The organism is Leucobacter sp. NPDC015123 (assembly GCF_043080205.1).
GTDB lineage: Bacteria > Actinomycetota > Actinomycetes > Actinomycetales > Microbacteriaceae > Leucobacter > Leucobacter aridicollis_A.
On sequence record NZ_JBIBVH010000009.1, the window covers coordinates 1 to 114,769 of the forward strand.

The 114,769-nt window shown below is 65.6% G+C and carries 101 protein-coding genes and 3 tRNA genes (1 of these 104 cut by a window edge); 23 read left to right on the forward strand and 81 right to left on the reverse strand.

What is annotated here, in order from left to right:
- Positions 1–264: 264 nt before the first annotated feature.
- The 3 genes from ACF07D_RS14275 to ACF07D_RS14285 form a co-directional block, all read right to left on the reverse strand.
- A tRNA-Leu gene (locus ACF07D_RS14275) sits at positions 265–350 on the reverse strand.
- Positions 351–508: 158 nt separating this feature from the next.
- Positions 509–997, reverse strand: coding sequence for a Cys-tRNA(Pro) deacylase (gene ybaK / locus ACF07D_RS14280; protein ID WP_255809647.1), 489 nt, complete (start codon positions 995–997; stop codon positions 509–511).
- 35 nt (positions 998–1,032) lie between these two features.
- Positions 1,033–2,844 (reverse strand): DEAD/DEAH box helicase, encoded by a 1,812-nt coding sequence (locus ACF07D_RS14285; protein ID WP_391505347.1) that lies wholly within the window; start codon positions 2,842–2,844, stop codon positions 1,033–1,035.
- A gap of 193 nt (positions 2,845–3,037) precedes the next feature.
- Between ACF07D_RS14285 and ACF07D_RS14290 the strand changes: the two genes are divergently transcribed.
- Positions 3,038–3,862 (forward strand): SGNH/GDSL hydrolase family protein, encoded by an 825-nt coding sequence (locus ACF07D_RS14290; protein ID WP_391505436.1) that lies wholly within the window; start codon positions 3,038–3,040, stop codon positions 3,860–3,862.
- Positions 3,863–3,915: 53 nt separating this feature from the next.
- Entirely contained in the window at positions 3,916–4,272 is a 357-nt protein-coding gene (locus ACF07D_RS14295; RefSeq protein WP_119279497.1) for a hypothetical protein, read from the forward strand.
- Here the strand turns inward: ACF07D_RS14295 and gluQRS are convergent.
- Entirely contained in the window at positions 4,262–5,227 is a 966-nt protein-coding gene (gluQRS, locus tag ACF07D_RS14300; RefSeq protein ID WP_391505348.1) for a tRNA glutamyl-Q(34) synthetase GluQRS, read from the reverse strand. The two genes, ACF07D_RS14295 and gluQRS, sit on opposite strands and share 11 nt — an antisense overlap.
- Positions 5,228–5,310: 83 nt before the next feature.
- Between gluQRS and ACF07D_RS14305 the strand changes: the two genes are divergently transcribed.
- Both ACF07D_RS14305 and pdxY read left to right on the forward strand, forming a co-directional pair.
- Complete coding sequence (locus tag ACF07D_RS14305) at positions 5,311–6,693, forward strand: FAD-binding oxidoreductase (protein ID WP_391505349.1); 1,383 nt, start codon at positions 5,311–5,313, stop codon at positions 6,691–6,693.
- 77 nt (positions 6,694–6,770) lie between these two features.
- Complete coding sequence (pdxY, locus tag ACF07D_RS14310) at positions 6,771–7,625, forward strand: pyridoxal kinase PdxY (RefSeq protein ID WP_391505350.1); 855 nt, start codon at positions 6,771–6,773, stop codon at positions 7,623–7,625.
- Positions 7,626–7,663: 38 nt separating this feature from the next.
- On the opposite strand, the gene ACF07D_RS14315 is transcribed toward pdxY, so the two are convergent.
- From ACF07D_RS14315 to ACF07D_RS14345, 7 genes are all read right to left on the reverse strand, one after another.
- Positions 7,664–11,020 (reverse strand): ATP-binding protein, encoded by a 3,357-nt coding sequence (locus tag ACF07D_RS14315; RefSeq protein WP_391505351.1) that lies wholly within the window; start codon positions 11,018–11,020, stop codon positions 7,664–7,666.
- Positions 11,017–11,679, reverse strand: coding sequence for a DUF4194 domain-containing protein (locus ACF07D_RS14320; RefSeq protein WP_391505437.1), 663 nt, complete (start codon positions 11,677–11,679; stop codon positions 11,017–11,019). Before ACF07D_RS14320 ends, ACF07D_RS14315 begins: the two co-directional genes overlap by 4 nt.
- A gap of 56 nt (positions 11,680–11,735) precedes the next feature.
- The gene (locus tag ACF07D_RS14325) at positions 11,736–13,238 is read right to left on the reverse strand and encodes a DUF3375 domain-containing protein (RefSeq protein WP_391505352.1); all 1,503 of its coding nucleotides are present in this window, start codon (positions 13,236–13,238) and stop codon (positions 11,736–11,738) included.
- Between the two features lie 58 nt (positions 13,239–13,296).
- Entirely contained in the window at positions 13,297–14,475 is a 1,179-nt protein-coding gene (locus tag ACF07D_RS14330; protein WP_391505353.1) for a hypothetical protein, read from the reverse strand.
- A gap of 449 nt (positions 14,476–14,924) precedes the next feature.
- Positions 14,925–15,164, reverse strand: a complete 240-nt coding sequence (locus ACF07D_RS14335) for a winged helix-turn-helix transcriptional regulator (RefSeq protein ID WP_391505438.1) — start codon at positions 15,162–15,164, stop codon at positions 14,925–14,927.
- A gap of 120 nt (positions 15,165–15,284) precedes the next feature.
- A complete protein-coding gene (locus ACF07D_RS14340) occupies positions 15,285–15,725 on the reverse strand; it encodes a fluoride efflux transporter FluC (protein ID WP_391505354.1) in 441 nt (146 codons plus the stop codon).
- Complete coding sequence (locus tag ACF07D_RS14345) at positions 15,722–16,150, reverse strand: fluoride efflux transporter FluC (RefSeq protein ID WP_391505355.1); 429 nt, start codon at positions 16,148–16,150, stop codon at positions 15,722–15,724. The genes ACF07D_RS14340 and ACF07D_RS14345 overlap by 4 nt, the downstream gene beginning before the upstream one ends.
- Positions 16,151–16,233: 83 nt before the next feature.
- Between ACF07D_RS14345 and ACF07D_RS14350 the strand changes: the two genes are divergently transcribed.
- Positions 16,234–17,469 (forward strand): aminotransferase class I/II-fold pyridoxal phosphate-dependent enzyme, encoded by a 1,236-nt coding sequence (locus ACF07D_RS14350; protein ID WP_391505356.1) that lies wholly within the window; start codon positions 16,234–16,236, stop codon positions 17,467–17,469.
- On the opposite strand, the gene ACF07D_RS14355 is transcribed toward ACF07D_RS14350, so the two are convergent.
- Both ACF07D_RS14355 and ACF07D_RS14360 read right to left on the reverse strand, forming a co-directional pair.
- A complete protein-coding gene (locus ACF07D_RS14355) occupies positions 17,466–18,170 on the reverse strand; it encodes an SOS response-associated peptidase family protein (RefSeq protein WP_391505357.1) in 705 nt (234 codons plus the stop codon). The two genes, ACF07D_RS14350 and ACF07D_RS14355, sit on opposite strands and share 4 nt — an antisense overlap.
- Positions 18,171–18,179: 9 nt before the next feature.
- Entirely contained in the window at positions 18,180–19,136 is a 957-nt protein-coding gene (locus ACF07D_RS14360) for a LysR family transcriptional regulator (protein WP_391505358.1), read from the reverse strand.
- 77 nt (positions 19,137–19,213) lie between these two features.
- Here ACF07D_RS14360 and ACF07D_RS14365 point away from each other — a divergent pair, with 77 nt between their 5' ends.
- Positions 19,214–20,962 (forward strand): FAD-binding protein, encoded by a 1,749-nt coding sequence (locus ACF07D_RS14365; protein WP_391505359.1) that lies wholly within the window; start codon positions 19,214–19,216, stop codon positions 20,960–20,962.
- Between the two features lie 56 nt (positions 20,963–21,018).
- Here ACF07D_RS14365 and ACF07D_RS14370 read toward each other — a convergent pair whose 3' ends face one another.
- Positions 21,019–21,804: an SDR family oxidoreductase gene (locus tag ACF07D_RS14370; protein WP_119279467.1), complete on the reverse strand. Its 786-nt coding sequence runs from the start codon at positions 21,802–21,804 to the stop codon at positions 21,019–21,021.
- A gap of 86 nt (positions 21,805–21,890) precedes the next feature.
- On the opposite strand from ACF07D_RS14370, the gene ACF07D_RS14375 reads away from it, so the two are divergent.
- On the forward strand, positions 21,891–22,544 hold the full coding sequence (locus ACF07D_RS14375) for a TetR/AcrR family transcriptional regulator (protein WP_391505360.1): 654 nt from the start codon (positions 21,891–21,893) through the stop codon (positions 22,542–22,544).
- A gap of 282 nt (positions 22,545–22,826) precedes the next feature.
- Positions 22,827–24,458, forward strand: a complete 1,632-nt coding sequence (locus ACF07D_RS14380) for an ABC-F family ATP-binding cassette domain-containing protein (RefSeq protein WP_391505361.1) — start codon at positions 22,827–22,829, stop codon at positions 24,456–24,458.
- A gap of 12 nt (positions 24,459–24,470) precedes the next feature.
- On the opposite strand, the gene ACF07D_RS14385 is transcribed toward ACF07D_RS14380, so the two are convergent.
- On the reverse strand, positions 24,471–25,355 hold the full coding sequence (locus tag ACF07D_RS14385; protein ID WP_391505362.1) for a LysR family transcriptional regulator: 885 nt from the start codon (positions 25,353–25,355) through the stop codon (positions 24,471–24,473).
- A 79-nt stretch (positions 25,356–25,434) separates the two neighbouring features.
- Here ACF07D_RS14385 and ACF07D_RS14390 point away from each other — a divergent pair, with 79 nt between their 5' ends.
- Entirely contained in the window at positions 25,435–26,460 is a 1,026-nt protein-coding gene (locus ACF07D_RS14390) for an EamA family transporter (protein WP_391505363.1), read from the forward strand.
- On the opposite strand, the gene ACF07D_RS14395 is transcribed toward ACF07D_RS14390, so the two are convergent.
- The 6 genes from ACF07D_RS14395 to ACF07D_RS14420 all read right to left on the reverse strand — a co-directional run bounded on the left by ACF07D_RS14395 (position 26,372) and on the right by ACF07D_RS14420 (position 33,371).
- Complete coding sequence (locus ACF07D_RS14395) at positions 26,372–27,562, reverse strand: cysteine desulfurase family protein (protein WP_391505364.1); 1,191 nt, start codon at positions 27,560–27,562, stop codon at positions 26,372–26,374. The genes ACF07D_RS14390 and ACF07D_RS14395 overlap by 89 nt on opposite strands.
- Positions 27,559–28,407 carry a carboxylating nicotinate-nucleotide diphosphorylase gene (gene nadC, locus ACF07D_RS14400; protein WP_255809628.1) on the reverse strand — a complete coding sequence of 283 codons (849 nt, stop codon included), beginning with the start codon at positions 28,405–28,407 and terminating at the stop codon, positions 27,559–27,561. The genes ACF07D_RS14395 and nadC overlap by 4 nt, the downstream gene beginning before the upstream one ends.
- 83 nt (positions 28,408–28,490) lie before the next feature.
- Complete coding sequence (locus tag ACF07D_RS14405; RefSeq protein ID WP_391505365.1) at positions 28,491–30,161, reverse strand: L-aspartate oxidase; 1,671 nt, start codon at positions 30,159–30,161, stop codon at positions 28,491–28,493.
- A complete protein-coding gene (gene nadA, locus ACF07D_RS14410) occupies positions 30,158–31,495 on the reverse strand; it encodes a quinolinate synthase NadA (RefSeq protein WP_391505366.1) in 1,338 nt (445 codons plus the stop codon). Before nadA ends, ACF07D_RS14405 begins: the two co-directional genes overlap by 4 nt.
- Positions 31,492–32,481 (reverse strand): NUDIX domain-containing protein, encoded by a 990-nt coding sequence (locus ACF07D_RS14415; RefSeq protein ID WP_255809626.1) that lies wholly within the window; start codon positions 32,479–32,481, stop codon positions 31,492–31,494. The genes nadA and ACF07D_RS14415 overlap by 4 nt, the downstream gene beginning before the upstream one ends.
- A gap of 206 nt (positions 32,482–32,687) precedes the next feature.
- The gene (locus tag ACF07D_RS14420) at positions 32,688–33,371 is read right to left on the reverse strand and encodes a hypothetical protein (RefSeq protein WP_391505367.1); all 684 of its coding nucleotides are present in this window, start codon (positions 33,369–33,371) and stop codon (positions 32,688–32,690) included.
- A 358-nt stretch (positions 33,372–33,729) separates the two neighbouring features.
- On the opposite strand from ACF07D_RS14420, the gene ACF07D_RS14425 reads away from it, so the two are divergent.
- Positions 33,730–34,953, forward strand: coding sequence for a DUF222 domain-containing protein (locus tag ACF07D_RS14425; protein ID WP_391505368.1), 1,224 nt, complete (start codon positions 33,730–33,732; stop codon positions 34,951–34,953).
- A gap of 56 nt (positions 34,954–35,009) precedes the next feature.
- Positions 35,010–35,222 (forward strand): HNH endonuclease signature motif containing protein, encoded by a 213-nt coding sequence (locus ACF07D_RS14430; protein ID WP_391505439.1) that lies wholly within the window; start codon positions 35,010–35,012, stop codon positions 35,220–35,222.
- Between the two features lie 114 nt (positions 35,223–35,336).
- Here ACF07D_RS14430 and ACF07D_RS14435 read toward each other — a convergent pair whose 3' ends face one another.
- Entirely contained in the window at positions 35,337–38,657 is a 3,321-nt protein-coding gene (locus ACF07D_RS14435) for a DEAD/DEAH box helicase (RefSeq protein ID WP_391505369.1), read from the reverse strand.
- Between the two features lie 196 nt (positions 38,658–38,853).
- Between ACF07D_RS14435 and cyoE the strand changes: the two genes are divergently transcribed.
- Positions 38,854–39,954 (forward strand): heme o synthase, encoded by a 1,101-nt coding sequence (gene cyoE, locus ACF07D_RS14440; RefSeq protein WP_391505370.1) that lies wholly within the window; start codon positions 38,854–38,856, stop codon positions 39,952–39,954.
- A 25-nt stretch (positions 39,955–39,979) separates the two neighbouring features.
- Here the strand turns inward: cyoE and ACF07D_RS14445 are convergent, their stop codons facing one another.
- From ACF07D_RS14445 to ACF07D_RS14465, 5 genes are all read right to left on the reverse strand, one after another.
- Positions 39,980–41,611 carry a GNAT family N-acetyltransferase gene (locus ACF07D_RS14445; RefSeq protein WP_391505371.1) on the reverse strand — a complete coding sequence of 544 codons (1,632 nt, stop codon included), beginning with the start codon at positions 41,609–41,611 and terminating at the stop codon, positions 39,980–39,982.
- 113 nt (positions 41,612–41,724) lie between these two features.
- Positions 41,725–42,720 carry a spermidine synthase gene (locus ACF07D_RS14450; RefSeq protein ID WP_391505372.1) on the reverse strand — a complete coding sequence of 332 codons (996 nt, stop codon included), beginning with the start codon at positions 42,718–42,720 and terminating at the stop codon, positions 41,725–41,727.
- A 139-nt stretch (positions 42,721–42,859) separates the two neighbouring features.
- Positions 42,860–44,929 carry a TRAP transporter permease gene (locus tag ACF07D_RS14455; RefSeq protein ID WP_391505373.1) on the reverse strand — a complete coding sequence of 690 codons (2,070 nt, stop codon included), beginning with the start codon at positions 44,927–44,929 and terminating at the stop codon, positions 42,860–42,862.
- Positions 44,929–45,591, reverse strand: a complete 663-nt coding sequence (locus tag ACF07D_RS14460) for a DUF1850 domain-containing protein (protein WP_391505374.1) — start codon at positions 45,589–45,591, stop codon at positions 44,929–44,931. The genes ACF07D_RS14455 and ACF07D_RS14460 overlap by 1 nt, the downstream gene beginning before the upstream one ends.
- A 3-nt stretch (positions 45,592–45,594) precedes the next feature.
- Entirely contained in the window at positions 45,595–46,623 is a 1,029-nt protein-coding gene (locus ACF07D_RS14465) for a TAXI family TRAP transporter solute-binding subunit (RefSeq protein ID WP_391505375.1), read from the reverse strand.
- Positions 46,624–46,802: 179 nt separating this feature from the next.
- On the opposite strand from ACF07D_RS14465, the gene ACF07D_RS14470 reads away from it, so the two are divergent.
- Positions 46,803–47,822, forward strand: coding sequence for a TAXI family TRAP transporter solute-binding subunit (locus ACF07D_RS14470; RefSeq protein ID WP_391505376.1), 1,020 nt, complete (start codon positions 46,803–46,805; stop codon positions 47,820–47,822).
- On the opposite strand, the gene ACF07D_RS14475 is transcribed toward ACF07D_RS14470, so the two are convergent.
- The 13 genes from ACF07D_RS14475 to ACF07D_RS14535 form a co-directional block, all read right to left on the reverse strand.
- Positions 47,795–49,264 carry an ATP-binding protein gene (locus ACF07D_RS14475; RefSeq protein ID WP_391505377.1) on the reverse strand — a complete coding sequence of 490 codons (1,470 nt, stop codon included), beginning with the start codon at positions 49,262–49,264 and terminating at the stop codon, positions 47,795–47,797. The genes ACF07D_RS14470 and ACF07D_RS14475 overlap by 28 nt on opposite strands.
- A gap of 1 nt (position 49,265) precedes the next feature.
- Positions 49,266–49,979 carry a response regulator transcription factor gene (locus tag ACF07D_RS14480; RefSeq protein ID WP_391505378.1) on the reverse strand — a complete coding sequence of 238 codons (714 nt, stop codon included), beginning with the start codon at positions 49,977–49,979 and terminating at the stop codon, positions 49,266–49,268.
- Positions 49,980–50,221: 242 nt separating this feature from the next.
- Positions 50,222–50,294, reverse strand: a tRNA-Ala gene (locus ACF07D_RS14485).
- A gap of 100 nt (positions 50,295–50,394) precedes the next feature.
- The gene (gene rsfS, locus ACF07D_RS14490; protein WP_119279443.1) at positions 50,395–50,754 is read right to left on the reverse strand and encodes a ribosome silencing factor; all 360 of its coding nucleotides are present in this window, start codon (positions 50,752–50,754) and stop codon (positions 50,395–50,397) included.
- 37 nt (positions 50,755–50,791) lie between these two features.
- Positions 50,792–52,276, reverse strand: coding sequence for a hypothetical protein (locus ACF07D_RS14495; RefSeq protein ID WP_391505379.1), 1,485 nt, complete (start codon positions 52,274–52,276; stop codon positions 50,792–50,794).
- Positions 52,273–52,872: a nicotinate-nucleotide adenylyltransferase gene (gene nadD, locus ACF07D_RS14500; protein WP_255809618.1), complete on the reverse strand. Its 600-nt coding sequence runs from the start codon at positions 52,870–52,872 to the stop codon at positions 52,273–52,275. The genes ACF07D_RS14495 and nadD overlap by 4 nt, the downstream gene beginning before the upstream one ends.
- A gap of 2 nt (positions 52,873–52,874) precedes the next feature.
- Complete coding sequence (locus ACF07D_RS14505; protein ID WP_119279437.1) at positions 52,875–53,084, reverse strand: hypothetical protein; 210 nt, start codon at positions 53,082–53,084, stop codon at positions 52,875–52,877.
- Between the two features lie 57 nt (positions 53,085–53,141).
- A complete protein-coding gene (locus tag ACF07D_RS14510; RefSeq protein WP_391505380.1) occupies positions 53,142–54,392 on the reverse strand; it encodes a glutamate-5-semialdehyde dehydrogenase in 1,251 nt (416 codons plus the stop codon).
- 23 nt (positions 54,393–54,415) lie between these two features.
- The gene (gene proB, locus ACF07D_RS14515; protein WP_391505381.1) at positions 54,416–55,204 is read right to left on the reverse strand and encodes a glutamate 5-kinase; all 789 of its coding nucleotides are present in this window, start codon (positions 55,202–55,204) and stop codon (positions 54,416–54,418) included.
- Positions 55,201–56,709, reverse strand: a complete 1,509-nt coding sequence (obgE, locus tag ACF07D_RS14520) for a GTPase ObgE (protein WP_119279431.1) — start codon at positions 56,707–56,709, stop codon at positions 55,201–55,203. Before obgE ends, proB begins: the two co-directional genes overlap by 4 nt.
- Positions 56,710–56,877: 168 nt before the next feature.
- The gene (gene rpmA, locus ACF07D_RS14525) at positions 56,878–57,132 is read right to left on the reverse strand and encodes a 50S ribosomal protein L27 (RefSeq protein ID WP_119279429.1); all 255 of its coding nucleotides are present in this window, start codon (positions 57,130–57,132) and stop codon (positions 56,878–56,880) included.
- Between the two features lie 29 nt (positions 57,133–57,161).
- A complete protein-coding gene (gene rplU / locus ACF07D_RS14530) occupies positions 57,162–57,470 on the reverse strand; it encodes a 50S ribosomal protein L21 (protein WP_119279627.1) in 309 nt (102 codons plus the stop codon).
- A 137-nt stretch (positions 57,471–57,607) separates the two neighbouring features.
- A complete protein-coding gene (locus ACF07D_RS14535; protein ID WP_391505382.1) occupies positions 57,608–60,214 on the reverse strand; it encodes an Rne/Rng family ribonuclease in 2,607 nt (868 codons plus the stop codon).
- A gap of 266 nt (positions 60,215–60,480) precedes the next feature.
- Here ACF07D_RS14535 and ACF07D_RS14540 point away from each other — a divergent pair, with 266 nt between their 5' ends.
- Positions 60,481–61,089, forward strand: coding sequence for a vitamin K epoxide reductase family protein (locus ACF07D_RS14540; protein WP_119279425.1), 609 nt, complete (start codon positions 60,481–60,483; stop codon positions 61,087–61,089).
- Here ACF07D_RS14540 and coaE read toward each other — a convergent pair.
- Positions 61,086–61,712, reverse strand: coding sequence for a dephospho-CoA kinase (gene coaE / locus ACF07D_RS14545; RefSeq protein WP_391505383.1), 627 nt, complete (start codon positions 61,710–61,712; stop codon positions 61,086–61,088). The genes ACF07D_RS14540 and coaE overlap by 4 nt on opposite strands.
- A gap of 45 nt (positions 61,713–61,757) precedes the next feature.
- Here coaE and ACF07D_RS14550 point away from each other — a divergent pair, with 45 nt between their 5' ends.
- Positions 61,758–62,366, forward strand: coding sequence for a DUF4126 domain-containing protein (locus ACF07D_RS14550; protein WP_391505384.1), 609 nt, complete (start codon positions 61,758–61,760; stop codon positions 62,364–62,366).
- 150 nt (positions 62,367–62,516) lie between these two features.
- Here the strand turns inward: ACF07D_RS14550 and rpsA are convergent, their stop codons facing one another.
- Entirely contained in the window at positions 62,517–63,965 is a 1,449-nt protein-coding gene (rpsA, locus tag ACF07D_RS14555; RefSeq protein WP_119279626.1) for a 30S ribosomal protein S1, read from the reverse strand.
- A gap of 195 nt (positions 63,966–64,160) precedes the next feature.
- Entirely contained in the window at positions 64,161–66,782 is a 2,622-nt protein-coding gene (gene polA, locus ACF07D_RS14560; RefSeq protein ID WP_391505440.1) for a DNA polymerase I, read from the reverse strand.
- 72 nt (positions 66,783–66,854) lie between these two features.
- On the opposite strand from polA, the gene ACF07D_RS14565 reads away from it, so the two are divergent.
- On the forward strand, positions 66,855–67,319 hold the full coding sequence (locus ACF07D_RS14565; RefSeq protein WP_119279416.1) for a hotdog fold thioesterase: 465 nt from the start codon (positions 66,855–66,857) through the stop codon (positions 67,317–67,319).
- A gap of 110 nt (positions 67,320–67,429) precedes the next feature.
- On the opposite strand, the gene ACF07D_RS14570 is transcribed toward ACF07D_RS14565, so the two are convergent.
- The 15 genes from ACF07D_RS14570 to ACF07D_RS14640 all read right to left on the reverse strand — a co-directional run bounded on the left by ACF07D_RS14570 (position 67,430) and on the right by ACF07D_RS14640 (position 79,956).
- A complete protein-coding gene (locus ACF07D_RS14570) occupies positions 67,430–68,038 on the reverse strand; it encodes a response regulator (RefSeq protein ID WP_119279414.1) in 609 nt (202 codons plus the stop codon).
- A gap of 151 nt (positions 68,039–68,189) precedes the next feature.
- Positions 68,190–68,273: transfer RNA gene (locus tag ACF07D_RS14575), tRNA-Leu, on the reverse strand.
- Between the two features lie 38 nt (positions 68,274–68,311).
- Entirely contained in the window at positions 68,312–69,775 is a 1,464-nt protein-coding gene (gene pyk, locus ACF07D_RS14580) for a pyruvate kinase (RefSeq protein WP_391505385.1), read from the reverse strand.
- Positions 69,776–69,786: 11 nt separating this feature from the next.
- Positions 69,787–70,725 (reverse strand): prolipoprotein diacylglyceryl transferase, encoded by a 939-nt coding sequence (lgt, locus tag ACF07D_RS14585; protein ID WP_255809612.1) that lies wholly within the window; start codon positions 70,723–70,725, stop codon positions 69,787–69,789.
- A gap of 126 nt (positions 70,726–70,851) precedes the next feature.
- Complete coding sequence (gene trpA, locus ACF07D_RS14590) at positions 70,852–71,640, reverse strand: tryptophan synthase subunit alpha (protein WP_391505386.1); 789 nt, start codon at positions 71,638–71,640, stop codon at positions 70,852–70,854.
- Entirely contained in the window at positions 71,637–72,887 is a 1,251-nt protein-coding gene (gene trpB, locus ACF07D_RS14595) for a tryptophan synthase subunit beta (protein ID WP_391505387.1), read from the reverse strand. Before trpB (ACF07D_RS14595) ends, trpA begins: the two co-directional genes overlap by 4 nt.
- Before the next feature lie 54 nt (positions 72,888–72,941).
- Positions 72,942–73,712 (reverse strand): indole-3-glycerol phosphate synthase TrpC, encoded by a 771-nt coding sequence (gene trpC, locus ACF07D_RS14600; RefSeq protein ID WP_119279404.1) that lies wholly within the window; start codon positions 73,710–73,712, stop codon positions 72,942–72,944.
- A gap of 2 nt (positions 73,713–73,714) precedes the next feature.
- The gene (locus ACF07D_RS14605; RefSeq protein ID WP_119279402.1) at positions 73,715–73,948 is read right to left on the reverse strand and encodes a DUF6704 family protein; all 234 of its coding nucleotides are present in this window, start codon (positions 73,946–73,948) and stop codon (positions 73,715–73,717) included.
- Positions 73,949–74,041: 93 nt separating this feature from the next.
- Positions 74,042–74,734 carry a Trp biosynthesis-associated membrane protein gene (locus tag ACF07D_RS14610; protein ID WP_255809611.1) on the reverse strand — a complete coding sequence of 231 codons (693 nt, stop codon included), beginning with the start codon at positions 74,732–74,734 and terminating at the stop codon, positions 74,042–74,044.
- On the reverse strand, positions 74,727–76,337 hold the full coding sequence (locus tag ACF07D_RS14615; protein WP_391505388.1) for an anthranilate synthase component I: 1,611 nt from the start codon (positions 76,335–76,337) through the stop codon (positions 74,727–74,729). The genes ACF07D_RS14610 and ACF07D_RS14615 overlap by 8 nt, the downstream gene beginning before the upstream one ends.
- Before the next feature lie 69 nt (positions 76,338–76,406).
- A complete protein-coding gene (gene hisI / locus ACF07D_RS14620; protein WP_391505389.1) occupies positions 76,407–76,784 on the reverse strand; it encodes a phosphoribosyl-AMP cyclohydrolase in 378 nt (125 codons plus the stop codon).
- Entirely contained in the window at positions 76,781–77,566 is a 786-nt protein-coding gene (hisF, locus tag ACF07D_RS14625) for an imidazole glycerol phosphate synthase subunit HisF (RefSeq protein WP_119279395.1), read from the reverse strand. The genes hisI and hisF overlap by 4 nt, the downstream gene beginning before the upstream one ends.
- 12 nt (positions 77,567–77,578) lie before the next feature.
- Positions 77,579–78,421, reverse strand: coding sequence for an ATP phosphoribosyltransferase (hisG, locus tag ACF07D_RS14630; RefSeq protein WP_391505390.1), 843 nt, complete (start codon positions 78,419–78,421; stop codon positions 77,579–77,581).
- Between the two features lie 105 nt (positions 78,422–78,526).
- A complete protein-coding gene (locus tag ACF07D_RS14635) occupies positions 78,527–78,790 on the reverse strand; it encodes a phosphoribosyl-ATP diphosphatase (RefSeq protein WP_391505391.1) in 264 nt (87 codons plus the stop codon).
- 287 nt (positions 78,791–79,077) lie between these two features.
- Positions 79,078–79,956 carry a LysR family transcriptional regulator gene (locus ACF07D_RS14640; protein WP_391505392.1) on the reverse strand — a complete coding sequence of 293 codons (879 nt, stop codon included), beginning with the start codon at positions 79,954–79,956 and terminating at the stop codon, positions 79,078–79,080.
- Between the two features lie 70 nt (positions 79,957–80,026).
- Between ACF07D_RS14640 and ACF07D_RS14645 the strand changes: the two genes are divergently transcribed.
- Complete coding sequence (locus ACF07D_RS14645) at positions 80,027–80,977, forward strand: DMT family transporter (protein ID WP_391505393.1); 951 nt, start codon at positions 80,027–80,029, stop codon at positions 80,975–80,977.
- Here the strand turns inward: ACF07D_RS14645 and ACF07D_RS14650 are convergent.
- From ACF07D_RS14650 to ACF07D_RS14665, 4 genes are all read right to left on the reverse strand, one after another.
- A complete protein-coding gene (locus tag ACF07D_RS14650; protein WP_391505394.1) occupies positions 80,974–81,315 on the reverse strand; it encodes an MTH1187 family thiamine-binding protein in 342 nt (113 codons plus the stop codon). The two genes, ACF07D_RS14645 and ACF07D_RS14650, sit on opposite strands and share 4 nt — an antisense overlap.
- Before the next feature lie 94 nt (positions 81,316–81,409).
- On the reverse strand, positions 81,410–81,811 hold the full coding sequence (locus tag ACF07D_RS14655) for a cupin domain-containing protein (RefSeq protein WP_391505395.1): 402 nt from the start codon (positions 81,809–81,811) through the stop codon (positions 81,410–81,412).
- 40 nt (positions 81,812–81,851) lie between these two features.
- Positions 81,852–82,379, reverse strand: coding sequence for an Lrp/AsnC family transcriptional regulator (locus ACF07D_RS14660; protein ID WP_391505396.1), 528 nt, complete (start codon positions 82,377–82,379; stop codon positions 81,852–81,854).
- A 113-nt stretch (positions 82,380–82,492) separates the two neighbouring features.
- Positions 82,493–83,950, reverse strand: coding sequence for an aldehyde dehydrogenase (locus tag ACF07D_RS14665; RefSeq protein ID WP_119279385.1), 1,458 nt, complete (start codon positions 83,948–83,950; stop codon positions 82,493–82,495).
- Positions 83,951–84,297: 347 nt separating this feature from the next.
- Between ACF07D_RS14665 and ACF07D_RS14670 the strand changes: the two genes are divergently transcribed.
- Together ACF07D_RS14670 and ACF07D_RS14675 are read left to right on the forward strand one after the other, a co-directional pair.
- Positions 84,298–85,734 (forward strand): NAD(P)/FAD-dependent oxidoreductase, encoded by a 1,437-nt coding sequence (locus ACF07D_RS14670; RefSeq protein WP_391505397.1) that lies wholly within the window; start codon positions 84,298–84,300, stop codon positions 85,732–85,734.
- Positions 85,735–85,815: 81 nt separating this feature from the next.
- Positions 85,816–86,139 (forward strand): DMT family transporter, encoded by a 324-nt coding sequence (locus tag ACF07D_RS14675; RefSeq protein ID WP_391505398.1) that lies wholly within the window; start codon positions 85,816–85,818, stop codon positions 86,137–86,139.
- On the opposite strand, the gene rpe is transcribed toward ACF07D_RS14675, so the two are convergent.
- The 6 genes from rpe to ACF07D_RS14705 all read right to left on the reverse strand — a co-directional run bounded on the left by rpe (position 86,136) and on the right by ACF07D_RS14705 (position 95,993).
- Complete coding sequence (rpe, locus tag ACF07D_RS14680) at positions 86,136–86,798, reverse strand: ribulose-phosphate 3-epimerase (RefSeq protein WP_119279378.1); 663 nt, start codon at positions 86,796–86,798, stop codon at positions 86,136–86,138. The genes ACF07D_RS14675 and rpe overlap by 4 nt on opposite strands.
- A 4-nt stretch (positions 86,799–86,802) precedes the next feature.
- Complete coding sequence (locus ACF07D_RS14685) at positions 86,803–88,290, reverse strand: MFS transporter (RefSeq protein WP_391505399.1); 1,488 nt, start codon at positions 88,288–88,290, stop codon at positions 86,803–86,805.
- 99 nt (positions 88,291–88,389) lie between these two features.
- Positions 88,390–89,916: an RsmB/NOP family class I SAM-dependent RNA methyltransferase gene (locus ACF07D_RS14690; protein WP_391505400.1), complete on the reverse strand. Its 1,527-nt coding sequence runs from the start codon at positions 89,914–89,916 to the stop codon at positions 88,390–88,392.
- A complete protein-coding gene (locus tag ACF07D_RS14695) occupies positions 89,913–90,863 on the reverse strand; it encodes a methionyl-tRNA formyltransferase (protein ID WP_391505401.1) in 951 nt (316 codons plus the stop codon). The genes ACF07D_RS14690 and ACF07D_RS14695 overlap by 4 nt, the downstream gene beginning before the upstream one ends.
- A gap of 49 nt (positions 90,864–90,912) precedes the next feature.
- Complete coding sequence (locus ACF07D_RS14700) at positions 90,913–94,437, reverse strand: hypothetical protein (protein ID WP_391505402.1); 3,525 nt, start codon at positions 94,435–94,437, stop codon at positions 90,913–90,915.
- Positions 94,434–95,993 (reverse strand): SWIM zinc finger family protein, encoded by a 1,560-nt coding sequence (locus ACF07D_RS14705; RefSeq protein WP_391505403.1) that lies wholly within the window; start codon positions 95,991–95,993, stop codon positions 94,434–94,436. The genes ACF07D_RS14700 and ACF07D_RS14705 overlap by 4 nt, the downstream gene beginning before the upstream one ends.
- Positions 95,994–96,200: 207 nt before the next feature.
- Here ACF07D_RS14705 and trpB (ACF07D_RS14710) point away from each other — a divergent pair, with 207 nt between their 5' ends.
- On the forward strand, positions 96,201–97,409 hold the full coding sequence (gene trpB / locus ACF07D_RS14710; protein ID WP_391505404.1) for a tryptophan synthase subunit beta: 1,209 nt from the start codon (positions 96,201–96,203) through the stop codon (positions 97,407–97,409).
- A gap of 223 nt (positions 97,410–97,632) precedes the next feature.
- On the opposite strand, the gene ACF07D_RS14715 is transcribed toward trpB (ACF07D_RS14710), so the two are convergent.
- The 4 genes from ACF07D_RS14715 to ACF07D_RS14730 all read right to left on the reverse strand — a co-directional run bounded on the left by ACF07D_RS14715 (position 97,633) and on the right by ACF07D_RS14730 (position 102,001).
- Positions 97,633–99,750, reverse strand: a complete 2,118-nt coding sequence (locus tag ACF07D_RS14715; protein ID WP_391505405.1) for a hypothetical protein — start codon at positions 99,748–99,750, stop codon at positions 97,633–97,635.
- A 13-nt stretch (positions 99,751–99,763) separates the two neighbouring features.
- Complete coding sequence (gene metK, locus ACF07D_RS14720) at positions 99,764–100,948, reverse strand: methionine adenosyltransferase (protein ID WP_391505441.1); 1,185 nt, start codon at positions 100,946–100,948, stop codon at positions 99,764–99,766.
- Between the two features lie 107 nt (positions 100,949–101,055).
- On the reverse strand, positions 101,056–101,307 hold the full coding sequence (rpoZ, locus tag ACF07D_RS14725; RefSeq protein ID WP_119279365.1) for a DNA-directed RNA polymerase subunit omega: 252 nt from the start codon (positions 101,305–101,307) through the stop codon (positions 101,056–101,058).
- Positions 101,308–101,338: 31 nt separating this feature from the next.
- Positions 101,339–102,001 (reverse strand): hypothetical protein, encoded by a 663-nt coding sequence (locus tag ACF07D_RS14730; RefSeq protein WP_391505406.1) that lies wholly within the window; start codon positions 101,999–102,001, stop codon positions 101,339–101,341.
- 81 nt (positions 102,002–102,082) lie between these two features.
- Between ACF07D_RS14730 and ACF07D_RS14735 the strand changes: the two genes are divergently transcribed.
- A complete protein-coding gene (locus tag ACF07D_RS14735; RefSeq protein WP_391505407.1) occupies positions 102,083–102,979 on the forward strand; it encodes an acyl-CoA thioesterase in 897 nt (298 codons plus the stop codon).
- A 66-nt stretch (positions 102,980–103,045) separates the two neighbouring features.
- On the opposite strand, the gene ACF07D_RS14740 is transcribed toward ACF07D_RS14735, so the two are convergent.
- Together ACF07D_RS14740 and ettA are read right to left on the reverse strand one after the other, a co-directional pair.
- Positions 103,046–103,513: an acyl-CoA thioesterase gene (locus ACF07D_RS14740; protein WP_391505408.1), complete on the reverse strand. Its 468-nt coding sequence runs from the start codon at positions 103,511–103,513 to the stop codon at positions 103,046–103,048.
- Between the two features lie 80 nt (positions 103,514–103,593).
- Complete coding sequence (gene ettA / locus ACF07D_RS14745) at positions 103,594–105,273, reverse strand: energy-dependent translational throttle protein EttA (protein ID WP_119279361.1); 1,680 nt, start codon at positions 105,271–105,273, stop codon at positions 103,594–103,596.
- Positions 105,274–105,416: 143 nt separating this feature from the next.
- Here ettA and ACF07D_RS14750 point away from each other — a divergent pair, with 143 nt between their 5' ends.
- The gene (locus ACF07D_RS14750; protein ID WP_391505409.1) at positions 105,417–106,244 is read left to right on the forward strand and encodes a phosphotransferase; all 828 of its coding nucleotides are present in this window, start codon (positions 105,417–105,419) and stop codon (positions 106,242–106,244) included.
- Between the two features lie 22 nt (positions 106,245–106,266).
- Here ACF07D_RS14750 and ACF07D_RS14755 read toward each other — a convergent pair whose 3' ends face one another.
- Complete coding sequence (locus tag ACF07D_RS14755; RefSeq protein WP_391505410.1) at positions 106,267–106,749, reverse strand: DUF6993 domain-containing protein; 483 nt, start codon at positions 106,747–106,749, stop codon at positions 106,267–106,269.
- A 233-nt stretch (positions 106,750–106,982) separates the two neighbouring features.
- Here ACF07D_RS14755 and ACF07D_RS14760 point away from each other — a divergent pair, with 233 nt between their 5' ends.
- The gene (locus ACF07D_RS14760) at positions 106,983–107,522 is read left to right on the forward strand and encodes a single-stranded DNA-binding protein (RefSeq protein WP_391505411.1); all 540 of its coding nucleotides are present in this window, start codon (positions 106,983–106,985) and stop codon (positions 107,520–107,522) included.
- Here the strand turns inward: ACF07D_RS14760 and ACF07D_RS14765 are convergent.
- From ACF07D_RS14765 to lspA, 6 genes are all read right to left on the reverse strand, one after another.
- A complete protein-coding gene (locus tag ACF07D_RS14765; RefSeq protein WP_391505412.1) occupies positions 107,484–108,275 on the reverse strand; it encodes a Pr6Pr family membrane protein in 792 nt (263 codons plus the stop codon). The two genes, ACF07D_RS14760 and ACF07D_RS14765, sit on opposite strands and share 39 nt — an antisense overlap.
- Before the next feature lie 6 nt (positions 108,276–108,281).
- The gene (gene msrA, locus ACF07D_RS14770; RefSeq protein WP_391505413.1) at positions 108,282–108,806 is read right to left on the reverse strand and encodes a peptide-methionine (S)-S-oxide reductase MsrA; all 525 of its coding nucleotides are present in this window, start codon (positions 108,804–108,806) and stop codon (positions 108,282–108,284) included.
- Positions 108,803–109,645 carry an ammonia-dependent NAD(+) synthetase gene (gene nadE, locus ACF07D_RS14775; RefSeq protein ID WP_391505414.1) on the reverse strand — a complete coding sequence of 281 codons (843 nt, stop codon included), beginning with the start codon at positions 109,643–109,645 and terminating at the stop codon, positions 108,803–108,805. Before nadE ends, msrA begins: the two co-directional genes overlap by 4 nt.
- Positions 109,645–113,145, reverse strand: coding sequence for a DNA polymerase III subunit alpha (gene dnaE, locus ACF07D_RS14780; RefSeq protein WP_391505442.1), 3,501 nt, complete (start codon positions 113,143–113,145; stop codon positions 109,645–109,647). Before dnaE ends, nadE begins: the two co-directional genes overlap by 1 nt.
- A gap of 180 nt (positions 113,146–113,325) precedes the next feature.
- Complete coding sequence (locus tag ACF07D_RS14785; RefSeq protein ID WP_119279345.1) at positions 113,326–114,243, reverse strand: RluA family pseudouridine synthase; 918 nt, start codon at positions 114,241–114,243, stop codon at positions 113,326–113,328.
- Positions 114,230–114,769: the 3' portion of a signal peptidase II gene (lspA, locus tag ACF07D_RS14790; RefSeq protein ID WP_391505415.1), read on the reverse strand. The gene runs 147 nt beyond the window's last position; the window shows 540 of its 687 coding nt (coding positions 148–687); the start codon falls outside the window, past its right edge; its stop codon occupies positions 114,230–114,232. The genes ACF07D_RS14785 and lspA overlap by 14 nt, the downstream gene beginning before the upstream one ends.

The following is a 114,769-nucleotide window of genomic DNA, read 5'->3' on the forward strand; positions in this document are numbered from 1 at the left end:
GCGTAGACCGCGAGTCGGGTTTCCCAGGGATGGTGTACACCCATGTTGATTCCATTCAAGGTTCAGGGTGTTGCACTAGCAACCTGAACCCGCCCCGTGTACACGTGCAGGGGTCGTGTGCACTCGGCAAGCACCGCCACGCGCTGTCGGCGTGCAGGGGTCGTGTGTACTGATCGGGCACACCCACGCGCTGTCGGCGGGCACTGCCGGCCCACCACAATGCAACAAGGCCCCTGCCGAAGCAGGGGCCTTACTCGATTCACGTGCGCGAAGGGGGACTTGAACCCCCACGCCCTAATACGGGCACTAGCACCTCAAGCTAGCGCGTCTACCAATTCCGCCATCCGCGCGAATCTGTCTGGCTGGTTTCTCACCGGCCGAACAGAGAATAATTTAGCATGGAATGTTGGCGCAATGCGAATCACCCCACGCAGCCGGGCGCGGCGCGGGCCCCCTCAAGCCGCCCGAAAGTCCTGCATGCCAATGCCCGCAACGATCTTCGCCATTCTCACACTCTCGCAATTGCCGCGAAGCTCCCGCCCGTCGCACGTGCGAGATCCTCGGCAGAAAGCTCGATATCAAGCCCTCGCCGACCCCCGGAGACGAGAATCGATGAGAACCCGGGCGCGGATATGTCTATGACTGTAGCCAAACGCGTCTTCTGCCCGAGCGGGCTGATGCCGCCGACGACGTAGCCGGTCTTCCTCTCGGCGATCTTCGGGTCCGCCATCTGCGCTCGCTTGCCACCGAGCGCAGATGCGAGCGCCTTCAGATCGAGCATTCCCGCAACTGGAACAACCGCAACGACGAGCGAGCCATCGAGATCGGCGAGCAGCGTCTTGAAGACCCGCGTCTCCTCAATCCCGAGTTCGCGCGCAGCTTCTCCCCCAAAGTCGGTTTCCGCCGGATCGTGGGTGTAGCTTCGGACGGTGAATTCGATTCCAGCCTTCGTGAGCGCAACCATCGCCGGCGTCGCCCCAGCCGCTTTCTTTGCCATGACCACCACCATACGTGCGCAGCCACTGCTCGGGGTTACGGCCGGAGCCGCCGCCTGAGCAGGTCAATGCGCTTCTGCAGCTGGGTGACGGACGCCTGTGCAACGGCAGGCCCGCCACACGACCGCCTGAGCTCATTGTGAATGTCCTTGTGCGGCTCGCCGCTCACACGCGAGTACATACCGACGAGACTCGAGAGCAGCTTTCGCTGTTCCTTCAGCGTTCGATGCAGAGCGCCAGGCGCCTCAGCCTTTTCGGGTGCGTGTTCGAGAATTCCCTGATTCTGCGCGCTGCGACGCGCCTGCTTCGACTGCCGCTGCTGCAGCAAAGCGCGTACCTCTTGCGGCTCGAGGATGCCGGGGAATCCAAGGAAGTCGAGTTCTTCCTCGGTCTCGACCTCGGCGTAGCCGCCGAACTCTGCCCCGTCGAACACCGCCCTGTCGAAGTGAGCGTCAGACTCGAGCGCCTGGTACTTGAATTCATCTTCGATGAGGTCGTCTGAGGCTTTGTCCTCGCGCTCAGCCTCGGCCATGAGTGCCGCCTCTGCGTCCCACATCTCTTCCGCGGACTTTGGTCCCTCGAGTACGTGGTTGCGCTCCTTCTCGAGCTGCGCGGCGAGTTCCATGAGCGGTGGCACGTTCGGAATGAATACCGAGGCGACCTCGCCCCGGCGACGTGAGCGCACGAAGCGTCCGATCGCCTGCGCGAAGAAGAGCGGCGTCGACGAGCTCGTCGCGTACACGCCGACGGCGAGCCTCGGCACGTCCACGCCCTCAGACACCATGCGCACAGCGACCATCCAGCGCGAGGTTCCCGCGGAATAGCTGTCGATTCGCTCCGAGGCCCCAGCGTCGTCGGACAGGATCAGCGCCACTTCCTCACCCGAGATCTCGTGGAGCATCTGCGCGTAGGCTTTCGCCGAGGCGTGGTCGGTCGCAATGACGAGGCCACCGGCGTCGGGGATGTGGCCGCGCACCTCTGTGAGTCGCCGATCTGCGGCCCGGAGCACCTTGCCCATCCAGTCCCCTGCGGGGTCGAGGGCGGTGCGCCAGGCTTGGCTCGTGACGTCTTTCGTGTTGCCCTCGCCGAGCCGGGCTTCCATTTCTTCGCCAGCTGAGGTCTGCCAGCGCATCTTGCCCGCGTAGACCATGAAAATGACGGGGCGAACGATTCCATCGGCGAGGGCGCGACCGTAGCCGTAGTCGTAGTCGGTGAGGGAGACTCTGGATCCGTCGCCTTGCGGGGCGTACTGCACGAACGGGATCGGCGCTTCGTCGGAGCGGAACGGGGTTCCCGTGAGGGAGAGTCTGCGTTTTGCCGTCCCGTAGGCCTCACGGATGGCGTCGCCCCAACTGAGCGCATCACCACCGTGGTGCACCTCGTCCATGATGACGAGTGTGTCGGTGAACTCGGTAAGCAGCCTGTGTTGCACCGGCTTCATTGCAACCTGGGCATACGTGACGACGACGCCGTCGTAGTGGCGACCGTACCCGAGCCCGTCGTTGTTCGAGTAGCGCGGGTTCAACCTGATCCCTGCCCTGGCGGCCGCGTCGGCCCACTGCACCTTCAGGTGCTCAGTTGGAGCGACGACGATGATCTGGGACACGGTCTGGTTACCACGCAGGGTCGCGGCGAGCCTCAGCGCGAACGTCGTCTTGCCAGCGCCGGGGGTCGCCGACGCGAGGAAGTCACGCGGGTTTCGCTCCAGGTAGAGGTTAATCGCCTCTTGCTGCCAGGCTCGGAGGTTTCCCGCGGTACCGCGCGCAGCCCGCTCTGGGTATGCGGGCGGGAGGTGCTCGGCGGCAAACGTTCCTGGGAGGAGAGTCCCGTCTTCTGCCGATTCAATCACAACGTCTTAGACTACCCATGAACGCTTATTCGTGCCTTGGAGCGCGTCAGCCCGAGCGCGTCGCTTCTGTGGCGCTGAGAGGCTGCCCCTTCGAGGTGCAGAAGCTGCGCCAATGCAGGTTAGCGCAGACCATATGCGACATGGGTAATAGCAGAATGAACAAGGAGCCGAGACTGTGGTTGACGATTCACGCTTGAGCAGCGGACCGCACGATGGAACTGGTGAGAACCAGGAGTTGCCGTGGTCGCGATTCATCGCCATCGGTGATTCTTTCACTGAGGGCCTTGGCGATCCGGATCCAGATAGCCCCGGCGGACTTCGTGGTTGGGCCGACCGCTTCGCCGAGGTGCTCGCCGCACAAAACGATGAGTTTGCGTATGCGAACCTCGCTGTCCGCGGAAAGCTCATCCAGCAGATCATCGACGAGCAGCTCGACGCGGCTATGGAGCTGCGTCCCGATCTCGTGAGCGTGTGCGCCGGCGGAAATGACGTCATTCGCCCCGGCACCGATCCCGACGAGGTCGCTGCGAAGCTCGATTACATCGTCTCGCGGTTGAAGGAGACAGGCGCGACGATCCTGATCTTCACAGGCGTCGATGTTGCGTTTCAGCCTGTCTTCCGTTCGATCCGGGGCAAGGTCGCGATCTTCAACGAGAACGTTCGCAAGGTCGCGCAGCGACACGACTGCTACGTCGTTGATCAGTGGGCAATCGAGGAGCTCCAGGACAGCAGATACTGGGCTGGCGACAGGCTGCACATGAACGCGCTCGGACACCACACGATTGCGCGGGCGGCGCTTGACGCACTCAACGTTCAGCACGATCTTGGGCCGTTGGATCCGCCGACGCTTCTCGAGCGCACGTGGCGGCAGGCGCGCAAGGACGACGTTGTCTGGGCCCGAGAGCACCTTGTTCCGTGGGTGGTCCGCCGAATCAAGCACGTGTCCTCGGGCGACGACATCGAGCCGAAGCGCCCCGAGCCGCAACCGCTTCGGCCGCGCCACGGTCACGCCGACTAGGTCTCACGGAGATTTCACTTCGCACACTCGGCCGCGCAAAGTATGGTGGGAGCATGCCCTACATTACGAAGCAGATCGCAGACACCGTAACTCAGACAGGCGTGACCACTGCCTACGGCGAGGTCGTCGAAGTTGACGGCACGGCAATCATGCCTGTCGCAGTCGGCAGCTACATTTTTGGTGCGGGCGAGGGCGGCGCGGGATCAGGCGCCGGCTCAGACGAGTCGCTCTCGGGCGAGGGCTCGGGCGGCGGTGGCGGCGGCGTATCGCTGCCGATCGGCGCGTACATCACCCGCGACGGTCACACGAAGTTCGAACCGAACCTCATCGCGCTGCTCACGGTTGGCGTGCCGTTCGTGTGGGTTGCTGGCAGGGCACTCGCCCGCGTCATTCGCGCTTTCAAGCGCTAGCAGGGCGCCAGACCCAGGGCTCGCGTGGGAGCGCCGCAGGGTCGAATCGTGAGACGAGCTGCGATGCGGTTACGCGCTCTTCGGCGCCTGCGAGCCCCAGAGACCCGGCGAGCATTGCGAGCACGTCGGCTGATGCCATGCCCGCTGCCCAGAGGTCGCTCAGCGTTACCGCCCCGTCTCGTTTCGCGAGGCGAGCTCCCGTCGGCCCGAGCACGAGGGGCACGTGCGCGTAGCTCACCTCGGGTGGGGTTGGAAGCCCGAGCAGTCGCTGTAGCAGGATCTGGCGCGGAGTTGACGATGCGAGGTCGTCACCGCGCACGATCTGGTCGACGCCCATCGCCGCGTCATCAACGACAACCGCGAGGTTATAGGCAACGGTGCCGTCTCCGCGTTTGAGAACGAGGTCGTCGATGTCACCCTCCGTGCGGCCCAGGAGCGCGTCGTCGAACGCGAGGCGCGACTCCCCCTCGGGCGCCCGCAGTCTGAGCGCCGGAAGTCGCGGGGCGATCCTCGCCCGGGCCGCCGCGCGTTCAGCATCGGTCAGGTCCCTGCACGTTCCCGGGTACGCCCCCGGAGGAGCGTGCGGCGCTGTGGGCGCCGCAAGAATGTCCTTCCTCGTGCACGTGCACTCGTAGACGAGCCCGGCGCTCGCAAGCTGGGCGATCGCTGCCTCGTGCGCCTCGCCGCTATCAGTCTGCAGCACCGGGTCACCGTCCCAATCAATGCCGAGGGCTCGCAGGTCGGCGAGCTGCGCACCCGCGGTCCCGGCGTCACGCGCGCGGTCGAGGTCCTCAACCCTCACGAGAAATCTCCTGCCGGTCGACCGCGCGAACAGCCATGCAACAAGGGCGGTTCGCAGGTTCCCGAGGTGAAGCTCGCCTGAGGGGCTTGGGGCGTATCGACCGGCACCCTGGTGGGTCGCCGCCGACGGAGTTGACGCTCGTAGGGTACTCACCGCTCTATGTTCCCACGGCGCAGGCGCCACGCCGCCAGCGGCTTGCGCGCTACGCTGGGGCGAGAAGCGACGAGGAGGTACGGGTGAACACAAGCGAGACCGGGAAGCGTGGCGTGCGGGAGCAGGATCTCGCAAACCTACGCGAAGCGCTCGGGCCGAGACTGGTGACTGACAGATCCCGCGTCGCGACCTACGAGAATGACTCCTCGCGGGCCACATTTGCGGGTACGGCGCTCGGCCTCGTGCTCGCGGAGTCTGCTGAGGACGTCTCGGCGGCGCTCGCGTGGGCGCACGAGCACGAGGTCCCGGTCAGCATCCGCGGCGCTGGCACTGGCCTCGTTGGCGGGGCGACAGCGTACGACGGTGGACTAATCGTCTCTCTTGAGCGCATGAACAAGATCGTCGATATCGCACCTGAAGACAGGCTTGCGACGGTGCAGCCGGGAGTCATCACGGCCGATCTCGACGACGCGGCGCACGCGCACGGACTATTCTTTCCGCCCGACCCGGCGAGCGTTCGAACCTGCACGGTTGGCGGCAACATCGCGACGAATGCAGGCGGACTTCGCTGCGTCGCACACGGCGTGACCTCCGACTGGGTTGCGGCGCTCACCGTTGTACTGGCCGATGGCAGGATTCTGCGGACTGGCGCCAGGACTCGCAAGAACGTCGTCGGGTACGATCTGACGCGGCTGTTCGTCGGATCCGAGGGCACTCTCGGGGTGATCGTTGAGGCGGTGGTTCGGCTCGAGTCGGTCCCCGTTGGCGCTCCGGTGACGTTTTGGGCCGAGTTTGACGCGCTCGCCGAGTCGGGCGCCGCTGTCACGGAGATCGTCGGGTCCGACTCGCGACCCGAGGTTCTCGAGCTCATGGACTCCCTCACCGTCCGGGCGATCGAGGAAGTGTTCCCATCGGGGATTCGCATCCCGCGCGGCGCACTGCTCGTCGGCCAGACCGTGGGCGCAGGCGCAGCCGCGCAGGCCGAGGCCATCCTCGCCATCTGTCGCGGGCGCGGCGCGATAGCGGGCGCGGTCGCCGTGAACGACGACCTTGTTGAGGCGCGTAGAAAATCGAATCCTGCGCTCAGCGCCCGTGGGCTGAAGATCTCCTGCGACGTGGGTGTGCCTGTCTCGCGGCTCGCGGAAATGTTCACTGGGGTCGCCGACATCTCGAGGCAGCACGGGATCGAGGTCGCGAGCGTCGCACACGCTGGCGACGGAAACCTGCACTGCAAAGTCGCCGCGCCCGACACTCCAACTGGGATCGCCGCGGCCGACGCCATCATCGACGACATCACCCGCCTCGCGCTCTCTTTCGACGGCACTATCACCGGAGAGCACGGCATCGGGCTTGTGAAGCAGCATGAGCTCGCCTGGCAACTGGATGAGGTGTCGCTCGACGTGCAGCGGGCAATCAAGCGCACGCTTGATCCGCGCAGCATCCTCACCCCGGGTCGCGCGATCTAACGGGAGCACACCGGCGAGTGGTCCACCCACACAGGCGCGAAGTGGATCACTGCGTGGTCCAGTGAAAGGATCAGACAATGCGCATTCTGTCGATCCAGTCATCAGTCTCCTACGGCCACGTCGGCAATTCGGCCGCAGTGTTTCCGCTGCAGCGGATCGGGGTCGAGGTCATGCCAGTCTTTACCGTCGCGTTCTCGAACCACACAGGGTACGGCGCGTGGCGGGGACCAATGTTCTCGGGCAACGACGTACGGGAAATCGTCACAGGGATCGAGGAGCGCGGCGGGCTTGCAGGCGTCGACGCTGTGCTCTCCGGCTACCAGGGCGGCGACGACATTGGTGACGCGATCCTCGACGCCGTCGACAGGGTGAAGCAGCACAGCCCGAACGCTGTCTACGCGTGCGACCCAGTGCTTGGCAACGCTGTCTCGGGCTGCCATGTCGCCCCCGAGGTCCAGAACCTTATCCGCGACCGCGTCGTGCCGCGCGCAGACCTCATCACCCCGAACCAGTTCGAGCTCGGCTTCATCACGGGCACGACTCCGACGACGCTCGAGTCCACGCTCGAGTCCGTCGACCTCGCGCGTGAGATTGGGCCAAGCACGGTCCTCGTCACGAGCGTAGAGCGCCCAGAACGCGCGGCCGACGGTGTGATCGAGATGCTCGCCGTCCACGACAACGAGGCTTGGCTCATCGAGACCCCGCGGCTGCCACTCAAGGCGAACGGCTCGGGCGACGTCACCGCTGCCCTCTTCACGGCGCACCTCACGGCGACTGGCGACACCGGCGACGCACTCGCCCGTACTGCATCGAGCGTGTTCACCCTGCTCGAAAACACGCTCGCCTCCGGTCAGCGCGAACTGCAGCTCGTCGAGTCGCAGGAGGCCTACGCACACCCGAGCATGCAGTTCGCCGCGCAGCGGGTCCGCTAGCCATCCTCAGGTCTACCGGAGCTACCAGAGCTACCGGGCTACCGGGCCTCCGGCAGCCCCACCTTCGGCTTCGCCCACGACCTCCCGCTCGTGTCTTTCAGGATGTCGTACTCGACGTCGACGTGCGGTTCAATCGCGCTGTACTTGTCGTTCGGGGCTCCGATGACGAGCTGGAAGCCGAGTCCCCGCCACGCCCCGATCGCGCGCTTCGTGAAGTGTGCGTCGGCCTTAATCAGGGCCTCGTCAAGGAAGACGGGCGCGTAGCGCGGCCGCTCGGCGTCGGCGTCGCCGAGCTGGTACCGTAGCGCAGCACCGACGATGAAGGCGATGAGCTCCTGCGACTCGCCACCAGATTTCTCGCCGATGTGGTCGTACAGCGCCGCGTGCTGTTTCGTCACTGCGTGCACCTTCTCGGCGCTCACGCGTACGTGGTTGCGCACGTCGACGAGTTCCGCGAAGTCGGGGGCCGAACGCCTGATCCTGCCGATGAACTTCTTCATCCGCTCGTACGCCTCCGCGCGATCCTCATCCGACTTCGCTTCGCTAATGAGCGCGCGGACTTCGCGCAGCTCGGCGCGGAACCTGCGCCTCGCCTCCGACTGATTCTCACGCGGCGTGATCTGCAGCCGGTGCTCATCGTCGTAGAACGGCAGATCCTGCATGATGCGGTTGATGGGCTCGATGCGTTCCCTGATTTCACGAAGCGCACGGCTGAGCATCGAGTCGAGGTTTGTCAGGTCGTTGCCCGACAGCTTCAGCAGGCTCTGCTTCCACTCGGCTTCGAGCTCGTGGAGTCCGCTCGTCTCAAGCTCCGAGAGAATCCGCTCGAAGTCGGCGAGCGACGAGTCTGGGTCGGCGCGGAGGTTCGGGTTCGGCCAGCTTTCGAGGAACCCCTCGAGAGCTCGCTTCAGGTGCAGCCGCTGTTCCTCGAGCGTGAGCTGCGCGGCGGCTTGGTCCTCCCGCAGCAGGCGCGACGCACTGTCGAGGGCCGCGTCGAACCTGGCGAGCGCCTCAAGCTTGCTGCGTGCGGGCGCACCCGCCGGGCTGTCGAATCGCTCGTCGAGGTAGGCAAGCTGATCAGGATCGAGCCGGCGCTCCTGGTCTTCCGCGTCGTCGACGGCGCGCTGCGCCTCGTCGACCTCGTCGGTGATGTGCGCCCAATCTGTGGCGATCTTCTCCTGACGCGCTTCGGCGCGGCCGAGCGCCTTTTGCAGGTCGGCGAGCTTCTGCTTGAGTTGGCCGATCTGGGCCTTCAGCGACTCAAGCTTGGGGTTCCCCGACACGAGCTCTGCAACGAGCGCAAGCCATTTGTCGCGCTGCGTTTCGAGCGTCGCCACGTCGACCTGATCCCACGTGAGGTCACTGATCTTCGCGTAGGCCGCGTGTCGCGCATCGAGCGCGTCGAGGGCTGCAGCAGCCTCCTTCTCGGCTTTCGTCGCCGCGGTGAGCCGCGCCGAGAGGTCGCCCGCCTGACCCGCGAGGTCGTCGAGCCTGCGCTGGTTTGAGAACCCGAGCACGTTCGCGCGGCCGTGGCCACCGTGAGCCCCGCGGGAACCCTGCGACATCTGCCCGCTGATGCTCAGCGCCATGCGGTGTTCCGAGAGAGCCGCGGCGGTGTCAACGCAGACGAAGCCGAACTGCTCCTCGAGCCTGTCCATCAGCCACCCAGTGAACGGGGTGTCGCGGAATTCAAGCCTGCCAGGGAGTTTCGCGGAGTCGAGCCGCGCATGCCAGCCGCGATCGGTGTGGGCGCCCTCGTAGCGCAGGCGCATCGGGAGCCGCACCTCGTTGATTGCCTGCCGAAACCTGCCGAGGTTCGCGGTGTCGATGAGCAGCGTCGTGGCGAACCCGCCGAGGGCGAGGTTGAACGCCTGGCGCCACGGCTCAAATTCGGTGCGAACCTCGATGAGCTCACCAACGAACGGTAGCTCCTCAATTGGGATCCCCGCTGCGCTGGCAAGCAGCTCGCGGGCCTCGTGGAGATGACCGGGAATGTTTCCGCGGAGCGACTCGGCGCGGCCGCTTTCCTTCGCGAGGTCGGAGACCTGCTCGCGCAGCGCGTTCGTCTTGCCCCGGGCGTCGGCGTAGGCGTCGCGCACCGCGGCCTTCGCGTGCGGGTCGGCGAGCGCAGCCTGGGCATGGCCGATGAGCTGCCTGAATGCTTTCTCCGTGCTCGCGTCTTCACCAATCGGAGCGATTGCCTCGTCGAACCTGCGGCGCGAGGCGCTCACTACCTCGAGCTGCTTCTCAATGATCGAGAGATCACGCTCGGCACGTTCGATCTGGTCGCCGCCGGAGTTTCGGAGCACCTCGACGAGACCCTCGCGTTCAGCTTCAGCCGCCGCCGCCAGCGCCTGCTGTGTGCGCACCTCAGTGTCGGCCGCGGCCTTGTCCTGCCGCAACTCGGCTTCGACGTCGCGCAGGAGCTCGAGCCTGCGCCCTGTCCGCCAGAGCGCCGAGAGTGAGTCTGGGTCGTCGAATCGGCCAATGTCGTCGATGAGGCGCAGCTGATCCGCTGCGGCGAGGATCCGGCCCCGCATGTCGCGGATCGGCCGCAGGGCGCGCACCTGCCGCTGCGCGGTGACCATGCGCATGCGCGTGCTCTCAAGCTCGTCAAAGTGTTCGACGACAGCGTCCGCAGTCGCGAGCGTCTCGGGTTCTTCGAGCACCATCCGCTTGTACAACTCGTCGACTGTCGTGATCTGCTGTCCCGCCTGGATGCGCGCAAGCAGGCTCATCGCCTTCGCCCCGGCGCCTGAGGCGCCGATGCCGAGCACCGAGTGGATCTTCGCCGAGAACTCTCGGTCGGTCGAGTACGTCTCGAGCCCGGCCGCCCGAACAGCGGCGTCGCTCAGCCGCTGAGCCGCCGCTGCCTCAAGGGCGCCAAGGTCGAAAGTCCCGTCGACAGTTGCGCGAACCCGGACCGTGTCCTCGATGATTCGCGCGGTCGCCGGAATGTACCAGGCTCGCAACGCGGTGAATCGCGAACCGTCGTGATCGAGCCAGGTGGCCGCGATCGCAGTCCACGTGTCCTCGCCGTCCCCGCGCAGCACGCGCACCTGCGTCCCCGCATCGGTGCGCGACTCGTCGAGCTTGCCGCGGCCGTAGGACAGGATATTGCGCTGCTCCTCGCCTCGCGAGCGACCCGAGACGCCGCCGTTTGAGGCGCCATTGAACGGTGTCGTATGCGGCATCATGAGCGCGATGTAGGCGTCCATGAGCGTGGACTTACCGGATCCTGACCCGCCACACAACAGCGTCGCGCGCGGTGAGAATCGCACCCTGTGTGCGCCGTCGTAGCCGCCCCAGTTCACGAGCTGGAGCTCGTCTGCGACCCACTGCTGGCCGCGCGACTCGGCGGGGATGAGACCAAAAAGCGTGTCGAGCATGGTCATGATGCGGATTCCTCGTTCTTGTCGGCGGTGTCAGCGACCTGCTCCTTGAGCCACCGCTGCAGCTCACCGAGGCGGTCAGCGCTCAGCACAACCTCGACGAGCGGGGTGACCCGGTAGCGCCCCTCGGACTCTTCGTCGATAATGCCTTCGTTGCGAAGCCGGTTCAGTGCCTTCTCGACCGTCTTCTGGCGTGCTGCCGTATTTCCGTCGCTGTCGGTGAAGTAGCTGAGCACCGTCTGCTCGATCTCCTCGACGTCGATACGCACCGCGGGTTCACCCGCGGTCGACTCGCGCTGGTAGACCGTGCGAAGGTAGACGAGCACGAGCGTCTCGGCGCGGTTGTAGGCCTCGTCGCGCAACAGCACGGGCACCTCGAGCTCCTCGGAGCGGACCTGCTGCTTGTAGGCGACGCCGCGCTCAGGGTCAACGATGAGCCTGATGAACAAATCGTGCAGACGCGACTCGATGACCTGATGGTTCTCGAGCAGCACCGACCAGTCCTCCTTGTGCTTGTCTGCGAAGAGCACTCGGCGTTGCAGAAGTCGCACAAGCACGCGCCGAACTGCAGGGTCGAGCACCCCGCGGTCCCCCGCAAAGTACTCCTCGCGGTCACGCTCCATCGGCGCTGGTGCGACGAAACCGTCGCCGAGGTCAGGCATCTCGGCGTCAGGCATCTCGTCTGAACTGATCGTCTCGGCTGGCTCTGGCATCTCACTCATTCGGTTTCACTCTTGGGGTTGTCGCGGCCCGTGCGGGCGGTAACGGCGGCGAACGCGAACTTCCGCGCCGTGCCGTCTGGGCGAATGGCCTCGACAGTCGAGACCCGCTCCCCCTCAGTCATGCCCGCGCGATGCGCGAGCTCAAGCATTCCGAGCAGATCGGCTGGCCGGCGCGTCGCGTCATCGCCAATACTGTCGAACGCTTCGGCAAGGTCGAAGTCCTTGCCGGGAAGGCCCGCAACGTAAGCCTCGAGCTCGACGTAGTTGGGTCCACCCCACGCACGCGTGTCGGCGTCGACGAACTCAGCGGAACTTCGCGCCTCGGCGGCCTCGCTGAGCGGCGCGGGCACGTTTGGTGGCCGCGGATCACTGACAGTCTGGCGAAGGTGGTGGATTCCAGCGCCGGGCAACGCGCGAAGCGGCTCGACGCGGTCTCTGGCGTTCGACTCGGGAACCCAGGCTTGCAACCCCGCCATCACGCTACGCAGCAGGCTGTCGACCTCACGATCGCGAATCGGATCGTGCGTGCGCACCTGTGTCGTGATGATGTGGGAGGCCCGGCGCTGTGCGGTCAACACCTCTTCGACGCCCTGCTCCACCCGCTTCGCGATCGCGCGGAGGTCTGATCGCTGCTCGGCACTCATGAGCCGCGCGAACGGCCTGCCAAGGATCGACTGCAGTTGATCGGTGAGCTCCTCAATGTGCACGGGGTCACCGATGAGTTTCAGGGCCCCGGCGAAGGCGCGCCCTTCTGGCGTGGCGTCCATGACGTGCTCTCCGCGCTGCAGGTACTCCCGCAGTACGTCGCCTGTTGGGCGCTCGTCACGCCGAAGCTCGGCGATGACGTCACGCTGCATCGCGTTGATCGATTCTGCGACGCGCACAAAGTCGGCGGGCAGCTCGCGCGCGAGGTGCAGCACGTTCTCCGTGTCCTCGAGCAACTGCTCGTCGTCGATGGGCGTATAGGAGTCGTCGTCATCTTCCAGGCTGGCGAGCTCGGCGTCGATCTCGGCCCTTTCGGTGCGGAGCCGCTCGATGCGTTTCGCGGGGTCAGTCTCTGCGCTCTGGGTGAGCTGCTCGACAGACTCAAGCAGCGTTCGCACGCGCGAGCGCGACACCTTCGCACTGCCGCCACCCGCGCGCCCAGCGATCTCAAGCGCTCCGACTGCCTGAGCCGAGAGCCTATACAGCTCGACGCCGTCTTGGATCTGCGGAACGAGCCATCCGACTCGCGCCCAATACCTGCAGATGTCGCGGCCGGATCCGCTGGGGAGCCGACGCTCGTCGGCGTCGTAGCCCGCTGCCCGAAGCTCGTCGACAAAATTACCGACCTCAACGTGGGCGTCAGAGATCGGCACTGATGGCCGCTCAGCCGTGAACATCCCGGAGAGAACCGAAACGACGAACGGCGCATACCTCCCGTGGAGCAGATCGAGCGTCGGGTTCTTGAAGGCCACCAGCGCACGCTGGAAGGCGATTTCTGAACGAGAGCTTGTCACTTACCAAGGATACCGCTGGGCACGACGCTCCATTGACAGTCGCCGCTCAACGCGGGCATCACGCCGGGACACCCGCGTCTTCAAGCACGGCCCGGGCGTGTACGCGCACAACCTCCCACCGCGATGCGAGGGCGGCGCGCGCAGTGGGAATCTCGTCCTGGCTGAGCGCACAGTAACCGCTGCCGGGCCGAAGCTCCTCGGCAAACGCTGGCTCGAGCTCGGGGCGCTCAGCGAGGGCCCGCTCGACCGGCGCGTAGTCGAGCGCGCGATGCGCGCCACGGTCGCGGAAGGAGCTGAGGGGGTCAGCGAGTCCCCTCGCCACAATGTCGGTGGGAAGTTCGGCGATGCGGGTGAGGATCAGGTCTGAGCGACCGAGCCTGGCCAGAGCGCTCGCCGCCCATGCGCGCGAGTTCTGCTGCGCTTTCTTCGCCCTCATGAGCCCGTCGAGCGCATCGATTACCTCTGGGGTGGCGATGTTGATTTCAGCGAGCAGCCGCGCGGCAACAACATCGCCCCGTGCAAGTGTCTCGTGTCGAACGACACTGACGAGGGCAGGGATGGCCGCAGCACCGCAAGCGACCAAAAGGCTCTCGTGTTCACCGATGAGCGGCCCCTGGTACCGCGGAGCGACAGCCTCCGGGAGGAGCTCGGCAACACGCTGCGCGTGGGGGAGCGCGGCGAGCCGACGCCGCTCCCGCTCAGCGTCGTCGTACTCGGGAAAGTGCGCCACGAGCTGCCTCTTCGTGAGGCTCAGCGGGATGAGTTCGCCTGCTTCGTCGGCGGCAACCGCAACGAACGATTTCGCCACGATCCCCTCTGCGATGAGTTGCTTCGTCGCCTGCTTCGCGGCCTTGGGGAAGCACCGCAGCCACCGATTGTACTGGCGCTCCCATTGCGAAGCGCCCGCACCTGCCGAGGCCTGCACCTCGTCAGCGAGCGCCTGGTGTGCGGGAACCGGCTCGAAGCCGTGGCTGAGGTCTGGGCCTGACCAACGGAGCGACTCGGCGAGCCCCGCTTCTGGGCCGGACTGAGCGGTGTACTCGGCGACGACCTCGGCGAGCGTTTCTTCGGTGCCGACAGTGACCATCGGCCAGTACATCACCGTCCCGTCACCGTAGAACTCGTGGAACATGGCGCCGTAGATTGTTTCGCCTGGGTAGTCTTTGCGCACCGAACGCACAGCGTCGATGAGCTGCGCGGCCGCGGCCGCCACAAGGGCTTGGGTATCGATCGCCATGCGTGGTCTCCTCTGTGTGGGCGGGCAAGCTTTGGTGGGTCGTGTTCATCGTAGCCATGCAGCGCGCGGCGAAGACTTTCGGGCCTCAATGATTCAGCCCGCCGCACAGCGACCTCGCCACAACTCGCCCCCGAACGCGGGTGAAACTCAGCGACCCTGCGGGACCTGCTCCGCACGGCTCTGTCGCAGGAAAGTAACGAATGCCTCGAGCCAGGGGGCGAGATTTCATGCACGCGACATGAGTGAATACGGTTACACCGGCATCGGTGCTGCAATCGGGATACGGCGCTGCTCCCTGCTCATGATTGTGCTCCAAGGGGCGGATATTTACCCTGGTTCGCTGCATTTGCCGTGGGACACAGAATCCACAACCGGCGACAATCTGCAGAGGCCACACACGAAGGCAACGGCCCAATACGCTCGCGCCACAGCGAGCCTCACTCAGTAGGTCAAATCGTGAGTCCTGGCCAACGGCTGCCAGAACGAAGCCCAGACGCCCGCTTCGCCATCGCGTCGAGCACGGTGCGCAGCTGCTGACCCAGCGGCGTGAGCTCGTACTCGACGCGCGGCGGCACCTCGGCGTACACGGTGCGGGTGACGAGCCCGTGCGCCTCGAACTGCCGCAGCCGGCTCGTGAGCGTGTGTGGGCTAATGCCAGGCAGCGACTCGCCCTCAGCCGCGGCGGCCAGGAGGTAGACGGCGCGCGCTCCGGGCCGAGGCCGAGTTCACCTTCGATCCGGCGACTGGCGCCGAGGCGCGCATCGGCGTCGCGCCGATTCCGCTCGCCGAGTGGGCACGGGCGGTGGCCGCTAGCTGATCGCCTGCCCGATCAGGACCCCCGCGGCCGCGAGCAGCGCGGCGGCGCCAAGCGTGCCGAGCGCGTTGCCCGCGGCCGCCGCGATTCGGCCGGATTGCGCGAGTCTCACCGTGTCGAGGCTCGCGGTGCTCATCGTCGTAAAACCACCGAGGAGTCCGACTCCAAGCGTCAACCACAGCAGGGTATCCGGGCTCCCTGGCCGCGCTGCGGCAGAGACCACAAGGCCACGTCCGAGCCACCCGACGAGCACGCCTAGCGCGAGTGAACCGGTGAGGTTGACCACGGTGATTCCCCACGGAAACCGTTGGGCGGGATAACCACTCCTGTTTCGACTCGCCCGGCGGGTCGCCCACCTCGTCACCCACGCGTCGAGCAGGAACCGCAGGATCGCCCCGACGCCACCACCGACCGCGACGACGAGCGCGGCGATCATAGCGCTCCTCCGGCAGAGAGCCGCCGCCCGATCCAGACCCCCACCAGTGTGGCTGCCCCCGCGCAGGCGACGGTGCCGAGCGCGAGAACGAGCGCCGACACGACGCTTCCCGCGCCGGCGAACTCGGCGACCCCGACCGCGAGGGCACTAAACGTGGTGAATCCGCCGCAGAAGCCTGTGCCGAGCGCGAGCTGAAGCCGGGGCCGTCGGCCCGCGAAGCCGACGACGATCAGCCCGAGCACGAGCGAACCCGCGACGTTGATTGCGAAGGTCGCGGCGTTCGCGTCCATGGGCAGCGCCAGGCCCGCAAGATAGCGTGCGACCGAACCCAGCGCGCCCCCGAGGCCCACGAGACCTGCGTCGCGCAGCAACGCCGGGGACCCGCTGCCGGGTGGCACCTGCTGGACGGCCTTGGAATCGCTCACCCGTCCGATCCTACGCGCCGAACCACTACGGCCTGTTACGCACCGCACCCCACGTGCGGTTCACAGCCCATAGTGTGGTGGGTATGGACTCACGGTGGAGAAAAGTGGAGGCCGCAGCAGGACTCACAGCTGAAGACGGGACGACGAAGCCGACAATCTTCGCTGAGATGAGCGCCCTCGCGGCCGCGACCGGTGCCGCGAACCTCGGGCAGGGATTCCCTGACGAAGACGGCCCAGACTGGATCAGGGAGCTCGTCGTCGAGGCAGTCCGCTCTGGCGAGAACCAGTACCCGCCGGGCCGCGGATCGCTGGCCCTGCGTGAGTCAATCGCTACACACCAACTCCGCCACTACGGAATCGCGCTCGATCCCGAGTCCGAAGTGCTCGTGACCGTCGGCGCAACCGAGGCGCTCACCGCGGCCATCCTTGCGCTCGCTGGCCCCGGCGACGAAGTCGTCACGCTCGAACCGTTCTACGACTCGCACGCCGCGGCGATCGCAATGGCGGGGGCGACGCACGTCACCGTTCCGCTCGCGCCAACCGAGGGCGGGTTCGCGCTCGACCGCGCAGCGCTCAATGAGGCGGTGGGCCCGGCGACCAAGCTGATCCTTGTAAATACCCCGCACAACCCCACCGGCGCGGTGCTCACCCGCGCGGAGCTCACGGCAATCGCCGAGGCGGCGGCGCGGGCAGACGCGGTCGTTGTCACCGATGAGGTGTACGAGCACCTGACGTTCGACGGGGCAGAGCACGTTCCGTTCGCCACGCTGCCGGGCATGCGCGAGCGGACGATCACCGTTTCCTCGTCTGGCAAGACCTTCTCACTCACGGGCTGGAAGATCGGCTGGGCGACGGGACCTGCGCAGCTCATCGAAGCGGTCACCGCGATCAAACAGTTCCTCACCTACTCGGGCGGCGCCCCGTTCCAGTCGGCGATCGCCCGGGCGCTGGCCGAAGGAGACGGCGACATCGCGGCGCTCCGGGCGACGCTCGACCGCCGCAGGCAAGTGTTGCTCGACAGCCTCACCGCGGTCGGGTTCGGCACTGTCCGTCCCCAAGGCACGTACTTTATCTGCGCCGACGCGACCCCGTTCCTCACCCGTGATGTGCCTGACGGCGCGGCGTTCGCAAGGTGGCTCCCCGCTGAGATCGGGGTCGCGTGCGTGCCGCTCGCCGCGTTCTGCCGCGCGGGGTCGGCAACGGCCAACCGGCTTCGCAACTGGGTGCGGTTCACCTTCGTGAAAGACGATGCAACGCTCGCGACCGCGATCGAACGCCTCGAAGCGCTCCGTGCATTGCACGCGGGAGGTTCGCGCTAGAACAGCCTCGGCTGCGGGTCGTCCTCGCGCCCGTCGCCTGTGGCCGCCGCGCGACCCTTCGGCGCGCCCGCGACCGGCCCGGCCGCGACGAGCGCTGCGGAGAGCTCCTCTGAGGCCCGGACTGCCCGGTCCACAAGTGACGCATCGCCCTGCCTGGCCGGGTCGAGCCACTCGTCGTGAAGCGCCTCAGGAAGCACGAGGGGCATCCGGTTGTGCACCCGAGCGGCATCGGCGACTGCCTCGCGCGTCACGATCGAATAGCTCGTGAGCGCGTCCTCGGCGGTGGGCGCCGTGATCGCGGCGATCCCGAACGGCTCTCCGCCGGGCAGTTCGAACCGCACGCCCTTCTCGACGTACCAGCTCGCGGGCGCGAGCGCCCGGCGTTGGAAGGGCTCGCGCCAGCTCGCAAGCAGCCGGTCCGAGCGCGAGTTGAACGCGGTGAACTTCGCGGGCTGGCCGCCCACGTGAAGCCACCACCACGCGAGCTCGGCCACGGGGCCTGTCTCCCCGTGCCGAATGATCGGGTTGAGATTCCGCGCGTTCCGGCCGGTGATCTTCGCCTCGCCATGCTGCTCGTCGAGCCATCGGCGCACGAGCTCGAGCTGATCGTCGTCGCGGCCCGGCACGAACGCGAGCACGCCGACTCGCTCCCCCGTGGTCGAGGTCGGTCCGCGCAGCTCAAGTCCGTATCCGGCGCACATGCGGCAATGCTACCCCTGGGCGGGGCCAACCCGCCGAACAAGCGTCGTCAGCCTCGCGTCGTCGCTTGCGAAGCGGTCGGCGGTCTCACGGATGAGCGCGTGCATCGCCGCCCCGGCGTGGGTCGGCGTCATGTCGTACCTGCGGGCGATGCTGACGGTGCGGGAGATGCCTGGCCCTGCGAGCGGGGCGACCCGCAGCGTCGGCCGCTCTACCGCAACCATCGCTGGCACAACAACGACGCCGAGGCCGCGCTCGGCGAAGCGCAATGCCGCGTCCATCTCAACGCCTTCGACCGCGACTGTCGGAGTGAGGCCCTGGGCGCGAAACTCTGCGTCGAGTGCGGCGCGCAGATCATAATTCTTGGGGAACATGATTTGCGGTACCGCGGCGAGGGCCGCGAGGTCTACTGGCGTCGCGAGGGCGGCAGGCCAGGGGGCGTCAGCGCTCGCCGCGACGACGAGCTGCTCAGAGAGGAGCGGCTCCCGCTCAAGCACTGCCCTCCCCGACTCGGACGACACGCTCGTCACGATGAGCGCCAAATCGAGCTGCCCCTCAACGAGGGCCGAAATGAGGCTGCGAGAGCCGCGCTCGAGGATCTCGATGTCGATCCCTGGGTACCGAGCGCTGTACTGCGCCACAACCTCGACGACGAGGCTCGTGCAGAGGGTGGGCGTCGCTCCGAGCCTGATCCTGCCTCCCTGGAGTCCCGCGAGTTCGGCCATCGCAGCAGCTGCGGTCTCCGCGTCGGCGAGCATGCGCTTCGCGATCGGAAGCAGCCGCTCGCCCGCGGCGGTGAGCGAGACGTTGCCACGCGCACGGTGGAACAGTTCGACGCCGAGCTCGGCCTCGAGCGTGGCGATCTGACGGGACAGCGACGGCTGAGTCACGTGGAGCCCCTCTGCGGCTCGGGTGAAGTGGCTCGTGCGCGCGACCTCGGCAAAGCCACGCAGTTGCTCAAGATTCATGAGCATAGCCTACGCGCATCGTCACGATGATAACTATTCATTGGATGTATCGAGCGTCAGTATCTAGCGTTGCTCTCATGACTGCACCAGGCACACACGAACGACTCATCTCAACCTCCGCTCTCGTCATCGGTACCGGCGGCGCGGGCCTCCGCGCCTCAATCGAGCTCGCCGAGCGAGGAGTGCAGGTGCTCGCGGTCGGCAAGCGCCGCAAGCACGACGCCCACACCACCCTCGCCGCGGGCGGCATCAACGCCGCGCTCGGCACAATGGACCCCGAAGACAGCTGGGAGCAGCACGCCGCAGACACACTGCGGGAATCGTACTTCCTCGCCGATCCGCACATCGTCGAGATTGTCGCGAAGAACGCCGCGCAGGGCATCGAGGATCTTGAGCGCTGGGGCATGCCGTTCGCGCGCGAGGCCGACGGGCGGATCAGCCAGCGCTTCTTCGGAGCGCACCTCTACCGGCGCACCTGCTACGCGGGCGACTACACCGGCCTCGAGATCCAGCGCACCCTGCTCCGCCGGGCCCAGGAACTCCAGGTACCGATCATCGACTCGATCTACATCACCCGGCTGCTCGTCGGCGACGGTCGCGTCTTCGGCGCGTATGGCTTCGACATCGTCGATGGCACCCCCGTCGTGATCCACGCCGACGCCGTCATTCTCGCGGCCGGCGGCCACACGCGCATCTGGCGCAACACATCCTCGCGGCGCGACGAGAACACGGGCGACTCGTTCAGGCTCGCCGCCCTCGCCGGCGCGAAGATTCGCGACGCCGAGCTCGTCCAGTTCCACCCGTCAGGCATTCTCGAGCCAGCCGACGCAGCCGGCCTGCTCGTCTCAGAGGCCGCCCGCGGGGAGGGCGGGATCCTGCGCAACGCACTCGGGGAGCGTTTCATGGAGAAGTACGACCCGGAGCGGATGGAGCTCTCGACCCGCGACAGGGTCGCACTCGCAAGCTACACCGAGATCATCGAGGGGCGCGGCACCACGAACGGCGGCGTCTTCCTCGACGTCTCGCACCTGCCCCGCGAGCAGATCCTCGAGAAGCTCCCCCGCGTGTACCGCAACCTCATCGACCTGCAGATGCTCGACATCACGCAGCGCCCCATCGAGATCGCGCCGACAGCGCACTACTCGATGGGCGGAGTGTGGGTGAGCGCCGAGGAGCACGCGACGGGCGTTGACGGACTGTACGCGATTGGCGAGGCCGCGAGCGGGCTACACGGGGCCAACCGCCTCGGCGGCAACTCGCTCATTGAACTGCTCGTCTACGGCCGGCTCACAGGCGGTGACGCGGCGAGCTACATTTCCGGGCTCACGAGCATCACCCGCGACCCCGCCGCGGTCGCCGAGGCCCGCCAGGAGATGCAGCAGCTCCTCACTGGCGCCGGCGAGGAAAGCCCTCGTTTGCTCCAGCGCCAATTGCGCAACCTCATGACCGAGCACGCTGGCGTTGTGCGCAGCGAGGAGGGCCTCACCGCCGGCCTCGAGAAGCTCGACGCACTCGGGGAGCGAGTCGCGAACCTTACGGCGCACCCCGACATCGCGGGCTTCGACGATCTCGCGCACGCGTTCGACATGTACGGCTCCATGCTCGCCGCCCGCGCGACACTCGAGAGCGCGCGCGAGCGCCGTGAGACGCGCGGCGCCCACAACCGCTCCGACTTCCCCGAGCAGAACGCGGCTCTGCGCGGCAACATGGTGTGGACCCCCGATGCTGGCGTCACGTTCGAGCCAGCGGCCGAGGCCCCGGACTCGTTCCGCGCGCTCGCGGAGCAGGGCATCGACGACTCGCCAGCGGGCAAGCTCGCCGAGTAGCAGGGCCTGTCGGAGCCGCTCGGGGCGACCCGAGCGACTCCGGCACGCCGGTACTCCTAGAAGTGGGTGCCGCCGTCGATCCGCACTTCCGTCCCCGTGATGAACTTGCCGTCCGAGCTCGCGAGCATTGCAACAACACTCGCGACCGATTCGGGGCCCGCGTATCCAGTTCCGAGGACCGGGCTCAGCTTCATGAACAGCGACATGTCCGCGTCCTCGGGCAGTCCCGGCCCGCGGTTCTGACCGCTCGCACCGGAACCGTCGGTCATGCCGGACGAGATCGAGCCGGGCTGCACCGAAGTGAACCGAATGCCGTCTTTCGCGTATTCCGACGCGAGCGCGTGGGTCATCGACTGCACGCCACCCTTCGACGCCGCGTACGCCGCCATGTACGGGTGGGCGAAGTCCGCCGAGGTTGAGCTAAAGTTCACGACCGCGGCGTCAGTGCCCTGCGTGAGCGCCGGGATTGCCTCGCGTATCACCGTGAACGCGCCGACGAGGTTCACGCGAAGCACCTGTTCGAACTCCGCGACGCTCGTCTCGTGCGTGTGAGAGGACCGGAGGATGCCGGCGGCGTTCACAAGCACGTCGAGTCCACCCAGCCACTCGATGGCGGCCGCAACGCCGGCCCGCACCGACTCCTCCTCGGCGACGTTCAGCACCACCGTTGAGAGCCTGTCCGCGCTGGCACCTGCCTTCTGAGCCGTGTCAGCGAGACCCGCCTCACTCATATCTGCGGCGACGACCCGGCCGCCCTCCGCGAGCATGCGCAGCACGGTCGCTTGGCCGATGCCTGATCCGCCGCCGGTCACGAGCGCGCGGCGATTCTCGTAGCGATTCATGGGGGTTCCTCTCATTCGGTCAGCCACCGTCGACCGACGCATGGCACGTCATGCCACTATGGCACATCATGCCGTAGACTGACCTCATGCACCTCCCGGACGCACTCACGCCCGCCACCAGCGAGACCCAACCTCAGACCCTCGCTGAACGCCGCCGTGAGGAAACGAGACTGGAGATCGCCCGGGCTGCCGCCGGGCTCTTTGCCGAGCACGGCCCGCAGCACGTCACGGCGGAGGCGATCGCCCAAGCCGCGGGCATCTCGCTTCGCACGTTCTACAGGCACTTCTCGGCGAAGGAAGATGCGATCACCCCACTCCTGACGTCGGGAGCTGACAACTGGGTGCGGCTGCTCGCCGACGCTCCCGAGCGCGACCCGCTCACGCTGTTTCCGCGCCTCATCGACGAGGTCCTCCTCCCCCAAACAGCGGCCGACCGCGAGGAGCTTCGCGTCACCCGCGGCGTGCTCCGCAGCATCGCCGAGACGCCGCTCCTCCGCGCCGCCTGGCATCGGGTGAATGCCGATTCTGAGGCGCGCCTCCGCCCGATCCTGAGCGAGTTATGCGGCCCCGGCATCGACCCGCTCAACGTCAGAATCCTCGCGACGGTCGCGTCAGACGCGATCAGGCTCGGGCTCGAGCACTGGGCGGCCGGCGACGCCGATCCTGACGGCGCGGAAGGCGTCCCCGCGGCGATCGCGCAACAGGTCTTTGCCCGCCTCTCCCGGGGCCTCGCCGCATAGCGCCACGCCCGGCGTGCTATTCTGTCCCGCATGGAGATGATTGAGGTGGATGGCATCTAGCCTCCGCGCTACCGCCGCCGTCCGCACGATTGGGCACTGCCCCGCGCGTTGACCGCCCCGTAGCGATTCGCTGCGAACCTCCACGCCCGCTCGGCGCTCCCCACTGTTTTGGGTATCTGTTGAACGCCAGGACGCTCGGTTCGCTCGCCCGTTTCGGGCACGCAGTTCGAACACGATTCCGGCGACCCCACGGTCCGCCGAGGAAAGAGGGGACCCCTCACCATGTTGCATTCAGCACCCAACGCACAGGCCCAGAAGTCTGCAATCACACTCCGCGATGTCACGCTGGAGTGGCCCGACGGCTCCGTCGCACTCGATCGCGTGAGCGGCTCGTTCCTACCCGGCCGCACCGGGCTCGTCGGCAGAAACGGCGCCGGCAAGTCGACGCTGCTCCGACTCATCGCGGGCGAGCTCGCCCCAACGTCGGGCCACATCGACACCGCCGGCGACGTCGGATACCTCGCGCAAACGCTCACGCTCGCAGGCGACGCGACGATCGCGGACCTGCTCGGCGTTCACGACATCCTCGCCGCAATCCGAGCCGTCGAGTCAGGCGACGTGGCCGAGGCGCACTTCGACACGATCGGCGACGACTGGGATATCGAGTCGCGCGCGGACGAGGCGCTCGGCCGCATCGGTTTCGCGGCGAGCGATCTGGATCGCCGCGTCTCCGAGGTCTCTGGCGGGGAGGCCATGCTCATCGCGATCACGGGGCTCAGGATCCGCCGCACGGCGATCACCCTGCTCGACGAGCCGACGAACAACCTCGACCGGCCGACGCGCTCCCGGCTCGCCGAACTCGTCGACGAATGGCCGGGCACGCTCGTCGTCGTGAGCCATGACCTCGAGCTCCTCGAGCGCATGGAACACACGACTGAGCTCCACGCGGGGACACTCACGACATTTGGCGGACCCTACAGCGAGTGGCAGGCGCATCTCGAGCAGGAGCAGGCGGCTGCACAGCAGGCGGCACGGTCCGCGCAGCAGACGCTGAAGGCCGAGAAGCGTCAGCGGGTTGAGGCGGAGACAAAGCTCGCGCGTCGCGAGCGCACAGCGAAGAAGGCTCAGAAGGACGGGGGCATACCGAAGATTCTCCAGGGAAGGCGGGCAAGTAGCGCCCAGGAGTCCGCCGGGGCTATGCGCGGCACGCTCGACGACAAAGTTCGCGCCGCACAGTCTGCGCTCGACGCGGCAGACGCGCGGGTTCGAGAAGACGAGCACATCCACCTCACCCTCCCGGACCCGGGGGTTCCGCGAGGCCGGCGGATAGCCGAATTTGCGGACGGCGGCCGCACTGTCGTCGTGCAGGGGCCCGAGCGTGTCGCCCTCGTCGGTGCGAACGGCAGCGGCAAATCGACACTCATAGCCCAGTTGCTCGGGCAGCGAGAGGGTGATCCTGATCGCCCTGCGGCGCAGCTCGTGACCGACACCGTCGGCTATCTGCCGCAGCGGCTCGACGGCCTCGTGGACAATGAGAGCGCGATCCAGAACGTGCAGCGCGTCGCGCCCGGCACCGAGCAGGGAGCGATTCGCAACCAGCTCGCCCGGCTTTTGCTCCGCGGCGACGCTGTCGACCGGCCCGTGCGCACCCTGTCGGGCGGCGAACGGTTCCGCGTCTCGCTCGCGACCCTGCTGCTCGCCGACCCGCCTGCGCAGCTGCTCGTGCTCGACGAGCCGACAAACAACCTCGACATTGCGAGCGTCGCCCAACTCGCCGAGGCGCTCGACGCCTACAGGGGCGCCCTGCTCGTGGTAAGCCACGACTTCGGGTTCCTTCGGCGCATCGGCATCGATACGGTGCTCGCACTCGACGAGGAGGGGCGTATGACGCAGCTCCCCGAGCTGCCTGAGTAGCTCGGCGCGGGCCTAACTGCGTGCGAGGCCGCCGCGCTCGACCGTTCGCAGGAACGCGAGCGCGGCGGGCGACGGGTTGAACTCACTCCAGGCGAGGTACTCGACTCTTCCTGGCCCGTCGGTGAGTTCGACTGTGGCGATGCCTGCCATGTCGGCAACGAGGGCGGGTGCAAGGAGAGCGACGACGAGGCCGTGCCGAATAAGCTCCACGATAATGCCCATGTCCATCACCTCGAAGGCCACCTCACGGCGCACCCCTGCCGCTTCGAACGCGAGATCGGACTGCGCGCGCCCCGGGGTACTCACCGGGAAGTCGACGAAGGTCTCTTCGGCAATGTCGGCGAGACTCACCCGACCCCTGCCAGCGAGCGGGTGCTGCTCTCCCACGACGGCGACGAAGCGCTCGCGGACAAGCTCGCGGTGGGCGACTCCTTTCGGGGGCGAGTCGTCTGGAAGCCCGAGCACGGCGATGTCCATCCTGCCCGCAGCAATCGCCGCGATGAACTCGTTGCTCCCGCCGCCACGCAGCGCGATCTGCACGGCGGGGTGCGAGCGGTGAAACTCAGCAAGCGCTGCGGGCGCGTCGAGCGCGGTCACCGTCGGGATCAGCCCGATCGTCAGGGTGCCGCGCACCTCGCCGGCTGCCGAGGCGGCGTCTGCGATGGCGCGCTCAGCCGATTCAAGGCTCGCGCGGGCATGCGACAGAAAGGCCTCGCCGGCGGCGGTGAGTTCCACCCGGCGGCTCGTGCGCGCGAACAGCCGCACCCCGAGTTCGCGCTCGAGCGCCTTCACCTGGTGGCTCAGGGCCGATTGGACGACCCGACAGCGTTCCGCCGCGCGGGTGAAGTTCCGCTCCTCAGCGACCGCGACCACGTATCGCATCTGTTGCAGCTCCATACGATTAATGATCTCATTTCATGAATGCAATCGCAATTATGCGTTGGAATGATTGACCGGGCGCGAGGACGATGGAAGCGTGAACAGCCCATCAGTATCAACAGCTCCGCTGGCCGCCGCCTCTCGGCCCCGCACTTCGCTCATCGCGCTCACTGCTCTCGCCCCGGCGATCTGGGGCACGACCTACCTCGTGACGACGCACCTGCTTCCCGACGGCCACCCGCTCTTCGCCGCGCTCATGCGGTCACTCCCCGCGGGTCTCATCGCGCTTCTCATCACCCGGACGCTCCCGCGGGGATCCTGGTGGTGGAAGAGCCTTGTGCTCGGCACTTTAAACATGGCTGCCTTCTTCCCGCTGCTCTTCATCTCGGCGCAGCACCTCCCAGGCGGCGTCGCCGCGACGCTCGGCGCAGGCCAGCCGATCATCGTCGCATTTCTCGCGGTAGTAATCCTCGGTGAGCGGCTCTCCGGCCGGCGTCTTGGCTGGGGCATCGTCGGCGTCGTCGGCGTCGGCCTCGTCGTTCTCGGTCCTGGTGCCGGGTTCTCCCCCGTCGGCATCCTCGCGGGGCTTGCCGGCACCTTGTCGATGGGCACGGGTGTCGTCCTTACGAAGCGCTGGGGCAGGCCCGAGGGCGTCTCGGCGATGGCGCTCGCCGGCTGGCAGCTCACCGCGGCCGGCCTAGTGATCGCCGGGCCCGCGCTCATCATCGACGGCGTCCCGCCCGTGGTCGACGCGGCGGCGACGTGGGGGTACGCCTGGCTTGCTGTGTTCGGGGCGCTGGCGAGCTACACAATCTGGTTCTCGGGAATCAGGCAGCTGCCCGTGACCTCGACCGCTCTGCTCGGGCTACTGTCGCCACTCGTCGCCGCCGCACTAGGCGTTCTCGTCGCCGGCGAGTCGCTCGCACCCGTGCAGCTCGTCGGCTTCGGCGTCGCCCTCGCCGCGATGCTCGCGGGGCAGCTCGCGCCTCCGACGCGCGGTCAGCTGCGCACGACAGCCAGCCCCTGCGGCGGCATCAGCCCGCGACGCCCCGCAGCACCTCGGACCGCAGCACGCGAACGATCCGATCGAGCGTCTCGCCAGGAAGCGGGCCTGCAAGGCTGAACCGAACGGCGGTCTGCGCAAGCTCGTCGGAGACACCCAGCGCGAGCAGCACCGGAGAGGGCTCGGACTTGCCAGCAGCACAGGCCGAGCCTGAGGACACCGCGAGCCCTGCAGCATCGAGGGCGACGAGCATCGATTCCCCGCTCACCCCCTGCACGGTGAACGAGGCGTGGCCGGGCAGCCGCTCCGTCGGATGCCCGGTGAGCCGGGCGCCGGGCACCTCAGCGAGGATCCTGTCGGTGAGCGCGTCCCGGCTCTCCATGAGCGCGAGCGCCGACGCCCCGATCTGCGCGGTGGCCGCGCCGACCGCCGCGGCGAACCCCGCGATTCCGGCGACGTTCTCGGTGCCGGATCGAGCCCCGCGCTCCTGCCCGCCGCCGTGGATGATTGGTTCGACCCTGAGCCCGCTTCGAGCGACGAGTGCGCCGACGCCCTGGGGGCCGCCAAACTTGTGGGAGGCGACACTCAGCGCGTCGACGGCGCCGCCAGGCCACGCGTCCCCCTCGCTCACCGAAACGGGGAGCGATGCCGCAGCCTGCACCGCGTCAGTGTGCACGATCGCCCCGACCTCACGCGCGAGAGTCGCGAGCGCCGGCACGTCCTGCACAGTGCCGACTTCGCCGTTCGCGAGGCCAATCGAAACCAGCGTCGTGTCGGATCGAAGGGCTCCGCGGAGATCGGCGGGGCTCACTCGGCCCTCACCATCGACGGGCAGCACCGTGAGTTCGAAGCCAAACACCCGCTCAAGGTACCGGCACGATTCAAGCACTGATGAGTGTTCGATAGCGGTGGTGACGAGGTGCCGACCGCGGGGGGTGGCGAGGGCGAGCCCCACAATCGCGAGCGAGTTCGCTTCCGTCCCGCCCGACGTGAAGATCACGTCAGCGGGCCGGGCGCCAAGTGCCGCGGCAATGCGCGCGCGTGCCGCCTCAATCTCCTCGCGCGCGCGGAACCCGGGCGAGTGCACGCTCGATGCGTTCGCTTGTCCTCCTGCGAACACCCGCAGCATTGCGTCGAGTGCTTCCGGCCGCAACGGAGCAGTCGCCGCTGCGTCGAGATAACCGCCAGGGTAGGCGCCGCCGCCTGTTCCGCCAGCGTTCATTCGGCGTCAAGCCCGAGGTCGAGCGCCCGCGCCCCGTGTGTGAGCAATCCGACCGAGATCACATCGACGCCGGTCTCCGCAATGCCAGCCACCGTGTCAAGATTCACGCCGCCGCTCGCCTCTGCGAGCGCCCGGTCACCGATGAGAGCCACCCCCGCGCGAAGGTCTTCGAGGGAGAAATTGTCGAGCAGCACCCCCGTCGGGTTTGCGGCGAGCACCGCTTCGATCTGGTCGAGCCTGTCGACCTCCACAACGATCGACGTCGTGTGCCCAGCTCTGGCCCGCAGCGTCGCGAGCGCGGCCGTCGTCGTCGCCGCGTCGACCGCCCCGAGGGCCGCCAGATGGTTGTCTTTCACCATGATCGCGTCAGAGAGACCGAAGCGGTGGTTCGATCCCCCGCCGGCGGCCACCGCGTGCTTCTCGAGGGCCCGGAGGCCCGGAGTCGTCTTCCGGGTGTCAGCGATCCGCGCACCCGTGTGCGCGACGAGAGCGACGAACGTCGACGTGAGCGTCGCGATGCCGCTCAAGCGCTGGCTAAAATTCAGTGCCACCCGCTCACCAGTGAGCACCCCGCGTGCCGGACCAGCGATGCGCGCGAGCACATCGCCCGCGATGAAAGCGGTTCCCTCCGGCGCGAGATCGGTCACGCCGATCCGGTCGTCGACCTGCCTGAAGGTCTCAAGGATCAGCGGCCCGCCCGCGAACACTCCCGACTCGCGCGCAACGAGTACCGTCGTGATTCTCGCATCCTCAGGAATCGCGAGCGCGACAGTCAGGTCGCCCCACGGGGCGTCTTCAGCGAGGGCGCGCCCAACGACATCAGAAACGATTTGCGGGGTAAGCACGTGGCAGCTCCTCGGGGTTGTGGCGTGAGCGTTGCGCTCAGGTGAATGTGGGGTGAAATCGGGGGCTTCGGTGCGACGTCACGCTAGCCGACAGCGACTGGCTCCCTCGAAGGCGTCAGTACGAGCCCGCGTCGTTGGGCAAAGCGGTCGTGAGTATCTGGGTGGTCGGATCGCTGGTGAGCCCCGCGAGATTCAGTGCGCGCGAGCGCCGCAACGCACACGAGGCCAGCGAACTCCGCCAGGTCTGAGCCGAGGGCAGCTTGCCTGGCGAAGACGCTGGAAGCTCGCAACAGCCCGTCGGCGTCGCGCTCGATCCCGAGAGATCCCGCGATCGCTTCCGCGACCACGGTGGCTCCACCTGCGGTGGCGGCTTCGGCTGTCGCCCTGGCCACACCTGCCGCGCCGGTGCCCGCTGTGGCGCACCCTTCCCCACCTTGGGCGAGGCGAGCCACGCTCTGACCTGGGTCGGTGTCCATCTCTACCCCAAGCGCAGCCGCAGCGACGTCCCAGCCTTGCTTGCCAGAGGCTGCGTAGCGCGTGGCCTCTGCGCCCGCACGCTCGCCAAAAACGAGCCCTTCCAGCAGGGAGTTCGAGGCGAGCCGGTTGGCACCGTGCACGCCGGTTGATGCGACTTCTCCGGCAACGAACAAGCCCGGAAGGCTGCTTCGCCCGAGCACGTCACTGGCGACGCCACCCATGGAGTAGTGAGCAGCGGGCGTCACCGGGATTGGATCGCGTGTCCAGTCGAAGCCCTGGGCCCTAACTGCAGCAGAGATACCGGGGAACAGTCTCTCGAGGGCCCCACGGCCGTGCTCCCGTTCGATGGGGGCCGCATCGAGAAAGACTGTGTCCAACGACGCTCCGCCGCCCCCTGGCCCACGAGTCCCCTCACGGAGCACGCGGTGAATCTCGCGAGACACGACGTCGCGCGACGCGAGCTCGGCAAGCGGGTGACGCCCCTCCATGAACCGCCGCCCCGCGGAGTCTCGCAGCACGGCGCCGGCGCCACGGACCGCTTCCGAGATGAGCTCACCGCTCTCAAGCGCGGTTGGGTGAAACTGCACGAACTCGAGGTCAGAGACAAGCGCGCCGGCTCGCGCGGCGATGAGGATCCCTTCGCCCCGCGCCCCGGCGTGGTTCGTCGTGCGCGGATACATTGCGGCATAGCCGCCCGTCGCCAGCACGACAGCGGCAGCGGGCTGCGCGGTCTTCGCGCTGGCGTCGCCGGATGGGCCGGCAGTTCGGAGCTGCGCACCCGTCACCTCCCCGGCATCGACGATGAGGGCGCTCAGTCTGGTTTCTTCGCGGAGTTGCAGCCTTCCTTCGGCGACTGCAACAAGCGCACGCTCTGCCAGGAAGGCATGCAGCGCCGCCCCCGTGCGGTCGCCACCCGAGTGAAGTATGCGGGGCACACTGTGAGCCCCCTCAAGCCCGAGTAGCACCGAGCCATCGCTGGCGCGGTCGACCGCCAGCCCCGCGGCGAGCAACTCGCGCACAATCCTGGCGCCTTCGACAGTCAGCACGCGCGCGGCCGTGGCGTTGACGAGGCCTGCCCCCGCGCCGACAGTGTCGGCGAGGTGCGCGTCAGTCGTGTCGCCCGGCCCGACAGCCGCGGCGATTCCTCCCTGCGCGAGCGCAGTGTTGCCGCCATCCCGCAAGCGTCCCGGCGTCACGAGCATCACCTCTGCACCCCGCGCTACCGCCGCAAGCGCGGACGAGAGCCCAGCAACACCTGCTCCGATGACGAGAATCACGGCTTCGCCGCAAGCATCCGCTCGAGCGCGATCCGCGAGTCGTGCGCCACGTCATCCGTGACGCTGATCTGGTTCGGCACCTGCCCAGCGAGGAGCGACTCAAGTGTCCAGGCAAGGTAGGCGGGGTGGATTCGATACATTGTCGAGCACGGGCACACGACCGGGTCGAGGCAGAAGATCGTGAGGTCAGGGCGCTGCTGCTGAAGCCGGTTCACGAGGTTGATCTCGGTGCCGATGGCGAGAACTGCGCCCGGCGCTGCTGCCTCGACCTCCTTGCGAATGTACTCCGTCGATCCTGCCCCGTCAGCTGCCTCGACGACCGGCGCCGGGCACTCTGGGTGCACGATAACCCGCGCGCCGGGGTACTCTGCGCGTGCCTGCTCGATCTGCGCGACGGTGAAACGCTTGTGCACCGAGCAGAAGCCGTTCCACAGGATGACCTTCGAATCTCTGAGCTGCTCAGCCGTGTTTCCGCCAAGTGCAAGGTGCGGGCGCCAGAGCGGCATGAGCTCCTCAGGGACCCCCATTGCCTTCGCCGTGTTGCGTCCGAGGTGCTGGTCGGGGAAGAACACAACGCGTTGGCCGCGTTCGAACGCCCACTCGAGCACGGTGCGGGCGTTCGACGACGTGCACACGATGCCGCCGTTGCGCCCGCAGAACGCCTTGATCGCTGCAGACGAGTTCATGTAGGTGACGGGAATCACTGGCTGCAGCTCACCCTCGGCGGCTGGACCGAGCGCGGCTGTCAGCTCGCTCCAGCACGCTTCGACCTGCTCGATCGTCGCCATGTCTGCCATCGAACATCCGGCGGCAAGGTTCGGCAAGACGACAGACTGCTCAGGGCCAGACAGGATGTCGGCTGTCTCGGCCATAAAGTGCACACCGCAGAACACAAACGATTCGGCCTCAGGGTGTTGTTTCGCGGCCTGCGCAAGCATGAACGAGTCGCCGACGAAGTCTGCGTACTTCACGATTTCGTCGCGTTGGTAAAAGTGGCCGAGGATCCGAACGCGGTCACCAAGCTCCGCCTTCGCCGCCGTGATCCACTGGTCAAGCTCAGCGTCGCTCGCGTTCGTGTATCGCTCGGGCAGCGGGCCCTGGCGCGGCGCCGTCCCCGGGATCACGTCACCGACAGAGGCACCGGGGCCGTAGCCGGGCTTCGTGTCGATCGACCACGGATCGTCTGCGAGGTCGGTATCGCACGAAGATACCGAGCCTGTCGCGCGGAGCGCTATCGGCTTGCGATGTGGGGCCGTCGTTGGCCGGCCGGGTCGCTCGGATACAGCCGCCTCGCGGGCTGCCGCGCCGCGGATAAGTTCGTGCACGCTGCTCATGAGTTGCTCCTCGCGTCTTCTTTGGTCGTGTCGGGTCTGGGGGCTAATGCGGTTGGCGGAGCGGTTGGCGTTCTCCGGCGTGTGACGTCCGGGGTCTGGTCAGACTCGCTGAACCTGTAGAGCCGGGCTGGCCGGTGCGCACCGCCAGAGTCAAGCTCGCCCGTGTCGACGAGCCCGCCGCGGGCGAGCGCTTGCCTCCTGAAGTTCGCTGGGTCGATGGCCTGGCCGAGCACTGCTTCAGTAACCGCACGGAGCTGCCCGAGCGTGAATGACCCACCAAGGAACCTGTGCGCGACCGCCGCGTACTCGGTTTTGGCGCGAAGCCTGTCGACGGCATGGTCAATGATCTCGGCGTGATCGAACGCGAGCTGCGGAAGTCGGTCGATTGAGAACCAGGCGACGTTCTCCCCCGCGGTCTGTTCGAGTGCCTCCGCGGTTTCAGCCGCCCCCGCGTCGCCTCCGTCGCGTGATGACAGGGGCGGGAGCGGGTCGTCCCAGCGGCGGGGCCGAGGCACGGGATCAGGATCGGAATCCACGCGAGCGCGCCCCTCGCGCGGCAGCTCGACACCAGCGTTTGGGTCGGCGTCAGCGTTTGGCTCGGCGTCGAGCTCGAGCTCGAGCTCGCCGTACTGCGCCCAGTAGGCGATGGTGACGAGCCGCTGGGCGTCCGCCGATCGCTCTATACCGCCAAATGAGTAAAGCTGTTCGAGGTGACGCGGATTCCTTCGGGCAGCGGCCCGCAGGGTGCGGAGCGCGGTATCGGAGAGTGTCTCATCCCACTCGGTTGGCCCGCCTGGTAGCGCCCATTCACCGAGAAAAGGCGCGCGAGTCCTTCGCACGAGAGGAAGCCAAATTGTGGGAGCCGCGGCGGCCTCGCCGACATGCTCGGCGTCCGCGGGCGGTCGCAGGGCGAATGCGACGACTGACACTGCAACCGCTGGCGGCAGATAGCGACGCTCGGCGACGCTAGCGCGCTGGTAGTGCATCCTCGCTCCGCTCAATTCAGACTTAAAGTCATTCTGACCATAAGTCAGCATACGCCTATTCCGAGAGCTGTCAAACCTGCCCTATCGGCGAGTGAGGCGCTTCAACCCACGAGTCGCGCGGTCTGCCCGCGTACCAAGCGGGTTGTCGACGAGCACGTAGGTCCAGGTCGCCGACGGGGCGACGGACGCTGCCCTTCGCTCCTTCGCTAACCTTGCACGGCGCGCGGCCGCCGGACGAGCAATACGATTCCGACCACTACAAGCGCAACACCCATGACCGTCGCGACGACACCGCCAATTGACCACCAGAAGAGCGGGGCAAAGAAGCTCGCGGCGTTGAAGGCGGGTGCGGCGACGACGCCAACGACATCGCTTGGGCACTCGATCAGGATCTCTCCAGGGCTCTCCGCCCGCACGATCGCAAAGGAGTTAAAGTCGCCGCCTCGATACTCGGAGCTGAACGAGTAGGGGCGGACCGCTTGAACAGGAAGACTCCTCCCGGACTCAGTCGTTGCAGTGCATTCGATAGGCAACGAAGCATTCGGAGCATCTTCTGGCGCAAGGAGATAGAACGCGTCATCTGCTCTGCTAGCTGTCACCGTGCCACTCGGGGTCATCTCGGTGACCTCCTCAATCATTTCGAATACCTTTGGTACCGTCGCGAGAGCGCCGACTGCGAGGCCAAACGGCAAACCCCCGAGCGTGAGGATCGCCCCGAGCACTACGGCGACAACCGCGGCGACGCTCGAGCGCGGTCGCTGGTTCGGGTACTGGCTCGGGTGTCGGTTCGGGTGTAGGTTCGGGTGTGGCAGGACTTGCCGTGCGACCTGGGGCGACTGTCCGCCGTTTACGGGCTGCCCAACTTGACCATTTGGCGGCAACGCTGTCATTCCGGCTCCCTACGTAGGACGGCGCCGGTCCGCGACCTAGCGCTCAGTCTCTGGTTGCTCTTTCAGCGTAGGCGCTCAACTCCAGAGTGACAAGTGATGCCCCATTCGCCGCTGAGTGCCGTCAGGGTGCCAAGTACCGATGGGTGCCGCTGGGTGCCGCTGGGATGCTCCGGACGACGCTCGGGCGCCACCGGGGGACGCCAGGGTGCTAAGTGCCGCTCATAGCACTGGCGACTTGCGGAGCGCGAAGCATTGCTTGCTCGGTCCACAAGGGCGACGTCCTCCGCTGGTAGCGGCAAACTGACCTCATCCTGTGGAAAGCAACGGCCGGGGTGTGCACCGGTGCTTGACTCATCCCATGTTGAATACTTCCGAACGCGAGCAGCCACCAGACGACCCAGGCCACCCAGGCGCCCCAGGCACCCCAACGACTTCCCCCGCAGCGGTCCCCGATTCCACGGCCGCATCACCGCCTAGCCCTACTGTGCCGGGCTCAGATGCACCCGTGACCGCCAATGGACTCGACGCCGACGACCGGGCTGACGCAACAGACCTCGCCGACATGGCCGACGCAGCATCGGCTGCACGAGCGGCTGAAGCAGCTCAGGTGCGCGCGCTTGGTGGCCTGATGCGGCGCACTTTCGGGCACGCGACTGTCGGCGAGAGTAGCCGCTCTCGGAATCCAGAGCTCGAACTGCGCTCGCTGAGACTCGAGGTCGCGGCACGCCTCCACCTCAGCGAGTACGCGGCCGAAAAGCTCATCCATACAGCTCATCACACGGTCGACGTCTACAAAGCAACCCTGGCCGAACTCGCTGCAGGCCGCGTTTCGCTGCAGGTCGTGCACGTCACCGTCGACGAGGGGCTTGTCTTTCAATCTCTTCCACCGGAGCAGGCGTCGACGCGGCGCGCACAGTATGAAGCTGAGGTGATTCCCCACGCCCGCGTCGAGACGCCCAACAGGCTTCGGCCAATTGCCCACCGGATTGCGCTGGAGCTTGCAGATCTTCCACTTGACGAACAGCATGAGTCAGCCACGAGACGGCGATGCGTACAGGTGCGCGATCTCCCGGACGGCATGGCGGAGTACGCCGCGTACCTCCCAGCGACGGCAGCATACGCGATTCGTGACAGGGTCGCTCAGATTGCCAAGCACATTGCGAAGACGGAGTCACCCGCAGCCGCGAGTTCGCTGGGGGCCGACGGCACTGGCAGTGGAAGGGGTGGAGCGGGCACCCCTCGCTCAGCACTCTCCACTCATGAGCAGGGCGGGGGCCGCACTCGCTCGCAGATTGAGGCTGACCTCTTCACAGATCTCCTGCTGACAGGCGAGGTTCCGGTTGCGGCCGAAGGGTCGGCCCCGATCGGCCGGGCATATCTGGCCGCATTCAGGTCGTTGTGCCTGCGCATCGGCTGCACGACGTACCGCTCACGGATACTGAATCAACGGGCGACCCCGCTTTCGACAACGCCAATGTTGGAGGCGTCGCGGAGCTTGTTGGGTATGGCCCGATCGGCGGAAAGGTTGCGCGCGAGACAGCGGAACGGGCCGCCGCAGCCGGCGATAGCTGGGACCTCGTGAACGTCACGGTTGGCGGCACCGTCATGAGCGTCAAGACGTATCGGCCATCCGCGCACATGCGGCGGTTCATCATCACCCGAGACCTCCATTGCCGAGCGCCAGGTTGTCGCAGGCAGGCGACGAGCTGCGATATCGATCACACGATCGATGCCGCCCACGGCGGCGCGACAAGTACCGACAATCTCGCTTCCCTCTGCCGAGGCCATCACGTGTTGAAGCACACAAGCGGTTGGAGGCTCATCCAGCACGATGCTGGGGCACTCACGTAGGTGAGCCCGACAGGGCCCGAGCACACCTCACGCGCTCCCAGCACTGTCAGGTTTCGCGCTCGCACGAGCAGGGCGCATGCGGAGTGACGGGCCCGCTACCAGGCGAGGAAGCGATCAGGCGAGCAGGTCTCTCATGTCATCGGCCGTGAGAGATTTGGAAAAGAGTTCCTCATCGTCAATCACTGCGTCGAAGAGTGCACGCTTGCGTCGCTGCAGTTCAAGGACTTTCTCCTCAATCGTCCCGAGCGCAATCATGCGGACAACGTTTACAGGCTTCTGCTGACCGATCCGGTGAGTACGGTCGATTGCCTGGGCCTCGCTCGCCGGGTTCCACCAGGGATCAAGCAGAATCACGGTGTCGGCTTCGGTGAGGTTGAGACCAACTCCTCCCGCCTTCAAGCTGATGAGAAACACATCCACTTCCCCATCTCGAAAACGCTCGATGACCGAGTCTCGATTTCGGGTCCCGCCATCAAGCGTAATCGTACGGATCCCTTCAGCCGCGAGGTGAGCCGACGCGCGCTCAAGGAACGAGGTGAACTGGCTAAACACGAGCGCACGCCGACCTTCGGAGGCAAGCGCGCGGGCATGCTCCGCGAGTGCCTCGAGCTTCGCAGAAGGAATCTCAGAGTATTGCCCATCGATCAGCGTCGCATCGAGCGCGAGCATGCGCAGGAGCGTGAGCGACCGGAAGAAAGTGAACCGACTCCGATCAAGATCTTCCATCAGCCCGAACAGTTTCTGCCGTTCCCGCTGCAGGAAGGCGTCGTAGAGCGCCCGATGACGTGAGTCTAGCTCGATTTCAAGGATCTGTTCCTGCTTCTCGGGAAGCTCTGCAGCGACGCTCGCCTTGGTACGGCGCAGCATGAACGGCCTGATCCTACGTCGAAGTTCCTTCGTGCGCCGCGCACGGAGTTCTCGCTGCAGTTTCGGGCCGCTCCCGGCCCCTGTACCGACCGAGTTACCCGGCGCAGGCTGCTCAATGGCACGCACGTAGTCTTCTTCGAAGCGGCGAGCGGACGGGAAGAGCCCAGGCGCGACAATCTTGGTGAGCGCGTGCAGCTCTCGGAGCGAATTCTCAATCGGTGTTCCCGTCACGGCGAGCTTCCATCCCACCGGGAGGGTCTCGGCAAGCTCATTTCCTTGGGCAGCCGAGTTCTTCACGAACTGCGCCTCGTCGAGAATGAGGCCCGCGATTCCGAGTTCCGGGTCTTCAGCGACTGACCGATAGCTCGCAAAGTCGAGTCGGAACAGCGCGTAGCTCGTCACGATGAGGTCCGCCTCGGCGGCATCATCTCGCACCGTGCGACCGCTCGCGGCCTCCGTCGCTGCGCGGACGCGAACGCGCAGGCCCGGCGCGAAGCGTGCCGCCTCCGCGGCCCAGTTACTCATCACTGACGTTGGCGCGACAACGAGGAACGGCCGACGTTCGGCCCGCCCGGCGGCTCGCCGCCACGGGATCGAAGCGCCGCCGGAATCGCCGGGGTCGCCGGGGTCGTCGGAGTCGTTGGAGTCGTCGGAGTCGTTGGACTCTGCAGGCCCGCCAGACTCGCGATAATCGCCGGGTTCGACTGAATCGCGCAACACACCCGGCCCATCAATACCACCACGCTCGCCTTCCTTGGCGTAGGCGATCAGCGTCAGGCACTGGAGGGTCTTTCCGAGCCCCATGTCGTCGGCGAGGATGCCACCCAGTCTGTTGCGCCACAGAAACGCCAACCAGTGGAAGCCGTCGCGCTGATATGACCGAAGTTCAGCAGTGATACCGGCCGGCTCGGGCACTGGCACGGGTCGCGCAGCGCCGATCTCACGGACCAGTTCACGCCATTCAACGGCGGCTTCCGACTCGTCTGCGAGGTCTTCAAAGTCTGCCCAATTCGGCACCTGGTGCCTCGGAACGCGCGGCCCAGTCTCCCATTCGTCAAGGTCCTGGCCCTCCGCTATGAGGGCCGCCAGCGGCGCAAATGCAGGGTGGTTCAGGTGAAGATACGTATTGTCGACAAGCAGCAGCTTTGTTCGCCCTGTCGCGAGCGCTTTAAATAGCGGCCCAAACGGCACCGTCCGCCCCTCGATCGTGACGAGCACGCCGAGGTCGAACCAATCCTCCCGTTCGCTCGGCACCGTCGTCACTTTGAGGTGCGGCACCCCTTGCAGCTCGCGGTACGCAGGGACAGCCCCCGAGACACGCACCGTGACCCCCGGTGTATTGCGGAGCTGAGGGACCACCTTCGTCAAGAATTCGGCGGCAGCCACCCCACGAAGCTCAAGGGGGCCGGGCAGCCCGCGCTGCGCCTCGGCGTCGAGCCCTTCTGGCGCATCCCCGCGCCATGCGTCGGGGAAGAGTTCTTGGGCAAGGATCTCATCGGGGATCACACTGCCGAGGGTCGCTGGGCGCCCCTCGCCGCGGCGTCGAGTGGGGCGTTCATCGCTCCAGGTGAGTAGCAGTCGGTGTCCTGCGCGCCAGGCCGCCGTCAGCAAGAGCCGCACCCGGTCCGGATCGGGCAGCGCCACCGACCCGTCGCTGCTCGCCACGGTGAACTCCGACTGCAGCTCTGGCAGTCCGTCGGCGAGGAACTCTGTCCGCTCCTGTGCAGCGATTGTAAGGCCGCCCGGCTCGAGCGCCCCCGAAAGGAGCGCCACCTCCGAGGCTGTCGTCTCGTTCGTCGTCGGCGCGAGGTGGACGGAGCGGTCGCGCCCGCGCCCGGCGATGTAGACACCGTGGTTTCCTACTGCACCGGTTTCGACGAAGGGTACCTCTGCGCCGTCGAGTTCAAGCCTCGGCGTCAGCACGACCGCGCCGCCGCCGGTTGCGACGGTGTCAAGCCATAGCTCTGCCCGTTCGTGCAACCGAACCGAAGCGCCCTTGCCCGCGACGACGAGCGCGATTCCAAGGTGTTCAGACTGACGGAGCAGAGTCCACAACGCCGGACTCAGGTATTCGTCGAGAAAGACCCAATCAGGATCCTTCCCGATGGCGACAGTCTCGCCGGCTCGATGGAGAGCGTGCAGCTGCCGAAACCATCGCTGCTGTGCGGGGTCAAGGCTCAACCGACTCCCGTGATGGCCGATATTTGCCCAGGTGAGGCTCCCCCGAGCCCAGCCGCGCTCCGTTCTGATCGCCGGCCGAATTCCCAACTGGAAGATACCGCTCCCGGCGTCCTGCCCGGGCTTCACTGAGCGCGACAGCGGCCCATTCCAGTTGTCTGCGGAGCGGGGAATCATCTCGCGAACCTCGAATTGCAGGCCGAGCTGCGCGAACTGTCCCCCCGCTATGACGCTTCCGCGTGCCGAGGAGGCACCGCGTTCGCCGACCGCTCGCAGCGAACCTTCGAGCGAGCCGTCACTGCTCCCAAGGAGCTCGCCGAGCCGCGCTCGCCACGCAGCCTCAGGGCCACGCTGCGCTGGTGGAGGAGCATCGACATCGGGACTATTCATACGTGCCTCAATGCTACGCCGTGCCGGAGACGCTCCCTGCGTCGAGTGAGTACACGTGAACCTGCACGCTAGCTGGCCTTTCGACTTGCAGAGACACGGTATATTTGAAGAGCAAAGTCTGCGGCCTATCGGCTACGGCGCCTGGCACCGCCAGCGCTGCAGACACGCCGCACAGCAGGCGGCAAGCCGGAGCCAAATGGCGCACGGGCTTGAGAAAGGCCAGATTCGTATGCCCGCAAATGGGATCCCTGAGGACGACCAGCAGGTCCCGAGCACCCCTGAGACGCCGAAGGGTCATCGTGAGACCGCTGCGCGAGAAAGCGAGATCGCTCCAGAGTTCGCCGAGCTCGCAGACGCGGCAGTCTTCTCCGAGCGCAGCCGGGGAACTGACGCGAAGATCGCGTCTCGTGCAGACGGCGATACCCTACGCGCTACATTCGCGCGATACTACTCGCTGACCAAACCGGGCGTGCTGTACGGAAACGTCCTGACTGCGGCAGCCGGCTTCCTGCTCGCCGCGGGTGTTGCGCGCGCCTTTGACGGGCTTCTCTTTCTCGCGACGATCGTTGGCACCACCCTCGTCATCGCCGCCGCTTGCGTGCTGAACAACGTGCTCGACCGGGATATTGATGACCGGATGGAGCGCACGAAGAAACGCGCAACCGTATCTGGCAGCATCAGCGTGCGAAACGCGGTCATCTTCTCGGTTGTGCTGTTCGTGCTCGGCAACGCGATCCTCGTTGCCTGGACAAACTGGCTCGTCGTAGTGACTGGCCTCGCCGGGTTCTTCACGTACGTGGTGCTGTACGGCATGCTGTCAAAGCGCATGAGCGTGCACGGCACGCTCGTGGGCAGTATCTCAGGCGCAGCGCCGATCTTCGCCGGCTACGTTGCGGTCACCGGGACGGTTGATGCGGCGGCGATCCTCACCTTCCTCGCCATCTTCTTCTGGCAGATGCCCGAATTCTACTCAATCGCCGTGTACCGTCGAGACGAGTACGCTCGTGCCGGCGTTCCCGTGATCACCGTGGTGCATGGGATTCCAGCGGCCAAGATCCAGATCCTGCTGTACACGATCGCGTACGTCGTGGCATCGGTCGCGCTCACCCCGCTCGGTTACACAGGCTGGGTGTATGCGGCGGTCATGGGGGCGCTTGGCGTCTGGTGGATCGTCATCGGCATCCAGGGCCTCAGCGCAAAGGACGACAACGCCTGGGCACGTCGCATGTTCAGGTTCTCCCTGATCATCATCATGGCATACAGCCTGATGATCTCGATCGGCGCCCTCCTCCCCTAAACGGAGACGCCCGGCTGCGGCTCCCCTAGACCCACTTCGCGAGCGTCACCGAACGGTCACGGGCGGTAAACCCGAGACGCTCATACATGCCAAGCGCGCCACTCGGGTTCGCAGAGTCGACGTCGAGCAGGGCGTTGACGAAACCCGCGGCGCGGTACGCTTCGAGCACTGCCGAAATCACCGCTGACGACAGCCCGCGACCTCGCCAATCGCGTACGACGCCGATTGTCGACATGTACCCAAACGGGCCGCCGTTCAGCTCCCACTCGTCCTCGTTCACCTCCGTGAGCGCGGCAGCAACAACCCGAATCGGGTCGGCGTCTGAGCCGCGACCCGTGACGAGCACGCGCGACAGTTCAGGGGAAAACTCCCCAAGCTCTCGTTCGTCCGCCCACTCTTGCGCGCTCATGGGGCGCGAACCCCAGTGGTCTCGAAAGGCGTCGTTGACCGCGAGCCGCGTAGCCTCAGACACCTCCGCGGTGTACGGGCGGAGTTCAACCCCCGGAGGCAACTTGCGGGCGGGAATCTCGCCAGCGAGGGATCTTCCGAGCTCCATCCACCACCGCACCGGCTGGTATCCGGCATTCGCAGCGAGCGCGAGAGTGTCGGAGTTCGCTTCCCGTGCGCCCATGCTGAGCAGCCCGGGCAGCCTCGCGTCGACCGTCGCGAGTAGTTGCCGACCGCGAGCCTCCTGCCACGCAAGCATCCCGGTGCCGATACCAAGACCCCGCCACTCAGGGTGGACAACGCCGTCGACAAAGACGTCGACATGGTCACGCCACTCGTCGTCGAGCTTCGCCTCCCCAAACGCGACGAGGACACCAGCGTTCGAGAACGCCAGCACGGTGTCGGTCGCCAGAGTAAAGCGATCTCCGGCGAGCCAGAGCTTCACGAGATCCAGTCCGTACAATTCATACGGGTGGTCGACGACTCCCGCCGCGCGGTATAGCTCGCAGATTGCCTCGGCATCATCGCCAGTCGCGGGGCGCCAGCTCAGGTGTTCACCGCCAGCTGTCGCGGGGAGCTCGGGCAGCGCGTCTGGTGCGAGCGCACGGTCTGCGAGTGAAACTCCGGCCGCAGCGAACGCACGCGCGTAGATCTCCCGCACAGTCGTGTGTTTCCTGCGATTGTAGGCCATCGCAGTCTGCGGGGCGCCCTCCGCTGCCGCGGCTTTCGCCGCAGCGTAGCGCTCCGCGTCCTCCGGGTGCGCGCGAAGCCAATCACGAAAGAGCACATGGCGTGCGGGCTCGGCAGTACCGGCAGCGAACACGTGCAGGTTGACCCGCGGTTCCTCGAGCCTCAGCATCCTGTGGCCGTCGAGCTCCGGCTCCCGTACGGTATGCCGATACCCCAGTGCGGTGAGCGCGGGGATGTAGCGTGACTCATCGTCGGGGTCGGCTACGACGAGGTCAAGATCGATGACGTCCTTTGCCGGTAGGCGTGGGACCGCAGTTGAGCCGACATGCTCGAGCGAAACCGCCGCGGATCCGACTGCCGCGAGGATCGCGTCGCCCAGGACGCGCGCCCGCTCGGGCCAACCCGGGTTCGCTGGCACGACAGCCAGCGCTTCAGGGGGCGGCTCTCCCGCCACCCACGGGTCAGCCATCGCGACACCGTCACGAAAGTCAGCGATTCCTGCAGGGAGACCACCTGTCATTGCCCATCCTTACTCACGTGTCACGGGCACACTATCGGCCAATGTGCTCGCTCCGCCAGGCACAACACGCACGCCACGAGCAATGTCAGGTACTTTCACGGCGCGCACAGATGCTACCCCCAGCGAGGATCGTTCGGATCCGGTGATTCTGCACCATCGCCGTCGGTCATGACGCGAGCATCTCCCACCCACGCCGCGAGTTGGCCGGCGCACAGCAGGTGCGGCCGCGGCAGTCCAAGCAGGTCTGGATCAGCTGCGACTGCGAGCGGCGCGTCGCTCGCGAAGATCAGCACGTTCCCCAGGGGGCCATCTGCGTCGAGCGGGTCGGCGTCGAGCACGACAGCAACGTGCGCGAACACGTCGCCCAGCGTTGCGGCCTGCGTGCGCGCGTACTCGAACGGATGACCGTCGAGCAGGTTGACCACGACGGCTCCGCCAGCCGCGGAGCGCGCGGCGACGAGGGCGAAGAACTCGCGGCTCGCGACGCGACGGTGGATCACGGCCGCATCCCAGAGGTCGACAATCGTGAACTCAGCTTCGGCCCAGTCTGTTGGCGTTGCGGTTCGCCCGGCGTCGCCCTGACTAGCGTGCCTGGACTGCGGGGCGGGCTCCGGTTCGGACACCTGCTGAGACTCCGGCTCGGATACCTGCGCTGGCCCCTGCCCTGGCGCCGGCCCCGGCGCCCGCCCTGCCTCGGAGGCGCTGGCCGCCTCGGCGACCTCACGCGCATCTCCGAAGACCGCACGCACGTCGCTCCCCTCAGGCAGCGGAAGCGCGTCAAGCATTGTTGCGTAGAGTTCCGGCTCGAACTCGACAACGAGCTGTGGTGAGCCTGCACGGGTGGCTTGAACGTACCGCGCCAACGTCAGGGCGCCAGCCCCAAGATGCACCGTGAAGAGCGGTGCACCGCTGGGAGCAGCGGCATCGATCGCGCGCGCGATATGGCGGGTGTACGGATACGCGAGCTTGGTGGGGTCAGACAGCGAGACGACAGACTGCGCAACCCCGTCAACGCTGAGCTCGAATCGACCAGGCCGCAGCCTCGAGCTCGTGAGTGTGACCGATCGCCCCGAGAGCGTCGAGGAGAGTGTTCGGCGTTTCTTCAGCACCGTCCAAGTCTAGGTCTCGTGCGTTGCCACTTCGTGCGCGTAGCCTTGGCGGAGATACCGTGGCGGCGGGAGATACCGAGGCTGCGGGAGTAACTGCACGTCCGGGTGCAGCCCCACGCTGCACCCGGATACCCGACAGCTACACAGGAAGGGTGATCGCAGCTGATACCGGGGCTGGCATCGAGCGGCCGTTGTTCCGGTCTCGCTGCAGCCAGAGCAGCGCCATAATCGCGAGACTGAGAAGCGTACCGCCCCAGACGAAGGCCGACGGATCGAGCGCGTTGCTGACCCAGCCCGACCATTCGGGCGCGACGAGCACGAAGGCAGCGGCGAAGCCGAGCGCAACCCGCCAGTACCAGCTCACCCGCGACAGCATGTACCCTTCCAGCCCGATCGACGCGGCCATGAGCGCGACCATGCCAGTCACGGTGGCTATCGCGACTTCTATCCAACTACCCTGTAGCATCAGCGCACTATAGGCCATCAGTAGGGGGATCAGGTAGAGCCCCTTCGCGAACTTCCACGCGGAGAGCGCTGATCTCATGGGCGGCGCCGCCGCGATTCCCGCGCCGACGAATGCGGCGAGCGCGACTGGCGGGGTGACGTTCGAGTCCTGACTCAGCCAGTAGACAATGAGGTGCGTGACGATCACGGCGAGGCCGAGCCCTTCGAGCGCGGGCCCGGCGAGGATTATGATGACGACGTAGGAGGCGGTCACGGGTAGGCCGACGCCGAGTATGAGCGAAGCCAACGCCACCATAATGAGCGTGAGCAAGAGGTTTCCTGCAAACGCAGTGATGAGCAGCTCTGAGATCACGAGGCCGAGCCCTGTCATGCCGACGATGCCCACGATGACGCCGGCGATCGCGCATGCTGCGCTCACTGGAATTGTGTTCTTCGCGGCGATCACGAATACCTCGCCAAGGTCAGTCAGCGACATCCGGCTTCCTACGCGCAGCATCGATACGACAAACAGCGCAAGGAGCGCGTACATCCCGGCCCGGGCTGGCGGCACGTAGTTGAGCAGCAGCGTCACCAGCAAGACGAGAGGTGCAAGAAAATGCCAAGCCGAGCGCATCACCTCGCGAAGTTTCGGGAGCTGTTCGGCCTTCATTCCGCCTATGTTGTGCTTCCGGGCGAGCAAGCTCACAAAGATGTAGACGGACGCAAAGTACATGAGCGCGGGGATAATGGACACCTTCACGATGTCGGCGTACGGGATTCCGGTGCGCTCTGCGATGAGGAAGGCCCCTGCTCCCATGATTGGCGGCAGCACTTGCCCGCCAGTCGAGGCGGCGGCCTCGATCCCGGCCGCGTCGTGCGACTTGTATCCGACCTTCTTCATCATTGGGATAGTGAATGGTCCTGTTGTCGCAACGTTGCCAATTGCGCTGCCTGATACAGAGCCCATCAGTGCGCTGCCGAGCACGGCACCCTTCGCGGGGCCGCCCCGTGACTTACCAGTGAGCGCAAAGGCGAGGCCGATGAAAAAGTTGCCGCCGCCGGACTTCTGGAGCATCGCACCGAACAGGATGAAGATGAAGACAAACGTCACAACGACGCCGAGGGTGAACCCGAGGATCCCGTCGGTTCCCAGGTAGACGTGGGTCGAGATTCGCTCGATGGTTGCCCCGCGATGTTTGAAGACGCCCGGGAACCACGGACCCGCCCACGCGTAGAACACGAAGAGCAGCACGAGGACTGACATGAACCATCCGACGGTGCGTCGCGTCACTTCCAGCAGCACCGCGCACAGCACAAGTCCCATCACCCAGTCGAGCGTCTCGTACGCCCCGGCCCGGCGGGCCAGCTGCGCCTGGTAGAGGATCGGGTAGAGGCAGACGGCGATACTCGCGAAGATGAGCGCACAGTCGACAACGATCATCGCAGCGCTTCTCCCCCACGGCTTTTTCGACGCGGGCACAATAATGAGACCGAGTGCGAGCACGAGCACGAGATGCGCGAGCCGCTGCTGACGTGCGTCCATTGCGTACGAAATAGTGATGTAGATCTGAAACGCGCCGAGTGCGACGGCGAGGGTAAGGATCACCCAGCCGAGTGCACGCCGGTGCGGTCCCTCGTCCAAGCGCAGTCCGGCGAGTCGTTGCCACAGCGGCCCGTCGCCTGGCACACCGTCGTCTTCGTCGAATGCCTGAGGATCTGCGGGGCCCTGATCGGGTTTCACCGCTGAGGTAGTGCGGTCGTTCATTATTCCTCCTCCGCCGCGCACCCCTGTGTGCGCGGGTCGTATTGTGCGCGGAGCTCACCCCTCGCCATGTCGAGCAGCGAGATCTGCTGGATCTCGAGCGTGATAGCCCGCCGCGGCCAGCACCGCGAGAGCAGCAGCTCCCGTTCGCCGGCCCAGAGACGGTGGTCGATGTTCGGCTTCCCTGCGCGGATCGTGAGCTCCGGCCCGATCGGACGCTCGAGACCTTCCAGCACCCACCACGGACCTTCAGCATGCCCCGATCCTTCACGAGCCTGATGCCCCATCCCAGCGCCGAACTGGCGCAGGCGGGTCCGCTCGACAACGAACTCGCCCTCGCGAACTGCGAGCTCCTCCTCGACAGGGAGTCCGTCAATCGAATGCACGTAACTCACCGTGACCGTCGCGGTCGCCGGGAGGCGCGCGATGAGTTCGGCGCCACCGGTCTCGCCTCGAGCGGTCACGCTGATGATCGCGCGAGTCGGGGCGAGGAGCGGCGTGAACGCGACGCCGGCGAGGATCGCGACGCCGACAAGGATCGCTGCACCCCGGGCGTCGCGCGACCTGGCACGGAGGCTGCGGTGCTTCCGGGGGTCCCCGCTGGGGCGAGGGTCCCAGACTCCCCCGCTGTGCTGGGGCTCTCCGCCGGGGCCGGGCTCGAGCACGGGTCAGCCGCGCAGCTCGGCAGGGACGTCTATCCCTACTTCCTCGTAGTACTTGAGCGCCCCAGGATGCACTGGAACCGGGGCATTCTCGATGTTCTCTGGCACGACAAACTCGACCGCTGGCGCGTAGACGCCTTCGATCACGTTGACGTTCTCGAAGACAGCCTTCGTAATGTCGTAGGCTTGCTCCTCATTGAAGTTCTCGGGTACCACGAGGGCGTTCCAGGTTGCGATTGTCGGGGTGTCAACATCGACACCCGGATAGGTGCCTGCGGGGATCACGTGGTCGACGTATCCTCCGTATCCCTCGAGAATCCTCTTCCGTTCGTCGTCGCACATCGGGATAAGAACGACGTCGTCGGTGGTCGCGAGCTCCGTGATGCCGGCATGCCCCTGACCCACAACCCAGGTGCCAGCGTCTACACCGCCGCTCGTCAACCCCGTCGAGGTCTCTGCATAACCGAGTTGGCGTCGGTCGATGTCGGTCGCGGGGTCCATGCCGAGCGAGGCGAACACCTGGTTCGCAGTCGCCTCATTCCCACTCCCAATGTCGCCGACCGAGAAGCGAGAACCCGCGACGTCTGAGAAGCACTCGAGCCCGAGCCTGGACTTCGTGGCAGCGAGCGACACGGTGTGGTAGACGTTCGGGTAGAGGACGGCGAGCGTGCTTGTTCGCACCTCGCGCCCCTCAAAGTCGGCGAGGCCGTTGAAGGCCTGGTTCGCCGCGTCGCCCTGCGCGATCGCGAGCTCCGCCTGTCCGGAGCCGATGAGCTGGATGTTCTCGACCGATGCTCCAGTCGACTCGACCGACGCTGTCGTCCCCTCCACCTCATCGCTGACGATCTGGCGCAGTGCCCCGCCAATCGGATAGAACAGCCCCGCGGTCCCGCCGGTCACAATGGTGACAGCGGGGAGGCGCCCGAGCTCGCCATCGGCTGCGGCACCACCGGCGTCGCCAGGCTGGGAGCAGCCGGTGAGTGCAAGTATCGCGGCGCCTAAGAATGTCAGCGGATAGAGTCTGCGTCGTTGCATGATGTCCTCCAGGGTTCGCCGATGCGTCGTTGCATCTCGAGCCAGGCTAGGGGTGGCACCGCGTCGGGCTCCGAGTTGACGACCCAGTTTTGAGGCTGCGATGAGGAAGTGGAGATTCGGTAACGGTTGGACAGAAGGCCACGCCCCAGGCGCCGACCGCGCGTATCGTGCGACGGGAGATGGGACGCCGACGAAAGATCTGGATCGCGGTCGCGGGTATCGCGGCGCTTGCCGCAGGCGCCCTCTGGTTGCAGGGCTCGACGGCACCAGCTCCCGTGCCCGTGAGCGTCGGAACGGGCCTGCCAGGCGGGGTCTATGACGCGGTCGGGCGGAGCCTCGCTGAGCTTGCCGACGGTGACGTTCTGACGATCACCGCGGTTCCGACCGCAGCCTCAGTCGAAAACCTTTCCCGTGTACGTAGCGGAGACCTCGACGCAGGCTTCGCGCTCGCGGATGTTGCGGCGCTTGCCATGTCAAAGCCCGACCCGTCTGAGGCGGCAAACGGCTCGAGTGGCGTACAGGAACTGCGGGCGGTGGCTCGGCTATACGACAATAGCGTCCACCTCGTCGTGCGGGCCGCATCGCCTTACGATGGCCTCGAGGAGCTTGCCGGAGCCAGGGTCTCGCTCGGGGCTGAGAACTCCGGCACCGAAGTGATCGCGGAGCGGCTGCTGGAGGTTGCAGGAATCTCGGCGACCGTCGAGGGGAACCCAGCGGGTGCCGAGGGGAACCCAGAGGGCGTCGCGGCGGCCCTCAGGCTCGGACTCGGCGCCTCGGTGGCTGCTTTGGAGCGAGACGAGATTGACGCATTCTTCTGGTCGGGTGGGCTTCCCACCGACGCCATCACCAGTCTCGCTAGCCGGGTACCGATCCGGCTCCTCGACGTATCGGCGGCCGTCTCAGACCTTACGGCCAGTTATGGAGCCTTCTACGCCGAAGCGCCGATCCTTGCCGATACCTACCCGGGGGTCGCCCCGGTTCGTACCGTGAGCGTCCCAAGTCTGCTCGTCGTGGGTTCTGAGATGCCCGACGATGTGGCGGCGGCGCTCACACGCGCTGTACTCGACTCGCGAGAAGAGCTTGCACGGCTACACCCGGCAACGTACCAGCTATCTCCGCGCACCGCGGTCGCGACCTCCCCAGTGCCGCTTCATCCGGGCGCCGCCCGCTACTACCGCGAAGCTAAGCCGTTCGCCTGACCGACTGGTAGGCGAAGCACTGCCTCCGTTCCGCTCGGTGAGATCGGCGTGAGCGCGAGCGTACCGCCCTGCATCCCGAGGAGCGTAACGACAACGGAGAGACCAAGCCCAGAGCCGCTGGCAGCGGGACTCGTTGGCTCCTCGCTGCGCTCGGGTGAGCGCCAGAACGGCTCGACCGCGCGGAGCAGGTCCTCCTCGCTGAGCCCCGGCCCATTGTCACGCACGCGCAGCTCAACATCCGTGTTGCCCAAACTCCCCTCTGCGCGTTCCCTCGGACCAGCCGTCTCGCGGGCGTCGACGATCACACGACGCGCGCCGAACTTCAGTGCATTGTCGATGAGCGCGTCGAGCGCCTGGTCAAGAGTTCCTTCGAAGGCGCGCACACTGAGCTTCGAAGGCACCGCGCCAATCTCCAGGGAGCTTCCCACGCGCGAGGCGATGGGCAACCAGCCGGCGACCCGCCGTGTAATCACATCCTTGACCTCGCAGTCAACGACAGGCGGATGGTGGGAGTCGGCTCTGGCGAGCGTGATCAGGCCGTCGCAGGTTCGTGTGAGGCGATCCACCTCTTCCAGCGCGAGCGCAAGCTCCTCTGCCGCCGCTGAATCGAGTGCGCCACCCAGCCCCTCAATCCTCATTCGCAGTGCAGCGAGCGGGTTGCGTACCTGGTGCCCGGCGAACGCAACGAACGTGCGCTGCCGGCTCACTAGGCTGTGGATCCTCGTGGCCATCCGGTTGAACGAGCGACCCAGGTGGACGAGTTCAGGAGGACCGATGCCTGACGGCACGCGCGCGTGCAGGTCTCCTGATCCGAGATCCTCCGTCGCCTGTTCGAGTGTGTCGATTGGCCGGAGCACCCAACGCGCGAGTGGGGCTGCCGCTGCCGCCCCCACCCAGACGAGGGCAACGATCACGAGCAGCACAATGAGCCAATGCAGAGATATAGCCACGCGGAGCGCGCCCGTCGGCGATGCCGTGACGACCGCACCGACAACCTCGCCGCCGCTCACAACAGGCTCTGCGACGAGTTGCCGCTCCGTGGTCCACGGCCAGACCGCATCGATGCTCACGGTTCGCGTTCCCGCGAGCGCGTAGGCGACAAGCGCCGGCAGCGCGCCTCCTCCAGCGAGCTCGCGCCCGCGCAAGTCAGCGGGTGTGAGCCCCTCCCGACTCGAAGCGACGATCCCGCCCTCTCGATCAATGACAATCGCTTCGATCCCGAATAGCTCTTCGTATCGTGCGAGTTCTGCACCGATCGTGCCCGGTTCCCCCGAGACGATACTCGACTCCGCGATGCCAGCAAACCGGACGGCGTCACCTGTCCGGTCCGCGGCCATCGTCGCCGTCGCACGTTCCGCGATCGCGACCGCGAGCGGCGCAGCCAGCCCGGACACCGCAAGCACGATGAATCCGACGATAATGCCGACAATCCGCCTGCGCATGCTAGTCCGCCCCGGCCTCCGGTGTCGTGCGCGTACTGAAACGGTATCCAGACCCGCGGACGGTTTCGATGAGGTCGGGCTCGCTCAGCTTTGCCCGAAGCGAGCTCACGTGGACCTCGAGCGTCCTCCTGCCTCCAGGCCACACCGTATGCCAGACCTGCAAGAGCAAGTGGTCTCGACTGCGCACCGTCCCGGGATCGCGCATGAGCGCCGCAAGCAGATCGAACTCCCGAGGTCGCAGCTCGACGGGCTCGCCCCCATCGAGCACCGAACGGGTCGCCAGGTCGATCGTGACCGGTCCCACTGTGAGCACCGGGGCGGGTGCGAACTGTCGCCGTCGCAACACCGCTTCGATGCGCGCGCTGAGTTCATCGAGTCCGACAGGCTTCACCACGTAGTCATCGGCCCCGCGCCGCAGCCCCAGCACTCGCTCCCGTTCTTGGCTGCGGGCGGTAACCATGATGATGCCAACCTCAGACGTTGCGACCGAGGCGCGAATTTCTTCGCACAGTTCGACGCCGTCTGTATCCGGCAGTCCCAAGTCGAGAAGTACGACGTCGGGCAGTACAGTGGCGAGCGCATCCCTGGCGGCGGCGGCGGTGCTCACGCGGCTGACGCCGAACCCGCGGCTATTGAGTCCGGATGCAAGCGCGTCGGCGAGCCTGAGATCGTCTTCTACGACAAGCACCTGGATCCCGTGCGACTGCCTTGTCATTCTGGTTCAGCTCCTTGCGCTCGGCCCCGCGTGCGCTGCTTCCCTCACCGACCATAACCCGCGCAGAGGGAGGGAAGCAATCCCGCGAGCGGGTTGAATCAGCACGCGCAGCGAGGTGGCGCGGCGTAGGTATACCGCTTGCGGCTCAGGCTCGGGCTGAGACTCGCCAGGGCCGCAGAAACGACAAAGGCCGCCATGTCAGGCGGCCACTTCAATACGATACTTGCGAAATTCAACTGGAGTGGATCTGAGGGGATTCGAACCCCTGACCCCCTGCATGCCATGCAGGTGCGCTACCAACTGCGCCACAGACCCTCATGGAAGTCGGGCGAATGCTCGCCCGACAACTCCTCTATTCTACACCAGCCCGGATCGCGCGAAGCAAATCGACGCGCCCGGAACCTGGCCTGAAACCTTACTGCGGGGCGACCTCAAGCATCTCGGAGACGTCGATCACTGGGCAGTCATGCCAGAGTCGCTCGAGCTGGTAGAAGTCGCGCTCCTCGTGGTGGAAGACGTGCACCATGATGTCGCCGAAGTCGAGCAGCACCCAACGGCCGCCCTCGCGCCCCTCACGACGGATGGTGCGAACGCCGGCCTCATTGAGGTCGCGCTCGATCTCGTCTGAGATGGCCTGGACGTTTCGCTCGACGCTGCCAGACACGATCAGAAACGCATCGGCAAAGCCGAACAGCTCCCCCACTTCGAGCGCGACGGGAGCCGTTGCGCCCTTCGCGTCGGCCGCGCGAACGGCGATCTGCAGGTCGGCGAGCATGTTTCGAGCGTCTGCCACGTGTGTACCCCTCAAGGTGTTAGTTAAAGAATCCCTGGGTCGCGGCAAAAACCACAACACCAATAACGATGACGATCAGCCCGCCGCCTGACAGCGCGAGGATGAGCGGCACCTTGCTGCGGTCCTTGGTTGGCTCCGCTACGACAGGCACCTCTGGGCGACGACGCGCGCTCACCGCACTGCGGGCAGAGACCGGCATGGGTCCCGACTCCGACGTTGAAGTGATCGCGTCGGGCGTCTCGCCCGTCAGGAACGGATCGAAGTCGATTGAGTCGTGAATACCGGAGTGCCCCCCGGTCTCGCCCATCGACTTCGGCAGCTCGATCGAACCCGTCACGAAGAGCTCGCCTGTCGCGCCGAGCGGGCCAGTGAGGCCGCCGGTCTCGCCTGGGTGGGAGGGCAGGATCAGCGCGGATGCACCAGTTCCTCCCGTACTCCCCTCCTGCGCGACTGCGCGGGAGATGAGATCGTCGAAGTCGCCCGAATCGCCGGGAGCGCTAATGTTTGCCGCACGCGCGGGGTCGTCGAACACCGAGCGCCACTCCTCGGGCGGTTGGATGTCTGGGAACGAGTAGCCCGCAGTGTCTGTACCGGTGTCGCGCGAATCGTTGGCCTCGGCAGCGGCCTCGGCTGCATCAGCGGCCAGGTCGCTCGGGTCGACGGCGCTTGCGTTGAGGTCTGCGGCAACGAGGTCAGGATCAACGACGTCGACAGGCTCACCCGCATCTCCTGCTGTCACGTCAACAACGACATCGTCGACAACTACCTCGTCAACAACAACCGCATCCGCGATGACGTCGTCACTGACGGCCTCAGCCTCAACAACGACCTCCTCTGCATCAACGTCGACTGCTGCCTCGGTGTCGACAGCGGCCTCAGTGCCAGCGCCGACAACAGCTTCTGCTTCCACTGGCGTGACGACATCGTTCGAGCCGGTTGCAAAAAGGTTCGCGACCGCATCAGCGTCACCAGTCGGCGAGGTGGGCTCTGCAGCGTCAAGGAGGTCCTCGAGCGAGAAAGCCTCGGTTGGAGCGTCGACCGACTCACCCGAAGGCTGCTCCGAGGAGGCGCCGCTTGCAGGCAGGTCTTCGAAGCTCAGCGCCTCAGTCGGTGCACCGAACGAATCAAAGTGGTCCTCGACAACGGGGTCCTCAGCGGGAGCGGGAGCTTCTGCCTCTGCGGCAGGCTGCTCCGCAGCCTCGGCAGCTACCTTCGCAGCGTCGGCGGCTTCCTGCTCTGCCACGAGCGCGGCCGCGGCCGCTTCGCGGAGCTCACGGATCTCGCGCCTGGTCCGCGGGGTCCCATCGGGATTCAGCGGGTCGATCTCGATGCTCGCAAGATCGACTGCAGCTGTTCCCGACGCCGCCTCTTCCGCCGCAGCACTGGCTTCGCCGGCGTCGCTGGCCGGGACCTCTTCGATCGATTCGGCGCCCTCGCGCTCAGCCTGCTCGCGCAGGCGCATCTCGCGCCGCGTCAAGGGCCGTTCGTGGTCTTGCTCACTCATTCGTCTGTCGCTTCCTCGGAATACAAGCCGTGCTTGGCGATGTACTGCACCACCCCATCGGGCACTAGGTACCACACAGGGTAACCTCTCGACACCCGCTCCCTACAGTCCGTAGACGAGATCGAGAGCGCCGGGATCTCAAGCAAGCTTACGTTATCGTGTGAAAGGCCCGAGAGGGAGAGCTCGTGTCCGGGGCGCGACACCGCGATAAAGTGCGCGAGCTCCCAGAGCTTTTCAACGTCTTTCCAGCTGACGATCTGCTGAACCGCGTCTGCTCCAGAAATGAAGAAGAGCTCCGCGTCAGGCATGAGCCGCTTCAAATCGCGGAGCGTGTCAACTGTATAGGTTGGCCCGTCCCGGTCGACATCCACTCGGCTCACAGTGAACTGCGGGTTCGATGCCGTAGCGATGACTGTCATCAGGTAGCGGTGTTCGCTCTCCGAGACGTTGCTCTTCTGCCAGGGCTGACCGGTGGGCACGAAGACGACCTCGTCGAGGTCGAAGCTCTTCGCAACCTCGCTGGCGGCGACGAGGTGGCCGTGATGAACTGGGTCGAAGGTGCCGCCCATCACCCCCACGCGTCGCCGACTAGCCACGATTAGTGCTGCTGCGCCTCACCGTGCTCGCGGGCGTATGCCGCTGCCTTCTCTGCGTGACGGTTCGCAACGTCACGGAAGGAGAACGTCACCAGTGCGGCAACAACGAAGACGGAGAAGACAATGACGCCGTATACGGGCGCAGGCATCGGAAGCTCCGTGACGACGTGGCTTGCGCCCTCGGCTGCTGCAATCGTGGCTGCAAATGACATGAAGAGCCCTGACCTTTCGTATGGCAGAAATACTTACTACAACCCTACAGGGTTTGGCTATCGAATCTGCCCAGTGCCACGCACAACCCACTTCGTGCTTGTCAGTTCGGGCAGTCCCATAGGTCCGCGCGCGTGCATCTTCTGGGTTGAGATTCCAACCTCCGCCCCGAAGCCGAACTCGCCACCGTCGGTGAACCGAGTCGACGCATTCACCATCACGACTGCCGAATCAACCTCGGAGAGGAAGCGCTCGGCGCTCTGAAAGTCGTTCGTCACAATCGACTCCGTGTGCTTCGTCGAGAACTCGTCGATGTGGGCGATTGCTTCGTTGATTGAATCCACGACACGCACTCCCATCACAAGGTCGAGGTGCTCGGTCGCCCACGTCTCGGGAGTGGCGGGCTCGCGCACGCCCGCCGCCTGGGCGCGCTCGTCGCCATACAACACGACGCCGCGTTCCGCGAGCGCGTCGACGAGGCGTGGCAGCAGCGTGTCCGCATGCGCCGCGTGCACAAGCAGCGTCTCTGCGGAGTTGCAGACGCTCGGACGATGCGTCTTCGCGTTCACGACGATTGACTCCGCCATCGCAGCGTCCGCGCTTGCATCGACGAACACGTGAACGATGCCAGCCCCCGTCTCAATGACGGGCACTGTCGATTCGTTCACGACCGTCGCGATCAGGCCAGCACTGCCGCGCGGGATGAGCACATCAACGAAGCCCCGCGCACGCATGAGCCTCCCTGCGCCCTCGCGTCCGAACGGATCGATCGTCTGGAAAGCGTCGCCATCGATCCCGCTGCGCTGAACCGCGTCCTGGATCAGGCTGACAAGCACGCGGTTGGAATCCTCTGCGGCAGAGCCGCCGCGAAGCACTGCCCCGTTCCCGCTCTTGAGCGCGAGGGCGACGATATCAACAGTGACGTTCGGGCGCGCCTCATAGATCGCACCGACGACACCGAAAGGAACTCGCTTCTGCGCGATAGTCATCCCGTTCGCGAGCGTGCTGCCCCGAACCACCTCGCCGACAGGGTCAGGAAGCGCGATGATCTCCCTCACCGCGGCAGCAAGCCCGAGAATGCGCGCCTCGTCGAGCTTCAGCCTGTCAAGCAGACCGTCACCGATGTTGTTCGCGGTTCCCCTCGCAAGGTCGAGTTCGTTCGCGGCGATGATCTCTGGGACCGCACCCTCGAGCGCGACCGCGATCGCTTCGAGCGCGGCGTTCTTCTGCGCCGTGGTAGCAGTAGCAAGGGTGCGCGAGGCACCCTTCGCCAGGGTCAACAGGTCGACGAAGGCATCAGTGCGAGACATGACGCCATTCTAGCCCGCCGGAGCTACCGCGCTGCCGCCCCAAAGAGGGTGCCGTGATCCTCACCATCGAGAACCGCGGCAAGCAGCCGAGCCTCGGTGAGCAGCACAGCCGTTCCTGCGTCAGCAGCGAGCCTCGCAGCCTGCACCTTCGTGGCCGCGCCACCGGTCCCCCAGCCCGACTGGCTCTCGCCGATCTTCACGCCATCGAGTGGATCGCCGTACGCGACGTGTGCGATGCGCTCAGCGCCCACCATCTCGGGTGGAGCCGTGTAGAGCGCATCGATGTCAGAGAGCAGCACGAGTTGATCAGCCTCGACGAGCCGCGCGACGAGCGCCGCGAGGCGGTCGTTGTCGCCGAACCGGATCTCGTGGGTAGCGACGGTATCGTTCTCGTTGATGATCGGCACGGTGCCGAGCGCGAGCAGCCGTTCGAGGGCGCGCCTGGCGTTTCCCCTGTGCGTCGGGTTCTCCATGTCGTGCGCGGTGAGCAGCACCTGCCCGGCGACGAGGTCGTGACTGCTGAGCGCACGCTGGTACCGGTTCACAAGAATGTTCTGCCCGACAGCAGCGGCGGCCTGCTGCGTCGCGAGATCGTCAGGTCGCGCATCAATGTTCAGAAACGGGACACCGGTCGCGATCGCACCACTGGAGACGAGGATCACCTCGGCCCCGGCAGCCCGCAACCGCGCGAGCGAGTCGACGAGGGTGGGGATCTGTCCGGCGTTGTCACCGCTGACCGACGACGAGCCGACCTTCACGACGACGCGGCGCGCCGCAAGGAGCGTCGCGCCGCGCGAACCTGCGCCGCTCACTCGTCAGACTCCCACATCCCTGACTTCCGCTCCTCCTCAAGCTGTTCGCGCGCGGCTGCCTTCGCGTCCATGAGGTCGTGGTAGTCGGAACGACGCTCCTTGTTGGTGCGGCGCTGCGGCCCGTCGAGCCTGTCATCGCTGCCGCGGACGCCAACCTGCACCTCGGCGGCGCTCGTCAGCGACGGCTCCCAGTCAAAGACGACGCCCTGGCCGGGGCCGATCACCACTGTTGAGCCGGCGACTGCGCCCGCCTTCACAAGTGCGTCTTCGATGCCGAGCTTCTGCAGGCGATCTGCGAGGTAGCCGACGGCCTCATCGTTCTGGAAGTCAGTCTGCTGCACCCAGCGTTCTGGTTTCTGGCCGAGCACGCGAAAGAGCGTCCCGTACGATCCGCCCTCGGTCACAACTCGGAAACCAGCCTGACGGTCAACGGCCTTCGGCGTGAGCACGATTCGCTCGAGGCGCTCAGTTTCAGCCTCAGCCTTCGCGCGCGCATCCTCCACGATCTCCGCAAGGGCGAAGCCAAGCTCGCGGAGCCCTTCGCGTGATGCAGTAGAGATCTCGAACACCCGGTACCCCATCGCCTCGAGGTCTGGGCGAACGAACTGCGCGAGCTCACGCGCCTCAGGCACGTCGATCTTGTTGAGCGCAACGAGCTGCGGACGGTCGAGAAGCGGGACCTGCCCATCAGGAACCTCGTATGCCGCGAGTTCCTTCTTGATGATCTCAAGATCAGAGATCGGGTCGCGCCCCGGTTCGAGGGTGGCGCAGTCGAGCACGTGCAGCAGCGCGCTGCAGCGCTCGACGTGGCGGAGGAAGTCGAGGCCGAGACCCTTACCCTCGCTCGCGCCCTCGATAAGGCCAGGAACGTCAGCAACTGTGAAGCGGGTCTCCCCCGCCTCGACGACGCCGAGGTTTGGATGCAGCGTGGTGAACGGATAGTCGGCGATCTTCGGGCGGGCGGCGCTCATCGCAGCGATGAGGCTTGACTTCCCAGCCGAGGGCAAGCCAACGAGCGCGACATCGGCGATCGTCTTGAGTTCGAGCGTGACGTCACCCGCCCAGCCCTCGGTACCGAGGAGAGCAAAGCCGGGGGCCTTGCGCTTCTGGCTTGCAAGCGCATGGTTGCCGAGGCCGCCGAGGCCGCCCTCGGCAACGACAAAGCGCGTGCCGGCCTCTGTGAGGTCCGCGAGCACCTCACCCTCAGCGTCCTTGACGACAGTGCCCACCGGAACCGGCAGCACAAGCTCGGCTCCGTGCGCGCCTGCCCGGTAGTCGCCCGCACCGTACGCGCCGTTCTCAGCCGTACGATGCGGCCGGCGATGGTACTCAAGCAGGGTCGTCACCTGCGGGTCGGCGAGCAGCACGATCGTGCCGCCGTTCCCGCCTGCGCCACCGTCTGGGCCGGCGAGCGGCTTGAACTTCTCGCGCCGAACAGAGACACAGCCGTTCCCACCGCGGCCCGCCTGCAGGTGTAGTTGGACCTGGTCAACGAACGTCACCATGAGAGTTTTCCCTTCCGACCCGAAGACGCGCTCGAGTAACTACATTCTGCCCGACGAAAATCGTCAAGGCGACGCCGAATCACGTCGTGCGCGAGCGCGAGCCCGCACAATCCGGCCAGATACGACAAAAGGCGAGCCGAAGCTCGCCTATTGTCGGTACCGAACTACTTACGCAGCGGCAACGATGTTGACGACCTTGCGGCCACCCTTCGCACCGAACTCAACTGCGCCCGCTGCGAGAGCGAACAGCGTGTCGTCTCCGCCACGGCCAACGTTGACGCCGGGGTGGAAGTGGGTTCCGCGCTGACGCACGATGATCTCGCCGGCGTTCACCTGCTGACCGCCGAAGCGCTTCACGCCGAGGCGCTGTGCGTTCGAGTCGCGGCCGTTCTTGCTGGAGCCGACGCCCTTCTTGGATGCCATTGGTCTGTCTCCTTAGAGTCTAAAAAGTGTTACTTGATGCCGGTGACCTTGAGGCGCGTCAGATCCTGACGGTGCCCCTGGCGGCTCTTGTAACCGGTCTTGTTCTTGTAACGCTGGATGACAATCTTCGGTCCGCGAAGGTCGTCGAGGACCTCAGCGGTAACCTTCACCTTTGCGAGAGCCGAAGCGTCGCTCGTCACCTTGTCGCCGTCAACGAGGAGCACTGCCGGGAGTTCAATCTTTCCCTTAGCGTCTCCCGCTACACGGTTTACAGTGATGATCGAGCCAACCTCGACCTTCTCCTGCCGTCCGCTTGTGCGCACTACTGCGTAAACCACTTGGTCACCCATCTCTCGAGGATCGTCTTAAATCGTGTCGAATCGCGAACCCGTCACGATCGAAGTCATACGTGCACTTCCCGCCTCAAAAGCGAGTACGCACAACGGTCAATAATAACGCGAATAACCGCGTTCGGTCAAATGTGGGTCGGCGTGTCAGCCTGAGCCTCGCCGCGACCCTGTGTGCGGGCGTCAAGCGCGTCGAGGAGCATGCGCTCCGGATCGAGCGCGCCATTGCCCGCTGATGCGCCGGAAGCTTCGCTCGCGGCATTCGCCGCGCCCTGAGCCCCACTCTGGGACTGCGCGCGCGACGAGCGCGAACGCGACCCTCGCGTGCGGCCGCTCCGCTGCGTATCTCCATCCAACGCCGCAGCGAGCTGCGCCATCGAATCAGTGCTATCGCCGTCGCGGCGCTCCCCCGCTGGCTCCACACCCGGGCTGCCAGGAGCTGCAACTGACTCGCCAGACTCGCCCGCACTGCGAGTCGCGTGGTCAGCTGGTTTCTGATCCTGCGCCTTTGGTGCACTGGCTGGAGCTCCGGCACGCGAGCTCACGCGGCGGCTGCGCGACTTCGACGCACCGGCTGGAGGCGCATCAGGGAGCGCATCAAGCACGCTCTCAAGCACGGCCGCCGGCGCCGATTCCTCGGTAGCCTTCGCCGTCGGGATCGTCGACGCCGCCACCTGCGCGAGCATGTTCTTCGCGCCATCACTGATCGCGTGCGTCTGCGCCTTCGGCTCAGTCTGAGCCTTCCCGTTCGACGAGCCATTGCCCGACCCCGAGTGTGATCCGCCACGCTTCTGGCGCCCTGTCGACTCGCTGCGGTGGCGGTGCACAGGTTCGTGATGCACGATCACGCCGCGGCCCGCGCACACATCACAGGGCTCACTGAACGACTCAAGGAGCCCGAGACCCAGCTTCTTGCGTGTCATCTGCACGAGCCCCAAAGAGGTCACCTCGGCAACCTGGTGCTTCGTGCGGTCCCTGCCGAGGCACTCGATGAGGCGCCGCAACACGAGGTCTCGGTTCGACTCGAGCACCATGTCAATGAAGTCGATGACGATGATGCCGCCAATGTCGCGGAGTCGCAGCTGTCGCACGATCTCCTCAGCCGACTCGAGGTTATTCTTCGTGACAGTCTCTTCGAGGTTGCCGCCAGCGCCAACAAACTTTCCGGTGTTGACGTCGACAACTGTCATCGCCTCGGTCCTGTCAATCACAAGCGAACCACCCGACGGCAGCCACACCTTGCGATCCAGCGCCTTCGCGATCTGTTCGGTGACACGGAACTCGTCGAAAATGTCGCGCTCACCCTCGTAACGCTCCACGCGCTGCATCAGGTCAGGTGCGACCGCTGAGAGGTAGTTCTCAATGACTTCATGGGTCTCGGCGCCCTCGATGCGCATCCGCAGGAAATCCTCGTTGAAGACGTCTCGCACGATCTTAATCAGCATGTCGGGCTCGGAATGCAGCATGGCAGGGCCGCCGCCCTTCTTCACCCGAGCCTGGATCGACTCCCACTGACGGGTGAGGCGCTGCACGTCGTGAGTCAACTGATCTTCGGTCGCCCCCTCCGCAGCCGTGCGAACAATTACGCCAGCGCCAGTCGGCAGCACTTCCTTGAGAATCTTCTTCAGGCGTGCACGCTCAGTGTCTGGAAGCTTCCGTGAAATACCATTCATCGCGCCGCCAGGCACGTACACAAGGAAACGGCCGGGGAGCGAGATCTGGCTCGTCAGTCGGGCGCCCTTGTGGCCAACCGGATCCTTCGTGACCTGTACGAGCACCTGGTCGCCCGGCTTGAGAGCGTTCTCGATCTTCCGGGCAGTGTTTCCGCCCTCAAATTCAGACCAATCGACCTCGCCCGAGTAGAGCACCGCGTTCCGGCCGCGACCGATGTCAACGAAGGCCGCCTCCATGCTGGGAAGCACATTCTGAACGCGGCCAAGGTAGACGTTGCCGATGAGCGAAGACTCGCTCGAACGCGCAACGTAGTGCTCGACGAGCACCTTGTCCTCGAGCACACCGATCTGGATTCGATCCGGAGTGGTGCGGACAATCATCTCCCTGTCGACGGACTCGCGGCGGGCGAGGAACTCCGACTCGGTGATCACCATGCGCTTGCGTCCAGCGTCGCGGCCATCGCGACGCCGTTGCTTCTTCGCCTCAAGTCGGGTCGAGCCGCGAAGCTTCTGAGGTTCGGTCACCACCGGCGCCTGGCGCTGCTGACGACGTCCGTCTTCCTCGTCATGCTCTGCCCCACCCTGGCGGCGGCGCGAACCGCCGCGGGTGTTGCCCGAGTCCCTTCCACCGCGGTCAGAATCGCGCTCACCGCGATCCTGGTCTCGGTCCCGCTCGCCGCGATCGCGCTGGTTGCGGTCGCGAGTCTCGTTGCCCGGGAACCGGGAGTCGAGGATATCGTCGAGCTTGCGCAGCTCGTTGCGGCGCGGCATCGGCTGCACCGGCGGGACATCAGGCGCGAGGAAGATCAGGCGCGTCGTTGCGCGGAAGCGTTCCTCGGGCGACATGTCAGCGAGCGGCAGCACGAGCGGCAGCCCATCAGAGAGTGTCTTCTCTGGCGATTCGCTGCTCTCTTCCGGCGCCTCATTCGCTTCAGCAGCGCTTGACTCCTCGCTCGCCTCGCCGTCGGGTTCGTGCGTCTGTGTCGGCTCGTTCTCTACAGATGCTGCTGCCTCAACGACGGCGCCAGCCGCATCCTCGGTGTTCTCTTGTGTATTCACCATTTCTGGTGTGCTCCTTCAACCACGGCCGTGAAGCTCCGCGGAAACCAATATTGAGTGCGGTGATTCACCGCAAATCCTTGAATTCACCCACTCGACGTGAGTGTTCGGCTGATGCCGGCGGCCACCCTGGGGCAGCCAAAGACTGTACGTGGACGGTGCCGTCGTGGCGTTATCCAACGGTAATCATTATGTCACGGACACACTGAACATTGCTGGAACGCTGCTCGCGGCGCGTTGTCACAGGATTCGCGCGTTACTATCAACACATGAGTGCTATCGAAGTCCAGACCCCGAAGAGTCGTGGGTTTGCAATCGTCACCATCGTTCTCGGCGCGATCGGCCTGTTTGCCTCGTGGGAACTCGCCACCGAATACATCAAGACGTTGCAGGTGGAAGACTACGTCCCCAACTGTGAGCTCTCAGTTCTCGTGACCTGCGGGCCGAACATGGACTCGTGGCAGGGATCCATCCTCGGTTTCAGCAACACGATCATCGGCCTCATGGCGTTCGTCGCCCCGATCGCTGTCGGTGTCGGCATGCTCGCCGGCGCCCGCTTCGCTGCCTGGTTTTGGTGGCTCTACCGCGCAGGCCTCGCGCTCGGCGTGATCTTCGTGTTTTGGCTCGCCTACCAGAGCATCTTCTACATCAACACGCTCTGCCCGTGGTGCATGGTCGTATGGTCAGCCACCATCCCGCTGTTCTTCTTCACTGCGTTCCGGCCAGAGGCACAGGGCTACTACGCCGCGAAACCGAGCACGCAGAAGGCGTTTGCCGCGATCAACTCGTGGGCGTGGGTACTCGTACTTATTTCGTACCTCGTCATCGCGGCTGTCGCGCAGTTCCAGCTCAACTGGTTCGCCGAGTTCTCGCGCTAAGTCGCCGAGGACGTTGGAGCGATCCGACGCCAGAGCGCGTCGACCTGCTCAATCGTCTCGCCTTTCGTACCCGAGGTGTCAATCACCACGTCCGCGATCTCACGCCGGGCCGCGTCGCTCGCCTGATTCGCGATGCGGTTTCGCGCCTCAGCTTCAGTCATTCCGCGCAGCTCAACCAGTCGTGCAACACGCGTCTCGACTGGCGCTTCCGCGACAACAATCATGTCCCAGTCAAGCCCGCCCTCGCTGGGCGTGACCCCGCTCTCCACAAGGAGCGGGATCTCGTACACGATCACCGCGTCAGGGCGGGAACGGGCCGCCGCCTGAATGGCCTCGTCTGCGAGCCTGCGCACCTCAGGATGCACAATCGCGTTGAGCGCCTGCAGTTCCTCAGGGCTCGCGAAGACACGCTCACCGAGTGCAGCTCGGTTCAAGGAGCCGTCCTCCTCGAGCAGGCTCACACCAAACCGCGAGACAACCTTGGCGAGGCCGGGCGATCCAGGAGCGACCGCGTCACGGGCGAGCTGATCAGCATCGATCCTGATCGCGCCGAGTTCCGCGAGCCGCCCGCCAACAGTGCTCTTTCCTGCCGCGATTCCACCAGTAAGGGCAATGAGTTGCATACGCCAACATTAGCGCGCCCGTAGGCTAGGAGTCAGGAGGTCACCATGCTTGAAGCCATCACCGGTCTCGCACTCGCGTCAGCCGCGGGACTCAACGCCTACATTCCGTTGCTCGGGCTCGGGTTGCTCTCGCGCTTCACTGACCTCCTGACACTACCCGCAGGCTGGGACTGGCTGGAGAACGGGTGGGCCCTCGGCGTACTCGGCGGCCTGCTCATCGTTGAGATGATCGTCGACAAAGTTCCGGCCCTTGACACGGCGAACGACATCCTCCAGACCATAGTGCGCCCGGCTTCAGGGGGCCTCGTGTTCAGCGCAGGATCAGCGAGCTCAACTGTCGCAGTCACCGACCCCGCGGCGTTCGTGAACTCCTCAGCCTTCTGGCCGTTCGTCATTGGTGTGCTCATCGCACTCGTGCCCCACATACTGAAGCTTGTGGCAAGGCCCGTGGTCAACTTCATGTCAGCGGGAGTCGGCGCGTCGATCATGAGCACAATCGAGGACGTCGCGGCCGTAGTCGTCACCGTACTCGCGATACTTCTCCCCCTCGTCGCACTCGCCCTCATCGTGCTACTCATTGTCTTCGGAGTCCGCTGGTTCAGGAAGCTGCGGCACCGCAGGCAAGGGAACAGCGGGACTCCGGCCGTCGCCTAGAGGCGTGGGATCCTGAAGCCCTCGAGGATCCGCGCCCCGAGAGCCTGTGTCCCCTCCGGTCACCAGTGCCATGCAGGAAACGCAAAAGCCCGGCCACCGCACATGCGGGGCCGGGCTTTTGGCTAGCAGCTAGTGAAAACTAGCTCGGGCTTAGTTGCCCTCGAGCTGAGCCTTGAGTGCAGCGAGTGCCTCATCGTCAGCGAGTGCGCCGGTCGAAGCCGAGTCGCTCGAGAAGTTCGAGGCCGAAGGCGCATCAATAGCGGGTGCAGCTGCCTGCTCTGCGAGCATAGCGGCGACCTGCTTCTTGTGTGCTTCCCAACGCTCCTGAGCAGCAGCGTACTCCTGCTCCCACTTCTCGCGCTGGCTCTCGAAGCCTTCCTTCCACTCCTGAGTCTCAGGATCGAAGCCCTCGGGGTACTTGTACTCGCCGTTCTCGTCGTACTCGGTAGTCATACCGTACAGAGCCGGATCGAACTCGGTGCCCTCGGGGTCGAGGCCCTCGTTCGCCTGCTTGAGGCTGAGCGAGATGCGGCGACGCTCGAGATCGATGTCGATGATCTTGACGAAGACTTCCTGGCCTGCCGAAACGACCTGCTCAGCAAGCTCAACGTGCTGACCCGAGAGTTCGGAGATGTGCACGAGGCCCTCGATGCCGTCTGCAACGCGAACGAACGCGCCGAACGGAACGAGCTTGGTAACCGCGCCCGGAGCAATCTGACCGATTGCGTGGGTGCGTGCGAATACCTGCCACGGATCTTCCTGCGTAGCCTTCAGCGACAGCGACACGCGCTCGCGATCGAGCTCGACCGAGAGCACCTCGACGGTGACTTCCTGGCCAACCTCGACGACGTCCGAAGCGTGCTCGATGTGCTTCCACGAGAGCTCCGAGACGTGCACGAGGCCGTCAACGCCACCGAGGTCAACGAACGCACCGAAGTTAACGATCGACGAGATGACGCCCTTGCGAACCTGGCCGGGCTTGAGGTCGGCGAGGAACGAGGAGCGGGTAGCGGACTGCGTCTCTTCGAGGAGCGCGCGACGCGAAAGCACAACGTTGTTGCGGTTCTTGTCGAGCTCGAGGATCTTCGCCTCGATCTCCTGGCCAAGGTACGGGGTGAGATCGCGCACGCGGCGGAGCTCGATGAGCGATGCGGGGAGGAAGCCGCGGAGTCCGATGTCAACGATGAGGCCGCCCTTGACAACCTCGATGACGGTGCCGGTGACGACACCCTCGGTCTCCTTGACCTTCTCCACGTCGCCCCAAGCACGCTCGTACTGAGCACGCTTCTTGGACAGGATCAGGCGACCTTCCTTGTCCTCCTTCTGGAGCACGAGTGCCTCAACGGAATCGCCGACCTGAACAACCTCATCAGGGTTGACGTCGTGCTTGATGGACAGCTCGCGCGAGGGGATGACGCCCTCGGTCTTGAACCCGACGTCGAGGAGAACCTCGTCGCGGTCAATCTTCACAACGGTGCCCTCAATGAGGTCCCCGTCGTTGAAGGACTTAATGGTCAGTTCGACCGCTGCAAGGAAGTCTTCGGCTGAGCCGATGTCGTTTACTGCGACCTGCTTGCTCGTGGTCGTTGCGTTCGTCATGTAATTGGTCTCCAGAATGGACAGGATATTCAGGTGGGCGCGTGCCAAATTGGCCGGAACCGAATTGCTTCGGTTCCGCGAGACGTCCCACACGTGGACATGGTTTAGTCGCCACAGATGTGACAGTTCAGTCTAACGCGCTCTCGACGCGCTCGGCAAGTGACGATTCCCGGCGCGTCGCCCGCTCGTAGTTCGCTAGTGCGCCGCAGCATTCCAGTTGGGGCCGTGCCCAAACTGCACTTCGAGCGGCACCTTGAGTTCGGCAGCTCCCGCCATATCGGCGAGTACGATCGCCTCGAGCTGTTCCTGCTCGCCATCGGCAACCTCGAACATGAGCTCATCGTGAATCTGCAGCAGCATGCGCGACTTCAGGCCAGCCTCGCGCATGTGGCCCTCAACGCGGATCATCGCGATCTTGATGATGTCGGCCGCAGAGCCCTGGATCGGCGCGTTGAGCGCGGCTCGCTCCGCATTCTCGCGCAGGATCCGGTTCGGGCTCGCGAGGTCGGGGAACGGCCGCCGCCTGCCGAAGATCGTCTCGGTGAAGGTGTCACGCTTCGCCTGCTCAACGACCGAGCGAAGGTAGTCGCGCACTCCCCCAAACCGCTCGAAGTAGTCCTCCATGAGCTGCTTCGCCTCGCCGGCGGAGATGTTCAGCTGCTTCGACAGCCCGAATGCGGAGAGCCCGTAGGCGAGGCCATACGACATGGCCTTGACCTTGGAGCGCATCTCGTTCGTCACCTCGGCGGGCGTCACGCCGAAGATGCGCGAGCCCACGAAGCGGTGCAGGTCCTCGCCCGCGTTGAACGCCTCGATGAGCCCCTCGTCACCCGAGAGGTGCGCCATGATCCGCATTTCGATCTGCGAGTAGTCAGCGGTGAGCAGTGTCGCGTATTCGGGGGCGTGGATGAAGCCCTCGCGAATGCGGCGCCCTTCCTCGGAGCGCACTGGAATGTTTTGCAAGTTTGGGTCAGTCGATGCGAGCCGGCCCGTGCTCGCGCCTACCTGCACGAGTGTGGTGTGGATCCGCTGGTCTTCAGCCCCGACAGCCTTGATGAGTGTCTCAATGATCTGCCGAAGCTTGTTCGCGTCGCGATGCGCGAGCAGCGAGTCAAGGAAGGGGTGCGGGTGCTTCTGCTGCAGATCGGCGAGCGCCGCCGCATCAGTCGTGTACCCGCTCTTCGTCTTGCGGGTCTTCGGCATGTCGAGCTCTTCGAAGAGCACCTGCTGCAGCTGCTTCGGCGACGAGAGGTTTACCTCGTGGCCGATCGAATCAAACGCGCGCTGTTCAAGCGCCGCAACGCGCTCGGTGAGCTCGGCGTTGTGCGCCTCAAGGAGCGGCAGATCGATCGCAACGCCGCGAGCCTCAAGCTGCGCGAGGATCGGCAGGAGCGGAAGCTCGATCTGCTCGTAGACCTCGGAGGTTCGGCCTTCGAACCTGCCGACGATAGCGGCGTGCACACGCACGATGTACCAGGCGAGCTGCTCAGGGGTCGCGACGCTCCCCTCTTCGGGCACAAGCTGGTTCGGGTCTCCGACAGGCACCTCCTCGCCGAGGTAGCGGAACACGGCCTCAGCGATCGTCTTCTCGGGCGCAATCGGGCGCAACACCCACGCAGCGAGCAGCGCATCGCCAGCAATCCCGTTGACTGTCACACCAACCGCAGCTGCAATGCGAAGCTGCTGCTTCGCGTCAAAGAACACCTTCGGGGCGTCAGACGCGAGCCACTCTTCGAACTGGGCATAGTCGCGGCCGCCAGGCTGCCAGACAAGCTTCACTGTCGACTCGGGAGTGGCGAGGCCAACGTCGATGCCGCCACCGGTCTCCGCCAGGTACACGGCGGGGCTCTTCGCTTTCGAGAGCCAGTCGCCGAGCTCCTCGTCAATGAGCAGGCGTGCCTCGGGCAGGCTCGCACCGATCGCAGCGGGCTTGCCCGAGCCCGTGGGTACCTCGGCACCGACGAGCTTCGCGACTCGCTGCAGCAGCGTGCGGAACTCGAGCTCCGCAAACTTCTGCTGCACGGCCTCCATGTCGACGTCGCCACGCTTGAGGTCGTCAAGCGTGAGGTCGAGCTCTACGTCACGCACGAGGCGGTTCAGGCGCCGGTTGCGCTCGGCGAGGTGCGCGTTCTCGCGCAGGCTCTCCCCGACCTTGCCGCCAATCTCGTCCTGCCGCCTGATGATCTCCTCGAGCGAGCCAAACTGGTTGATCCATTTGACGGCTGTCTTCTCGCCGACACGAGGCACGCCTGGGAGGTTGTCGCTCGTCTCACCGACGAGCGCCGCGATCTCTGGGTACTGTTCGGGGCGCACGCCGTAGCGTTCCATCACCTTGTCGGCGTCGTAGCGTGTGAGCTCGCTCACGCCCTGCTTCGACGGGTACAGCAGCGTCACATTGTCGTCAACGAGCTGGATCGTGTCGCGGTCGCCGGAGACCACGAGCACGCGGTAACCCGCGTTTGCGCCCTCGAGCGACAGTGTCGCGAGGATGTCGTCGGCTTCGTAGCCCTCCTTCTCGATCGTGCGGATCCCCATCGCGTGCAGGGCCTCCTGCAAAAGCGGGATCTGGCCCTTGAACTCGACGGGGGTCTCGCCGCGAGTTCCCTTGTATTCGGGGTACTCCTCAGTGCGGAACGAGTGCCGCGAGATGTCGAACGCGATCGCGAGAGAATCTGGGTTCTCGTTCGCGAGCAGGTTGATCAACATCGAGATGAACCCGTGGATCGCGTTCGTGTGCTGGCCAGTCTGGGTCTGAAAACTATCGACCGGGAGCGCGTAAAAGGCACGGAAAGCGAGGGAGTGACCGTCGATGACCATGAGGGTAGGCTGCTGAGTGTTATTCGACACGTACCCAGCCTACAAGGCTGAACCGACATTGAAAGAGTGGCAATGCCAGAGCACGATGCAGCAACCAGGAACCGTTTCGGAGTCGAGCCTGGAAGCGACAGCGCAGACGTAGATCTCGTCAATGCCCGCGGTCTCGGCGCTCTCGCTACACGGATGGGTATCGTCGTCACGGAGTTCACCGCCGAGCGCATTGTCGCGACGATGCCCGTCGAGGGAAACACTCAGCCGTTCGGCCTCGTTAACGGCGGCGCGTACGCAGTGCTCGGCGAGACACTCGGTTCGATGCACGCGGGCTTCCTCGCCCCAGAAGGGAAGGTTCCCGTTGGTGTCGACATCAACGCCACCCACACGGGCTCCGCCACGGAGGGCTCAATCACTGCCGTATGCACACCGATACACGCTGGCCGATCAATGACTGTGCACGAGATCGTCTGCGCCGACGACACCGGTCGTCGATGCTCGACGCTCAGGATCACGAACTTCTACAAAACCATCCCTTCGGCGTAGCGCGCCCTCAGCGCGCGACAACACCGAGAACGAGCACAACGAGAAAGACCCCGCCGCTGGCGGGGTCTTTCTCGTTGTGCTGCCCGTCGGGCGTGGCTCAGGGGCGAACGCTAGTCCTTTTTCGGCCCGAGCTGATCGATGATCGTCTTCGCGACGTCCTGCATCGTCAGGCGGCGGTCCATCGACGCCTTCTGAATCCAACGGAACGCCTCAGGCTCAGACAGGCCCATCTTGTCGTTGAGGATACCCTTCGCACGATCGACGAGCTTTCGGGTTTCGAAGCGCTCAGCGAGGTCAGCGACCTCGCTCTCAAGGGCGACGATCTGCTGGAAACGCGAGAGTGCGATCTCAATTGCAGGGATGAGGTCTGCGGGGGTGAATGGCTTCACGACGTAGGCGAGCGCGCCTGCTTCGGTCGCGCGCTCGACGAGCTCGCGCTGGCTGAACGCAGTCAGCAGGACGACGGGGGCAATGTGGTCCTCGTTGATCTGCTCGGCCGCCGAGATGCCATCAAGCTTCGGCATCTTCACATCCATCACGACGAGGTCGGGGCGGAGCTCTTTCACGAGGGCAACAGCGGTCTCACCGTCGCCTGCCTCACCGACAACGTCGAACCCGTTGTCGCGCAGCGTCTCGACGATGTCGAGGCGGATGAGGGATTCGTCTTCTGCTACGACTACGCGCCTGGGCGCGGTCGGTGCAACACTCTGGTCATTCACACCTCCAGCTTACGTTATCTCGTTTGGATAACGCCGAGATTTCTGCGCGTGGGGGAAAACGATGAACAAATCGCGTCGAACACACAGCTTCACAACAGATAAGGCCCGCGTGTCGCGGGCCTTATCTGTTGTCACTCGCGCGAGTGACCGTTGGTACCGGATGCGGGACTCGAACCCGCACGCCTCTCGGCAGCGCATTTTGAGTGCGCCGTGTCTACCATTCCACCAATCCGGCAAGAGACTCCAGCTTACTGTACTGGAGACCCGTGTTCGTTACCCCTCAGCGAGCGTGTGCTTGCGCGGGCCGGCGGCTTCGAGGTTGCCGCTCATCTCCCCTACTCGATGGATACGAAGCGTGTTCGTTGTGCCGACGACCCCGGGAGGCGAGCCAGCAACGATGACAACTCGCTCACCGAGCTCGATGTTCTCGCGCGGCTCAAGCGTGGCGTCGACCTGCGCGAACATCTCGTCAGTGCTTCCGACACGCTCCATCTCGATTGAGCGTGCGCCCCAGGTGAGCTCCATCCGCCGACGTGTCGCGACCGAGGGCGTGAACCCGATGATCGGGATCGGTGTGCGCAGACGCGACATCCTACGGACGGTGTCGCCAGACTCGGTGAACACGCAGATGTAGCGCGCCCCAATGAACTCCGCGACCTCCGCGGCAGCGCGCGTGAGCACACCACCCTGGCTGCGCGGCGCGGTCTTGAGCGGCTCGATGCGATCGAGCGCGTGATCCTCAGTCGCCTCGATAATGCGGGCCATGGTCTGTACCGCCTCGACTGGGTAGGCGCCCACACTCGTCTCGCCCGAGAGCATCACAGCGTCAGCGCCGTCGAGCACCGCGTTGGCGCAGTCAGACGCCTCGGCGCGGGTCGGACGCGGGTTCTCGATCATCGACTCGAGTACCTGGGTCGCCACGATGACTGGCTTCGCGTTGCGGCGCGCGATGTCGATCGCTTCGGCCTGCACGAGCGGCACGCGCTCGAGCGGCATCTCGACGCCGAGGTCACCGCGTGCGACCATGATGCCGTCAAACGCGTCGACGATCTCCTCGAGGTTCTCGACGGCCTGGGGCTTCTCGATCTTCGCGATCACGGGAAGGCGAATGCCTTCCTCGTCCATGATCTCGTGGACGCGCACGATGTCTGCGGCGTCACGCACGAATGAGAGAGCGATGTAGTCGACCCCGAGCTTGAGGGCCCACCGGAGGTCTTCCTCATCCTTGTCTGAGAGGGCAGGCACATTCACAGCGACGCCGGGAAGGTTGATGCCCTTGTTGTTCGAGACGCGGCCCGGCACCTCGACGACAGTGTGCACGGTGTCCTCGGTGACGTTGACCGCGCGAAGCACGACCTTGCCGTCATCTACGAGCAGCGGGTCTCCGACGCTCACGTCGCCGGGGAGTCCCTTGTGGGTCGTCCCGCAGATTGTACGGTCGCCAGGAACGTCGAGGATCGTGATCGCGAACTCGTCGCCAACCTCAAGGTCGCGCGGCCCGTCGGCAAACGTTGCGAGGCGAATCTTCGGCCCCTGGAGATCGGCGAGCACGGCGATCGGTCGCTTCACCTCAACCTCGGCGCGGCGAATGTTTCGGTAGATGCCCTCGTGGACGTTGTAGGTGCCGTGCGACATGTTCAGTCGAGCGACGTTGACGCCAGCACTGATGAGATCCAGTGTGTGATCGTAACTCGAGACCGCGGGGCCCCAGGTTGCGACAATCTTGGCGTGGCGCATGGCTACTCCTTCTATTCCGCGTTGCCGCGGTTGATCACGTGGTGAAATTCTTCGGGATCCGCAGTGTCTTTGAGGATCGAATCAGCCGGGTTTGACCGGCCGGGCAGGTAGACGCTGGTCTCGATGCCAACGTGCCTGCGGCGCTGAACGAGGTAGATGATGACGCCGAGCACGATCGCGAGCAGAGCAGCCAGCACGTTGGTGCGCAGGCCGAGGAACAGCAGGCTCGGATCGACGCGCATCGACTCGATGATCGCTCGGCCGATCCCGTACCAGATGAGGTACAGCGCGAAGAACTTACCCCAGCGGAGGCGGGTCTTGCGCTCGATCGCGAGCAGTAGGACGATCCCGACGAGGTTCCAAAGGATCTCGTACAGGAAGGTCGGGTGGAACAGAGTCCCCTCGGGCAGTCCGATCGGGAATGCCGGGTTCGAGGAATCGATCTCGAGCCCCCACGGTGCAGTTGTTGGGCCGCCGAAGAGCTCGTGGTTGAAGTAGTTGCCGAGGCGGCCGAATGCCTGTGCGAGCAGCAGGCCGGGCACGAGCGCGTCAGCGAACGAAAGGAACCGGACGCCCGTCAGCCGTGAGGCGATGAGCACGCCGATTGCGCCACCGAGCAGCGCACCGAAGATGGCGATTCCGCCGTCCCAGATGTTCCAGATTGCGTCCTTCTCGAACGGGTTCCACCACTGGCGCCCCTCCTGAAAGTAGAACCCCCAGTGAGTGACAACGTGGTAGAGCCGGGCGCCGATGATGCCCATGAGCACTGACCACACAGTGAAGTCGAGCACGACACCGCGCTCGGCACCGCGAGCGGTGAGTCGGCGGCCAGTCCAGATTGCCGCAAGGACAATCCCGAGGATGATCCACAGCGCGTACAGGTGGATAGTCAGCGGTCCGATCTGAAAGAACTGGAAGCTGGGGCTCGGGATACTGAGCGGGAGAATCATTTGCTCCTCTTTCGCGGGCGAATCTTACGTACTCGCGGCTACGAACCACCGGGCAAGGCGCACCCGGCGCATGCGCCGCTGAAATCTTGTCTCTAGCCGTGGTCTCCCCCGGCACCGAGATCAATCCTAGCTGGTGGTGCCCTGAGCGATCTCGCGAACCACCGCCGCGAGCCCGTCGACCCCGCCGTCGCGCAGCGCCCGAACAAACACCGTTCCGACGATCGCGCCATCCGCGTACTCGAGCGTCGAGGCGACCTGCTCGGCGTTCGAGATTCCGATGCCGACGCAAGCGAGCTTGTGGCCTGCCTCTCGAAGCCTGCCAGTCAGCACTCGGGCTGCGGCGTCAAGCTCAGAGCGCTCTCCGGTGATTCCCATCGTCGACACTGTGTAGACGAAGCCCGTGCTCTGCTCAGAAATCATTCTGAGGCGTTCGTCGGTCGACGTCGGTGCCGCGAGAAAAACTCGGTCGAGACCGAACCGTTCGCTCACCTCGATCCACTCTGCAGCGGCGTCCGGTGTGATGTCTGGCGTAATGAGGCCCGCCCCACCTGCAGCTTTGAGGTCACGCGCGAACCGCTCAACGCCGTATTGCACGACAGGGTTCCAGTACGTCATCACGAGCACCGGCGCGTCGACCTCGGCGGTGACGCGGCTGATCGCTTCGAACAGCTGAGACAGCTTGAAGCCTGCTTTCAGTGCAGTCTGAGTTGCCTCCTGGATCACGAGGCCGTCCATCACCGGGTCAGAATATGGCACGCCAAACTCAATCACGTCTGCACCGGATCGCGCCATCGCAATCGCGGCGTCGACGCTCGTGTCGAGGTCGGGGAAGGCGACAGGCAGGTAGCCGATGAGAGCGCCCTTGCGCTCGCGCTTGGCGGTGAGGATCGTGGCTTCAACGCGTGATGTGCTCATTCGGCGGCCTCCTCGGCAGCATCAAGCTCGGTGCCGTCAAACAGCCCAAAGTATCGACCAGCGGTAGCCATGTCTTTGTCGCCTCGGCCAGACAGGCTCACTGCGATTGTCGCGTCCGGGCCCAGCTCCTTGCCGATCCGGATCGCGCCTGCGAGGGCGTGCGCCGACTCGATCGCCGGAATGATTCCCTCGGTCTGGCTCAGCAGTCTGAGCGCCTGCATCGCCTCGTCATCGGTTGCGGGGATGTAGGTCGCGCGACCGATATCTGAGAGCCACGAATGCTCAGGCCCAACGCCCGGGTAGTCGAGACCAGCCGAAATCGAATGCGACTCGATTGTCTGACCGTCTTCGTCCTGGAGCACGTAGGTGCGCGCGCCGTGCAGCACGCCGGGGCGGCCACGCTCGATCGACGCCGCGTGGCGATCAGTGTCGACGCCGTCGCCCGCCGCTTCAACGCCGTAGAGCGCGACGCCCTCGTCGTCGAGGAACGCGTCGAACATGCCGATCGCGTTCGATCCGCCGCCCACGCACGCGACAACAGCGTCAGGGAGCCGACCGTTCTTCTCAAGCAGTTGGGCGCGCGCTTCTTCAGAAATCACCTTCTGGAAGTCGCGCACCATCGCCGGGAACGGGTGCGGCCCGGCCGCAGTTCCGAAGATGTAGTTGGTTCGCTCAACCGTTGCGACCCAGTCACGGTAGGCCTCGTTGATCGCGTCCTTGAGCGTCCGAGAGCCGGTGGTGACTGGCACGACCTCGGCACCGAGCAGCCGCATGCGCGCGACGTTCAGGGCCTGTCGCTTGGTGTCGACCTCGCCCATGTAGACAACACACTCGAGGCCGAGCAGCGCGGCTGCGGTTGCGGTAGCGACGCCGTGCTGACCCGCCCCTGTCTCGGCGATAACACGAGTCTTCCCGAGACGCTTGGTCAGGAGCGCCTGACCAAGCACGTTGTTGATCTTGTGCGAGCCAGTGTGGTTCAGATCCTCGCGCTTCAAAAAGATGCGCGCACCGCCTGCGTGCTCTGCAAACCTCGGGACCTCGGTGATCGGTGACGGCCGGCCGGCGTAGTCTCGCAACAGCTCGGCAAGCTCCGCCTGAAACGCAGGGTCGGCCTTCGCCTCCGCATACGCGTCAGAGAGCTCATCGATCGCGGCGATCAACGATTCGGGCATGAACCTGCCGCCAAAGGAGCCAAAGAATGGCCCCTCCTGATCCCTGAGACTCGTCACTGAGGTCTGGTCTGACATTGTCGCCTTTCGAAGGTGGAACGAACGGCGTCGCGCTGGGCGCCGAAGAGCGTACTAGACGCTCAAGAACGAAGCGAGGGTCGCGATCGGATCGCTCGTCACGAGCGCCTCACCAACGAGGATCGCGTCGGCGCCGGCCTCACGGTAACGCACGACGTCGTCGATGCCGAGCACTGCCGACTCTGCGACGCGAATCACGCCCGCAGGGATCTGGTCGGCGACGCGACCGAACAGGTCGCGATCAAGCTCGAACGTCGACAGGTCCCTGGCGTTCACACCGATGAGCTGCGAACCGAGGTCAACAGACCGCGCGACCTCGTCAGCAGAATGCGCTTCGACGAGCGGCGTCATGCCGAGCTCGAGAGTGAAGGAGTACAGGCGCTCTAGTGTTTCCTGCGGGAGCGCTGCGACAATGAGCAGCACGAGGTCGGCGCCTGCGGCACGCGCCTCGAGGATCTGGTACTCCTCGCCAATGAACTCCTTGCGGAGCACAGGAATACTGACGGCCTTACGAACCGCATCGAGGTCGTCGAGCGACCCCTTAAACTTACGCTCTTCGGTCAGCACGCTAACGACGCTCGCGCCGCCAGCTTCGTACTGGCTCGCAAGAGCGTGCGGTTCGGCGATTTCTGCGAGGTCTCCGCGTGACGGGCTCGCACGCTTCACCTCGGCGATGACCCGAATATGGTCAGCCGGGGCGAGGTGCGCGAGCGCGTCAAGGGCTGCTTGACGCGCAAGCGCCTCAGCCTCTACGACTGCGTACGGCCTGATCTGCCTGCGGGATTTCGCGTCCTCGAGCGAACCCTGGAGGAGCTGATCAAGCACAGTTAGTCGTGTGACTTCGGGGTGAAACGGGGGCCGTTCACGCCGTAACCGGCCTTCGCCAGGACGAACCCGAGGATCAGGCCGAGCGCGACGACGCCAACACAGACCCACACGAGGGTCGGCATGTGCAGGAAGAAGAAGACAGTTCCGGCAGCAATGCCAATGAGCATCACCACCACTGCTGTCCATGCCGCGGGCGAATCGCCGTGACCGGGGTCTCCGTGCTGGTTACTCATGTATCTCCTCTGGCAGGTGTGCACATTCGGACGTCTCAATCTTACCGGGAACTCCCAGCTTTCAGCGAATGCGGCGCGCGTGGCGCACGCGCTTCACTGCCGCGAGTCTGAGTCGCTCTGTTCTGAGTCGGCGCTCGCAACCTCATCTGAGATGGCGTCGTCGAGGTAGTCGTCGTCAGTGGGATCATCACCGTCTGACAGCGCCTCCCAATCAGAAATGCGGTCTCCGGTTGCAGTTCCGGCCGCGCGAGCCCGCTTCGATTCGGTGCTCGACTCGTACTTTCGGCCGCCCTGTTTCCACCGCGAACCGAACAGCAAGATGAGCACGCCAGCAAGCGCGAGCACAATGCCGACAGCGACAGTGACTGCCGGCCACGCCGACACTGCGACCGAACTCACCAGCGCTGACTGCGCCTCACCCGCGATACCGCTGACCCCCTCGAGCGAACCACTGGCACCATCAAGCGGGTTCACGATCGCTTCAACGCCCGAATAGGCGAGGCCTCCCCCGAGCACAATGATGAGGAGCGCGATGACCCGGCGAAAACCTCTGCCGGCGATCGTGAGCACCAGAGCAGTGGCGAGCGCCGCGAGAGCGATCAACGTGAGAGCCGGGGTGATCTGCTGCCCGGTCACCGCGAGTTCTTCGACGGTGGCGACGCCGGGCAGTAACTCAATGTGAAGCCACGGCTGCACAGACGCAAGCAATGCTGCAGCGCCCGCGAGCACGACAAGACCGATGAGGCCCCCTTTGCCAGTGAGCTTGCTCCGCTTACCGTCAGACATGCGCTTCCATTCTCGTCAGGGAGTTGGCGATAGCAATCGCCCTGAGGGGTGCCGCTGCCTTGCTCTGGCACTCGGCGTCCTCTGTCTCGGGGACCGAGTCCGCGACGATGCCTGCGCCTGCCTGCACCATCGCAACGCCGTCGCGAATAGTCGCTGTTCGAATAGCGATCGCCAAGTCCGCCGCGCCGCCAAGCCCGAAGTACCCGACCACGCCCCCGTAGACCCCACGCTGCACAGGCTCGAGCTCGTCGATGATCTCAAGCGCCCGCGGCTTCGGCGCGCCGCTGAGCGTCCCCGCCGGGAACGTCGCGCGGAACACGTCAACGGGGTTCTGGTCAGGCCTGACCTGCCCCTCGACCGACGAGACAATGTGCATGATGTGACTGAAACGCTCGATGCGCATGAACTCGGTCACCTCGACGCTGCCAGGCTCACACACTCGGGCAAGGTCGTTGCGCGCGAGGTCGACAAGCATCAGGTGCTCTGCCCGCTCCTTCTCGTCAGCGAGCAGATCCTTCGCGTACTGGTTGTCCTGCTCTACGGTGTCGCCGCGGGGGCGCGATCCCGCGATCGGGTGAGTCATCACGTGGCCGTGCTCCTGCACAGTCACGAGCGCTTCGGGGCTCGAACCAACGACTGAGAACGGCACTCCCCCGTTGTCTTCGAGCTGCACGAGGTACAGGAACGGGCTCGGGTTCAGATGTCGCAGCACTCGGTACACATCAAGCGGGTCGGCAGTGCATTCCTGATCGAATCGCTGCGATGGAACGACCTGAAAAATGTCGCCGTCGACGATGTACCGCTTCGCCGCGTCAACAGTCGCCATATATTCGGGAGTCGTCGTGAGTCGTTGCGGGTCAGGAAGCGCGGCGCGGTCGAGCACGCCAAGTGGCGACGACTCGGGGGCCGCGAGCGCGGCCTGGAGTGCGTCGAGGCGCCGCTGCGCGTCGGCCCACTGCGCGTCAGCTGCTTCTCCAGCCGGCGCTTCCGTGCCGCTTTGCGAAAGGGCACCGTCGTTCAAGACATTCGCTATGAGGATCACCGAGCCCTCACGATGATCGATCACGACGAGTTCCGAGACGAAGCTGAGCCCCTGCGTTGGCAAGCCGCTCGGGACCGCCGGCGGTGAGTCGAGGCGCTCGAACTGACGCACGGTCTCCCAGCCGAGGTATCCAACGAAACCACTCGCGAGCGGAGGAAGCCCGGGCACCTGCGGCGCCTTCCAACGCTCGTATGCCGCGCGAAGCGCCTCGACAGGCTGCAGGTGGCTCACGCCGCCAGGCAGCAGGCGATCCTCATCGAGCGCACGCGCGGGGCCCGCGCCGGCAGTCTCCCCGAAGCCACCCACGCTTGGCGTCCACTGCGCGAAGCCGTCGCGCTCGCCCAGCACGCCAAAGCTGCCGGCGCCGACGAAACTGAAGCGTGTCCACACCCCGCCCTGCTCAGCAGACTCGAGCAAGAACGTACCGATTCGCGACCCCGCGACTTTTCGGTAGATGCTCACTGGAGTGTCAGCGTCTGCGAAGACCTCGCGGCGGACGGGAATGACAGCGTGCGCGGATCGTTCGACCTCGAACTCCTCGCGGGTGGTGGTGTTGCTCACGAACTCAGCTTATCTCTCGGGGTATCCAGGTCGTCTGTGCGGGCCGCCGAGCTCCGGCAGGCAGGTGCGCTAGTCGACGTCCGGGCTGCCTGTAACAGCGGGCAGCCCGCGGCCGTCGAAGCACGTGCGGCTGCCCGTATGGCAGGCAGCGCCGATCTGCACGACGCGCACAAGCAGGGTATCGCCGTCGCAGTCAGCGGCGACAGACTGCACGTACTGGCGGTGGCCCGACGTGTCGCCCTTGCGCCAGTACTCTCCGCGGGAGCGCGACCAATACGTCACGCGGCCAGTCGACAGGGTGCGGCGAACTGCCTCAGCGTCCATCCAAGCGAGCATGAGCACGTCACCAGACTCAGCATCCTGCACCATAGCTGGCATCAGGCCGCCCTCGCCAAACTTCAAGCCGTCGATGGCGGCTTCAACTGCTTCTGCGGGTATCGCGCTCACGCTGCACCTCCCGTCGCGCCGAGGCGCACAGTGTGGCCCGCATCTGCGAGCGCGCCCTTCACGTCACCGATAGTGAACTTGCCGTAGTGGAACACCGAAGCAGCGAGCACGGCATCCGCGCCAGCATCAACTGCGGGAGCGAAGTGCTCGAGCTCGCCTGCCCCGCCCGACGCAATCACAGGCACGCTTGCGAGCTCTCGCACCCTGCGAACGAGTTCGAGATCGAAGCCGTCCTGGGTTCCGTCGGCGTCCATCGAGTTCACGAGTAGCTCGCCAGCGCCACGCTCAACGGCCTCAGCACACCACTCAAGCGCATCAAGGTCAGTCTCACGCTTGCCACCGTGCGTCGTCACGACAAAACCGCTCGGCATCCGGTCGCTGCGCCTCACATCAAGCGACAGCACAAGCACCTGTGCGCCGAAGCGGTCTGCGATCTCGCCGATCACCGCGGGGCGAGCGATCGCACCAGAGTTGATTCCAACCTTGTCGGCCCCCACCTCGAGCAGGCGTGCAACATCATCGACCTCGCGGACGCCGCCGCCAACGGTAAGCGGGATGAAGACCTGCTCGGCAGTACGACGCACAACGTCGTAGGTCGTCGCCCGGCCGTCTACCGTCGCGGTCACATCGAGGAACGTGAGCTCATCCGCGCCCTGCTCCGCATACTTCGCAGCAAGCTCGACGGGATCCCCCGCGTCTTGGAGGTTCAGAAAGTTCACGCCCTTCACGACGCGCCCGCCGGCGACGTCGAGACAGGGGATCACACGTACTGCAACAGACATGAGTGCTCCTCTCTACAGACGTGCGGCGTGGATCGCGGTGACGAGAATTGCACGGGCACCGAGATCGTAGAGCCTGTCCATGATCGTGTTCGCGTCGTCAGATGGGACCATGACACGCACAGCGACCCACTCCTCATCACGCAGCGGTGATACCGTGGGCGACTCGATGCCGCCGGCGACGGCGATAGCGTCGTCAAGGTGCGCGACCGGGAGATCGTAGTCCATGATCACGAACTTTCGGGCGACAAGCACGCCGCGCAGGCGGCGCATCAGGCGCTCCATGCCGGGGTGCTGGCTCGGGCCGCCAATGAGCACCGCAGTCGAATCGAGAATGACGGGGCCGAAGATCTCAAGGCCTGCGGCACGGAGTGTCGCGCCCGTCGAGACGACGTCGGCGACAGCGTCAGCGACGCCGAGCTGAACCGCCGACTCGACAGCACCGTCAAGCTTCACGAGTGTCGATTCAACGCCGTGTTTACGCAGGAAAGTGTCAACGAGGAGCGGGTAGCTCGTCGCAACACGCTTTCCGTGGAGATCGGTGAGCTCCTTGATGTCGCCCTCCGCGGGCGAGGCGAAGCGGAATGTCGAATCTGCAAAGTCGAGCTCGGCGATCTCGTGCGCTTCAGAGCCAGAGTCGAGCAGCAGGTCCCGGCCAGTAATGCCGACGTCGAGCGCGCCCGACCCCACGTATGTGGCGATGTCGCGCGGGCGAAGGTAGAAGAACTCGACGTCGTTCTTCGGGTCAGCGTGAACGAGCTTGCGGGAGTCTTTTCGGCCGGAGTAGCCGGCCTCAGCGAGCATCTCCGCCGCGATCTCAGACAGCGAACCCTTGTTCGGAACTGCAATGCGCAGCATGTGGAATTTCCTTCCATCGTGGCCGGCGCACGAGAGTGTTTCGGCCGAGTGAGTTGTAAAGGTCAGCGAAACGCGCCGACGCATGGCTCAAGCCGAGCGTCGACGCTACAGATGCGCGTACACGTCTTCGAGGGTCATGCCCTTTGCGAGCATGAGCACCTGAAGGTGATACAGCAGCTGGCTGATCTCCTCGGCACAGGCTTCTTGCGACTCGTACTCGGCCGCCATCCATACCTCTGCCGCCTCTTCGACGATCTTCTTGCCGATCGAATGCACGCCAGCGTCCAGCCGGGCGACAGTGTCGCTGCCCTCGGGCCGCGACGCGGCCTTCTCGGCGAGCTCGGCGAAGAGCGTGTCGAAGGTTTTCACTCGATAACCCTATCAGGGCTGGCGGCGGACCCGTGCCACGGTCCCGCCGGGGCGCCCCAGACCCGACTGCAGCGTTGCCGCAACCACAAGCCAGCACAACCACAACCACAACCACAACCACAAGCCATGGGATCTGCAGTTGACATGTCCAAAGTGCCAGCGGCCGGGCATTGGAACAGCAGATGACATTGACATTGCCCGGAACCCCCGTGACGACGAGGCGGAGCCCTCGAGCAACGCGGCCGCCCGGCTAGAGCGGCGGAACGCCGAATGGTCGAGGCCGAAACCTAGTTGGCGACGCCCGAACGCTGGGGGATCGCCGCTTCGACGAGGGCGACTGCAATCGGGTGAGGCTCGCGCTCTTGCGGCACCGCGATAACGTGTCGCCGAGCTCGGCCTTCAATGACTGGCAGCATCCGCATCCCGTCGGGCACAAGCTTTCTCCCGAAGCTCGGCACAATTGACACTCCGAAACCGCGCTGAACCATCGCGAACATTGACCCGATGTCGCGTACCCGGTGCCTGGCAGCGAACGTGAGCCCGACCGCCTCGTGCATGTCGCGAACGTGGGCTTCGCATCCCCCGGTAGTCACGATCACGCCGTCCTCGGCAAGCTCCTCGAGGGGGATCTCCGCGAGTCCAGCAAGTGGGTGATCATCGGGAACAACCGCTGCGTACTCGTCAATCGCAATGAGCTTCGCCCCCGGAGGAAGTTTGGGCGGGTCGACGAGCACTGCCACATCGACAAACCCGTTCTCAAGCCACACTGGCATCTCATCGTCATCACCCTCTACGACTTCGACACGCACGTCGGGCAGCGCCCCGCGCCACTCGTCAAGAAGTTGCGGAACGAGCCCCTGGCACACTGTGGGCACAGCCCCGAGCCGCACCGAGCCCGCGAGCGCACGATCGCCCCGTGCGGCAACCTCGACCGCAGTGATCGCGGCCACCGCGGTACGCGCATGTGGCAACACGCGGAGCCCCAACGGAGTCGGCACGAGCGGGTCATCACGCTCGACAACGGGTCCGCCAAGCTCCCGCTCGAGCGCAGCGACCGCGTGCGAGACCGCAGACTGGCTATTGCCCAAAACAAGCGCCGCGTGAGTGAACGACCCCTCGTCAACGACTGCCACAAGCGTGCGAAGCTGCTGCACGGTGATGCTCATGAATTCTCCTCATGCCAACATGAGGTAGATGCATTTGCCTCATAATTTCGGAATTTCTAAGCTAACCCACATGGCGCAGCCCAGCAAGAACCGAACGACGATCCTCACCTACTCTGCCCTTGCGCTCATCTGGGGTTCCAGCTTCCTCCTCATGAAGCTCGGACTTGTCGGCCTGTCCCCCGGTCAGGTTGCGCTCGGCCGAATCGCGCTTGGTGCATGCACTCTCGCTGCAATCATGCGCCTCACCCGTCGACGATGGCCCCGCGAGCGACGAGTCTGGGCACACATGATTGTCATCGGCGCGACCCTGTGCACCATCCCATTCACGCTCTTCGCCTGGGCAGAAACGGTGCTCCCGACAACCGTGGCGAGTATCGCGAACGCAACGACGCCCATCATGACCCTCCTACTCACGCCGCTGTTGATCCCCGCGGAGAAGTTGAGTCGGCGGCAATCAATCGGACTAGTGACAGGCATCATCGGCGTCGCGGTCCTTGTGGCACCGTGGCGGTACCTCGCAGCCGACGGAAGCGTCTCACTGCCCGGGCTCGCAGCGTGCCTCGCGGCTACGCTCTGCTACGGCTTCGGGGGCCTATACATGCGAAAGTTTCTCTCCCGAACTGGGCTCGACGCGGTCACGGCAGCTGCGATGCAGCTCACCACCGCGAGTCTGCTCGCGCTCGCGGCAGCGCCGCTCATCTCGCTCGAGCCGGTGCGACTCACACCGAGCGTCATCGCTGCAATGCTCGCACTCGGAATCCTTGGAAGCGGCGTCGCGTACATCTGGTACACAGGCATCATTCGAGCGTGGGGCCCGGCACGTGCGTCAACAGTCACGTACCTCACCCCCGTTGTGGGCGTCACGCTCGGCGTCGCGGTGCTCGGCGAATCTGTCCACTGGAACGAACCAGTGGGTGGGGGCGTCATAGTTCTGGGAGTGCTCGCCAGCCAGGGGCTTTTCGACAGGCGAAAGCGACACGGCGACACACCGCCAGTGGCTAGCCCTGCCGCACTCCGCTAGCTATGGCGGCCGCGCGCCGGCGTACCAGGCGCGCCGCCTTCGATCGCGCGTTCGAGGCGCTCGAGCTTTCCATCGAGCTCTCCGGTGAAACCTGGCCGAATGTCGGCCTTCATCACGAGAGATACCCGCGAGCCGTACTTCGCCACGGCCTCTGTCGCGCGCTTGACGACGTCGAACACCTCGTCCCACTCGCCCTCGATCTCGGTGAACATGCTGCTCGTTCGGTGAGGAAGCCCCGAGGCTCGAACGACGGCAACGGCCTGTGCGACCGCCTCCGATACGGAACCGTCAGAGCTCGATTCGCCCCCACTCGGAGCGACAGAGAACGCGAGAATCACAACCAGGTCCTTTCCACGTGGCGACGCACTCAAGGTAGCGCCCTCCAGCAGAGTATCGGTTGGCTCCCTGCAGATTTGCAGGGAGCCAACACCGCTACTCCGTCGGCAGAATGTAGACCTTCCGCAGATCCTCGTGGATCACCCATTCGGTACGCATGCCTGCGGAGAGGCGCCCGAGCGAGCCCGGCCGTAGCTCTAGCACGGTCGCCGGATCGCCGCCGTCAGCAAGAATTGTTACCGTAGCGCTCCCGCGGAGCACAACGAAGCATTCGTCGGCTTCGACGTCGATAGCGGTCCCGGCTGTCATCTCCCAGACGCCGAGGGAGACGCCCGGCCCTGCATCGATATCGATCGCGCCGGCAAGCGGCGCGCCGGCGCGGACCTCCTCGACAGGCAAGTCTTCAAGTGGCAGCGCCAGAGCGAGCGTATCGAGCACCGCGCCCGCCTTCAGCGGCGCGTCACCAGCGGGTGGCGGGACTGTCTCATCCTGAGTCATAGTATGTCTCCTTCGACTGTGCCGCGTGCGCGGCAGTTATTCACTGCGAGGTGAGCTCGTCGAGCTCACCTCGCTTGTCATCTGCTGCCTCAACCGCGGGCTCGGCCGGCGTGTCGCCGACGCCCCAGCCATAGGCAAGCTTGTATGCCTCGAGAACGAAGAACGTCTCGGCGCCGATAATTCCGTCTTGTTTCGGGAGGCGGTCGTGGAGAAATTCGGTGTAATGCGCGACATCGCGACACACGACTTCCACCATGACGTCAAACGGTCCCGTCGTGAGCACAACGTAGCTCGTCTCAGGGAGCTTCGAGAGCTCCTCGCACACGAGCCGGGCTTTGCCCATTTCACATTTCAGCCCGACGAGAGCGAGCCTGTCGAATCCGATCCTGAGGGGGTCAGCGACGCCGACGATCTGAAGCGTCCCCGATTCCTCGAGGCGCTGTACCCGGTAGCGCACCGACGATGCCGGGATCCCGGTTTCCTCAGATATCTCCTTAAACGATCGTCGGCCGTCGGTCTGCAGGATGGCGATGAGTCGCCTGTCGATGTCGTCGAGGTCGGTTTTCATGTGGGCTCCTTCAAGACGGTCAGGGGTCGCGCTCGTCACAATCTACCAACGCGAGGATCGGCGACGGGGAACCACGCCCCGTCGCCGATCCTCGCGTTCTCCGCGACCGCGCGCTACGCGCCGATGTGGATCACGCCGGTGCGCAGGTAGGTCATGTCGTGCAAGGTGTACATGCCGCCGATACGCCCCCAGCCGGTGCCCTTGCCGCCCGCGCCGCCGAACGGCATGTTGACGTCCCACCAGCCGTTTGAGTCGTTGACAACGACCTGGCCAACTTCCATCTCTTCCATGAAGCGGAACGCCTTCGACAGGTTCTCAGTGAAGACGGCGCCCTGCAGCCCCAGCGGATCGTCGTTGGCGATTCGCAGTGCGTCGTCGTCGTCCTCGGCAACGATGATCGGGAGGACGGGTCCGAAGGACTCCTCGCGCGACAGCAGGCTGTCGGTTGTCACGTTGTCAACGACGGTGAACTCGTAGTAGAGGTCAGTCGGCTGGCCCTCACGGCGCCCGCCACCGAGCAGGATGTCGAGGCCACGTTCACGCGCGTCGGCCATGTGCCGGTCCATCTTCGCTGCGACGCCCTCATTATTCAGCGGGCCGAGGTTTGTGTTCGGGTCAAAGGGGTCGCCGAGCACGACAGTCTTCGAGTACTCGAGCACTGCAGCGACGAACTTCTCGTGGACATCCTTGTGAACGATCACGCGCTCTGTCGCGCAGCAGACCTGGCCGGCGCAGTAGAAGGCGCCGTCAACCGCGGCCTTAGCGGCACGCTCAATGTTCGCGTCGGCGAGCACGACGACAGGGCCGTTGCCAGATGCTTCGATGAGCAGCGGCTTGAGGCCGGCTGTCGCCTGTATCTTCGTAGCGGTTGCCGACGAGCCGATGAAGCCGACAGCGTCGATGCCTGGGTGTGACACGAGCGCCGCACCGAACTCGCCCTCGCCTGGGAGAACCGAGACGAGCCCGTTCGGCACGCCAGCCTCGACGAGCGCGTCCATCGCAGCGAGCACAGTGAGGGGCGTGTTCGTCGGGGGCTTCACGACGTGCGCGTTGCCTGTCGCGAGGCCTGGAGCGACGAACTCTGCGAACATCAGCAGCGGGAAGTTCCACGGGGTGATGATGCCAAACACACCGATCGGGGCCCGCTGGGTGATCTGGCGCTTCTGAATATCGTTCGATGGGAGCGTTTCGCCGTACAGGCGCACGGCGTCCTCAGCGTGGAGGTGGAACAGCTGTGCCGCTTCCTTGACGTCGGCGAGCGACTCCTCGTAGGGCTTGCCCTGTTCGAGGGACTGCAGGCGTGCGAGCTCCTCGACGCGGGACTCGAGCGCGGTGCCGACCTTGTGGCAGATCTCAGCGCGCGCGAACACACCCAGCTTGCGCCATGCAGTCTTCGCCTCGTGTGCCTTCGCGACTGCAAGGTCGAGGTCAGCGGTTGTTGGGACAGGGATCGACGCGATCTTCTCGCCCGTCGAGGGGCTGAAGATGTCGGCCCGCTCGGTGGATGCACCGTCGGTGAACTCACCGGCGATGAACAGCTGGGTCCGAGTCGGCACTGGCAGGGAACTCATGGCGATACCTCCGTGTATCAGTAACTGCAATGTTGCATGCCCACCATACGACACGCTTCACGATTGCGCAAGATCGAGCCCAGTTGAGTTGCTGAGAAAACAATTCAGCGTACTCGAATTGACTATTTCAGCAAATCAGTGCACGATGCATCTTGTCCACTCGACGCAGGGGTACACCCCGATAACAACGGAGTTGTCATGACGCACACACTCGCCGCCCGCGGCGACCACGACCCCCAAACCAGCTGAGCCCGCCAGCTCAGCGACGGCCCGGTCACAGCCGGGCTTCCCCGCCCCGGCCCGCTGCTCGCGGGCCGGGCCCATCATACGATCGAAAAGGAACACGCATGACCACCTACGAGCGCGCCGAGGCGGCTGTCTCGGCGGAGCGCATCGACGCAGCCCTTGCGAACACCCTCCGCGAGCCCTATTGGCTTGATTCGGACGAGCGCCCTGCAGCGCTTCCACCCGCCGCGGGTGCGCTCGAGACCGACCTCCTCGTCGTCGGGGGCGGCTATACCGGACTGTGGACGGCGCTCCTTGCCAAGGAACGCGAAGCTTCCCGGCGCGTGATTCTGCTCGAAGGGCAGCGAATCGGCTGGGCCGCCTCGGGCCGCAACGGCGGTTTTTGCGAGGCCAGCCTGACACATGGTGCAAGCAACGGCGAGCGCCACCTGCCGAAGGAGACCGCGCGGTTGCACGAGCTTGGACTCGAGAACATCCGCGAGTTCGGGGAGACGGTTCGCCGCTACAACATGGACTGTGATTGGAGCGAGACGGGTGTGCTGCGCGTCGCCTCGGAGCCCTACCAGGACGCGATCCTCAGGGCGGACGCCGCGCAGGATCCCGGCGCCGTCTATTTCGACGCCGCCGCGGTGAAGACAGAGATCAACTCACCCGTGTACCACGGCGCGCTGTGGGAGCGCGAAGGAAACGTCCTCGTCCACCCCGCAAAGCTCGCATGGGAGCTCAGGCGCGTCTGCCTCGAGCTCGGCGTCGACATCTATGAGCAGTCTCAGGCAACTGACATCAGCGCCTCAGCCGACGCCGTTACGGTCACCACCGACGGCGGCGCCACGATCCGGGCGCAGCGCGTCGCGCTCGCCACGAATGTGTTCCCGAATCTCCTGAGGCGAGCCCGGCCGTTTACTGTTCCGGTGTGGGACTATGCGCTCATGAGCAACCCCCTCACCGCTGAGCAGTCCGCGGCGCTCGGCTGGGCGGGCAACCAGGGCCTTGCCGACATGAACAACCGGTTCCACTACATCCGTAAGACGCGCGGCTCCGACGGACTCGAGCGGATCTTGTTCGGCGGATACGACGCGCTGTACCACTTCGGAAAGGGCCTCAACGAGGAGTACTACAACAGCGAGCCAACCTACCGGAGACTGGTCGCACACTTCTACGAAACGTTCCCCGTGCTCGGAGACATCGGTTTCAGCCACGCGTGGGGCGGCGCGATCGACTCGTGCAGCCGGTTCTTCTCATTCTTCACACGGGCGCACCGGGATCGCGTCGTGTCGGCTACCGGCTTCACAGGGCTCGGTGTTGGAGCGACTCGGTTCGGCGCAAACGTCATGCTCGACCTGCTTGACGGCCTGCAGACCGAACGCACCCAACTCGAGCTCGTCAAGAAGAAGCCGATCCCGTTCCCGCCCGAGCCGATTGCCGCGCTCGGCGTCAAGATCACCACCGCTGAGATGGCGCGATCCGATAGGCGCGAAGGCAAGCGCGGTCTGTGGCTCAGCACCATGGATGCTGTCGGCATGGGCTTCGATTCCTAGTACGCGTGCCGGAGTGGGGGCGAGCGCGCTTGGCAACCGCCCCCACATGCACGGACACTATTCGAAACACGAAGGACACTCATGCACTGGGCTCTTCTCGCCGCAGCAATCGCCCTCGAGGTGTTCGCGACCTCGATGCTCAAGATATCGGACGGCTTCACGCGGCTCTGGCCGACAGTGGCTGTCCTCGCGGGCTACGCGCTCTCGTTCTTTCTGCTATCGCGAGTGTTGCAAACCATGCCCGTCGGCACCGCGTACGCTATCTGGTCGGCCGCCGGCACCGTGCTCGTCGTCGGGATCGGGTTCGTCGCTTACCACGAGCGGTTGACGTCACTGCAGCTCATCGGCGTCGCACTGACTATCGCCGGCGTGGTGCTACTCAACGTCGGCGGCGCTGCAGACTAGTGGGCGTGCGCGGCGGCCGCTGCGCGCAGGTCGGCGATTCGCTCCTCGGGAACGCCGCCGTACACAGCTGAGCCCGCGACGAACGTATCGGCGCCAGCCTCAGCCGCGATCCCGATGGTGTCGACGGTGATACCGCCGTCGACCTGCAGCCAGACGTCGAGGCCGTGCTGCGCGCGGGCCTCAGCGAAGCGCCGAAGCTTCGGCATCATGTCGGGCATGAACGACTGGCCGCCGAACCCTGGCTCGACAGTCATCACGAGCACCTGGTCGAACTCAGGCAGCAGTTCGAGGTAGGGCTCAGGGTCGGTACCGGGTTTGAGCGCGATGCCGGCGCGCGCACCGATGTCGCGGATCTTCCGAGCGAGCGCGACGGGATCGGTCGATGCCTCGACGTGGAATGTCACCGAGAACGCGCCAAGTTCAGCGTACCCGGGCGCCCAACGGTCGGCATCGCTGATCATGAGGTGCATGTCGAGCGGAACCGGCGACACCGCTTGAATTCGCTCGACGATCGGCGGGCCCATCGTGAGGTTCGGAACGAAGTGGTTGTCCATCACATCGACGTGCACGAGATCCGCGGTGCGGATTGCCTCGAGCTCTGCCTGGAGGTTCACGAAGTCTGCGGACAGGATGCTGGGGTTAATGCGCTGCGCGGTCACCCGACTAGTCTACGGCGGACTCTGCCGCGCCGTGCCGCGTCGCCTGTCCGGAGCTGGGCTGTTCGGCGAAGACGCGCGACAGTGTGCGGTAGGAACGAGTGAAGAATGCCGCACAAGCGAGCAAGATCATTCCAAGTCCCGTGCAGACGAAGATGAGCGCGATCCCCCGGCTGTCGCCCTGCCCGAGTAACCATCCCCAATCGCGCTGCCCGGTCTCGCCACGCATGAACGGCACGACCCAGAACTCGGCGATCGGCGCGACTATCAGCGCGGTGATTGGCGCAGCCGCCGCCTCAAACGTCATCGCCAGCCCGAAGACGCGCCCCTGCTTTTCGAACGGCACGACGCGCTGGATGACAGTCTGTTCGGCCGCCTCGACCGCTGGCATGAGCGCCATGAACACCCAGATTCCCGCGATGAACAGCCAGGGCCACTCGCGGAGGGTGAAGGCGATTCCTACGAATCCGAGGATCCCGACGAGCACAAGCATGGTGCGGATCGGGTTTGGCCCAAGCCCCCACTTGGCAACGACGAGGCCGCCGACGATGAAGCCCGTCGATGCAAGGCCGAAGACGAGGCCCCAGATCTCGACCTGAAACATCGTGAGCCCATACGGGTCGAGGAGCGCCATGAACGCTCCGCTGCCGAGGTTGTTGAACGTACTGAATAGCACGAGCGCGAAGAGTCCAGGCACTGCACGCATTGCGGCCATGCCGCCGCGGAAATCGACGGCAGCGCGGTCTGGGTCTCGGGCGACAACTGGCTCGGGAATCCGCAGTAGGTGCAGGTGCACGAGCGGAACCGCGACGAAGAGCGTGGCGAGCAGGATCGTCGCCCCCATACCGAGGAGGCCGACTGAGAGTCCGCTGAGCACGCTCGTCGCGATGAACGCGAGTCCCTGGACGGTGCCGACGAGCCCGTTCGCATTCGCGTGGCGTTCGACGGGAACAAGGAGCGTTACGGTCGTCGCAAGCGCAAGGTTCCGCATGAGTTCGACGACGCAGCCCGCGAGAACGACAAGTGTGAACAGCCAGAACCAGGGGGCGTCGAGGCGGAGCAGCGTGTCACTGGGCACCGCAAAGAAGAGTGCGCACCCGATGACGAAGGAGACGAGCGTCGCCCAGGCGCTCAGCAGCATGACGCGGTGTTTGCGCATCCTGTCGACGAGCGAGCCGAACCACATTGAGCAACCGGCAAGCAGAATCATGTAGACGGCGCCGAGCACCCCGGTGGCCAGAATGCTCCGGGTTTCCAAGTACACCCAGAACACGATGGCGAACCACAGGAAGTTCGTCGTCAGGCTCGCAACCGCGGTGTTCACGAGAACGTGGGCGAAGGTTCGGCCCCCAGCTGGCGGCACCTCCCCCGGGCCTGTCTCCGGGCCTGTCCTCGGAGCTTGCCCGGCCGCGCCACCGGGGACAGCCGCGGGCGCTCCTGCGGCCCCGCGCGCCGCGTCAGGGTGGCGGGGCTCCATCGCACCCGACTCATTCATAGGCCAAGAGTATGCGTCGCATCGATGAAACGAAAGAGCCTCATCCCGCACGCGGGCGTAACTCCCAGACGCGCGGAGCGGTGGCGGTGGGGCCTCCCGCTACTCTGCGTCGCGGGTGAGCAACGAGACGAACATCGCGTCGGTGTCGTGGCGGTGCGGCCACAGCTGTGCACTGAGATGCTCACCCGCAAGCTCGGGCCGCGAGTCCTCGCGCGCGGCAGCCCGCACGGCCGCCTTCGCATCGAGCTCCCGGAGCTGCGGGTGGCGCTTGAGCGCACGATCGACGCCGACGCGCGTCTCCGCGAGGTGCGGTGAGCACGTCACGTAGGCGAGCACGCCGCCCGGCTTCAGGTGCGCGATCGCCGCATCGATGAGCTCGCTCTGCAGCGCTGTGAGCTCGGGCAGGTCGCTCGGCTGTTTCCGCCAGCGCGCTTCAGGCCGGCGGCGAAGCGCTCCAAGACCGGAGCATGGCGCGTCGACGAGGATCCTGTCGTACTGCTCGTGCCCGTCACGGCCGCACCCGAATGCCTCCTCGTCGCGGCCGTCATGGCTCACAACCTCCACGGTCCCGGTCGAAAGCGCCGAGATGCCGTCAACCGAGTTCCGCACAAGATCAGCCCGGTGATCGGACACCTCGTTCGCGCGTACCGTGGCGCCCTCGACAACTGCTTCGGCGCCGAGGATGGCAGTCTTACCGCCAGGTCCCGCGCACAGGTCGAGCCAACGCTCACCCTCGGCAACCGGCGTCGCGCGCACGAGCGCGAGCGCGGCGAGCTGGGAGCCCTGATCTTGCACGCGCAGCAGCCCAGCAGGGATCGCGGCGCGCTCTTCGGCGCCCGCGATCGCACGGCCGGGATCGCCGCCGGTGAGCTCAAGGCCGATAGGCGATGGGCCGACTGCATCGACAGCATCTGGTTCGACAAGCGCGAGTTCCTCAGCGGTGATACCAGCACCCTCAAGCAGGGCAAGGTTTACACGCGGTGAGGCATTGTCGGCGTCGAGCAACGCGTCGAGCTCGGTCTCGCTCCCCTCCGCACGGAGCGCGTCGCGGAGGGCACGCACGACCCAGGCGGGGTGCGACGTGCGGACCGCGAGAGCGTCGTCGGCGTTCTTCGCGGTGTCAGAAATGCGCGCATCCCACTCCTCGTTCGTTGACCGCCCGATCTCCCTGAGCACACCATTCACGAACCCGGCTGCCCGCTCGTTGCCGACGAGGCGCTGCAACTCGACGCTTTCGTGGACCGCGGCGTGAGCCGCCGTGCGCATGGCGAGCAGCTGGTGCGCGCCGATCCTGAGCACGTTCAGGGTGCGGGAGTCGATGTCTTCGGTCGGCCGATCGGCCGCGAGCTCGATGATGCGGTCGAGCCTGCCAAGCGAGCGGAGCGTCCCCGCAGCGAGTTCAGTTGCGAGGGCCGCATCGCGTCCGTCGAGCCTCGCGTCACGAATCCGAGAGGCAAGCGAAAGATTCGCGTACGCGTCGCGTTCGACGACGTCACGCAGCACGTCGTAGGCGACGATCCTGGCGCCCGAAATTCGCGGCCGGCTCTGACGCTTGCCGCCGCGTCCGCGAGCGCCACCCTGAGCCGAGTTACGGCCGCGCCCACTGTGTGAATGCTTGTCGCTCACGCGAGGTCCGCCTTTCCGTCACGGCCGCGCAACCAGGCGGCACCGTCCATCGCAGGTTTTCCCGCGGGCTGCACGCGCACAAGCTCAAGCCCGGCAGCAGACTGCCCGCTCGCACAGCCAATAACGGCACGCTTTGAAACGATGCGCGCCTCGCCCGGCGCGAGGTCAGTCGGCAGCGCCGCCGAGAGGACGGAATCGAGCGGGCGCAATTCGGTGAGCTTGATCGGTTCGCCACCGATGAGCGCGTAGGCGCCCGGCTCGGGCGTCACGCCAGCCCAATGCGCGAGCGCGGCTTCTGCTGTGACCCCCGAGCCAAACGAAATGAGCCCGTCCTCGCGGGAGAGCTTGTGCGCGTAGGTGTCTTCCCCGGTCTGCGGCTCCCCCGCCCCCGGTTCCGTGGCGAGCAGCTCGACTGCACGCAGCAGCGCGCCCGTGCCCGAGACAGAGAGCTCGGTGAGCGCCGCGCCCGCAGAGGTGCCAGGCGCAAACGTCGTCGAGTCGCGTGTGAGCACGTCCCCGGCATCGAGCGCAGCGACAAGTCTGAACACAGTGACGCCCAGCTCCTGCTCTCCCGCCATGAGCGCCCGCTGCACTGGAGCGGCTCCGCGCCAGCGCGGAAGATCCGAGAAGTGCAGGTTGATCCAGCCGTGAGCGGGGCTCGACAGGAGCGGCTCGCGGATGAGTCCGCCGTAGGCGACGATGACACCGAGATCGGGCGCGCGGTCAGCGACCCAAGCGGTGGCCTCGTCGCCGAGTCGGTTCGCCTTGAGCGCTTCGATCCCGAGTTCTGCAGCCGCCTGGGCGACTGGTGACGGCGTGAGCACCCGTTTGCGCCCAAGCGGGGCGTCTTCACGCGTGACAACGCCGACGACATCGTGGCCGGCCTCGACCAAGGCTCGCAGGCTGGGGACGGCGAACTCCGGGGTTCCGGCAAACACGATACGCATCAGGCTATTCTCTCACCCCGCAGACGAGACAACGCACGCACGGCTGGCGTCACCCGAAAGCGTCAAGCAGCATTCGCGCCTTCCGCAGGGCGGCTTGCGAGCCCTTGCGCGCCGCGATGTCGGCGAGCCCGGGCCACGCCGAAACGTCGCCGGCAATGAGTCCTCGCCTCCGAGCCTCGACGAGTACGGGTGCCCGCACGAGCGCGGCGTCAAGCACACGGTTCAGCCACTTCGGCGGGGCCGACAGTTCGGCCGCAACGCGAACGGACTCGGTCAGCGCAGGCCAGAGCGCGCGCAGCGTGTCCGGCTCGGACTCGATCATTCCTGCGAGCTTCACGGGGGTGAAATCGGGGCTCTCGAGAAGCCGCCCGACCGCGAGCCGCACGGAGTCAGCGCCAACGAGCCCGGCGCGCACCGCCGCAAGCACGTGGTAGCCGCTGCCGTTGTCGTGACTCATCCCGCTGAGCAGCACCGCGACCATACCGACCGTAATAGGTGGCACAGATTCCCCCCGCCCGAGCGGGCCCGCGTTGCCGTCACGCCAGTTGCGGTGCTCAGCCACCCGTACCGCCCGCGCCGCGGGGTCCCACCGCAGCCATGCACGGGAGTCGTGCCGAACGTCGTCGGCGTCAGAGAGGATCTCGGTCATGCCACACTGCCCCTCTTCCTCGATGTCGTAGAACCACGCGGTCCGGGTGCGAAACCGGCGGGGGCCGTCGGTCGGGTCTGCGAGGCGTTCGGGGGCGAACTCGAGTTCGATCTCTAACAGCCGTGTCGAGGCCGCTGGGTCTTGCCAGGTCGCTTTGATCGATGCGCCGTCATCGATAGCGGGCTGCGCGTCAACGTCAGCGGGCCAGAACACCGCGAACTCGGCCTCTGTCATCGTTGCAGGGGTGTGTGTCGCGGGGTTGAGCACTGTTGCCCTCGGAGCTTCGGCAGGCGTCGGCGCCACCTCCGCGAGCCTCTCCACCACTGATCGGGCAAGCTGGACTGCGCGCGACGACCCGCCGGCTGCGGCGAGCGCCCTGACGCCGGCGATCTCGAGCGCGGTGCCTGTAGCAACGCCTGCCTCGACCGCTGAGATCACTGCCGGCAGCAGCTCTCCGACGGCTTCCACTATCTCTGCCGTTCCAGCGAGACGCCTGGGGGCTGCGAGTGACAGCGCGACGAGGTCATCGAGCAGCGGCCAGACGACTGCGAGCATTCCCTCATCGGCGAGATCGAGACACGCGCTCGCGAGTGCGGCGAGCTTCGTTGGAGTGTCGGTCCAGCCAAGCTTGCGCACGTCGGCGACCCCGGGAATCAAGAGCCCGCGCTCCCAGCCCTCGCGGATCGCGAGAACCCCGTCGGCGACGGCGCGTTCGTGAAGGCCGCGCTGGGCCCCAATGAGGTTCACCGCTTGCCCGGGAGTGAGCGGTGTGCGCCGCCGTACGAGCTGTCGCAGCACGAGGCCAAGGGCTGAGCTATCAGTATCCCCGGTTGTCAGGGACGCCCAGTCTCCGCCTGCGGGCAGCACCCCAACCTCGATATCGCTCCGGTAGGTGTCCGCCTTCAGCCGGGTGGGGAATGCGGCGAGCGCAGGCGGCTGTTCGAGACCTGTCGGCGCCCACCAGTGCCGCTGGGGGTCGAGCTCCACTTCTGGCTCGGTGAGCGGGTGCGCGAGATAGGCACAGGCGACCGCGCCTGCGCGGACCGGGAGCGTAGCCCCGTCCTGTCCGACGATGGCGACGTCGAGCTCGCTGAGCGCGTCGCGGTGCGTGAGCGTCACGGTCGTGGCGTCGACACGGAGCAGCGCGAGTAGCAGGTCGGCCTCGCTCGCTGTCGCGCGCTTGTCGGCGTACACCCGCAGCCTCGCGACGAGCTCATCGATTGAGAGGCCCATGTCGTCCCACGTCGGCGTCGAGAGCAGCACTGGAACCTCGCCGAGGCGCTTGGTCACCGCCGCATCACGGGCGGGTGACGGGCCGAAGATCGTCGGCTTCGAGCCAGGAAAGTCAGGGCGAGCAGGCCGGTCGAGCGCTGTGAGCTGCTCGCCAGCAACCCACTGGGCGATGCACCGCAGCCCGGGAACCCAGTGTTGTCGCACACCCCGAAGCACAGTTCGCGCGAGGCCAGTGTCTCTCCGCGCCAGCTCATTCGTCAGTGCGAGGACGCGCTCGGCGGTTGGGTCGACCGCACCGCCCTCGGGCCGTCCGGTGAGCTCGGCGGCCGCCGCGGTGACGGCAGCAATGAGCGCGTCAGTGTCCGCGACGGCGAGCGCCTCAGTGCCCGCTGTGGCGAGCGCGGCACCTCCTGCGGGTCCGCTTGCCCCACCCCCTGCTTCACCCAGTCCGAGCGAGAACAGCGGCACCTGCCAAAGGGGCGGAGTCGCGTCCCAGCGGCCGCGGGCTTCCGTCTGCGCGGTGTTCGATGATGCCAACGCGTCTGCGACGTCGCCACCCGGCCCCGAGGCGATTCCCCAGGCGTCGATCAACCGTCTCGCAGCGCGAGCGAGCGGGACGTCGTTGCCTATTTTCAGCGGTTCGATGAGCACTGCGACGTCCGCGGCGACACCGGCGCTCGGGGCTTGTCGCCCGGTGGCAGCGGCGAGCAGCGCGCGCCGTGCCTTCTTCGATTTCACTCCGAGCCCGAGCTGCAGCACCTCAAGGAGTGTGTTGTCGTCGCCGTGTGCGATGAGCGCCGGGCCGAACGCCTCAACTAGTGGGGCGTCTCCTGTCGCGATTGCTGACACGAGCGCGTCGGCGCGGTTGAGAAGGTCTGTCCGGCGCGCCTCGCCAGTGAGCCCGAGGTGCTCGGTGAGGAAGGCGGCCCAGACTTTCCGGTCGCCGGGCCGTTGGGCAGCGTCGAGACCCGCAAGTGCAAGGTCGAGCGCGGTGTCGGTGTCGAGCCAGCCGCGCTCAAGCGCAGCCGGGAGCAGTCCGCCGAACGGCCCAGTGACGCTCAGCCCGAGCGCGACCGCTGTCTCTGCGTGCTCGCGAAAGCGTGGGCCGAGCGACTCGCCCGAAATATTGCCGCGGTCGCGCGGCTGCAGCCAGCCGTCATTTGCCGGCGCGCCGAGAGCGTAGACGGCCCAGTCGCGTAGGTAGTCGACGTGCTCGGGCACCGGGAGTGCGAGGTCATGCACCAGGCGGACGGTGGCGCCCGCCAACCGCGAGGTCGCATCGATCCACAGCCTGCCTCCGCGCGCCGACGCGTGAGTCACGAAGCTCCGCGCGTACTCTGCTCCCCGGTCGGCCACAACAGCAGCAAGAACCTCGTCACTGATTGCCCCGCTCGCTGGAGCGATCGCGACGGCGCGCTTGGCAGCGACGCCGACGCGGATTGCGAACAGGGCGAGCATGCCGGCGTGCACGCCGTCACCGAGCCAGCTGCGCCACCCGTAGCTCGCGGCGTCGAGAGCCTCGAATGATCCCCACTCGCCAGCTTTGAGCCCCGCCAACGCGGTGCGCTGCTGCTCGGGGGTGCCGAGCGGCAGCGCGAGGATCGCTTCTGGCGCCAGGCCTGGGGTGTGGTCAGCCCAGCCGAGCGCGCGGTAGACCGCGAGTGAGTCGTTCAATGCTGCGGAGGCGCTCACGCCTGCTCCTTCTTCGTCGATGCCTGGGTCGACGTATGTATCGATGTCTGTGTCCGGGTGGAGGATGCGGCCGGTGCGACCGGGTGATCGCCCTGGGATGCGCGGGCGCGGGTGATCTCGACGGCGAGCGCGTGCTTACACGGGCCACGCCCGTTCCCGTGATTCAGGCCCCACGCGCAGCCGCAGTCGAGCTTCCCGCCGTCCCCGACGCGCACAATGGTGTCGCCGCCAGGCCCGCCTGCCGGTCGAACGCCACGGCCACCACCAGCACCTCCGCCACCACCAGCACCACCAGCACTCCCGTCACCACCAGCACTCCCGCCACGCACGATCCAGCTTCGCGGTCCGCTCGAGCTCCCTTCGCCGGGGAGCGGCATCACTCGTCCCGCAGCGACGAGCGCCCGTGCCGCGGCGAGGCGGGGGCCGTCGCGTTCGACGCGCGCCGGGTCATCTGGAAGCTCCCTGTGGAAGTGGGCGCCACCTTCGAGATCCCATCCGACACGCCCCGAGGCGGCAAGGACCGCGATGGCCCCGTCCGCGCGGGCACGCGTGAGCCCTGCCGCGCTGGCAAGCCTTGCGGCATCGAGCACGGGTTCGAACGCAAGTAGTGCGGAAATACGCTCCGCGTCGGCCACGACGTCGTCGCTCGCAAGCGCCGCGAGAAGCGCGCCCTCCCCCGAGTGCCCGCGCCACGCCTGAGCGGTCAGCCCGAGTGTGAGTCGCGCGTGCGGAAGCTCGAATACGACGGCGACCGAGCCAGTCTCCGTGTGCGGCGCGCCATGCACTGTCGCGCCCCTGAGATGTGGAAGGAGGCGCTTCGCCGCGCTCAAGCGGTGCAGCCCCGGAACCGCGACCGCCCCTGCCACCGGCCGCGACGTGATCCTGACGCCCGAAGTCGCGGGAACGATCCACGCCGTTCTCCCATTCGCCGTCGCTGGCGGAACCGCCGCGACGAAGGCGCGCGCCTCCGACGCAGTGAGCTTCGCGAGCGGGACCATGCGGCTGTGGAGCTCGGCAACGTTGCCGAACGCCCGCACCCACCGGCCCGGCATGTTTACCGGGCGCTCCGTGGCGTGCGCGTTCGGTGTGGCGAGCACCGCACCGCCGCCCCCAACATCGAGGTGCAGAAGCTCGGCGCGCCTCACCCCCGTCAGCACCGCACGCGATTGCTGACCCAGATCGACGTTCGTCGTGCCGTACGCAATGTCTCCGCCGTCAAAACCTGTGCCGAGTAAGTCGAGCCTCGCGTACACGCTGTTGCAGGCCGAGAAGCACTCGGCCCGAAGCCTGTCGCCCTGTGCGGTGAGTACGGGGTCGCGCATCGTTGTCGGCACGTAGTTGAAGTAGCGGGTCGAAGTGATGTCGGAGAGCGCGAGCAATCCGCGGGCGAGCACCAGCGGCTCCGTCGCAAAGCCGGAGAAGAAACTCGGCGAACCGTCAATTCCCTGCCGGGTGAGGGCGGGAGCGAGTCCGAGCACGAGCCCGTCAGTCACCGCCCCTGTCAGCATGCCAAACGCCCGCGGGGCTGCCTGAGCCGGCGCATGCTGCATCGTCATATCTCGATGCTAGCGACCACGGGTGACACGGGCGCGCCGCTGGTGCTACACTCGCCACATGCAGATCGTGATTCAGTGGTGGGCCGCCTAGGGCGGTCACTCTTCACGCATCTGCATGCACCTCGACACCGCCTCTCTGAGGCGGTGTTTTTTGTCTCACGAGTGGCGTTCAGACCCCCACTCAGTGACCACGAAGGATCTCCACTCATGACTCAGACCACCACTGCTTCCCCCTACCGCGCCGACGAGCACGGCTTCTTTGGCGAGTACGGGGGCGCGCCGCTGCCGCCGTTCCTCGTCGAGCCCATCGCCGAGGTCGCACGCGAATACGCGAAGGCGAGCGCTGACCCCGCGTTCCAAGAGGAGTACCAGTCGCTACTCTCGAAGTACGTCGGCCGGCCCTCGCTGCTGTACTTCGCTGAGAACCTCACCGCGAAGCTCGGCGGCGCCAAGGTGTACCTTAAGCGCGAAGACCTCAACCACACTGGGGCGCACAAGATCAACCACTGCCTCGGCGAGGCGCTGCTCGCAAAGCGCATGGGAAAGACGAAGGTCATCGCAGAGACCGGTGCCGGCCAGCACGGCGTGGCGCTCGCCACGGCCGCGGCGCTCGTGGGGCTCGAGTGCGAGATTCACATGGGGGCGATCGACGTCGCCAAACAGCACCCGAACGTCGTGCGCATGGAACTGCTCGGCGCAAAGGTCGTCTCGGTCGAGGAGGGCGGCAAGACACTCAAAGAGGCAGTCGATTCAGCGTTCGGCGTCTACGCAGCGAACCCCGACGAGTACTTCTTCGCGATCGGCTCGGTCGTCGGGCCCCACCCTTACCCGTCGATGGTGCGTGATTTCCAGTCAGTGGTTGGCCGCGAGGCCCGCGCGCAGGTGCTTGAAGCGGAGGGGAAGCTCCCCGACTACCTCATCGCTGCTGTCGGCGGCGGCTCAAATGCGATGGGCCTGTTTGACGCCTTCCTCGAGGACGAGGCGGTCAAGATTATTGGCGTCGAGCCAGCCGGTGAGGGCCTCGAAGGCACCCGCCACGCAGCAACGATGACGCTCGGCACCCCGGGCATGCTGCACGGCATGCACACGAAGGTGCTGCAGGACGCAAACGGCGAACCCTCGCCTGTGCACTCAATTGCCTCGGGCATCGACTATCCAGGAGTCGGCCCCCAGCACGCCAGGCTCGAGCAGCTCGGCCGCGCCGAGTACGTGACCGCCACCGACGCCGAGACGCTCGACGCGTTCCAGCTGCTCACTCGCACCGAAGGCATCATCCCCGCGCTCGAGTCGTCGCACGCCGTCGCACACGCGGTGAAGCTCGCGCCGACGCTGCCCGCGGACGCTGTGATCATCGTGAACCTCTCGGGCCGCGGCGACAAGGATATCGACTTCGTCGCCGAGCGCCTCGCGCAGTAGCACGGTCGGCCTGGCCGCGGCTTCCCAGTGGCCCGTGAACACACGATCCTCGCGAGAACACACGCTCACCGAGCAGTTTGACATGTGTTCCCACGAGGATCGTGTGTCTTGGCGTTCCCGGGCATAGCGGCAGAGACAGCAGGGAACGGCAGCGGTCAGCTCGGGTCAGCTGAGGTCGGCAGGGCCCGGCCAGCAGCTCCCGGCCTTGCGGGACTCACCGGCATCACCCATCGAACACCCCGCGGTCATCGAATCGCAGCCTGAGCGCCTCCGGGACGGCCCGCCCTGGAGCCCGACCCTTCTGCCGTGACGACGCGCCAGCCGCGTCAGCGACGAGCGCGCCGCGCAGCCGTTTCGCGACGTCGCTGCCGCGTGCATACTCGAACCGCACAATGGCGCGTACGAGCCCAGCGCCGCGTGCAGCTGGGTCGGATGCTGATACGGGCGTCGGCCCGAGCACCTCGACACCCGCCAGCACGTCGGGAGTGCGGAGCGCCGCGATCGCACGGTCGACCTGGGCGGAACCGCCTGTCACACTCGCAACGCGGACTGCGGGTGGATACCTCAGCGCCTGCCTGTCGCGAAGCTCGCTGTGCAGCCACTCGTCGAGCCGCCCGGTGACGAACGCCTGCACCACGGGGCCTCCCCCTGATGCCATCAGACACACCCCGTCAGGAGCGGCGAGCGCGGCCGCGTTCTCCCACCATCGCAGGCAGTCTTCGCCGGCCCGGAGGTTCTCGAGGCTCAGCAGCCGCTCGGCATCGAGCAGCACGACCGCCCGGTAGCCGCCAGCCGCGAGCGGTTCAGCACCGCGAGTCGCGACGACTATCGCCGGTCGCGCGTCCACACGCTCGCGGGGGTGGTCGCCGTCGGAGAGCAGCACGCGAAATCCGCGGAACTGCCGTTCGAACTGCTCGACAGTGCGCGCCGACCCCATGCCGCGTTCCGCGAGCCGGTTCCCGCCGCAGCCAGAGCACGCCCAGCCCCCGGCGTGCTGTCCGCACCAGCGGCACGCGGCAGTGCCTGCCGTGCGAAACCCGATCGGGCCACCGCACCCGGTGCAGCGGGCAAGGTCACCGCAGTCGCCGCACACCGAGACTGGCGCATATCCTGGCGTCGCGACCTGCACGAGTACGGGGCCGGTGCGCAGCCCCTCCCTGATAGTCTTCGCCGCGAAGTCAGGCACACGCCCTGCGAACGCGTCTGGCGCGATCGACTGGTCGGCGTGAATCACGCGGGTACGCCTGGGCGGGTTCACCTGATCCTGCACGTATCCGATGAGGGCCAACCGCTCGACCTCAGCGCTGCGAGCGTGCGCGGCGAAGAAGAGCCCGGCGCCCGACTGCTCGGCGCGCACAAGGGCCGCGTCGCGGGCGTGCACATATGGTGCGAGCGGCTCGGCGAGCACGGGATCGCCATCGTCCCACATCAGGATCGCGCCAAGATCGTGCGCCGGGGCGTACACGGCAGAACGATTCCCGACAATAATTCGCGGCGCCGAGTCGAGCGCCTGCAGAAAGCTAGCGTAGCGCTCCGCGTTTGATTGCCTCGCGTCAACCCTGAGCACGCCCTCGGCACCGAGGGCGGCGAGGGCGCTCTGCACCTGATCCTGATCGCGGTAGTCGGGAAGCACAACGATTGCACTCTTGCCCGCGGCGCGGACCGACATCGCGACCTGCGCGAGCCGGATCGCCCAGGCCCCGACCCACTCGCCTGTCGACAGCCGCTCTGGTGAGTGATTCGCGGTGAGCGCGAGCCGCTCGCCAGCAACGAGGCGAGCCGCGATACCAGCGGAATCGGCGTCGAGATCTCCGGCAGGCGCGCCGTCGGGCCTCCCAGGCTGAGACTCCGCCGCGGCGAGGTGCTGCTTCTCGACGCGCACCTGTCTGCCTGGAATTGCGAGACGCAGGATGTCGCCGGCAGAACCGCCGGCGCGGTCGGCCACTGCGCGCGCGAGCCGCCAAATCTCTGGTGTGAGCTGCGGGACAGGGCTCACGATGTCGGCGATTGGCGAGAGTTCACCACCAAAGCTGCTCGATTCGGCGAACCCAATGACGTACCCGAACGCCTTGCGCTGTTGATTGCGAAACGGCACCCGAACGCGCTGGCCGACACAAAGTTCGCCTGCGAGCCCCTCTGGGATCGCGTAGTCGAAGAGGTGGTCGAGTTGCGGCAGCGCCGAATCGAGGAGCACCTCGGCGACGGCCCGACCGTTCGGCCGTTCGGCGTCGAGACAGCTGCACGAGGTCGCGGGAACCACTGGCTCCGCGGGAGCGGCCGCCTCAGCTCGCTTGCCAGACCCCGCAGCTGCGGAGACGTCGCTCAGCTCACCGGCCGACACGCCGCCGCCTCAACTAGAGCCCTGCGGCTGCGCGCAGCTCGGCGACGCGCGGCGTCGCTTCCCAGGTGAAGTCGGGCAGCTCGCGACCGAAATGTCCGTAGGCGCTCGTCTGTGCGTAGATCGGGCGCAACAGTTCGAGATCGCGGATGATCGCGAGGGGGCGCAGGTCGAACACCTCGCGCACGGCGGCCTCGATGACGGCTGTCGGAACGGTCTCTGTGCCAAAGGTCTCGACATACAGGCCGACCGGATGCGCGCGTCCGATCGCGTAGGCGACCTGCAGCTCGGCCCGTCGAGCAAGGCCCGCGCGCACGACGTGCTTCGCGACCCAGCGCATCGCGTAGGCTGCCGAGCGGTCGACCTTCGAAGGATCTTTGCCGCTGAACGCGCCGCCGCCGTGCCGGCTCGCGCCACCGTAGGTATCGATGATGATCTTGCGGCCTGTGAGACCCGCATCACCCATCGGTCCGCCCACCACGAAGGGGCCCGCCGGGTTGATAAAGAACTCTGCGCCGGCGCGCGGCAGGTCGACCTTGTCGAGCACAGGGTTGATGACCTCGCGGGCCACAACCTCGCGCAGCGCGGGGGTCGAGAGGCTCGCCGCGTGCTGGGTCGATACAACGACTGCCTCGATCGACGCGGGACGGTCGCCGTCGTAGCCGATAGTGACCTGGGTCTTCCCATCAGGGCGAAGCTCGGGGATGATGCCGCTCTTGCGCACCTCAGTCAGTCGCTCAGCGAGGCGGTGCGAGATCCAGCTCGGCAGCGGGTGCAGCTCGGGGGTCTCGTCGGTCGCGAAGCCAAACATGATGCCCTGGTCGCCTGCGCCCTGCGCGCTCAGCGCGTCATCGTCGCCGGCTTCGCGCGCCTCAAGCGACACGTCCACGCCACCCGCGATGTCTGGCGACTGCTGCCCGATCGACACCGACACGCCGCACGACGAGGCGTCAAAGCCCATCTCCGAGCTCGTGTACCCAATCTCACGGATCGCGTCACGCACGATCTGCGGGATCTCGACATAGCCACTCGTGGATACCTCGCCGGCGACGTGTACGAGACCAGTCGTCACGAGCGTCTCGACGGCGACGCGCGCCCCCGAATCTTGCTCAAGCATCGCGTCAAGGATCGAGTCAGAAATGCGATCGCAAATCTTGTCGGGGTGCCCCTCGGTGACGGACTCGGACGTGAACTGACGCAGCACGGATGCTCCTCGAATAGTGATGAAATGGGCCGAAACGTATGGCCCCAGAATGGCTGTGGCGCCGGTACCTAGAGGGTATCCGGCGCCACCGACAGAGTGAGCAGTTACGCCTTCGGCGTCATCTGCAGCTTGCCCTCGACGATCTCGTGCAGCGCGATCGACAGCGGCTTGTCATCCACCGACGAATCTACAAGGGGACCGACGTTATCGAACAGGTTCCCGTCGTGCAGATCAGTGTAGTAGTCGTTGATCTGGCGCGCGCGCTGAGCAGCGAAGACGACCAGAGCGTACTTCGAGTCCACCTTGTCGAGCAGATCGTCGATCGGTGGGTCGATGATGCCGTTGACATTAGCCATGAATTAACTCCTCTAGATAGACCCGTCTATTCTAGCCCATGAGGCCGACGCCGCGGCGCAAGATGACGTGCCCGTTACGACTGCTCAGTCTCGTCCAGGCTCGAGTACCCGAAATCGTCAGGCGATCAATGCCCGATAGGAAGCCGAGACCTTCGGCCGCGAACGCGGCCGCCGCAGGGATCCCGGGAGCGATTTCACTGCCCCAAACTGCCCGACGAACCTTCTGCACAACAGGATCGCCGGCATCGGCCGGTACGTTTTCGGCGACGCGCGCCATGCCCTCAGCAGCGACGACAGCGAGAGACCCCGCGTCCATTTCACCACGGGCCTCCCAGCCCGCGGTTGGGGGAAGTACTCCGGCCCACGCCGCAGCAACTGTCATGTCGGGAAGCGCAAGATCGAGCCCGGATGCGGCACGCGCAAGCCTATCTGTGAGCGCACGCACCTCCACGACAGTGTCGATCGGCGCAGCCGGGGCGGCAGCCAACGGGAAGGCGCGCATGACGAGCACGACTGGCGACTCGTCCATGATCCCCACCGGCGCCTGTGTGCAGCCGTACACTGCGAGAGCGCTGCCACGGGTCTGCAGCCGAACCTCGGCCTCCCCGAGCCGGGCGAGGCGGGAGAGGTAGTTCTGCAAGTCGTCTCGTGTTGGCTTGTCTGCGAGGCCAAGAGTGAAAGTCTGTTCGGTCATCAGCATCAGCCTACCGCCGCAAGATTGATGCGAGCCGCGAGCTTTCACCCGCTAGCGCAGCCGCGACATAGACTGATGCCTATGACTGACGCGGCGAAGACTATGCACGGCGACGAGGTTCCCGCCCCCAACCTTGCTGAGATGCTCGCGCTCGCCAACACCGAGGCGCGCACCCACTACGACATCTTCACGGGGCCTGCGATGCCGACTCCCCACGGCCGCGCATTCGGCGGCCAGGTGCTCGGACAGGCGCTCATGGCAGCAGGCCTCACCGCTCCAGAGGGCCGCGAGATTCACTCGATGCACGGCTACTTCGTGCGCCCCGGCGACAGCCACACCCCAATGACGTTCGAGATCGCAAGACTTCACGACGGCAGGTCCTTCTCGACCAGGCGCGCCCAGGCCTATCAGGATGGCGCCGTACTAATGTCGCTCATCGCCTCGTACCAGGGGCCCGAGGAGGGGCTCGACCATCAGGACGGCCTCGACACCGCGGAAATCGCGCAGCCAGAGTCGCTCCCGTCGGTATGGGACAAGTACGGCCATCTCACCGGAGAGCGGCGCAATTCGTGGGTACTCAACAGGCCGTTTGATTTCCGCCACGTCGAGGGCGACATCTTGGTCGACGCGGGCGAGCCGCGTAGCAATCAGGCAGTATGGCTGAAGAGCCGCGAGCCGCTTGACGGCGGTCAGGCGCTGCACTCAGCCGCGCTCGCGTTCGCGTCCGACTACCTCCTCCTCGAGCCGGTCGCGCGGCGCCATGGCATTCCCTGGGCGACGCCAGGGATGAGCGCGGCAAGCCTCGACCACAGCATGTGGTTTCACAGACCCTTCCGCGTCGACGAGTGGCTGCTGTACACGCTCGAGTCGCCGACCGCACAGAGCGGCCGCGGACTCGCCCATGGCCGCTTCTACGATCGCTCTGGCGCGCTTGTCGCGAGCGTCTCGCAGGAGTCGATGATTCGATTCCCCCGCTAGCCACGGCCCGCGACCGACGCTTCCCGGGCCACGACCAGGGAGCGGTTGTCCGCGAGCGTTGTTCCGTCAGCCACGCCCGAGCATGAGCGGCTCGTCCATCCATTCTCGGACGGCCGTGCGACCCTCGGCGCTCAGACGTGCCGGCCTCAGCGTCTCGCCGTCGACCATCACCGCGACGGTGATCGCGCGCGCGACGACTGAGCGCTCAGCCGCAGCTCCGTCGACAATCTCACAATGGATCTCGAGGTGCGAACCACCAAGTTTGCCGACCCAAAGCTCGACAGTGACAGGCTGCTCCGAGTACTCGAGCACGCTGAGAAACTCGATCGACTGGCTCGCAACGAGCATCTTCGGCCCGCCTGCGATATTCGACTGGAAATGCTGTTCAAGCCCGGTGGGTTCGGTCGCCGCGCCGAGCCACAGCACGCGCACGCGCGCCTCTTCAAGCAGTCGGGCAAACACGACGTTGTTGATGTGCCCATAGGCGTCTTGATCGCCCCAGCGAAGCTGCAGGGTGACGTGGGCTCGGGCCATTGTGCGATCCTTTCGCGGAAACCTCTGGGTGACAAAATACGAGTGCCCGCAGGACACGCCTGCGGGCACTCGATCATTCGCTAATCGCGGGTGAGCTTGCGGTAGTGGCTACGCGACGGCTTCGCAGCGTCCGCACCAAGGCGCTCGATCTTGTTCGCCTCGTAGGCTTCGAAGTTCCCCTCGAACCAGTGCCAGTCAGCCGGGTTCTCGTCGGTGCCCTCGTACGCGAGAATGTGCGTCGCGATGCGGTCGAGGAACCAGCGATCGTGGGTGATGACCACGGCGCAGCCTGGGAACTCGAGCAGCGCGTTTTCGAGCGACTGCAGCGTCTCGACGTCAAGGTCGTTCGTCGGCTCATCGAGGAGCAGGAGGTTGCCGCCCTGCTTCAGCGTGAGCGCGAGGTTCAGCCGGTTGCGCTCTCCGCCCGACAGCACGCCGGCCTTCTTCTGCTGATCCGGTCCCTTGAACCCGAACTTCGACACATACGCGCGCGACGGGATCTCAGTCTTGCCGACGGTGATGATGTCGAGGCCCTCGCTCACGACCTCCCAGAGCGTCTTGTCTGCGTCGATGTTTGCGCGGTTCTGGTCAACATAGCTGATCTTCACAGTCTCGCCGATGCGCAGTTCGCCGCCATCGAGCGGCTCCAAGCCGACGATCGTCTTGAACAGGGTCGTCTTGCCGACGCCGTTCGGGCCGATGACACCGACGATGCCGTTCGGGGGCAGGCTAAACGAGAGGCCGTCGATGAGCGTGCGATCGCCGAACGACTTCTTGAGGTCCTTTGCCTCGATAACGAGGTTGCCGAGGCGCGGGCCTGCGGGAATCTGGATCTCCTCGAAGTCGAGCTTCTTGGTACGCTCGGCCTCGTTCGCCATCTCTTCGTAGCGCGCGAGACGCGCCTTGGACTTCGCCTGGCGGCCCTTCGTGTTCGAGCGGACCCACTCGAGCTCATCCTTCAGACGCTTCGCGAGCTTCTGATCCTTCTTTCCCTGGACCTCGAGGCGCTCGTGCTTCTTCTCCAGGTAGGTCGAGTAGTTGCCCTCGTACCCGATCAGGCGGCCGCGGTCGACCTCGGCGATCCACTCCGCGACATTGTCGAGGAAGTACCTATCGTGGGTGATCGCGATGACCGCTCCCGGGTACTTCTGCAGGTGCTGCTCAAGCCACAGCACGCTCTCGGCGTCAAGGTGGTTGGTCGGCTCGTCGAGGAGCAGCAGGTCGGGCTTCTGGAGCAGCAGCTTGGTGAGCGCAACACGGCGCTTCTCGCCGCCAGAAAGCGGGCCAATCTCAGCGTCGCCTGGCGGGGTGCGCAACGCATCCATCGCCTGTGCGAGCTGGTTATCGAGATCCCAGCCGTCTGCGGCGTCGATCTCTTCCTGCAGCGTGCCCATCTCGGCGAGCAGCGCGTCGAAGTCAGCGTCGGGCTCGGCCATGAGTGCCGAGATCTCGTTGAACCGGTCGAGCTTGCCCTTGATCGCGATACCGCTCTCGATGTTCTCGAGGACCGTCTTGGTCTCGTCGAGCTCGGGCTCCTGCATGAGGATGCCGACGGTGTAGCCGGGGGTCAGCGCGGCGTCGCCGTTGGACGGGGTATCGAGACCCGCCATGATCTTCAGGATCGTCGACTTACCGGCGCCGTTCGGGCCGACCATGCCGATCTTGGCGCCCGGAAGGAACGACATCGTCACGTCATCAAGAATCAGCTTCTCGCCGACTGCCTTGCGGGCGCGAACCATTTGGTAGATGTATTCAGCCATATATTTTCAAAAGCGCGTGCGCTCCGAACTCCCTGCTTCACGAGGTGGAATCTATCGCGGACTACTCTACCCGTTCTCGGCACGCGGCGACTCAGGTTCATGCGACCGGACGGCAACGATGCCCGCTCCGTAGACTCGTGTGTATGAGTGACGCACCTGAACCCGTCGCCGAGATCCCGACGGGACCGGTCCCTGTACCCGAGCGCGTACGCGAGCTCACCGGCGGCCGTCATCTCGTCCCTGTCTGGGTCAACGAGCTTGGTGGGCTCACGTTTCGAGACCAGGGCGCCCCAGGTAGCGGTGGCGCGAGCTACGTGAAGTGGGTCCCGGCTGGCACTCCCGAACTCAATCTCTCCGAGGAGGCGACGCGGCTCGCGTGGGCGCTGGCGGGCGGTGCCACTGTGCCCGAGGTAGTGAGTCATGGCTCCGACAGCGATGGAGACTGGCTCATCACGTGCGCGCTCCCGGGCGCCTCGGCAGTGGCTCCGCAGTGGATCGCGGAGCCAGCGACCGCCGCTCTGGCGATCGGCGCCGGGCTGCGAGTGTTGCACGACACTCTCCCCGTCGCCGAGTGCCCGTTCGAATGGGGCATCGCGGGCCGGGTTTCACGGTTCGAGGAGCGCATCGCCTCGGGTGAGAGTCCGGGCGACTGGCATCGCAACTATCGGGATCTCACTGTCGAAACGGTCAGAAGGATCCTGCTGGACCCGCCTGACCCTGATCGACTCGTCGTGTGCCATGGCGACGCGTGCGCTCCGAACACGCTGCTCGACTCGACCGGGCGCTTCGCAGCGCACGTTGATCTCGGCTCACTCGGCGTCGCGGATCGCTGGGCGGATCTTGCGGTCGCCGCATGGAGTATCGACTGGAACCACGGTCAGGGGTTCGATCACCTCGTGTACGAGGGGTACGGCATCGACCCCGATCAGGATCGAATCGACTTCTATCGGCTGCTCTGGGACGTCGGATAGTCGCCAGTGGCGCGCACGGCGGCTACCAGTCGATCGGACGCGTCTGCCCGATGAGGCACACGTTCTTTTCTGGCCCAACAGCGTCGACGACCTCCGCCGTGGCGTCGCGTTCCTCCGCGGAGATCTGCCCGATCAGGCAGGTCTCGCCTGTGCGAACCGAGACGTAGATGCTGTCGGCTGCGAGGCCCGTCTTGGACGCGTCAAACGAGACCTGCATCGTTTGCTTCTCAAAACCACCGGCCGCAAGAGCGTCCACGATTGGCTGCCCCTGCACGGCCTGCTCGCCTGCCGCGTACTCGCGGAGCACCTGGCTGAAGAACGGCAGGTTCTCCTCGGAGGAACCCCCCGGGACAAACACAGCGGGCTCAGCGGGCACCTCGACAGGCGGACGCTCGGGCGTCACGGGCGTCGGACCTTCGAGCAATGAGCACGAGCTGAGGGCAAGCATGAGCGCCGCAGCGCCCGCAACAGTTGCCGCAGCGCGACGAGCTCGTTTCACAACCATGCGCCAAGTCTACGGGGCGCCGCAGGGTGTGAGCCTCAGCAATGCTGTGAGCTTCGCCCACAGGTGCCCGATTCGTCGTTAACCCGGTTGATTGTCCACAGGCCGACGTACTTGGTCGAGGGCCGTGTCACCGAGCGCCAGGCTAGAAACACCCGTCCGAGACACCCGGACGCAACCGACGCCTGACGGAGGCGTCGCCCACCGACACCAGCAGTGAGAGAAAAGGAGCCATCATGGCCCAGCACATCAGCATCATCGGACAGATCGCGACAGAACCGAAGCTCTTCACGCCCGCCGGCGGGGCGGAGTTCTGCACGTTTCGCCTCGCAAGCTCTGACAGGAGGTTCGACGCGGAAACGAAAGAGTGGTCGGATGGTGAAACAAACTGGTTCACGATCAACACCTTCCGCGGACTCGCGCGCCACGCGAAACAATCGTTCAAGAAAGGCGACCGGATTGTCGTCGCGGGCAGGCTCAGACTGCGCGACTGGGAGAACGAGGGCAAGCGGGGCACGGCAGTCGAGGTCGACGCAGAGGGAGTCGGGCACGACGTGCGGTTCGGGGTCTCTGGATTCCTCAAAGCAAACGGCGTCGAGGGCGCCAATCAGACACCCGCGGCGACGCCATCTGAGGATTCCCGCGAGGCGAGCGCTGACCCGACTCCCCCAGAACGCTCGCGTGTGGACGCCGACCGCGGTGGCTCTGACGACGCCGGGTCGCCAGACGTCGCCAGGTCATCCGACGGATTCACTCCCCAGCTCGCTTCGGCGTGAGGCTTCAGAGTTCCGCGCGCGGCCAGCGAGTGCCCTGTCAAGCCAGAAGTAGAGGTATCCGACGGCAGTAAGCGCAATGCCGAGACCGACGACCCACAGCGCGACGCCGCCGACCCCGTGTGCCTCAACGTTCAAGAACGGGTACGGGTACCGCTGGCCGGGCGAAAATTCTCCCCCGAGGCCACCGTAAATGAAGGCGAACACGAGGTACACGAGTGGAAATCCGAGCCATCGCACAGGATCGGCGCGGCGCAGCGCACCCTTCGGCACAAAGAGCAGCCAGTCGACGATCAACAGGCACGGCGTGACGATGTGAATCAGGTTGTCAGTCAGCGAGAACGGGACGTAATCGCTGCCCTGCACAAACGAGGTCGGAACGAGCACGACAAGGTAGACGAGCATCGTGATGGTGATTGCCATCATGATCGCGGCGCTCCAGGAGGCGGACGGCGACGAGACTCCGTGCGGGCCGCGCAGTACCAGGTCTCGGCTCGTCGCAACGACGAGCACGAGCATCCAGCCCAAGCAGAGCACGTTGCTGAGCACCGTGTAAAACGTGAACGCTGACAGGCTCGGGTCAGGTCCGAAAATGCCTGTGATCCGCACGATTCCAACCGCGATGAGCACCAACGAGACGGCCCTGAACGCGAAGGCAACTGGGCGCAGCGCGAGTGCGCCCTGCTGCATGATTCCATTCTGAACTGGCGCGCCAGCCGCCGTCGCCTCAGTGCGAGCGGCTCCATTCTCTGTCATCAGCGGCTAGACGAGGTACTCAGCGAAGCCCGCGCGAATCTTGTTCACCTTCGGCACGGCTACCGCGAGGCAGTAGCCCTGAGTCGGGTTCTTCGCGAAGAAGTCCTGGTGCTCTTCAGGCCCTGGGTACACGGCGTCCAGGGGAGCAATCTCGGTGACGACTCCCCCGCCCCACGCCTCGTTTGCACGTTCGCGCGCGGCCTCAAACTGCTCGCGCTGCGCGTCGTCAGCGTAGAACATAGCCGAGCGATACTGCGTGCCGACGTCGTTGCCCTGACGGTTGAGCTGCCTCGGGTCGTGCATCGTGAAGAACGCATCGAGCACAACGCTCGGCGGCAATACGTTTTCATCGAACTCAACCTCGACGACCTCTACGTGCCCGGTGCGCCCAGTGCACACAGCCTCATACGTCGGGCTCGGAGTCTCGCCGCCAGCGAACCCGGAGCGTACGGCGCTCACGCCGCGCAGGGCCCGGTAGGCAGCGTCAAGGCACCAGTAGCAACCGCCACCCAGCACATAGGTCGTTGTCATGCGAGTTCTCCTTCACCGCGCCACCATGCGTCGTTTGGTCCAACCGGCACTCGCCGCTTGTGGTCAGTCGCGAGGAACCGACGTTCGAGGTTCGCGCGCGCTTCGTCAGACACCTCTTCACCCCGCAGGTACGCGTCGATTTCGGGGTAGGTGACGCCAAGACTCGACTCATCGGTCTCGCCGGGCTTGCCGTCGAGCAAGTCAGCCGTCGGTACCTTCTCCCACAGCCGGGAAGGCGCGTCGAGGGCGCGCAGCATCTCTGCGCCCTGGCTCTTCGTGAGACCCTGCAACGGAATCACGTCGGCGGCACCGTCACCAAACTTCGTGAAGAACCCAGTAATCGCCTCGGCTGCATGATCCGAGCCAATCACGATGAGCCCGCGGTCGCCAGCGAGGCCGTACTGTGCGACCATCCGGGCCCTGGCCTTCACGTTTCCCTTGTTGAAATCGCTTACGGGTTCGCCCGTCGCTACCGTCAGCGCCGACACCATGCCGTCAACCGAGTCGGCGATGTTCACTGTGACGGCGTGGTCGGGCCGAATAAATGAAAGCGCGAGCTGCGCGTCTTCCTCGTCGTGCTGCACACCATACGGGAGACGCATCGCCCAAAACTCGGCTGGCGACCCAGCGTCGCGAAGGCGCTCGACAGCGAGCTGTGCGAGCCTGCCAGCAAGCGACGAGTCCTGCCCCCCGGAGATACCAAGCACGAACCCGCGGACGCCGGGGATCGCCGCGGCGTAGTCCGCGAGAAACGCGATCCGCCGCTCGATCTCACCCGCGACATCGATCTCGGGCAGCGAGCCGAGCTCGCGAATGATCCGGTGTTGTAGTTCGTTCACTACACAAGCTCCTCTACGTCCATGAGACAGCGCGGCCCCAGCAACCCCTTGAGCTCACCGAACAGGTCGGAAGAGATTCTCACCCGTTCTCGGAGTTCAAACACGCGCACAGCGTGTGGCGTGATGAGGTTTAGCCTAATCTCTGAATCGCCAGGATGCCGCTTCAGCGTCGACTGAAGTTCTTCCATCAGCGGCTCGGTCGCCCGCGCCTCCGTCAACGTGAGCGCAAGCGTCCCTGCCTCGTCTTGGACCGACGCGTCAATTCCGCGCACGCCATACGCGTGCATCGACATTCCATCATCTCGCGCGTTGAGTTTGCCCCTGAGCGCGACAATCGAGTCTGGCTGCAGCATCGGCCCGAACTCCTGGTACGACTTGCCCATGAAGAGCGCCTGGATTTCACCAGTGAAGTCCTCGATAGTCGCCATGCCGTAGAGGTTTCCCGACTTCGCTGTGCGGTGCTGCACGCTCGTGAGGAGCCCAGCAAGCACGACGGTCTCGCCATCAAAGTTCGCATCAGGATTCGTCACCTGCTCGACAGTCGCCGACGCCTCTTTCGCGAGCGTCGTCTCGAGGCCGCGAAGCGGGTGGTCAGACACGTACAGGCCAAGCATCTCACGCTCGAACGCGAGTTTGTCCTTCTTGTTCCACTCCGGCCGTTCGGGAACGAGCGACACCGTCTCCGAGCCCACCCCGGTGGCCTCGGCGGCCTCCGCGAAGAGGCTGTCAAAGTCGAACCCGACGTCACCGTTCTCCTCGGCCCGCTTCTCCTTCACCGCGCCCTCAACCGCGCCCTCGTGAATCTCGAGGAGCGCGCGACGCGTACCGCCGAGTCCATCGAACGCGCCAGCCTTGATGAGAGACTCGATCGTGCGCTTGTTCAGCGCGGGCAGCGCGACTTTCTTGAGGTAGTCGTGGAACGACTCGAAGTTGCCCTTCTTCTCGCGCGCCTCCCGGACGGCTTCGACGACGTTCGTGCCGACGTTGCGAATTGCTCCCAGTCCAAACCTGATGTCGTCGCCAACGGCCGAGAAGTTCGCGAACGACTCATTCACAGCTGGCGGAAGCACGTTGATGCCCATCCTGCGGCACTCGTTGAGGTAGATCGCGAGCTTGTCCTTTGAATCGCCAACGCTCGTCAGCAGCGCTGCCATGTACTCGGCCGGGTAGTGCGCTTTCAGGTAAGCGGTCCAGTAGCTCACCACGCCGTATGCTGCAGAGTGAGCCTTGTTGAACGCGTAATCCGAGAACGGCAGCAGGATGTCCCACAGCGCCTTCACCGCGGCGTCGCTAAAGCCACGCTCGTGCATGCCGGCAGCGAAGCCCTCATACTGCTTGTCGAGCTCAGACTTCTTCTTCTTGCCCATCGCCCGCCGCAGAATATCTGCCTGGCCCAGGGAGAAGCCCGCCACCTTCTGCGCGATCGACATCACCTGCTCCTGGTAGATGATGAGGCCGAATGTCGTGTCAAGCACGTCTTTCAACGGTTCCTCGAGCTCAGGGTGGATCGGGGTGATTGGCTGCAGCCCGTTCTTTCTGAGTGCGTAGTTCGTGTGCGAGTCGGCGCCCATCGGGCCGGGCCGGTAGAGTGCGAGCACGGCCGAAATGTCTTCGAAGTTGTCAGGCTTCATCAGGCGAAGCAGGCCGCGCATGGGGCCGCCGTCGAGCTGGAAGACGCCCAGCGTGTCGCCGCGCGCAAGCAGTTCGTACGAGGGCGCGTCGTCGAGCTCGAGGCGCTCAAGGTCGAGCTCGACCCCACGGTTCAGCCTGACGTTCTCAAGCGCGTCGGAGATGATCGTGAGATTTCGAAGCCCCAGAAAGTCCATCTTGATGAGGCCGAGGCCCTCACACGTCGGGTAGTCGAACTGCGTAACAATCTGACCGTCTTGCTCACGCTTTTGCAGCGGAATGATGTCGATGAGCGGATCGCTCGACATGATCACTCCAGCGGCGTGCACGCCCCACTGCCGCTTCAACCCCTCGAGACCAAGCGCGGTCTCGTAGACTCGCTTGGCATCGGGGTCTTCCTGCAGCACGGCGCGGAACTCGGCGGCCTCCTTGTACCGAGGGTGCTCCGAATCGGTAATGCCAGAAAGCGGGATATCCTTCGCCATGACTGCCGGCGGCATCGCCTTGGTGAGCTTCTCGCCCATGCCAAACGGGAAGCCGAGCACGCGCGAGGCGTCCTTCAGCGCCTGCTTCGACTTGATCGTGCCGTAGGTCACAATCTGCGCGACGCGCTCGTCACCGTATTTCTCGGTCACGTACTTGATGACCTCGCCGCGGCGACGATCATCGAAGTCAACGTCGAAGTCGGGCATGGAGACGCGATCTGGGTTGAGAAAGCGCTCGAAGATGAGGCCGTGCTGCAGCGGGTCGAGGTCGGTGATCCTCATCGCGTACGCGACCATTGAGCCGGCGCCCGAGCCACGGCCGGGGCCCACCCGGATCCCGTTCTCCTTCGCCCAGTTGATGAAGTCGGCGACGACGAGGAAGTATCCGGGGAAGCCCATCTGAATGATGACGCCGATCTCGTACTCGGCTTGCTTTCGAACCGCATCCGGGATGCCGCTCGGGTAGCGGTAGTGGAGGCCCTTCTCGACCTCCTTGACGAACCAGCTGTCCTCGCTCTCCCCGTCGGGCACCGGGTATCGCGGCATGTAGTTGGCCGAGGTGTTGAACTCAACCTCGCAGCGCTCAGCGATGCGCAGGGTGTTGTCACAGGCCTCGGGCAGCTCGCGGAAGATGTGCCGCATTTCGGCCGCGCTCTTCAGGTAGTAGCCTGAGCCGCTGAACTGGAACCGGTTCGGGTCGTCAAGTCGCGACCCCGACTGCACGCACAGCAGCGCCGAGTGCGCCTCAGCATCCTTCTCATGGACGTAGTGCAGGTCGTTCGTCGCGAGCAGGGGAATGCCCAAGTCACGAGCGATCGCGAGCAGATCCTTCTGCACCCGGCGCTCGATCTCGAGGCCGTGATCCATGATCTCGCAGAAGAAGTTGTCTTTCCCAAAGATGTCTTGGAACTCGGCTGCCGCCTGGCGCGCCTCGTTGTACTGCCCGAGGCGCAGGCGAGTATGGATCTCGCCCGAGGGGCACCCAGTCGTCGCGATGAGCCCCTTGGAGTAGGTCTGCAGGAGCTCCCTGTCCATACGAGGCTTGAAGTAATATCCCTCGAGCGACGAATAGCTCGACAGCCTGAACAGGTTGTGCATGCCCTCAGTCGTCTCCGAGAGCATCGTCATGTGGGTGTACGCGCCGCCACCAGAGACGTCATCGCCGCCACCGTCCCCCCAGCGCACCCGCGTGCGATCAGAGCGGTGCGTGCCCGGGGCGAGGTAGGCTTCGATGCCGATGATGGGCTTCACCCCGGCATCCTTCGCAGAGCTCCAGAAGTCGAACGCGCCAAACGTGTTGCCGTGGTCGGTCATCGCGATAGCAGGCATCCCCTGGTCTGCGACAGCCTGCATCAGCGGCTTCACGCGCGCAGCACCGTCGAGCATCGAGTACTCGCTGTGCACGTGGAGATGAACGAAACCGTCAGAATCCGACACTCAAGAGCCCCTTTCGAAGACAGTTCAAGGGTACCGCGTCCAGCGTGGGCGGACACCCAGAGTCGCCGACAGGCTCACTCGGAGCGAAGCTGCCCGCGCGCGCCGCCCGGAACGGCTCTGGAGCATGGGTTACGCGTCGAGCACGTCGATCGCGTGCTGCAAGTCGGCGGGGTACGTCGACTCGAACTCAACAGGCTCCCCCGTGCCCGGGTGCCTGAAGCCGAGCCGCATCGCATGGAGCCACTGGCGAGTGAGCCCAAGCCGTTCGGAGAGCACGGGGTCGGCACCGTACATCGTGTCGCCAACACATGGGTGGCGCTGCGCAGACATGTGGACGCGGATCTGGTGCGTACGTCCGGTCTCGAGCTCGATCTCGAGCAGGGTTGCGAACGGGTAAGCCTCAACAGTCTCGTAGTGCGTGATCGAAGGCTTGCCGTCGCTCGTCACCGCGAACTTCCATTCGTGGCCCGGGTGCCTGCCGATCGAGCCCTCGATAGTTCCTGAGAACGGATCGGGATGGCCCTGCACGACCGCGTGATAGATCTTGCGCACCTCCCGGTCGCGGAACGCACGCTTGAGCAGGCTGTAGGCGCGCTCGCTCTTCGCGACGGCCATGAGTCCGCTCGTGCCAGCATCGAGCCTATGCACGATTCCTTGGCGTTCGGGCGGGCCGGAGGTGGCGATGCGATACCCGGCGCCAGCAAGCGCGCCGAGCACCGTCGGCCCTGTCCACCCGAGCGACGGGTGGGCTGCCACGCCCGCTGGCTTATCAATGACGACGAGGTCTTCGTCGTCGTACACGATGCCGAGCTCGGGAAGGTCGACTGGCACCACAGTGGGCTCCGCCTTCTCCGTCCAGCTCACTTCGAGCAGGGCTCCGGCGCTCAGCCGCGCGGACTTTGGAATCGTCTCTCCATCGAGGGAGACGCCCCCGGCCGCGATGACCTCCTGCGCGAAGCTTCTGGAGAACCCAAGAAGCTTCGCCAGAGCCGCATCAGCACGTTCGCCGGCGAGCCCGTCGGGCACTGGCAGACTACGGTGTTCCACCCTCTGACCTCTCGTCAGCGACGCCTGTCTCGGCGTCGGCCGCTGGTACTGTCTCTGCTTCAGCACCAGCCCCTGCTTCAGCACCTGCCTCTGCTTCAGCACCAGTCACGGCTTCTGCGCCTGCCTCCGCATCATCGCCACGCTTCTCTCGTCCGCCCTCGATCGAGAGCCCGAAAATGGTGATGAGCACGAACAGAATCATGCCGCTGACGATGCCGATATCGGCAATGTTGTAGATTGCTGGCATCATCCACGGCGTGAGGATGAAGTCAATGACGTGACCCTCGGGAAAGCCTGGCTCGCGAGTGAGCCTGTCAGTGAGGTTTCCGAGCACACCGCCGAGCAGCAGTCCGAGGAACAGCGCCCACGGCACCGACCGCAGTCGGCGAATCTGCCAAATGATGACCCCGACGACGATCACGGAGAGGATCGTGAAGATCCATGTCTGCCCGCTCGCAATCGAAAACGCCGCCCCCGGGTTGCGCACGAAGTGCCACTGCAGGAAGCCTCCCAAGACCGGGACGGT

What these genes read in the sequence shown, in the direction of transcription:
- nadA (WP_391505366.1), bottom strand. Translation starts at nt 31,495, where the DNA reads ATGAGCAGCGTGCACGAACTTATCCGCGGCGCGGCAGCCCGCGAGGCG.
- ACF07D_RS14355 (WP_391505357.1), bottom strand. Translation starts at nt 18,170, where the DNA reads ATGTGCGCCGGATACGGACTTGAGCTGCGCGGACCGACCTCGACCACG.
- ACF07D_RS14550 (WP_391505384.1), top strand. Translation starts at nt 61,758, where the DNA reads ATGCTTGAAGCCATCACCGGTCTCGCACTCGCGTCAGCCGCGGGACTC.
- ACF07D_RS14480 (WP_391505378.1), bottom strand. Translation starts at nt 49,979, where the DNA reads ATGACAAGGCAGTCGCACGGGATCCAGGTGCTTGTCGTAGAAGACGAT.
- polA (WP_391505440.1), bottom strand. Translation starts at nt 66,782, where the DNA reads ATGGTCATCGACGGTCACTCCCTCGCTTTCCGTGCCTTTTACGCGCTC.
- ACF07D_RS14470 (WP_391505376.1), top strand. Translation starts at nt 46,803, where the DNA reads ATGGGACGCCGACGAAAGATCTGGATCGCGGTCGCGGGTATCGCGGCG.
- ACF07D_RS14455 (WP_391505373.1), bottom strand. Translation starts at nt 44,929, where the DNA reads ATGAACGACCGCACTACCTCAGCGGTGAAACCCGATCAGGGCCCCGCA.
- trpA (WP_391505386.1), bottom strand. Translation starts at nt 71,640, where the DNA reads ATGAGCACATCACGCGTTGAAGCCACGATCCTCACCGCCAAGCGCGAG.
- ACF07D_RS14370 (WP_119279467.1), bottom strand. Translation starts at nt 21,804, where the DNA reads ATGAATCGCTACGAGAATCGCCGCGCGCTCGTGACCGGCGGCGGATCA.
- ettA (WP_119279361.1), bottom strand. Translation starts at nt 105,273, where the DNA reads ATGGCTGAATACATCTACCAAATGGTTCGCGCCCGCAAGGCAGTCGGC.
- rpmA (WP_119279429.1), bottom strand. Translation starts at nt 57,132, where the DNA reads ATGGCATCCAAGAAGGGCGTCGGCTCCAGCAAGAACGGCCGCGACTCG.
- ACF07D_RS14340 (WP_391505354.1), bottom strand. Translation starts at nt 15,725, where the DNA reads ATGATCGCCGCGCTCGTCGTCGCGGTCGGTGGTGGCGTCGGGGCGATC.
- ACF07D_RS14365 (WP_391505359.1), top strand. Translation starts at nt 19,214, where the DNA reads ATGACTGCACCAGGCACACACGAACGACTCATCTCAACCTCCGCTCTC.
- ACF07D_RS14415 (WP_255809626.1), bottom strand. Translation starts at nt 32,481, where the DNA reads ATGCACTACCAGCGCGCTAGCGTCGCCGAGCGTCGCTATCTGCCGCCA.
- dnaE (WP_391505442.1), bottom strand. Translation starts at nt 113,145, where the DNA reads ATGCTCGACGGTGCTGCGCGCGTGAAGCCGCTGATGCAGGCTGTCGCA.
- ACF07D_RS14430 (WP_391505439.1), top strand. Translation starts at nt 35,010, where the DNA reads ATGCGGCGGTTCATCATCACCCGAGACCTCCATTGCCGAGCGCCAGGT.
- pyk (WP_391505385.1), bottom strand. Translation starts at nt 69,775, where the DNA reads ATGCGCCACGCCAAGATTGTCGCAACCTGGGGCCCCGCGGTCTCGAGT.
- ACF07D_RS14425 (WP_391505368.1), top strand. Translation starts at nt 33,730, where the DNA reads ATGTTGAATACTTCCGAACGCGAGCAGCCACCAGACGACCCAGGCCAC.
- ACF07D_RS14315 (WP_391505351.1), bottom strand. Translation starts at nt 11,020, where the DNA reads ATGACCATGCTCGACACGCTTTTTGGTCTCATCCCCGCCGAGTCGCGC.
- ACF07D_RS14610 (WP_255809611.1), bottom strand. Translation starts at nt 74,734, where the DNA reads ATGTCTGACGGTAAGCGGAGCAAGCTCACTGGCAAAGGGGGCCTCATC.
- ACF07D_RS14685 (WP_391505399.1), bottom strand. Translation starts at nt 88,290, where the DNA reads ATGAATGAGTCGGGTGCGATGGAGCCCCGCCACCCTGACGCGGCGCGC.
- ACF07D_RS14395 (WP_391505364.1), bottom strand. Translation starts at nt 27,562, where the DNA reads ATGAACGCTGGCGGAACAGGCGGCGGCGCCTACCCTGGCGGTTATCTC.
- ACF07D_RS14330 (WP_391505353.1), bottom strand. Translation starts at nt 14,475, where the DNA reads ATGGCGATCGATACCCAAGCCCTTGTGGCGGCCGCGGCCGCGCAGCTC.
- ACF07D_RS14350 (WP_391505356.1), top strand. Translation starts at nt 16,234, where the DNA reads ATGGACTCACGGTGGAGAAAAGTGGAGGCCGCAGCAGGACTCACAGCT.
- ACF07D_RS14465 (WP_391505375.1), bottom strand. Translation starts at nt 46,623, where the DNA reads ATGCAACGACGCAGACTCTATCCGCTGACATTCTTAGGCGCCGCGATA.
- msrA (WP_391505413.1), bottom strand. Translation starts at nt 108,806, where the DNA reads ATGACAACGACCTATGTGCTGGGTGGCGGTTGCTACTGGTGCCTTGAC.
- ACF07D_RS14420 (WP_391505367.1), bottom strand. Translation starts at nt 33,371, where the DNA reads ATGACAGCGTTGCCGCCAAATGGTCAAGTTGGGCAGCCCGTAAACGGC.
- ACF07D_RS14655 (WP_391505395.1), bottom strand. Translation starts at nt 81,811, where the DNA reads ATGACTCAGGATGAGACAGTCCCGCCACCCGCTGGTGACGCGCCGCTG.
- ACF07D_RS14540 (WP_119279425.1), top strand. Translation starts at nt 60,481, where the DNA reads ATGAGTGCTATCGAAGTCCAGACCCCGAAGAGTCGTGGGTTTGCAATC.
- rsfS (WP_119279443.1), bottom strand. Translation starts at nt 50,754, where the DNA reads ATGCTCGCCGACCTGCAGATCGCCGTTCGCGCGGCCGACGCGAAGGGC.
- rpsA (WP_119279626.1), bottom strand. Translation starts at nt 63,965, where the DNA reads ATGACGAACGCAACGACCACGAGCAAGCAGGTCGCAGTAAACGACATC.
- ACF07D_RS14740 (WP_391505408.1), bottom strand. Translation starts at nt 103,513, where the DNA reads ATGGCCCGAGCCCACGTCACCCTGCAGCTTCGCTGGGGCGATCAAGAC.
- pdxY (WP_391505350.1), top strand. Translation starts at nt 6,771, where the DNA reads ATGCGCATTCTGTCGATCCAGTCATCAGTCTCCTACGGCCACGTCGGC.
- trpB (WP_391505387.1), bottom strand. Translation starts at nt 72,887, where the DNA reads ATGTCAGACCAGACCTCAGTGACGAGTCTCAGGGATCAGGAGGGGCCA.
- ACF07D_RS14665 (WP_119279385.1), bottom strand. Translation starts at nt 83,950, where the DNA reads ATGAGTTCCCTGCCAGTGCCGACTCGGACCCAGCTGTTCATCGCCGGT.
- ACF07D_RS14375 (WP_391505360.1), top strand. Translation starts at nt 21,891, where the DNA reads ATGCACCTCCCGGACGCACTCACGCCCGCCACCAGCGAGACCCAACCT.
- ACF07D_RS14750 (WP_391505409.1), top strand. Translation starts at nt 105,417, where the DNA reads ATGAGTGACGCACCTGAACCCGTCGCCGAGATCCCGACGGGACCGGTC.
- ACF07D_RS14735 (WP_391505407.1), top strand. Translation starts at nt 102,083, where the DNA reads ATGACTGACGCGGCGAAGACTATGCACGGCGACGAGGTTCCCGCCCCC.
- ACF07D_RS14535 (WP_391505382.1), bottom strand. Translation starts at nt 60,214, where the DNA reads ATGGTGAATACACAAGAGAACACCGAGGATGCGGCTGGCGCCGTCGTT.
- ACF07D_RS14445 (WP_391505371.1), bottom strand. Translation starts at nt 41,611, where the DNA reads ATGACAGGTGGTCTCCCTGCAGGAATCGCTGACTTTCGTGACGGTGTC.
- ACF07D_RS14605 (WP_119279402.1), bottom strand. Translation starts at nt 73,948, where the DNA reads ATGAGTAACCAGCACGGAGACCCCGGTCACGGCGATTCGCCCGCGGCA.
- ybaK (WP_255809647.1), bottom strand. Translation starts at nt 997, where the DNA reads ATGGCAAAGAAAGCGGCTGGGGCGACGCCGGCGATGGTTGCGCTCACG.
- ACF07D_RS14705 (WP_391505403.1), bottom strand. Translation starts at nt 95,993, where the DNA reads ATGACGATGCAGCATGCGCCGGCTCAGGCAGCCCCGCGGGCGTTTGGC.
- cyoE (WP_391505370.1), top strand. Translation starts at nt 38,854, where the DNA reads ATGGCGCACGGGCTTGAGAAAGGCCAGATTCGTATGCCCGCAAATGGG.
- lgt (WP_255809612.1), bottom strand. Translation starts at nt 70,725, where the DNA reads ATGATTCTCCCGCTCAGTATCCCGAGCCCCAGCTTCCAGTTCTTTCAG.
- ACF07D_RS14510 (WP_391505380.1), bottom strand. Translation starts at nt 54,392, where the DNA reads ATGTCTCGCACTGATGCCTTCGTCGACCTGTTGACCCTGGCGAAGGGT.
- rpoZ (WP_119279365.1), bottom strand. Translation starts at nt 101,307, where the DNA reads ATGGCTAATGTCAACGGCATCATCGACCCACCGATCGACGATCTGCTC.
- ACF07D_RS14380 (WP_391505361.1), top strand. Translation starts at nt 22,827, where the DNA reads ATGTTGCATTCAGCACCCAACGCACAGGCCCAGAAGTCTGCAATCACA.
- ACF07D_RS14505 (WP_119279437.1), bottom strand. Translation starts at nt 53,084, where the DNA reads ATGTCATTTGCAGCCACGATTGCAGCAGCCGAGGGCGCAAGCCACGTC.
- hisG (WP_391505390.1), bottom strand. Translation starts at nt 78,421, where the DNA reads ATGCTGCGCATTGCAGTTCCGAACAAGGGTTCGCTGTCTGAGATCGCG.
- ACF07D_RS14640 (WP_391505392.1), bottom strand. Translation starts at nt 79,956, where the DNA reads ATGAGCATCACCGTGCAGCAGCTTCGCACGCTTGTGGCAGTCGTTGAC.
- ACF07D_RS14660 (WP_391505396.1), bottom strand. Translation starts at nt 82,379, where the DNA reads ATGAAAACCGACCTCGACGACATCGACAGGCGACTCATCGCCATCCTG.
- ACF07D_RS14755 (WP_391505410.1), bottom strand. Translation starts at nt 106,749, where the DNA reads ATGGTTGTGAAACGAGCTCGTCGCGCTGCGGCAACTGTTGCGGGCGCT.
- ACF07D_RS14675 (WP_391505398.1), top strand. Translation starts at nt 85,816, where the DNA reads ATGCACTGGGCTCTTCTCGCCGCAGCAATCGCCCTCGAGGTGTTCGCG.
- ACF07D_RS14320 (WP_391505437.1), bottom strand. Translation starts at nt 11,679, where the DNA reads ATGCCTGACCTCGGCGACGGTTTCGTCGCACCAGCGCCGATGGAGCGT.
- ACF07D_RS14645 (WP_391505393.1), top strand. Translation starts at nt 80,027, where the DNA reads ATGGCGCAGCCCAGCAAGAACCGAACGACGATCCTCACCTACTCTGCC.
- ACF07D_RS14495 (WP_391505379.1), bottom strand. Translation starts at nt 52,276, where the DNA reads ATGAGTGAGCAAGACCACGAACGGCCCTTGACGCGGCGCGAGATGCGC.
- ACF07D_RS14765 (WP_391505412.1), bottom strand. Translation starts at nt 108,275, where the DNA reads ATGACAGAGAATGGAGCCGCTCGCACTGAGGCGACGGCGGCTGGCGCG.
- ACF07D_RS14475 (WP_391505377.1), bottom strand. Translation starts at nt 49,264, where the DNA reads ATGCGCAGGCGGATTGTCGGCATTATCGTCGGATTCATCGTGCTTGCG.
- trpB (WP_391505404.1), top strand. Translation starts at nt 96,201, where the DNA reads ATGACTCAGACCACCACTGCTTCCCCCTACCGCGCCGACGAGCACGGC.
- ACF07D_RS14760 (WP_391505411.1), top strand. Translation starts at nt 106,983, where the DNA reads ATGGCCCAGCACATCAGCATCATCGGACAGATCGCGACAGAACCGAAG.
- ACF07D_RS14295 (WP_119279497.1), top strand. Translation starts at nt 3,916, where the DNA reads ATGCCCTACATTACGAAGCAGATCGCAGACACCGTAACTCAGACAGGC.
- ACF07D_RS14360 (WP_391505358.1), bottom strand. Translation starts at nt 19,136, where the DNA reads ATGAATCTTGAGCAACTGCGTGGCTTTGCCGAGGTCGCGCGCACGAGC.
- ACF07D_RS14385 (WP_391505362.1), bottom strand. Translation starts at nt 25,355, where the DNA reads ATGGAGCTGCAACAGATGCGATACGTGGTCGCGGTCGCTGAGGAGCGG.
- ACF07D_RS14435 (WP_391505369.1), bottom strand. Translation starts at nt 38,657, where the DNA reads ATGAATAGTCCCGATGTCGATGCTCCTCCACCAGCGCAGCGTGGCCCT.
- ACF07D_RS14730 (WP_391505406.1), bottom strand. Translation starts at nt 102,001, where the DNA reads ATGACCGAACAGACTTTCACTCTTGGCCTCGCAGACAAGCCAACACGA.
- coaE (WP_391505383.1), bottom strand. Translation starts at nt 61,712, where the DNA reads ATGCAACTCATTGCCCTTACTGGTGGAATCGCGGCAGGAAAGAGCACT.
- obgE (WP_119279431.1), bottom strand. Translation starts at nt 56,709, where the DNA reads ATGGTGACGTTCGTTGACCAGGTCCAACTACACCTGCAGGCGGGCCGC.
- ACF07D_RS14695 (WP_391505401.1), bottom strand. Translation starts at nt 90,863, where the DNA reads ATGCGTATCGTGTTTGCCGGAACCCCGGAGTTCGCCGTCCCCAGCCTG.
- ACF07D_RS14565 (WP_119279416.1), top strand. Translation starts at nt 66,855, where the DNA reads ATGCCAGAGCACGATGCAGCAACCAGGAACCGTTTCGGAGTCGAGCCT.
- hisF (WP_119279395.1), bottom strand. Translation starts at nt 77,566, where the DNA reads ATGTCTGTTGCAGTACGTGTGATCCCCTGTCTCGACGTCGCCGGCGGG.
- ACF07D_RS14670 (WP_391505397.1), top strand. Translation starts at nt 84,298, where the DNA reads ATGACCACCTACGAGCGCGCCGAGGCGGCTGTCTCGGCGGAGCGCATC.